The following is a 109,650-nucleotide window of genomic DNA, read 5'->3' as shown; positions in this document are numbered from 1 at the left end:
CAGGAGGGGCGCGAGGGGTACAGCATGGGGCGACAACGACGGGGTGTGAACGGCGCCGCACGCTATCAGCCCCGAGCGCCGGGCCGCATCGGGGCGAGTGTGTAGCGGCTCGCCCAGTAAACAAAAAGAGGCCCCGCAGGGCCTCTTGGTGTGGGGTGTCGCCCGGGTCAGGTGGCAGCCACGCCAGCCGCCTTGCGGCGCTGGTCCAGTTCGGCAGCCATCTGTAGCGTCTTGTCCTTGGTCAGGGTGCAGAACGCGATGGCGACGGCAGCGCCCAGGAAGATCAGGCCGGTGAGGATGCTCGACGAGACGACATAGCCGTGCACGGCGTTCGCGGCCGCCGGCATCTTGGTGTCGTAGTCGAACAGGCCGGCCATCAGCCACAGGAAGGCAGCGGAGCCCAGCGCCAGGCCGGTCTTGAGCGCGAAGCCGATGGTGGCGAACACGATGCCGGTGAAGCGGCGGCCGGTCTGCCATTCGGAGTAGTCGGCGGCGTCGGCGTACATGGCCCAGGCCACGGCCACGGTGGGCGCGTAGACGATGGAGCCCAGCACGGCCAGGCCCAGCATGCCCCAGGTGTTGGTGGGGGCCAGGAAGTAGTAGGCGAAGGAGTTGAACGCGCTGAGCACGAAGCCCCAGAGGATCACGTTCTTCTTGCCGAAGCGGGCCGACATGCCGCTCGACAGGATGATCACCACCAGCGTGGTGGCAAAGCCGGCCATGTTGATGATGCTGTTGAACACGTCGGCCGTGTTGGTGGCCGTGTCCTTGGTGCCGTGCAGGATGTAGCCGAGCATGTCGGCCAGGCCACCGGTGGAGCCCATCTCGGGGGTCGAGAGGCCGAGCCCGGCGACGAAGTCGAACATCGCGCCCTTGTCGGCGTAGTGGTGATAGAAGTTGTAGTGCGCACCGCCGCGATACGGCAGCATCGCGAAGTTGAACAGCGTGTAGGCCACGAGGGCGATCCAGGGGCCGTTCTTCAGCAGGTCAGCAAAGTCCTGCTTGGGGGACGAGGTGGTCTCGGCGACGGGCTTGATGCGTTCCTTGGTCGTGAAGAAGGTGACCATGAAGAGCACGAAGCACAGCACGGCCCAGATGGTCATCGTGACCTGCCAGCCGTGCTGGCGGTCCGCGCCTTGAGCGAACTTGGCCACCAGGGGCAGCGTGAAGCCACCGACGATGAACTGCGCCACGTTGACCGACACGAAGCGGTAGGAGTTGAGCTTGGTGCGCTCGTTGAGGTCTGCCGTCATCACGCCGCCAAGGGCGGAGTAGGGCATGTTGTTCATCGAGTAGAGCGTCATCAACAGGGTGTTGGTGATGCCGGCGTAGGCGATCACCATGCCCGTGCTCCAGCCCCAGCTGGGGTCCGGCGTGGTGTAGGCCGCGATCATCACGACGACCCAGGGCACCGACGTCCACAGCACCCAGGGACGGAACTTGCCCCAGCGCGTGTTGGTGCGGTCGGCCAGCACGCCCATGACGGGGTCGAAGATGGCGTCCCACAGGCGCGGCCACAGCAGGATGGCAGCGGCCGCGTTGGCCGACAGGCCGAAGACATCGGTGTAGAAGTTCAGCTGGAACAGCACCATCGTCATGAAGACGAAGTTGGCGGCGGCATCGCCCGCGCTGTAGCCGGCTTTCTCTAGGAAGGTGAGTTTCTGGCCCATGGATGTCTCCTCGTGGGGCGGTCGTTCTAAAGGGTGGCGGAGTATGGCCGTCTAGGGCGCGGCCTGCATTGGGGCTTTCAGGGCCCTGAAACGCAAACAACCCCGGCGCGGGGCCGGGGTTGTTCAGGGTTCATCGCTTTAGATGAACTTGTTGCACCAGTTCTCCAGGAACTCCTGGCGGCCCGAGGCCGGGGCCTTGTCGACATTGGCCTGCAGCGCGCGGTTGGCGACGGCGTCGAGATTGCTCTTGCCGGCCAGCACTTCCTGGGCCCACGGGGCTTGCCAGGTGGCGTAGCGGTCTTCCACGAACTTGGCCATGGTGCCGTCCTTGATCATGGCTTCGGCGATCAACAGCGCGCGGGCGCAGACGTCCATGCCACCGATGTGGGCGTGGAACATGTCCTCGGCGTCCAGCGACTGGCGGCGGGCCTTGGCATCAAAGTTCAGGCCGCCGTGCGTGAAGCCGCCGCCTTGCAGGATGTAGTACAGAGCCAGCGCGGTTTCGGGGATGTTGTTGGGGAACTGGTCGGTGTCCCAGCCGCACTGCATGTCGCCGCGGTTCATGTCGATGGAGCCGAAGATGCCCAGCGAGTTGGCGATGGCGATTTCGTGCTCGAAGCTGTGGCCGGCCAACGTAGCGTGGTTGGCTTCGATGTTGACCTTGACCTCGTTCTCCAGGCCCCACTGCTTGAGCATGCCGTAGACGGTGGCGGTGTCGAAGTCGTACTGGTGCTTCGAGGGCTCACGCGGCTTCGGCTCGATCATGATGAAGCCAGGCAGACCGATCTTGTGCTTGTGCTCGACGACCATTTGCAGGAAGCGGCCGAACTGCTGCGCTTCGCGCTTGAGGTCGGTGTTGAGCAGGGTCTCGTAGCCTTCACGGCCGCCCCACAGCACGTAGTTGATGCCGCCCAGGGTCTTGGTGGCGTTCATGGCTTCGCGCACTTGCAGTGCGGCCAGCGAGAAGATGTCGGCGTCAGGGTTGGTGCCGGCACCGCTCATGAAACGGCGATGGCTGAAGGCGTTCGCGGTGCCCCACAGCAGCTTGATGCCGGTGTCGGCTTGCTTCTGGCCGAGCACGTCGACCATGGCCTTCAGGTTCTCGACGGATTCCTTCGGGGTCTTGCCTTCGGGGGCGACGTCGCGGTCGTGGAAGGCGTAGTAGGGCACGCCCAGCTTGCTGATGAAGGCGAAGGCTTCATCGGCCTTGGCCTTGGCGGCTTCCATCGGGTCGGCGATGGTGAACCAGGGGCGCTCCAAGGTGCCGCTGTGGCTGAAGGGGTCGAAGCCGTTCCAGCAGAAGTTGTGCCAGTAGCAGACGGCAAAGCGCAGCTGCTCCTTCATGGTCTTGCCGAGCACGACGCGGTTCTCGTCGTAGTAGCGGTAGGCCAGCGGGTTGGAGGTGTTGGGGCCCTCGTACTTGATCGGGGCGATGTTGGCGAAGATGCTCATAACAGGTCTTTCAGGCGGTTGTGAGTGGGGGTGAGGAAAGGGTCGAAGGCGCGCCCAAGCCGGGCTCGGGAGCCTGGGCCATCGGGCGTGTCAGGTGGTAGCGGACATAGGCCGCTGCGCCCGTCGCCACGGCGTCGGCGCCAAGGGACGAGGCTTGCACCATCGGGGGCGTCAGCTGGGCGCTGCTGGCGTGGGCACGCAGCACCTGCTGGGCAAGTTCGAGCAGGGTCGGCCCCAGGCGCATGGCCGGGCCACCCACGATGATGCGGACCGGGTCGAACGCGACCCAGAGGTTGTTCAAGAGGATGCCCAGGTGGCGGCCCGCGTCCTGCAGGCGCCACAACGCGGTGGGCTCGGCGGCATCGATGGCTTCGGTCAGCTGGGCCAGGGTTTGATCGCGCGTCAGCAGCGCGCGGAACCCGATCAGGGCCTCGGCACAGCCACGGCGGCCGCAGGAGCACAGCGGCCCGCGCGACTGCAGCACCATATGCCCGACCTCGCCGGCAAAGCCGCGCGCGCCGGTCAGCAGGGTGTCGCGCACCACCACGCCCGCCCCCACGCCCCAGCCGAGCGAGACATAGACCAGCGGGCCCGAGCCGGCATTGCTGGCGGGCCCGAACTCGTGCTCGGCCAGCACGGCCATGTCGGCTTCGTTCTGCACCAGCAGCGGCAGGTCGGCCAGGGCCGTTCCTTGCCAGGACTGGCGCAGCCACTGGCCCACCGGCACATTGCGCCAGCCCAGGTTGGGGGCGAAGTGCAGCAGGCGCAGGCTTTCGTCCACGCCGCCGTGCAGGCCCACGCCCACGCCCAGCACGCGCCGGCCGCGCAGTGCGCGGTCGCGGGTGAGCTGCAGCGCCTCTGCGGCCACGGCGGCCAGGCAGTCGGCGGCGCGGGTCGGGTCGGCATAGGCCAAGGTGGCGGTGGCCAGGATCTCGCCGGTCAGCGTGGTGGCCACCAGCCGGGCTTCGTCCACACCCACGTCGATGCCCAGCAGTGCCAGGCGCGTGTCGTCCACATGCAGCGGCGTGGGCCGGCGCCCAAGGCCGCCGGTGGTGACGCTCTCGGCCTCGCTCAGCCAGCCTTCCTCGACCAGCTCGCGCACCAGCATGCCGACGGTGGACTTGGTCAGCCCCAGGCGCACGGCCAGGTCGGCGCGCGACAGCGCGGGCTCGCGGCAGAGCATCCGCACGAGGGCCATGCGGTTCATCTGCTTGACGAGCTGCTGATCGCCGGTCATCAACATGGGTGGGCCTGCTGCGTGGGACGGATTGGGGGTCAGGTCAGGCTGCGTGTCAGGCGCTGTACTTGCGCGCCACGTCCATCAGGGCGTGGTAGGCCGGCTTGGGGGCCAACTGGCGGTCGAACATCAGCGGCGCTTCGACGCGCGGCTTGGGCCAGCCGTTCAGCCAGGAGTGCGCATCGCTGATGCCCCAGACCAGGGTGGCGCTGACCATGCGCTTGCGCAGCAGCAGGTCCATCAGGCTGCGGTAGCGCTCGGCCTGGTCGGCCAGCAGCTCGGGGGTCACGGCGGTGACGGCCGTGCCTTGCACGCGGTCATTGATGGCGAAGTCGAGCTCGGTCACATGCTGGATCACGCCGGTCGAGGCCACCGCGTCGATCGCGGCTTCCACGTCGGCCAGCGAGGGCTGGATGCGGGCGCAGTGCATCTGGTGGCCGACGCCGTCGATCTTCACGCCACGCGCCTTCAGGTCCTTGACCAGCTGCACGATGGCGGCGGCCTTCTTGGGGTTCTGGGTCTCGTAGTCGTTGTAGAAGAGCAGCGCGTCCGGGTCGGCCTTGGCGGCCGCGCGGAAGGCGATCTCGATGAACTCGGGGCCGATGATGGTGCGCCAGGGCGAGAGGCGAAAGCCGTTGGCGTCTGCCGCGTGCTCGGGCTCGTCGTAGACGATGGCCTCATTGACCACGTCCCAGGCAAACACGCGGCCCTTGAAGTGGCCCACCACGTCAGCGATGTACCGCTCCATACGGGCGATCAGCTTGGCGCGGCTCACGTCGGCCTCGCCGTCCTTGAACATCCAGCGCGCGGCCTGCTGGTGCCAGACCAGCGTGTGGCCACGCAGCGGCATGCGGTGCTTGGCGGCAAAGTCGGCAATCGCGTCGCCGCCCGCGAAGGTGTACTCACCCTCACGCGGCGAGATGTGCATGGGCTTCATCGCGTTCTCGGCCACCAGGATGCGGAAGTGGTGGGCGATGTGCGCGGCCAGCTTGGGGTCGGCCAGCTGCATGGGCGTGACCGCCGCGCCAAAGGGCATGCGCGCCGCCGCAAAAGCCCCGCCCAGCGAGGGCGCCGCGCCGTCTTGGGCCAGAGCCGCCGACATCAGCGGGGACAGCCCGCCCAGGCCCAGGGCCAGGGGGGTGGCGGCAAATTGGCGGCGGGACAGCGACATGAGGGCACGGCCGGCAGTGGCCGATCTAGTGAGTTCGACGGACGAATTAAATACCAAAGCCCCGAAGTCGTCGCCTAGGGTTGACCCTGGGTTCCAGGGGGTGGGCGTGAATTCCGCACGGCCGGGCGGGCCCAAGTCTTCGGTGGGCGACGGCCTGTCCGGCTGACTGCTGGGCCGCCCGCTGGGCCACGTTCTGGCGTGAAAGCGGCTGCGCCGGGATGGCGCTCCCGCCAATCCGCTGACAATCACGCCCCATGCCCAGCCCCAAGAAGACCCAAGTCCGGCGCGACGCCCCAGCGGCGTCTGAGCATTTCGACCTTCAAAGCGATTCGCTGGGTTATGCGCTTCGCCGAACGCAGATCCGGGCCTACGACCTGTTCTTTGAGAAGTTGGGGGCGCTGGATCTTTCGCCCGCGCGGCTCACGGCGTTGTCCTTGCTATCCATGGACGCCGGCATCAACCAGGCCGCGCTGGCCAAGCGACTGAACATTGCGGGGCCGAGCGTCCTCAAGCTGGTGGATGCGCTGGAGCAGTCGGGTTTTGTCAGCCGAGAAACCGTCGAGGGTGACCGCCGCCGCTACGCGCTGCACCTGACCGACCTGGGTCGCGAGCGTCTGGTCGCCGCCCACCGTGCCCACGATGCCTTCGAGGCCGAGCTGGCCAAGCACCTCAGCGCCGACGAGCGCGCGCAGCTGATGGAGCTGCTGTCGCGCGTCGGGCAGTAGGTCTTAGAGATCGACCACCAGCCGCGCTGACTTCGCCCGCGAGCAGCAGGGCAGGAACTGGTCGTTGGCGGCCTGTTCTTCCTCGGTCAGGTACTGGTCGCGGTGGTCGGGCACGCCGGCCTTGACGCCGGTGAGGCAGGTGCCGCAAATGCCTTGCTCGCAGGAGCTGAGCACCTGCACCCCATTGATGCTGAGCGCCGCGAGCGCCGTCTGGCCGCGCTCCACCAGGATGACCTGGCCCGTGCTGGCAATCTCGATCTCGAAGTCGCCATCGGTGTCGCGCACCTCGACCACCGGGGTGAAGGACTCGGAGTGCAGGCAGTCCGCCGCCCAGCCGGCCGTGCGCGCCGTGGCCAGCACCGCGTCCATGAAGCCGCCGGGGCCGCACACATAGAGGTGGCTGCCCGTGGCCGGGCTGGCCAGCACGCGTGCCAGCGCCTGTTGCTGGACGGCCGGGTCGCTGGACAGGTGCAGTTGCACGTGCGGCGCCAGGGCCGCGCTCTCCAGCCGGTCCCGGAAGGCCACGCGCTCGGCATCACGCACCGCGTAGTGCAGTGTGAAGGCCTGGCCCTCGCGCGCCAGCTGCTCGGCCATGCACAGCAACGGCGTCAGGCCAATGCCCCCCGCCACCAGCACATGCTGCTGGGCGCCCGCCGCCAGCGGGAACTGGTTGCGCGGGGCCGAGATGCTGAGCACCTGCCCTTCGGTCAGCGCATGCACGGCCTCAGAGCCGCCGCGCGACGGCGCGGTGCGCAGCACGCCGATGCGGTAGCAGCTGGCGCCGGCGGGGTCATTGCACAGCGAGTACTGCCGCACCAGGCCGCCGGGCAGATGCACGTCCACATGGGCGCCGGGCGTGAAGGGGGGCAGGGCGGAGCCGTCAACGGCCACCAGGTCGAGGCTGACGATGTCCAAGGCCTGGACCTGCTTGCGCGCAACGCGCACCTGAAGGAGGGAATTCGCGGTCATCGGGGCATTGTCCAAAGGGCTGACTGTGCATCCAAGTTCTGGCTGGGGCTATCAGCTATGCACGGTCGGCATGGCCGCCGAGCAGGCCGACGAGCTTGGCAGCCACCGCGCGCATCAAGGGCGTGGCGCGGCGCTGGGCGGGCGTGACCAGGCAAAGCGTGCTGGCGAGCAGAGGGTTGGCAAAGGGCGTGACCACGAGGCGCTGAGGCTGCTCGTAGACCTTGAGCACGTCTTCGCCCAGGGCGGCGTGGCCGATGCCGGCGGCCACCAGGTCCAGCAGCGCCGGCACGCTGGACACCTCCCAGCCGATGTTCAGCTGCACGCCCGCCATCGCAGCGGCCGACTCCAGCAGGCCGCGAAAGATGTGACCGCGCTGCGGCATCACCAGGGTCAGCCGCGCCAGCGAGTCCAGCCCCAGCGGCGCGGCCGGTGCCTGGCCGGCCGGGCTGATCAGGCAGAGCTGCTCCTGCCGCAGCGGCAGCACCTCCAGCCCCGGCAGCGGCTCAGGGTTGTGGATCAGCGCCAGGTCGCAGCGGCCCGTCAGCAGCCACTCGGTGATGTGGGTGGAAAAGCCTTCCATCACCGCCAGCCGCGCCTGCGGCAGCTCGGCCTGGAAGTGCTGGATCAAGGGCAGCGTCAGCACCCGGGCCTGGGTCGGCGGCATGGCCAGGGTGATGCGGCCGACCGGCTCATTGCGGTGGGCCTGCAGGTCTTCCTTGGCGTGGGCCACCAGGGCCAGGATGTCCTGCCCATGCTCCAGCAGGCGCCGGCCGGCCTCGGTGAGCGACACGCCCCGGCCATTGCGCAGCAGCAGGGTCTCACGCAGCTCGATCTCCAGCGCCCGCACCTGCCGGCTCAGCGCCGGCTGCGCCACGCCCAGCACCAGGGCCGCCTTGCTGAAGCTGCCGTGCTCGGCCACGTGGACGAAGGTTTCGATCTGCTGCAGGTTCATGGGTGACATTCTGGCCGGGCTATGCCGAACACGAATAGCTGTTAGCCCGAGCTAGAACTGGCGTGATGGACCTCGCCTTCCCACAATCGCCCGCCATGCCCACCTTGCGCTGCATTTCCTCCATGGCCACGCGGGCCCTGCTGGCTGACCTGATCGCCGCTTGGCCGGAGCCTGTCGAACTCGTGTCGGTGGGTGGTGTGGACGCGGCCCGTCGCGTCCGGGAGGGCGAGGCTTTCGACCTCGTCCTGCTGGCCGAAGACGCCCTCCAGGCCTTGGCCGCCGAGGGCCACGTACAGCCCGAGACGCTGCGTGGCTTGGCCGATTCCGACATGGGTGTCGCCATCCCCGCCGGCCGCCCCCGGCCTGATATCAGTACCGAAGCCGCATTGCGCGCCAGCGTGCTGGCGGCAGGGCGCATCGGCTACTCCACCGGCCCCAGCGGCAAGGCGCTGCTGAAGCGCTTTGAGGCCTGGGGCTTGGCTGACGAACTCCGCCCCCGATTGCTGCAAGCCCCGGCCGGCGTGCCCGTCGCGCGCCTGGTGGCCGAGGCGCAGGTGGACTTGGGCTTCCAGCAACTGAGCGAGCTGCTCGGCCAGCCGGGCATCGACTTGCTCGGCACCCTGCCGCCCGAGGTGGCCGTGCGCACGCGGTTTTCTGCGGCGCTGGGCCGTGAGGCTGGGCCCGGCAGCGCGGCATTGCTCGAACACTTCTGCGGCGCCGCCAGCGCTCCCCTCAAACACCAACATGGGATGAGTCAACCGACATGATCATCGACGTCCACGGCCACTACACCACCGCCCCGGCAGCCCTCGCCGCCTGGCGCGACCGCCAGATCGCCGCGCTCAAGGACGGTACGCCCGCGCCGCGCGCCAGCGAGCTGCACATCAGCGACGACGAGCTGCGCGAGTCCATCCTCAGCAACCAGCTCAAGAAGATGCAGGAGCGCGGCAGCGACCTGACCATCTTCAGCCCGCGCGCCAGCTTCATGGCCCACCACATCGGCGACTTCCAAACCTCGTCGACTTGGGCCGCGATCTGCAACGAGCTTTGCTACCGCGTCAGCCAGCTCTTCCCCGACAACTTCATCGGCGCCGCCATGCTGCCGCAGTCGCCCGGCGTGGACCCGGCCACTTGCATCCCCGAGCTGGTCAAGTGCGTCGAGCAATACGGCAATGTCGGCATCAACCTCAACCCCGACCCCAGCGGCGGCCACTGGACCAGCCCGCCGCTGACCGACCGGCACTGGTACCCGCTCTACGAAAAGATGGTGGAGTACGACCTGCCCGCCATGATCCACGTGAGCACCAGCTGCAACGCCTGCTTCCACACCACGGGCGCCCACTACCTGAATGCCGACACCACGGCCTTCATGCAATGCCTGACCGGCGAGCTGTTCAAGGACTTCCCGACGCTCAAGTTCCTCATCCCCCACGGCGGCGGCGCCGTGCCCTACCACTGGGGCCGCTTCCGCGGGCTGGCGCAGGAGCTCAAGAAGCCGCTTCTGCAAGAGCACCTGCTGAACAACATCTTCTTCGACACCTGCGTGTACCACCAGCCGGGCATTGATTTGCTCACGAAGGTGATCCCGGTCAAGAACGTTTTGTTTGCCTCCGAGATGATCGGTGCGGTGCGCGGCATCGACCCCGAGACCGGCTTTTATTACGACGACACCAAGCGCTACATCGAAGCTGCCGCCTTGAGCGCCGAGGAGCGTCACCAGATCTACGAAGGCAATGCCCGCCGCGTGTTTGGCCGGCTCGATGCCCACCTGAAGCAGAAAGGCTTGTGAGATGTACGAACTCGGCGTCGTCTACCGCAACATCCCCCGCGCTGACCGCGCGGCCACCGACGGCCTAGCCAAACTGGGCTCAGCCACCGTGCACGAGGCCATGGGCCGTGTCGGCCTGCTCAAGCCCTATATGCGGCCCATCTACCCGGGCTGCCAGGTCAGCGGCACGGCAGTCACCGTGCTGCTGCACCCGGGCGACAACTGGATGCTGCACGTCGCGGCCGAGCAGATCCAGCCCGGTGACATCGTGGTCGCGGCCATCACCGCCGAGTGCACCGATGGCTACTTCGGCGACCTGCTGGCCACCAGCTTCCAGGCACGCGGCGCGCGGGCGCTCATCATCGACGCCGGCGTGCGCGATGTGCGCACCCTGCAGGAGATGGGCTTCCCCGTCTGGAGCAAGTGCATCTCCGCCAAGGGCTGCATCAAGGCCACCCTGGGCTCGGTCAACATTCCGGTGGTCTGCGCCGGCATGCTGGTCACAGCGGGCGATGCCATCGTGGCCGATGACGACGGCATCGTTTGCGTGCCCTCGGCCCGTGTTCCCGAGGTGCTGGTCGCCGCCGAGAAGCGCGAGTCCTTCGAGGGTGAGAAGCGCGCCAAGCTCGCCTCGGGCGTGCTCGGGCTCGACATGTACAAGATGCGCGAGCCGCTGGCCGCCGCCGGCCTGAGGTACATCGATTGAAGATCGCCCTCGTCGGCTATGGCGAAGTCGGCCGCATCCTCGCCGAGGACCTGCGCGGCCACACGCTCTCGGCCTTCGACCTGAAGGCGAGTAGCGCCATGCAAGCGCACGCGGCTGCGCAAGGCGTGCAGTGGGCGGCCACGCATGCTCAGGCCGTGCAGGGCGCGGGCCTTGTGATCAGCGCCGTCACCGCCAGCCAGGCCGTGCCCGTGGCCGAGGCCTGCGCGCCCGCCTTGCAGCCGGGCGCCTACGTCCTCGACCTCAACTCCGCCTCACCCGGCGCCAAGCAGCGTGCGGCCCGCGTGGTCGATGCCGCAGGCGGCCGGTATGTGGAAGGCGCGGTCATGACCTCGGTGCCGCCCTACCGCCTGCGCGTGCCCCTGCTGCTGGGCGGCCCTCACGCGCAAGCGCTGGCGTCGGTGCTCACGAGTCTGGGCTTTGCGCCGCGCGTGCACGACGCCCGCCTCGGCGTCGCCAGCGCCACCAAGATGTGCCGCAGCGTGCTCATTAAGGGCATGGAGGCCATGTTCATCGAGAGCCTCACGACAGCGCGCCACTACGGGGTCGAGGACGCCGTGCTTGCCTCGCTGAAGGAGACCTTCCCCGGCGTGGACTGGCAAAGCCAAGCCAGCTACTTTTTCCAGCGCGTCATCGAGCATGGCCGCCGCCGCAGCGAGGAAGTGCGCGAAGTGGCTGAGACCGTGCGCGAAGCCGGCCTCACGCCCTGGAGCGCCGCCGGCACCGCCGAACGCCAGGCCTGGATGGCCGATCTTGCCGATGAAGGCGTATTTGGCGAGCGCGGCAGCGCCGGCTTTGCCCGCAGCCCCGATTGGCGCACTGAGGCTGACCGCCTGCTGGACCGCATCAAGGAGACCACCGATTGAGCACCACCCCGTTTGAAAAAACTCCGGGCTGGCTGGACTGGTACGCCGGCCCCGCCAAGCCTCGCTTCGTGCTGCCGCCGGGCAGCGTCGATGCGCACTGCCACGTGTTCGGCCCGGGGGCCGAGTTCCCCTACGCCCCCGAGCGCAAGTACACGCCCTGCGACGCCAGCAAGCGGCAGCTCTTCGCGCTGCGTGACCACCTCGGCTTTGCGCGCAACGTCGTCGTCCAGGCCACTTGCCATGGCGCCGACAACCGCGCCATGGTCGATGCCTGCCTCGCCTCCGCTGGCCGCGCGCGCGGCGTGGCCACCGTGCGGCGCAGCATCACAGACGCCGAGCTGCAGCAGCTGCACACAGCCGGCGTGCGCGGCGTGCGCTTCAACTTCGTCAAGCGCCTGGTGGACTTCACGCCCAAGGACGAGCTGATGGAGATTGCCGCGCGCGTGGCCGAGCTGGGCTGGCACGTGGTCATCTACTTCGAGGCCGTGGACCTGCCCGAGCTGTGGGACTTCTTCACCGCCCTGCCCACCACCGTGGTGGTCGATCACATGGGCCGGCCCAATGTGACGCAGCCCGTCGATGGCCCCGAGTTCAGCCTCTTCCTGCGCTTCATGGCCGAGCACGAGAACGTCTGGAGCAAGGTGAGCTGCCCCGAGCGCCTCTCCGTCTCGGGCCCCCGCGCGCTGAATGGCGAGCAGGCCGCCTACCGCGATGTGGTGCCCTTTGCACGCACGGTCGTCGAGCGCTTCCCCGACCGCGTGCTCTGGGGCACTGACTGGCCCCACCCCAACCTCAAGGACCACATGCCCGACGACGGCCTGCTGGTTGACTTCATCCCGCACATTGCGCCCACGCCCGAACTGCAGCGCAAGCTCCTGGTCGACAACCCGATGCGCCTTTACTGGCCTGAGGAAACCTAATGGCTCTCAACAAACCCTATCTCGACATCCCCGGCACCATCATCTTTGACGCCGACCAGTCCCGCAAAGGCTACTGGCTCAACCAGTTCTGCATGTCGCTCATGAAGGCCGAGAACCGCGAGCGCTTCAAGGCCAATGAGCGCGCCTACCTCGACGAGTGGGCGATGACCGAAGCCCAGAAGCAAGCCGTGCTGGCGCGCGACCTCAACGAGTGCATGCGCCTGGGCGGGAACATCTACTTCCTCGCCAAGGTCGGCTCGACCGATGGCAAGAGCTTCCAGCAGATGGCCGGCAGCATGACCGGCCTGACCGAAGAACAGTACCGCGCCATGATGGTGGCCGGTGGCCGCTCGCCCGAGGGCAACCGCTACCTCGGTGAGAACGGCGACGCCCAACCCAAGAAGAAGGACTGACCATGGCCCGCATCACCGCCTCCGTCTACACATCGCATGTCCCGGCCATGGGCGTGGCGCTCGACCTGGGCAAGACCCACGAGCCCTATTGGCAGCCCGTCTTTGCCGGCTACGAGGCCTCGCGCCAGTGGCTGCGCGACAACAAGCCCGACGTGGTCTTCATGGTCTACAACGACCACGCCACCGCCTTCAGCCTCGACTTCATTCCCACCTTCGCCATCGGCACTGCGGCCCGCTACGCACCGGCCGACGAAGGCTGGGGCCCGCGCCCCGTGCCCGTGGTCGAGGGTCACCCCGAGCTGGCCTCGCACATCGCGCAATCGGTGATCCAGGAGGACTTCGACCTCACCATCATCAACAAGATGGACGTGGACCACGGCCTCACCGTGCCGCTGTCCATGCTCTGCGGCGAGAAGCCGGCCGATGGCGCCTGGCCCTTCAAGGTCATCCCCTTCGCCGTCAACGTCGTGCAGTACCCGGTGCCCTCGGGCCGCCGCTGCTTCCAGCTCGGCCAGGCCATCCGCCGCGCGGTGGAGAGCTTTGACGAGGACCTGAACGTGCAGATCTGGGGCACGGGCGGCATGAGCCACCAGCTGCAGGGCGCGCGCGCCGGCCTCATCAACAAGGCCTGGGACAACGCCTGGCTCGACCAGATGATTGCCGACCCGGCCGCCTGCGCGCAGGTGCCGCACATCGACTACGTGCGCGAGGCCGGCAGCGAGGGCATCGAGCTCGTCATGTGGCTGATCGCCCGCGGCGCCATGTCCGACGTGGCCGGCGGCCCGCCGCCGCGTGTGGCCCATCGCTTCTATCACGTGCCCGCGTCCAACACGGCGGTGGGGCACCTCGTTCTGGAGAACGCATGAAACCCATCCGCATCGCGCTGGCCGGTGCCGGCGCCTTTGGCCAGAAGCACCTCGACGCGCTCAAGCTCATTGACGGCGTGCAGGTCACCTCGGTGATCGGCCGCGAGCTCGACAAGACCCGCGAGGTCGCCACCAAGTACGGCATCGGGCACGCCACCACCTCGCTCGATGAGAGCCTTGCGCGGGACGACGTGGATGCCGTCATCCTCTGCACGCCCACCCAGATGCACGCCAGCCAGACCCTGGCTTGCCTGCAGGCCGGCAAGCACGTGCAGGTCGAGATCCCGCTGTGCGATGTGTTGAAGGAAGGCGAGGCGGTCGTCGAGGCGCAGCGCAAGACAGGTCTTGTCGCCATGTGCGGCCACACGCGGCGCTTCAACCCCAGCCACCAGTGGGTGCGCCGCCGCATCGTGGCGGGCGAGTTCAACATCCAGCAGATGGATGTGCAGACCTATTTCTTCCGCCGCACCAACATGAACGCCCTCGGCCAGCCGCGCAGCTGGACCGACCACCTGCTCTGGCACCACGCCGCGCACACCGTGGACCTGTTCGCCTACCAGGCGCAAAGCCCCGTGGTGAAGGCCAACGCGCTGCAAGGCCCCATTCACCCGGTGCTCGGCATCGCGATGGACATGAGCATCCAGCTGCAGGCCGCCAGTGGCGCGATCTGCACGCTGAGTTTGAGCTTCAACAACGAAGGGCCGCTGGGCACCTTCTTCCGCTACATCGGTGACACCGGCACCTACATCGCCCGCTATGACGACCTCGTCAACGGCAAGGACGAGAAGATCGACGTCAGCCAGGTGGATGTGTCGATGAACGGCATCGAGCTGCAGGACCGCGAGTTCGTCGCCGCCATCCGCGAGGGCCGCGAGCCCAACGGCAGCGTGGCCCAGGTGCTGCCTTGCTATCAGGTCCTCCACAAGCTGGAGCAGCAACTGCTGTGAGCACCCGGCGCGTCGGCCCCTTCGAAGTCCAGGCCCTGGGCCTGGGCTGCATGAACCTGAGCCACGCCTATGGCGTGCCGCCCTCGCGCGAGGCAGCGCAGGGCCTGCTGCTGCGGGCGCTCGATGCCGGCGTGGACTTCTTCGACACCGCCGCTCTCTACGGCTTTGGTGCCAACGAGACCTTGGTGGGCGAGGTGCTCGCACTGCACCGCCACCGCTTCGTGCTGGCCAGCAAATGCGGCATGCAGGGCGTGGACGGCAAGCGCGTGATCGACGGCCGGCCCGCCACGCTCAAGGCCACCTGCGAGGCCGCGCTGCGCCGACTGCGCACCGAGGTCATCGACCTCTACTACCTGCACCGCTGGGACAAGCAGGTGCCGATTGAAGACAGCGTCGGCGCGCTGGCCGAGCTGGTGCGCGAAGGCAAGATCCGCGCGATCGGGCTGTCCGAAGTCGGCAGCGCCACGCTGCGCCGTGCGCACGCTGTGCATCCGATTGCCGCGCTGCAGTCCGAGTACTCGCTGTGGAGCCGCGACGTCGAGCGCGGCACTCTGGCAGCCTGTGCCGAGCTGGGGGTGGCCTTCGTGTCCTTCAGCCCCCTGGGCCGCGGCTTCCTGAGTGCCGGCGTGGACGACCCCAGCACCCTCCCCGCCAACGACATCCGCCGCGCCATGCCGCGCTTCCAGGGTGACGCCTGGGCGCACAACCTCGCCTGCCTGCAGGGGCTGCGCGAGCTGGCTTCCGAGCAAGGCTGCTCGATGGCTCAACTGGCGCTGGCCTGGGTGCTGCAGCAAGGGGCTGCCGTCGGCGTGCAGATGCTGGCCATTCCCGGCACCATGCGACTAGAGCATCTCCTAGACAACCTCGGCGCTTCCAGCGTTACCCTGCAAGCCGATATAGCGCGGCGTGCCGCAGCTTGTATGTCGGGCATCCAGGGCGCGCGCTATGCGCCGGCCACCTTTGCCGAGATCGATAGCGATTGAAAGTTAGCGACTAGAGGATTCCGTTCCCACCTTCCACCGCGAGGAGACATCGCATGCAACGCAGAACCCTGCTTCCCACCCTGGCCGGCCTCAGCCTGGCCCTGACGGCGCCCTGGAGTCACGCGCAGAGTGACACGGTCAAGATCGGTGTCGTCGTCCCGATGACGGGGCAGAGCGCCTCGACCGGCCGGCAGATCGACGCGGCCGTCAAGCTCTGGATGGCGCAAAGCGGTGGCAAAGCCGGCGGCAAGAAGGTCGAGATCCTGCTGCGTGACGACACCGGCGTGGCCGACGTGACGCGCCGCCTGGTGCAGGAGCTGATCGTCAATGACAAGGTCGTCGCGGTGGCCGGCTTTGGCCTCACGCCGCTGGCCCTGGCCGCCGCGCCGCTGGCGACCCAAAGCAAGACGCCGATGGTCGTGATGGCGGCGGCTACCAGCAGCATCACTGAGGCCTCGCCCTATATCGTGCGCACCAGCTTCACCCTGCCGCAGGCGGCGGTGGGCATGGGCGAGTGGGCGCCCAAGAACGGCATCAAGAAGGTCGTCAGCCTGGTCACCGACTACGGCCCCGGCAACGATGCCGAGAAGTACTTCGTCAACCAGTTCCTGCTCAACGGCGGCCAGGTGCTGGAGAAGCTGCGCACCCCGCTGCGCAGCCCCGACTTCGCGCCCGTGCTGCAAAAGGTGCGTGACGCCAAGCCCGATGCGCTCTTCGTCTTCCTGCCCTCGGGGCAAGGCGCCCAGTTCATGAAGCAGTTCGGCGAGCGCGGGCTCGACAAGGCCGGCATCCGCCTGATCGCCACCGGCGACGTGACCGATGACGACCAGCTCAACGACATGGGCGACGTGGCGCTCGGCGTGGTCACCACCCACCACTACTCGGCCGCTCACCCCAGTGCCATGAACAAGAAGTTCGTGGCCGACTTCCAGGCCATGCACAAGTTCCGCCCCAACTTCATGGGCGTGGGCGGCTATGACGGCCTGCGCCTGATCTTCAAGGGCCTGGACGCCACCAAGGGCCAGGGCGGCGAGGCGCTGCTGAACGCCATGAAGGGCCAGCTCTTCGAGAGCCCGCGCGGCCAGATCCTGATCGACGCGCAGACTCGCGACATCGTGCAGGACGTGCACACCCGCAAGGTTGAGCGCAAGGATGGGCAGCTGTGGAACGTGGAGTTCGATGTCCAAAAGGCTGTCAAGGACCCAGGGAAACTCAAGTAACCCCCCTACCGGCTGCGCCGGCCCCCCTGCTGGGGGCGCACCCAGTGGACCGGCAAAGCCGGATCCACGGGTGCCGCTGGGAAACCTCAGCTCGGTGTGTGGCGCGACGCGGCGGTATGCAAGCAATGGATCACCAAACGGCGCGCTCATGCCCACACTGATCTTCGACGGCGTTGCCTACGGCATGCTGCTCTTCGTGCTGGCCCTGGGGCTGGCCGTGACCATGGGCTTGATGAACTTCATCAACCTGGCCCATGGCGCGTTTGCGATGGTGGGTGGCTATGCGGTGATCCTGCTGATGCAAAAGCAGGGCTGGCCGTTTCTGCTGTGCCTGCCGGCGGCGTTTGTGATCACGGCGCTGCTGGGGGCGGTGCTGGAGCGGCTGCTGTACCGGCGGCTCTATGGCCGCTCGCACCTGGACCAGGTGCTGTTCTCCATTGGCCTCACCTTCATGGCCGTGGCGACGGTGGACTACCTGGTCGGCTCGCAGCAGCAGAACGTGCAGCTGCCCGAGATCTTTCGCCAGCGCTTCGAGTTCGGCAGTGGCTTCTGGATGCTGGGCATGGGCGCCTACCGGCTCTTCATCGTCGTGGTCTGCGTGGTGCTGGCCCTGGTGCTGCAGCAGTTGCTGGCGCGCACGCGCTTTGGCAGCCGGCTGCGTGCGGCGGTGGACGACCCGCGCGTGGCCGCCGGCCTCGGCATCCCGGTGGACCGGGTCTTCCTCGTCACCTTTGCGGTGGGCTCTGGCCTCGCGGGCCTGGGCGGCGCGCTGGGGGCTGACATCCTCGGCCTGGACCCCAGCTTCCCGCTCAAGTTCATGGTTTATTTCCTGATCGTCTGCGCGGTGGGGGGCACCAGCTCCATCACCGGGCCCCTGGTGGCCGCCTTGCTGCTGGGCATTGCCGACGTGATGGGCAAGTACTACGTGCCCAAGCTCGGCAGCTTCATCGTCTACCTGCTGATGATCGGCATCCTGCTGTGGCGCCCGCAGGGCTTGTTCTCGCGTGAGGGTGGGCGATGAGTAGCGTTCAGCAGGCGCTGCGCGCGCCGGTGCGCTGGCGCGTTTGGGAGATCGCCGCCTGGGTGTTGCTGTGGGCTGCGCCTTTCGTCTTTGCCTCGCATGCAGCGCTCATCAACGAGATCGCCATCCTGGCGCTGTTTGCGCTGTCGCTGGACCTGATCCTGGGCTACGCCGGCATCATCTCGCTGGGGCATGCGGCCTTCTTTGGCGTGGGCGCCTATGGCGCGGCGCTGTTTGCCAAGCATGTGATGCCCGACCCGCTGGTGGGCCTGGCCGTGGGCACGGGCGTGGGCGCCCTGCTGGGCCTGCTGACCAGCCCCATGATTGCCCGTGGCACCGACCTCACGCGCCTGATGGTCACCATGGGCGTGGCCCTGGTGCTCTTCGAGCTGGCCAACAAGTTCGACGACATCACCGGCGGCGCTGACGGGCTGCAGGGCGTGGTGATGGGGCCGTTGCTCGGGCACTTCGAGTTCGACCTCGCGGCGCGCGTGGCCAGCTTCTATTCGCTGGCCGTGCTCTTCGTCGCCTTCGTGCTGCTGCGGCGCATGGTGCACTCTCCGCTCGGTGTCTCGCTGCAGGCCATGCGTGACAACCGGCTGCGCGTCTCGGCGCTGGGCATGTCGGTGCAGGGGCGGCTGACGGCGGTCTACACGGTGGCCGCCGGCCTGGCGGGTGCCGCAGGCGCGCTGCTGGCCCAGACCACCGGCTTTGCCTCGCTCGACGTGTTCGACTTCCACCGCAGCGCCGACGTGATGCTGGCCCTGGTCATTGGCGGCACCGGCTGGCTGTGGGGCGGCGTGATCGGTGCCATGGCCTTCAAGGTGCTGCACGACCTGATCTCGGGCGTGACGGTGCAGTACTGGACTTTCTGGCTTGGCTTGGTTCTGGTGGTGCTCGTGCTCGTGGGCCGTGAGCGCTTGTTCAAACCCTGGACATGGTGGAAGCGATGAGCCAACCCGTGCTCCAAACCCATGCGCTGGTGAAGCGCTTCGGCGGCATCACCGCCACGCAGAACGTCAGCCTCAGCGTGCGCGCCGGTGCGCGTCACGCGCTCATCGGCCCCAATGGCGCCGGCAAGACGACGCTGATCAACCAGCTCACCGGCGTGCTCGCACCCACCAGCGGCAGCGTGGTGCTGGAGGGGCGCGACATCACGGCTCTGTCGCCCAACGCACGCGTCGGTCTGGGCCTGGTGCGCACCTTCCAGATCAACCAGCTCTTTGCCTCGCTCACGCCCACGCAAGCGCTGGCGCTGGCGGTGTCGAGCCGGCGCGGCCTGGCGCATCGCTTCTGGCGGCCGCTCGGGCAGTCTGCTGAGGTGGCGGCCGACGTGGAAGGCCTGCTGCAGCAGTTCCGCCTGGCTGAGCTGGCCGACCGCCCGACGCGCGAGCTGCCCTATGGCAAGCGGCGGCTGTTGGAGATTGCCCTTGCCGTGGCGCTCAAGCCGCGCGTGCTCTTGCTGGATGAACCGGCGGCCGGCGTGCCTGCGGCTGAGCGCGGCGACATCCTGGCCACCGTGGCCGCGCTGCCGGCCGACGTGGCCGTGGTGCTGATCGAGCACGACATGGACCTCGTCTTCAGCTTTGCCGACCACATCACCGTGCTGGTCAACGGCGCGATGCTGACCGAGGGCGCGCCCGACGAGATCGCGGCCGACCCGCTGGTGCGCGAGGTCTACCTCGGCGACACCAGCATCGTGCACGCGGGAGGCACCCATGGCTGAGCCGCTACTCATCGTCGAAGGCCTGCGCTGCGGCTACGGTGAGGCCGTGGTGCTGAGCGATGTGTCCTTCACGCTCGGCGGCGGCGAGTCGCTCGCCCTGCTCGGCCGCAACGGCACCGGCAAGACCACGCTGATCGACACCTTGGTGGGCACCACCAAACGCCACGCCGGCAGCATCCGCTTGGGCGGGCGTGACCTGCACAGCCTGCCGGTGCACCAGCGTGCGGCCGCCGGCATTGGCTGGGTGCCGCAGGAGCGCAATATCTTTCGCTCGCTGACCGTGCACGAGAACCTCACGGCCGTGGCCCGCCCCGGGGCCTGGACGCCGGCGCGCGTCTACGAGCTCTTCCCCCGCCTGGCGGAGCGCAAGCAGAACCTCGGCAACCAGCTCTCGGGCGGCGAGCAGCAGATGCTGGCCTTTGGCCGCGCCCTGGTGCTCAACCCGCGCCTGCTGTTGCTGGACGAACCGCTCGAAGGCCTGGCGCCGCTGATCGTTGAAGAGCTGCTGCGCGCCATCCGCCGCGTGGCGCGCGAGGAGGGGCTGTCGTCCATCCTCGTCGAGCAGCACCCGCATATGGTGCTGCCCGTCACCGACCAGACCATCGTGCTGGACCGCGGCAGCATCGCCTTCCGCTCGGCGAGCGAGCCGCTGGTGATCGACCCTCGGCCGCTGGATGCCTGGCTGGGCGTGGCCGGCCACTGAACTCAGGCTCAGGCCGCCTTGCGGCGCCGCTGCCAGCCCACCAGGCCTGCCAAGCCGCTGAGCATCATGCCCACCGAGGCCGGCTCGGGCACGGCGCCCACCTGCACGCTGGCGTTCAGGTAGCTGACGTCGATCAGCTCGACCTGGTCATTGGCGAACGGGAAGCCGCCGCTGGCGCTCAAGCTGATGGGGCTGGTGCCGTCGGCCTTGGCCGTGAAGGTCAGCCGGGCGACGTTGAAGTCGCCGGTGGGCAGCACGGGCTTGAAGCTGTTGAAGTAGACGTCGCTGAGCGTGCCGCTGGCGTTGTCGATCAACCCGGCGGAGCTGACGAATTCCCAGGTCACGGTGTCGATGCTCACGCTTTGCAGGCTGAGCACGGCGGGGTTGAAGTTGAGGCTGAAGCCGCCGCCCACCACCTTGTCGGTGAAGCCGACGCCGGAGACGTCGATGACGACGGCGTCACCGGCATTGACGGTGCTGGCCGGTGGGTTGAGCTTGAGGGTGCCGCTGGCGTGAGCACTGAGGCTGACAGTAAGGGTGGCGGCCAGCAAAGCGGCGCCGAGCAGGGTGGGCTTGAGGGACATGGGAATCTCCTTGAAGGTACGGTGAGGGAAAGGCTTCAGAGGCCAGCGGGGTGCCAGGCCGATGGGCCGGGCCGCGTGGCGAAGAGGCGGCGCACGACGGCCAGGTCGAGCGCGTTGACGCTGCCGTCGCCGTTCAGGTCGGCGCGGCTTGCACCTCGGCTGCCGAAGGCGGCTTTCACGGCGGCGAGGTCGAGGCTGTTGACGATCCCGTCGTTGTTGACGTCGGCATCGCAGGCGTCGCCATAGCCGTCGCCGTCGCTGTCGCGCTGGTCGGGGTTCTTGACGTTGATGCAGTTGTCGCGGCTGTCGGGGATGCCGTCGCCATCGGTGTCGGTCTCCTCCAGCGCACGCTGGCTGCTGGCGCCTTCGCCCGAGGCCACGCGCACGATGAAGTTGCCGGTGAAGCCGCCGAGGTCGATGCTGCCGTTGCCGTCGGCATTGAGCAGGGCGCGGCCGATCTGCCGGCCGGTCTTGGGGTCGAGGGCGACCACGGTGACGATCTCGGGCTCGGGCAGGTCGGGCGGGCACAGCAAACAAGGCTGCTTGGGCACATTGATGAAGGCCCGGCCGCGCAGCACGCTGAGGTTGACGGTGCCAAAGGTCCAGGGCGCATGGGTGCGCAACTGCACGGTCGGGTCGCCCAGCAGGCTGTAGAGGTTGAGCTGCTGGCGCAGGCCCTCGACGCCGACCGGCGCGCCGTTGTCGCTGGGGTGCAGGTTGGGCGTGCTGCCGGCAGCCACGGCGGCGATGTAGGCGCGGCCATGGTTGAGCAGGTCCCCGAGGCGGCGCACCGGCGTGCTGCCGCCAAAGCTGGGCGCCAGCCCGGGGAAGAGCGCGTCAAAGAGGCCAATGGCCAGGTGGCCGTTGTCGCGGGTGCTGCTGTTGCGCGAGTCGCCAATGACGGCGAGCGCGCCGTCGGCCTTGCGCACAAAGTTCTCGGCCCAGTAGGTGGCCGAGGGGCTGGGCCCGTAGCCGCTGCCCACCTTGTTGGCCGGCAGGTCAACGGTCTCGTTGTCGAAGATGCCGCTGGCGCAGTTGATGCTGAAGACGACCGGGTAGCGGTTGTCGGTCACCGAGATGCTGTTGACCTGCGTGTCGCCAAAGCCCGGGTCGCCAAAGCCGTACCAGCTGCCGTGGTCGCGGTGGTAGAGCAGCGCGGTGCCGGCGTTCACGGCGGTGACGATGTCGGTGCCGTTGCCGGTCCAGCTGAAGCCGGGCTTGCGCAGGTCAGCCGGCACGGCCGCGCCGCTGCGGTAGGTCTGCGGGTTGGCCGAGGGCAGCGTGGTGTAGATGCGCTGCACCGCATAGCCCTTGCCCACCGCGTGGTTGCGGATCTTCTCGGTCACCTCGACGAACCAGCGCTCGTCCTTGGTGCCGCTGCTTTCAAAGAAGGACGCGAAGGTCAGCCGCGAGTAGAAGTTCTGGCCGCCTGGGTTGGCGGGCGGGAAGTTCTCGTAGCCCATGACCTTGTGCGCCATCGCGGCGGCCTGGGCCAAGGTGTCCACCGGGAAGCGGCCGATGCCGATGGTCGGCACGGTGGTGGCGGTGGCGCCCGGCAGGAACTGGCCGTACCAGATGTCGCTGGCGTTCTTGGCCGAGTTGTAGCTGTTGGTCTGGTCGTAGTGGGTGGGGATCTTTTCCGAGTCGCCCAGCAGCAGCAGCCACTTGGGCTTGACGACGCGGGTGTTGTAGAAGGCCGCCACCCAGTTGCGGATCTGCTCGGCCGAGGCGACCGCCGGGCCGCCCGAGATGACGCTGGTGCTGATCACCTGGGTGCTGATGCCCAGCGACTCCTTGTGCGTCTTGAGCGCGTTGGCCACGGTCAGGAAGTCGGGGTGCGTGACGATCACCAGCCGCGCACCGGACAGGGCCTGGCCCAGGTTGGGGTCCACACAGCTCAGCTTGAGCTGGGCTTGATTCAGCGCGTACTTGAGCACCGGGTTCGGGGCCTTCTGCAGCGCCTCGTCGATGCCGTCAAAGGCCGCCCGCGCGGGTGAGGCCGCCAGGTGGTCGATCTGGAAGCAGGGCCCCGCCGCGTGGTCCACCTGCACCAGGTAGCTGTCGTACCAGGTCAGCTCGCCTGTGGCCGGGTCGTAGCCATAGGGCATGAAGTTGAAGCTGTCGATGTTGGCGTCGCCCTTGAACAGCGAGCTGCGCGGCAAGCTCTCGCCCGGGCTGGCCGGGCCCTTCAGGTACAGGGCCGGGTCGTACTCGAAGGCGGGCAGCTTGCGGTCCTCGCTGTTCGCGGTCTCGCTCGGTTGCACCGGGTAGAGCCGGGTGCGCAGGCGGCGCAGCGGGCCCTCAGGCTTGACCGTGATCGAAGGGCCGTGGGTGGCCACGACCAGGTCCAGCGGCAGCGCGAGCGGAAAGCCGGTGATGGGCAGCTCCGGCTGGCCGCGCTGCTCCACGCCGCCCCGCATCGAGCCGGCCTCGGCGTCGCCGCGCGCAAAGCGCTCGAACTCACCGCCGGGCGTCTTGACGGTGGCCAGCTTGGGCGCGCCCACCTGGATGCGGACCTGCGTCACGCGCGGGCCCTCGGAGACGAGCTGGGTGGAGACGGCGGCCTGCGCCGTCAGGGCGCAGCACAGCATCGCGGCCGCTGCGGTGGGGAGGACTCTGGGGTGCATGGCAAGCTCCTTGAATGAGCCCGGGACCGATGCAGGACGCCATCGGCTCGGGGACATTCGTACAGCCGCATTCGCTCTGCCAAAAGGATCACGTCCCCCACGATTGAAGCCGTCAGCCCCCCGATCGCGCCCCCGCTCGCGCTGGCGCAACGCGGCTTGATCCAGGTCAAGCCATCGCGGGTCTTTCCGGCTTGCGGGGCGCGAGATCGTTACCTAGACTAACGATTGCCGTTTCGACAAGAGGTTGCCCATGTTTTTGCTCAACACCTGGTACGTCGCCGCCTCAAGCGACGAGCTCTCTGCCACCCGCCCGCTGGGGCGCCGCATCTGCAACCAGCCCATGGTTTTCTGGCGCGATGCCAGCGGCAAGGTGGCGGCGACCGAGGACTTTTGCCCCCACCGGGGCGCGCCGCTGTCGCTCGGCCGCGTTTGCGAGGGCAAGCTGGTGTGTGGCTATCACGGCCTGGTGATGGGCTGCGACGGCCGCACGGTGTCCATGCCCGAGCAGCGCGTGCGCGGCTTTCCGCCCGTCAAGGCCTATCCGGTGATCGAGCGCTATGGCTTCATCTGGGTCTGGCCGGGTGATGCGGCGGCGGCCGACCCCGACAAGATCCACCACCTGGAGTGGGCCGAAAGCCCCGAGTGGGCCTATGGCGGCGGGCTGTATCACATCGCCTGTGACTACCGGCTGATGGTCGACAACCTGATGGACCTGACGCACGAGACCTATGTGCACAGCGACAGCATCGGCCAGCCCGAGATCGACGAGGCCCCGCCAGCCACGCGTGTGGAGGGCGACGAAGTCATCACCAGCCGCTTCATGCAGAACATCAAGGCCCCGCCGTTCTGGCAGATGGCCATGCGTGGCAACGGCCTCGACGACAGTGCCGACGTCGACCGCTGGCAGGTCTGCCACTTCGTGCCGCCGAGCCACGTCATGATCGAAGTCGGCGTGGCGCTGGCGGGCCATGGCGGCATTGATGCGCCCAAAGACAAGAAGGCCAGCAGCATCGTGGTGGACTTCATCACCCCCGAGACCGACACCTCGATCCACTACTTCTGGGGCATGGCGCGGCGCTTCAAGCCCGAGGACGCCGAGCTGACGGCCACCATCCGCGCCGGCCAGGGCAAGGTGTTCGGCGAAGACCTGCAGATGCTGGAGCAACAGCAAAAGAACCTGCTGGAGTTTCCGGGCCGTCAGCTGCTGATGCTCAACATCGACTCAGGCGGCGTGCAGTCGCGCAAGGTGCTGGAGCGCTTGCTGGCCGCTGAAGCGGCGGCCAGCGCCGCATCAACTGCGACTTGACGACGAGCGGCGGCTGCGCCGTGCCTCACGGGCACGGCGGGCCTCGGCGCGGCGGCGTGCGGCGTCACGGGCGCGCACCAGGGTCGAGACACCCCAGGCCAGGCCCAGTGCCACCAGCGTGATGCCGGCCCAGGTGGCCAGCGGCATGTGGCGCAGCATGCTGGCGGGCTCGGGCAGCGGCAGGTTCACGCTGATCAAGCCGGCCGGCTTGCCTTCCACATAGCCAAAGCCACCGCCGCCGTTGAAGGCGACATTGGTGCGCAGGAACTCCGGCGCGTTCTCGGCCTTGTCATGGCAACGCAGGCAAGTCTTTTGTGCCACGACCGAGCGCCCGAAATAGAGGCGGCGCCCCTGCACTTCCCAGTACTCCTGCGCCGCGGCGGACTTGGCATCAACGTTGGCGGCATCGCGGATGGCGCCCATCGCGCGCTTCTCGAACTCATTGGGCGCATTGCCGGTGTTCAGCACCGAGGCGGCCGTGAGCCGGAAGCTGGCCTTGCTGCCCGACTCGGCCACCACGTCGGCCACCTCACGCTGGATCAGCGCCGGGTTTTTCCAGTGGTAGGTCTCGAGCGACTTGAGGTCGGGCGCCATCGCAGCTGACAGCGTGGCCACCTGGTCCGCATTGAGCGAGTAGGCAGTGCGGGTCAGGAAGTTGCCCGGGATGGCGTTGTGCGTGCCCACGGTGCGCACGTGCACGCCGCCGTAGCGTGAGGCCCAGCGCCCGACGTTCTCGACAAAGTCGGCCACAGTGCGCGCCTCGGACACCGACTGCATCTCCAGCAGCGAGGTCGTCCACGACCAGATCGACAAGCCCAGCCCCGCGACGATGACGATGGGCGGTGCCCACCACAGCAGGCGACGGCGGGGGCGGCTAGGCGTGGGGGCGGAGGACGGAGGCGTGCTGGTCATCTTTGGCTCTTGGGTGGCGCGCAGGGCGTCGCATTGGAGCCGGTTTTGATGACGCAGGCGAGACGCAGACACCCCGAAAAGCGGGGCAGTTTTGACACGCCGTAGCAGCTTGAAACACCTGTTGCGACTTCAGCGAGCAGTTTCAGGCGGTGAACTGCGGTGCCAGCGCGGCCGCGGTCCAGGTGAGCGGCAGCGCATGAGGCCGCCACCAGCCTCTGAGCACCTGCAGCTGAAGCAGGCGCAGCGCGCCAGGGTGCTCTGCCTGGTCGGCCGGCGTGAGGTCGAACTCGATGCGCGCCGACACCGCCAGTTGCAGCACATGGCCCTGCTGCCAGTCGATGAAGAGCAGGCCCGCCTGCGGCCAGTCCAGCAGGTTGCCCAGGGTGTTGAACATGAAGTTGCCGACATAGTCGGGCAGGGTCAGCAGGTCGCCGCCGTCGGGAGCCTGGCTGAGCCGCGCAAAGCCCGGCCGCCCGCCGCGGTGCGACAGGTCCAGCCCAGCCGGGGCCACGCTGCCCCGGGTGCTGCTGCGGCTGGCGATGAAGAGCGTGTCGCTCGCCGCGACCAGCTGGCGCGCTGCGGCGCTGAGCGCCGGCCCTTCGGGCGTCGCCTCGCCCGGGCCGGGGCCCATGCGCGGCGACGGCTGCCGGGCCTGGATGTACTTGGGGCAGTTGCCAAAGCTCTGCGCCACGGCCACGCGCCAGCCCTCGGGCCCGACGGCCACGACGGGGCCGTTCATGCGGTTGCGGCGGCGGGTGTGCGGCTCCAGGCCCAGCAGGCCGATGGCGGCGCCGGGCCGCAAGCCCTCGCGCGCCGGGTCGGCAGGGTCAGGCAACGTGGCCACGTCCAGGTGGCGCACATCCGGGCTGCGCACAAAACCCGGCGTGCCCGTGACGACGCTGGCCCAGGGTTGGCCGGCGTCGTCCTGGGTGGCCAGCCAGAGCGTGGGCAGCTTCTCGAACAGCTCGCGGTGCTGGTCGGGCATGTGGTCACGGATCACCCGGCCGCCCACCTCCTCCAGCCGCTCGCGCACGCCCAGGCGCGCCTGCAGCGCCTGCTCGCCAGCATGGAAGGGCGAGCCCATGCTCAGGCCGCCGCCCGCTCGGGCAGTGCCGAGCGCGTCATGCCCACAAAGCCAGGCAGCGCCTCCACGCGCGCCAGCCAGGCGCGGATGCGCGGGTAGTCGTCCAGCCACAGGCCGCCTTCGGGCGCATGGGCGGTGTAGGTGTACATGGCCACATCGGCCAACGTGGCGTGGTCCAGCGCCAGCCAGTCGCGGCCCTCCAGGTGGGCCTCCATGGTCTTGAAGAGCCGCTCGGCCACGGCGCTGGGCGAGGCCTCCAGCGGCCGCTTGAAGAGCCGCGCGGCGCGCACGATGCTGGGCCCAAACGCCAGCGGCCCGGCCGCCGCGCTCAGCCAGCGCTGGACCTGCGCCTGCGCCAGCGGCTCGGTGGGCCACCAGCGGCGGCTCGCGTCGTACGTGCCGGCCAGGTAGACGCAGATGGCATTGCTGTCGGCCAACTGCAGCTCGCCGTCGCGCAGCACGGGCACCTGCCCGAAGACATTGCGCGCCAGGAACTCGGGCTGCTTGTGCTCGCCCTTGGGCAGGTCGATCTCGTGCTCCTTGAAGGGCAGACCCAGCAGGGACAGCATCAGGCGCGCGCGGTGCACATGGCCCGAGAGGCGAAAGCCGTCGAGTTCGATGAGGGGGCGGTCATTGGCCATGGTGGCGGGCTCCGAATTGAACGAGCCCGCAGCGTAGGCCTTGCAGCTCCTGAATGAAATGGTTCAATCCAAACTTCAGAATTGCAATTGGGGCAACAAACCCATGGACCACCTCGACAACCTGCGCGTCTTTGTGGCCGTGGCCGAGGGCGGCAGCCTCGCCGAGGCCGCGCGCCGCCGCGAGATCTCGGCCCCGGCCGCCACCCGTGCATTGGCCGCGCTGGAGAAGCGCCTGGGCGCGGCCCTCATCGTGCGCACCACGCGCAGCCTGCGGCTCACCGAGGTGGGCGAGCAGTTCCTGGCCGACACCCGCCAGGTGCTGGCCAGCCTGGATGCGGCCGAGGCGGCGGTCACCGGCCTGGGGCAGCGCCCGCAAGGCCAGCTGGCCGTCACGGCGCCCGAGCTCTTTGGCCAGCGCCATGTCGCGCCGCTGCTCTTTGAGTTTCTGGGCCGCCACCCCGAGGTCAACGCCCGGGTCTTCTTCAGCAACCGCGTCGTGCATTTGATCGACGAGGGTTTTGACGTGGCGCTGCGCATCGCCACCCTGCCTGACTCCGGCCTCACCGCCGTGCCCGTGGGCCAGATGCGCGTGGTGCGCGTGGCCGCGCCCGCCTACCTCGCCCAGCGGGGCGAGCCGCAGTCCCCCGCCGACCTGGCTCGCCACCAGGGCGTGGGCTTCGCCATCGAGGGCCAGGGCCGCATCGGCTGGGGCTTTGGGGATGCCGAACGGCCCGAGAGCGAGCGCCTCGTCGTCAACAGCAATGTCACCAAGGTCGCCGCCACGGTGGCGGGGCTGGGCATCACGCGCGCCCTGGCCTACCAAGTCACTGACGAAGTGCGCGACGGCCGCCTGCGCATCATCCTCGCGGCCCACGAGCCCCCGCCCGTGCCCGTCCACCTCGTCTACCCCGGTGGCCGCCTGGCGGCTGCCAAGGTGCGGCACTTTGTGCAGTTCGCGGCCGAGCGGCTACGCGCGTTGCCGCTCCTTCAAGGCGCGGTCTAGGGCTGGTTCAGCCGCCTGCGCCTGCACCCACTCCACAAACGCCTGCACCTCAGGCCGCGCGCGGGCGGCGGGCGGAGCCACCAGCCAGTAGGCGTAGGGGCTGGGCAGGCGGCCTTCGGGGCCGAAGGGCTCGATGAGTTCGCCCCGGGTCAGGTGCTCCTGGACCATGGGCAGGCGCCCGAGGGCGGCGGCCTGGCCGGTGAGGGCGGCCTGGATCTGCTGGTAGGTGAAGTTGAAGTACATCCAGCGCTGCGGCTGCAGCTCCGGCAGGCCGTGGGCCGAGAGCCAGTGGCGCCAGCTCAGCACGCCGGCGCTGGGGCGGCAGTCGTCCTCTTCGGTCAGGGAGTGGCGGGCCAGGTCAGCGGGGCGGCGCAGCGGGGGCAGGTCACCCTGACTCGCGCGAGCGGCGTAGTCGGGGCTGACCAGGGGGCTGAGGAGCTCGACGAACAACAGGTCGGCATGCTCGGGCGGCAGCTCGCGGGCGGTGTAGCGCAGGGCCACGTCGTGCTCGCTGGCGTCAAGGTCGGCGATGCGGTCGTCGGCGTGGACGCGGATGTCGATGTCGGGATGCCGGGCCTGGAAGTCCGCCAGGCGCGGGATCAGCCACAGCGAGGCAAAGGAGGCGAAGGTGGTGACATTGACCACCCGGCGCCCCCGCGTGCGGCGGATCTGGCGCACCGCGCGGTCCAGCCGCTCCAGCGCCGCGACGGCGGCGGGCAGCAGGGCGGCGCCGTCACTGCTGAGCTCGACCTTGCGCGTGCCACGCAAGAAGAGGGTGCAGCCGATCTCTTCCTCCAGGGCCTGGATCTGGCGGCTGACGGCGCTCTGGGTGAGGGACAGCTCCTCGGCCGCCGCGCGGAAGGACAGGCGCCGTGCCACGGCCTCGAAGGCGCGCAAGGGGCCGATGGACAAGGGGCGCTGGCGGATCGGGGCATTCATGCGCCGATGGTATCAATCCAGCGGGGCGGAATCATTGGACGCCCTGCGCCGTGGCCGGAAGAATGCGGTTCACCAGGGGCCAGAGCCCTTGGTGCCCCACAGACATCCCCTCAGCCCCGATGGAGGCATCGATGCTTGATTCGCAACAACCGCACAGCCTGGAAGCCCCTGCCCTGTGGGCGCTGCCCCCGGGCCAGGCCCTGAGCCTGCAGCCGGCGTCGGTCGCGCGTCAGGTGGTGGCCTGCCGGGGCCGGGTCTGGCTGACGCTGGACGGCGGCCCCGCCGCCGCCGCGCAGGACCACTGGCTGCGGCCGGGCGAGGCCTTCACCGTGCCGGCCGGGCAGCGGGCGGTGCTGGAGGGCTGGCCGGCGGCCAGCGTCCAGGTGCTGCTGCCGCCGCCGGCCGCAGCCAGTGGCGGTGCAAAGGCTCAGTCGCCCGTGGCCTCAAAGTCCACCCAGGCGAAGTCGGCCGGGGTGCGGCCGCCGCTGGGGGCGTGGGCGTAGAGGCCCATATAGACGCCGGTGAAGCCGGACGAGGTCTCGGTCGAGAGCTGGTAGGTGGGCACGCTGCACAGTGCTTGCCAGGCGCCCGGCTTCTTGCCACCGGCGCGCCAGCTCAAGCTGTAGGTCGTGGGCGTGGCGTCCACCTGCAGTTGCACCGGGCCCTCGGGCAGCGCGGCCGTGCCGTGCACGATGGGCTTGTCGGCCAGGCGTTGCACGCATTGCAGTTGGCGACCCTTGTCCGCAGCGCTGATGCCGAGCAGCAGGTGGTGCGACTCGTTCATCCGCAGCGCCACGCCGGCCGCATCACCCGCATCCTTGGGGCTGAAGTTGACCTCGGTGGTGAAGCGCTGGTGCAGGTGGGTCTGGCGGCGGCCAATGAAGGTCGGCGTGGCCTCCAGGCTCTCCAGGCCCGTCTTGCTGCCCAGCAGGCGCAGGCTGCCGGGCTTGTCGGTCAGCGACCACTGGCCCGTGGCATAGGTGCGCACAAAGCTCCAGTGCAGCGGCAGCGGCTTCTTGGCCGAGAAGCTCTCGCGCACGGCTGCGGCCGGCCAGGGGTGCCAGCCGGGCAGGCCGGCGGTGGACTGGGGCTGCGGCAGCTCGCGGTTCTGGCCAATCTCGGGCCAGCCGTCGGCACGCCACTTCACCGGCGCCAGCAGGGTCTCGCGGCCGATGTGGTGGTGGCCCTTGCCATCCACCTTCTGTGAGCGGATGCCCAGCAGCGTGATCCACCAATTGCCCTCGGGCGTGGAGACGAGGTCGGCATGCCCCAGGGCCTGGAACAGCGCGTCCGGCCGGTTCATGTGGGTGAGCAGCGGGTTGTCCGGGTGCGGCTCAAACGGCCCCCAGGGCGAGCGCGAGCGGGCCATGGTGATGCGGTGCTCGTAGGACGTGCCGCCCTCGGCAATCATCAGGTAGTACCAGCCATTGATCTTGTAGAGGTGCGGGCCCTCGGGCCACACGCCGCCCATGCCCTTCCAGATCTCCTTCGCGGGCTCTTTGAGCTTGCCGGTCTTGAGGTCGATGATGGCTTGGTAGGCGCCGCCATTGCGCAGGCCGCCGTGGCGCGTGTAGTAGACGGTGCCGTCGTCGTCGAACAGCAGCGACGGGTCCATGCCGAACTCGGGCTCGGGGATGCGCACAGGGTCAGACCAAGGGCCGGCCGGGTCCTTGGCGCTGATCACGAAGTTGCCGATGCCTTCGACGTCGGTGTTGATGATGTAGAACGCGTCGGGCTGGCAGCGGATGGTGGGCGCAAAGATGGCCTTTGAGCTCTTGCGGCCCGGGAAGGTCAGCTGCGACTCGCGCGACAGCGCATTGCCGATATGGCGCCAGTGCACCAGGTCCTTGCTGTGATAGACCGGCAGGCCCGGCAGGTACTCGAAGGTGCTGGTGACCAGGTAGTAGTCATCGCCCTTGCGGCAGACGCTGGGGTCCGACGCAAAACCGCTGACCACCGGGTTCTTGAAGGTGGCCGGCATGGCGGGCTTGGCTTTGGTGTCTGCCTTGGTATCAGCCTTGGTGGTGGCCTGAGCGCTGGTGGACATGGTGAGCGCAGCCGCGCAGGCCGCAAGGGTGGTGAGCCAGGGTTTTTGCATGGGGGGCGTCTTGCCGCCAGCGGTGGCGGCTCTTGGGAGAGCAGGGCCCCGGAGCCTAATGCAGGCCGCCCGCACGAGCGATGCAAATTTGAGCGGCGCCGATGGCTCGGCTATGCCTGGCCGACGCTTTAAGCCTTGCGGGGCTTGGTGGCTTTCTTGGCGGGTGCCTCGGCTGGTGTCTTCCCGGGTTTGCGCGGCCGGGCAGCCTTTGCCACCTTGGCCACTTTCGCGTTCGCCGCGCGCAACGCCGCCTCCAGCGCCAGCCGCGCCCAGGGCAGCATCAGTGCGGGCGACTCCATCGCGTCCTCCGGCGGGCGGAAGTAGCTCGTCTCCACCAACTCGCCGTCCTTGTGGTTGAAGCAGAACGGCACGCAGCCGGCCGCCACAAAGCGCTCACGCGTGGTGGCATCGGTCTTGAGGAAGCACTGCCCGTCGTCGATGATCGCGATGAAGAGACCATCCACGTACACCCCTTGCCCGCCGAACATGCGGCGCGATCGCACCGGCCCCAGCGGGCTGAAGAGTTCGACACACAGGGCGGTGAAGTCATCCATGGCCACAATGTAAGCGTCTCACTAGACCCCCTTTGATGTCCGACGCCACCGACCCCCGCCGCGCCCTGCGCGAAGTGCTGCTGGAGCTGCGCACCGAGCTGCCCGACCGCGCGCAGCGCAGCGAGCACCTGCAAGAGGTGCTGCAAGTCTGGCTGCTGCGCCGCAAGGAGCAGCGCATCGGCGCCTACTGGCCCATCAAGGGCGAGTTCGACCCCCTGCCCTCGCTCTACCGCTGGGGCGAGAACCACCCCGAGCGGCGCATCGGCCTGCCCGTCAAACACAAGACCGCAGGCACGCTCAGCTACCACGTTTGGTACCCCGGCTGCCCCATGGAGGAAGACGCCTTCGGCATCCTCAAGCCCAAAGACACCGAGCAGTTCGAGCCCCAACTGCTGCTCGTGCCCTGCCTCGGCTACGGCGCCGGCGGCCTGCGCGTGGGCTACGGCGGCGGCTTTGTCGCCCGCACCCTGCGCGCCCGCCAACCCGAGCTCGTCACCGTGGGCCTGGCCTACAGCGTGAGCTGGGTGCCGGGGCTGCAAGCGCTGACGGATGAGGCGCCGCTGGATGCGATCCTGACGGATGAAGGGGTGGTTTGGGGGGAGTAGGGCGGCGGGTGAGCGGGGCGCAGTGGTCGGGTCCGATGCCATCGAACTTCGTGAGCTTGCTACCGACCGCTGTGCAGCGATTGCAGTCCTTCGCTGCGCAGTCGGTTGGGAAAGCTGTTGGGCACGGCGGCCTCACTTGAACGAGCGCAATCGAGGAGCCTTGTGCCGTCGCTCACCAATGATGGCGGCTAAGTACGTGACTGATCCAAGCCTCCCGTTCCAGAACGTAGAGCGGGTGCTACCGTCGCCGGCTTTCTTCTCGCGCCACTGGTCCCTGAATGTGTGTTTCCAGCCCAGTAGACCGCCCGCTCCAGCGCGATGCCCTCGCTGATTTCGACCGGTTTGCCCGGAACGGCCCAGGTGGCCGAGTTCCTTGGGAGCTGAATTTCTACAGCTCATCTGGCCGCGCTGGAAAATGCGCGAAAGGCTATGACATTGCACTATTGCTCGACTTTGGCAAGAAGCGTTCCAAAGAGCGACTTGACCTCATCATCGGTTACATCCTGGCCGGCCTCTGACTTCGATGTCGTAGGGTAGTAAGAACTTGAGCTATTAGATTCGTCTTCGACCATCGCTCGACGGATATCGAGCACCCTCTCGTGTTCAGGCTCAAGTCTCAGCCCATAGCCATTAAGAATGTTCCTCAAGTCCGCTTCGCGGTCGTCGAGCTCATCAGGCGATGAGATATCGTCCAATTTGCTTTGCAGCTCGCCCAGGTACACCCTCAGGGCTTCTCGTGTCGCATCGTAGAGATTGAGGCTACCTTCTCCGCTCTCGCGAATTGCCTTGTTGATAGCGGATATCTCATCGAGACTCAGCTCGTGGCCGCTTTCAAACAGCATGTTCGTCAGCTGGTCAACAAGCGTTCCGATTGATGGCACAAGAAGCTGCCTATCTCGTGTGAGCTCGCCGTAGTGGTTGAGTGCACTTCGGTAGAAGACTTCTCCTGATGCGTCGTGTTCGTCGACGGACAACGACTGCAAAATCTCCTCAACAAATTCAAGCGTACTTCCAGCATCCTCGCCGAAGAAGCGTCCCATCTCCAGCCCCAGGTCGATTGCCATCACCCGCCCCATCACCCCGCTGCGAAGAGTTCTTCGGAGCGCATCCACCCACTCAGACGCCTTCGGAGCAGTCATGTCGAGCGCGTCAACGTTCCTCACGTAGAACTTAAACGCTTCCCCAATTTCCTCGAAAGACTCCATCGCCCCAAGAAGCGAAGACAGAAGCCGGTCCTCAATGATGACTGCACTCACGAAGTCCCGTACGCCAGGATTGCTGAAATCAATTTCGGCACCAAAGGAACTGACGACCGAGCCATCCAAAGGCTTCACTGCTTGCCGAAATCGGCCGATTAGGGGCTCAACGTGGGCCCGGTGCTCGGCGCGTGATACCAGCCGGGAGAAGGTTCGAATCACATCATCAGTATTCGGAATGAAGGCGGAAAAGAAGAGGACGAGCATCACTCTTCTTGAGTCCTCGCTGAAGTGAGAACGATATGGCGTCGCCCACAGCTCGACTGGATTTTCCAGGACACGCGCGACGACTTCTCGTATCGGAGTTGTTTGGTGTCCTTGATAGTCGGGCGAAGTCAGCAAGTCGATTAGCCGTGGACTGAAATTCCTGTGGTCGACCATGTTTAAGTAGAAATGGTCTCGCAAGAGCGCTTCTTTCTCCTCTAGGGTGAGTCCAGAGAAGTAGATGTGGTTGAAGACGATTGCAGCGCGAATCCTTCGCGTGTAGTCGCCCACGTGGATGACGACTTCGGCCGCCTTCAAATCGGCCGACTCGAGTCGTGTGGACTCAAGCTGTGCTTGCCGCAACAGGTAGCCTCGCGTCGTCAGGATGAACCGGATGTCCTTGTTGTAGCGGACTCGGTCGAGGAAAGTCGGTAGCCTCTGGTCAACGTCACGGACCGTGGTGTTCGAAAGACTAATCTGTCCGAGGAAGTCATCGAGCACGATGAGGCGCTTCTCGCCCGGCGTGCAAACCGCCATCGCCTCCTTGAGGTCATCGACGACGAAGACCTTCCAGCCTTGCTCAAGATGGAGCCAGGTCAGAGCACGAGCAAGCGTCGTCTTCCCGACGCCAGGGTCGCCGGCAATGATGAGCGCGCCGCGCCTCTCGAGGACGGCTTCAGCCTTTGCGACGCTGTCGTTGTGCACAAACCGTGGGACCACTCGTTTGATGATGTCAAGCTCGGCATCCGTCCGGTTGTAGACGCCGCTATGGACTATCCGCTCCAGGGTGTGCACATCAGTCAGCCACAGCTTGAAGTGACTTCGAAGAACTTCGGGGTGCCTCGAAAGGAGGTTGTTGAGGTCCTCTTTGCCAAGAACGTCTCCCTTGGCCAAGGGCGCACTGGGCATGGCCGCAATGAGCGCATCCTTCTGATGCGGCGTCAGCGACTGAGAAGTGACAAGGATGTACCGAGTGGGCTTTAGCACCGCGACCTTCGCGTCCTCGGCTCTTGCGGCACGGAGCAATGCCTTCGCGGTGCTGCCGGCGTAGTGCTTGGCTTGAACAATCAAATCCACGCCCGACCTTGCAAAACGGAAGTCAATTCCGCCATCTTTTCCCGGACCAAAGCTCTCGAGACGGATTTGCAATTCGGCTTGAAGAAGGTCTCGAACCAGTCCTTCAAAATCAATCGGAGAAAGCTGATGGAAATCGTGCGATGACACGGCGCTCCCTTTTTGCATTTGACTAGCACCATTGCGTCCGCTGCCTGCGCGGTATCGACTGCGATAGACGTAATGAGATAGTTGGCCGGGTCAATGGCGCGGAGAACCATAAGCGTTCATGATGCCGAAGTGACCGCAGCCAGCCATCTGAGCATGCATTCTGTGCCTCGATGCTGGTGAAATTCGCTTGACTGGCACCGACCGCTTCCAGCCTTATGCCGTCGCCGTAGGCCACCACGTTGAGCCAACCTCACGGGAAGGGGCCTCGACGCCTTGGCCGACCGGTCCGACAGACCCCGTCGCCCAGCCCCTCAAGCCTCTTCCGCGTCCGTCACCTTGTCTTCCGTGTGCGGGGCGTGGCGGGCGAGTTAGGCGTCGGCTGCCTTGCCTGGTTCCAAACTTCAGTGGCGGTAGTCCTCTTCGCGCTGGTGTCGAACAGCGCCCACGACCACGTCGTTGCCGACAATCTCGAATAGCACCACATAGCCCGCGCTGCCAAACGGCACGACCAATTCACGCGAGCGGCCGTTTCCCAGTTCCGCCTTCCGGCAGGTGAAAGGCGACCAGGACAGTAGGCGCATCCCTTCGCGGATCGCGTCGAGCGCGCGTTGAGGCGTCGCCCAATCCGGGGCGTCACTTGCGAGCTCACGTTCGATGGCGAAGTCCTCCAGGCGCAGGAGGTCGGCAACCGCCTCTTCGAGCAGCGTGACGCGATAGACGGGCGTCACCGGCCAGGGCGCCCAGCTGCTCGACGTTTTGCGTCGTCAAGGCGCCCTTGCAAGCCGGCCATGACCTCGTCGACCGTACGGCCGCCGCCTTCTTGCTTCCAACGCTCTATCGCCGCCTCGCCGCGCTTGACGAACTCGGCCTGCACGCGACGCCAGGCTGCGGCCGCAACGACCGCCTCCTCGATGAACTGGGTGAGCGACTCGCCCTCGCGCAAGACGGCTTCGACTTCGGCCCGAACCTCGGGCTCGACGCGGATGGGAGGGAAGGTGGCGGAGCGCATGGCGCGAATGTATAGCAAACGTGCTACGCCAACAATTCGCATCCGGCAGTCGACGCACAAGCCCTCCGCAACTCGATGGGAGTTATGGCGTTCCGACCGTTACGCCTCGTCCGCATCCGACAGCTTGTCCGCATAGCTCGCCACCTTGTCGAGCAGCTCGATCAGCATGGCGCGTTCGCCGGTGGTGAGGCAGCCGCGCAGGTCGTCTTCCATGTGCGGGGCGTGGCGGGCGAGTTCGGCGGCGAGCTCGGCTCCCGGCTCGGTGAGCAGCACTTGCTGTGAGCGGCGGTCGACGCTGCTGCGCACGCGTTCGATGAGGCCGCGCTCTTGCAGGCGGTCGAGCAGGATGGTGAGGTGCGGGGCGGGCAGGGTGAGTGCCTTGCACAGCTGCTTGGGCGCGAGGCCTTTGTTGGCCTGCAGCATGAGCAGCAGCGTGAACTCGACGGGGCGCAGGCTGTAGGGCTTGCCGATATGGCGCTGGAAGAGCGCCTGGGTGGCGACCTTGGCGCGGGCGATGCGATAGCCGATCACCGATTCCATGGCGCGTGGCTCGACAACGGTCTTCTTCGGTTTGGTGTCTGGCATGGCGAGATCATCCCAGGGGCAGGGCGTCGGCCTGAACCAGGGCCCAGTGCACGCGGGCGGCGGGCAGCAGCCAGAGGCGGCCGTGCTCGGCCCAGGCCAGGCGCTGGGTGCGTGCGGGGCTGTCTGCGCAGGCCTGCGCGGCGCGGGCCAGGCGGGCCCAGGCCCAGGCCATGAGGCTGAGGGCGACGCCTTGCAGGTAGTCGTCGGCGACGCGGTAGGGGCGCTCGGGGTCTTGCGCGGTGGCAGCGCGCAGCTGTTCGGTGGCGATGCGGACGGTGTCGGCCTGCTGGGCCAGCTCGGTCGCCCAGGCGGGTAGCGCGGCGGCCTCGCAGGCCTGGGCTTCGGTGGTCAGCAGCGCGAGCAGGGCGGCCAGGTGCTCGGGCTTGCCGAGCATCTTGCGCACGAGCAGGTCGATGGCTTGGATCTCGTTGGTGCCCTCGTAGATCATGGCGATGCGGCTGTCGCGCACGTGCTGCTCGACGCCGTAGTCGTGCATATAGCCGTAGCCGCCCAGCACGCCGAGCGCGCGGTCGGCGCCCTGGTGGCCGAGCTGGGTCAGGTAGGCCTTGACGACGGGGGTGAGCACGGCGAGCAGGGTCTGGGCTTCAAGCCGCTCGGCGGTGCTTTCGGCGTGTTGGGCGCGGTCCAGCTGCTGGCCGGTGGCATAGGCCAGCACGCGGGCGCCTTCGGCCTGGGCGCGCAGGTCGAGCAGGATGCGGCGGATGGCCGGGTGCTGGGCGATGAAGTCGGGCCCCCCGTTGGAGCCCGGCGCGCGGGACTGGCGGCGCTCTTGCGCATAGCCTTCGGCAATCTGGGTGGCGGCCTCCAGGTGGCCGACGCCCTGCAGCCCGACGAGCACGCGGGCCGAGTTCATCATCAGGAACATCGCGGCTAGGCCGCCGCCGGGCTCGCCCAGCAGCCAGCCTTCGGCGGCTTCAAAGCGCATCTGGCAGGTGGCGCTCCCGTGGATGCCCATCTTGTGCTCGATGCCGTCGCAGTGGACGCTGTTGCGCCGCCCGTCGGGCAGGGTCTTGGGCACGAGGAAAAGCGAGAGCCCGCGCGTGCCGGCGGGGGCATCGGGCAGGCGCGCCAGCACCAGGTGCAGGATGTTGGCGGTGAGGTCGTGCTCGCCCCCTGAGATGAAGATCTTGCTGCCGGTGATGCGAACCGTGTCGCCATTCGCTACCGCGCCTGGAGTCACCGGCTCGGCCTTGCAGCGCAGCAGCGCGAGGTCGCTGCCGGCGGCGGGCTCGGTGAGGTTCATGGTCACGAGCGTCTCGCCCGACACGACCTCGGCCAGGTAGCGGTCGCGAAGCAGCGGCGTGGCCGTGTGGCGCAGGGCTTCGTAGGCGCCGTGCAGCAGGCCGGCGTACATGGTCCAGCCGTGGTTGGCGGCGGGCAGCATCTCGAAGAGCGCGACATTGAGCAGCTGCGGCAGGCCCTGGCCGCCGTCGGCCTCGTCGCAGGCCAGGGCGGGCCAGCCGCCTTCCACAAAGCGCTGCCAGGCGGCTGGGTAGCCGTCGGGGGTGCGGACCTCGCCAGCCTGCCAACGGCAGCCTTGCAGGTCGCCCGGGCCGTTGAGCGGCGCGAGCGTGTCGGTGGCCAGGCGGCCGGCTTGCTGCAGCACTTCGCGGGCGAGGTCGGCATCGGCGACCGACAGGGCCGGCAGGCGCTGCCAGTCAGTCGGTGCTTGCAGCACCTGCTCGATGACGAACTGCATCGAGTCGAGCGGCGGGGTGTAGGCCATCAACCTCTCACGCGGGCTGGGGCTTGCGCTTGGCGCCGAGGTAGGCGTCGATCACGCGGTCGTCCTGCGCCAGCTCTCGGGCCGGGCCGGAGAGCACGATCTCGCCGTTCTCGATCACGTAGCCGTGGTCAGCCACTTCAAGTGCGGCGCGGGCGTTCTGCTCGACGAGCAGGATGCTCACGCCGGTGGCGCGCAGGCGCTGGATGGTGGTGAAGATCTCCTGCACCACCAGCGGCGCGAGGCCGAGGCTGGGCTCGTCAAGCATCAGCAGCTTGGGCTGGCTCATCATGGCGCGGCCCAGGGCCAGCATCTGCCGCTCGCCGCCCGAGAGTGTGCCGGCCAGTTGGCGGCGGCGCTCCTTGAGGCGCGGGAAGAGCTGGTAGACGACCTCGATCTGGTTCATCCAGTCACGTTGGCCCAGGCGCATGGGGCGGTAGCCGCCCAGCACGAGGTTGTCCTCGACCGGCATGGTGGTGAAGAGCTCGCGCTTCTCGGGCACGAGGGCGATGCCTTGCATCACCCGCTCTTCGAGCGATGCGCCTTGCAACGACTGGCCGTCAAAGCGGATCTCGCCGCGCGCGGGCAGCACGCCCATCAAGGCATTGAGCAGGGTGGACTTGCCGGCGCCGTTGGGGCCGATGACGGTGAGCACCGAGCCGGGCTGCAATTGCAGCGCAAGGCCGCTGAGCACCTCGGCACGGCCGTAGCCGGCGTGCAGGTCGCGGACGTCGAGCAATGGGGTGTTGGTGGCTTGGGTCATCTCAGTGCTCCATGCCCAGGTAGGCGGCGCGCACCTGCGGGCTGGCCTGCACCTCGGCGGGCGTGCCTTCCATCAGCTTGGTGCCGAACTCCATCACCACGATGCGGTCGGTGAGGTCCATGACGAACTCCATGTCGTGCTCGACGAGCAGCAGGCTCATGCCCTCGCCCTTGAGCTGGCGCAGCACGCGCCCGAGGCTTTGCTTCTCCTGGTGGCGCAGGCCGGCGGCGGGTTCGTCCAGCAGCAGCAGCACCGGGTCGGCGCACAGCGCGCGGGCAATCTCCATCAGCCGGGCCTGGCCCAGGGCCAGGTTGCCGGCGGGCTCGTGCATCTGCTCGCGCAGGCCCACGCGCTCCAGCTGGCGCTCGGCCTCGCGGAAGAGGCGGCGCTCTTCGTCGCGCGCCAGGCCCGCCACCGAGCGCAGGATGCCCGCGTGGCTGCGCAGATAGCCGCCCAGCGCCACGTTCTCGAGCACGCTCATCTCGGGCAGCATCTTGACGTGCTGGAAGGTGCGCGAGACGCCGCGCCGCGCGATCAGGCGCGAGGGCAGGCCGCCGATTTCTTCGCCCAGCAGGCGCACGCGGCCATTGCTGAGCGAGGCCACGCCGGTGATCAGGTTGAAGGTGGTGGACTTGCCCGCGCCATTGGGGCCGAGCAGGCCAACGATCTCGCCGGCCTTGATGTCGAAGCTCACGTCATTGACGGCCACCAGGCCACCAAAGACCTTGCGCACCTCGACCACCTCCAGCAGGGTCTGGCCTTGCTGGGGCTTGTCGCGCAGCGGCAGGGCGGCGGCGGCCTCCCAGTCGCGCTTGCGCTGGCCGATGGCCAGCAGCTTGGGCAGCCAGGGCTCCAGGTAGGGCCACAGGCCCTTGGGCGCGTGCTTGAGCAGCAGCACGACGATGGCGCCCAGCACCGGCAGCTCGTAGTTGCCCGTGCCGATGAAGCGCGGCAGCCAGACCTGGATCTGGTCCTCCAGCAGCTTGATGACGGTGGCGCCGGTGAAGGCCCCCCACACGCTGCCCACGCCGCCCAGCACGGCCATGAAGAGGTATTCGATGCCCTTGCCCAGCGAGAAGGGCGAGGGGTTGATGGCGCGCTGGAAGTGCGCAAACAGCCAGCCCGAGACGCTGGCCAGCAGCGCCGCGATCAGGAAGACCTTGACCTTGTAGCCAAAGGTCGAGACGCCCATGGCCTCGGCCATCACGCTGCCGCCGTGCAGCGCGCGGATGGCACGCCCGGGGCGCGAGTCCAGCAACCGCAGCACGCCGGCCGCCGCGATGAGCGCCACGGTCCAGATCACCAGGCAGTAGGCGCGCTCATGCGTCAGGGCCAGGCTGCCGATGGACAGCGGCGGGATGCTGAGCAGGCCGTCGTACTTGCCCAGGAACTCCATGTTGGACATGGTGTAGTACAGCGCCAGCGCCCAGGCGATGGTGGCCAGCGGCAGGTAGTGGCCCGACATGCGCAGCGTGAGCAGCGCCAGCACCAGGGCCACGCTGGCCGTGATGGCCAGCCCGAGGAAGAGCCCCAGCCAAGGCGAGATGCCCTGCACCGAGCTGATGTAGGCGCTGGCATAGGCCCCGAGGCCCACAAAGGCCGCCTGCCCGAAGGACGTGAGGCCCGCCACGCCGGTGAGCAGCACCACGCCCAGGCTGGCGATGGCGAAGAGGCCGATGTAGTTGAGGTTGGTGATCCAGAGGTCGGGCACCGGGGTCTGCGACATCAGCAGCACGGCGGCCGCGATGAGCAGGAAGCGAAGGCGAATGGCGTTCATGATCAGTGCTCCTCGTGGTGCGGGTCGCGCAGGGAGCGCCACAGGAGGAAGGGCAGGATGGCGGTGAACACGATCACCTCTTTGAACGCGCTGGACCAGAAGGCGCCAAAGGCCTCCAGGATGCCGATAGCCAGGGCGCCGATGGCCGCCTGCGGGTAGCTTGCGAGGCCGGCAAACACAGCGGCGACGAAGCCCTTGAGGCCGATCAGGAAGCCGCTGTCGTAGAAGACCGTCGTGGTCGGGCCGATCAAGAGGCCCGACAGGGCGCCGATGAAGGCCGCCAACGTGAAGGACAGGCGGCCGGCATTGACGGTGGAGATGCCCATCAGCCGCGCACCGAGGCGGTTGACGGCGGTGGCGCGCAAGGCGCGGCCGCGCAGCGTGCGCTCGAAGAACAGCCACATCAGGCCCATCAGCGCGACGGTGGCCAGCATGGTGATGACGGCCTGGCCGCTGAGCAGCACGGGGCCGACGTTGAAGCGCTCGTCCCAGAACGGCGGGGTGCGGAAGCCCTCGGCGCCGAAGAAGATGAGGCCGAGGCCGGCGAGGATGAAGTGCACGCCGACCGACACGATCAGCAGCACCAGCACCGAGGCATCGGCGATGGATTCATAGGCGAGGCGGTAGACCAGGGACCCCAGCGGCACCACCAGCGCAATCGACAGCAAGGCCTGCACCAGCAGCGGCAGCCCCAGCGGCGCGGCGTAGAAGGTGAAGGCGCTGATGGCCACCGGGTAGGCCAGCACCCGCGCCATGGCCTTGGCTGTAGTGGCCATGCCGCGCTTGGCGCGCAGGCCATTGACCAGCTCCTGCAAGGCGGCGAGGCCCGCCAGCATCAGCAGCAACCACACGGTGCCCGGCACCTGGCGGTTCTGCAGCAGCGCGAGGGTCAGCGCACCGAAGGCAACGAACTCACCCTGCGGGATGAAGATGACCCGCGTGATGGTGAAGAGCAGCACCGTGGCCAGCCCCAGCAGCGCGTAGATGGCGCCATTGGAGAGGCCGTCGATGAGCAGGATGCTGGCAATCGAGAGGTCCATGGGAAATCCAGGTAAAGGCCGATCGGCCCCACCCGGCGGACGGGGACTCGATCAGGCCAGCAGAAGGGCGGTGCAAGAGCACCGCCCGCTGCGATACATCAGCAGGTTCAGTTGACCTGCCAGTCGCCGTTGACCACCTTGAGCATCACACCGGTTTCAATGGTGAAGCCCCAGTGGTTGTCCTTGGTGTAGTTGACGACGCCTTGCGACAGCACGGTGCGGCCGAGGTTTTCCATCGCGTTGCGCAGCGCGACACGGAACTCGGGCGTGCCGGGCTTGGCGGTCTTCAGGGCGATGGGGATGATCTTCTCCAGCAACAGGCCGAGGTCATAGCCATGGGCTGCGAACTGGTTGCGCGAGCCGGGGCCGTAGATCTTTTCGTACTTCTGCACGTAGTCCAGGGCCAGGGCCTTGGAGGGGTGCGAAGCCGGCAGCTGCTCGGCCACCACGGCGGGGCCGGAGACGACGAAGGCACCTTCGACGTCCTTGCCACCAATGCGCATCAGGTCGCGCGAGGCGGCGGCGTGGGTCTGGTAGACCTTGCCCTTGTAGCCACGCTCCATCACGCCCTTGTGCGGCATGGCGGCGCCGGAGCCGGAGGCCACGACGAGGATGGCATCGGGATTGGCGGCAACGAGCTTCAGCGCCTGGGCGGTGACGGCGGTGTCAGCGCGGGCGAAGCGTTCGGTGGCGATGATCTTGATGCCGTTGCCGTTCTTCTCCAGCTCGGCGGTCAGGTCCTTGAGCCAGCTCTCGCCGTAGGCGTCGGAGTAGCCGAGGAAGCCAATGGTCTTGATGCCCTGGGCCTTCATGTGCTCGACCATGGGGTGGGCCATGATGGCGTTGGCCTGCGCGATGCGGAAGCTCCAGGCGTCCTTGCCCGGGGGCAGCGGGCCAGGCGAGACCATGATCTGCATGGTTTGCGCTTCAGCCAGGGGGCCGGCCATGGCGACGGCGACGGGCGTGGCGGCCGAGCCGATGACGAGGTCAGCCTTGTCTTCGACGACGAAGCGGTTGGCGTTCTGCACGCCCTTGGTCGGGTCGGTGGCGTCGTCATAGACGACGACCTTGAGGTTCTGGCCAGCAATGCTGGTGGGCCACATCTTGATGCCGTTGCCGACGGGGATGCCGAGGCCGGAGGCCGGGCCCGTCAGCGGCAGGCTCACGCCGATGGTCACGTCGGCCTGCACGAGGCTGGTGGCGGCCAGCGCCGCCGCAGCGACGAGGGTCCGCAAGGTGTTGATTCGCATGAATGTCTCCAGGAGTGGTTTGCAGTGGAAAAGCGCTGGTTCTCTCTCAGCGCGGGGCCATGCGCAGTGCACCATCTAGGCGGATGACTTCTCCGTTCAGGTGCCCATTGGTCACAAAGTGCGCTGCCAGTGCAGCAAATTCACTTGGCTGACCAAGACGCTTGGGAAAGGGGATGGAGGCGGCGAGGTTGGCCTGCACCTCCTCCGGAAGTTCTTTGAGCAAGGGCGTGGCGAAGAGCCCGGGCGCGATGGTGCAGACCCGGATGCCGTGCTGGGCCAGATCCCGCGCCAGCGGCAGGGTCATGCCCACCACGCCGGCCTTGGACGCCGAATAGGCCTCCTGCCCGACCTGGCCGTCAAACGCCGCCACAGACGCCGTGCACAGGATGGCCCCGCGCTCGCCGTCGTCCAGCGGCTCCAGCTTGGCGATGCGCGCGGCGGCCAGGCGGATGACGTTGTAGGTGCCGATCAGGTTGATGCGCACCACGCGCTCGAAGTCTTCGAGCGGCGCGGGGTTGCCGTCGCGGCCGACGACGCGCTTGGCCGTGCCGATGCCGGCGATGTTCATCAGGATGCGGGCCGGGCCGTGGGCGGCCTCGGCGGCATCGAGTGCGGCCTGCACCGAGGCGGTGTCGGTGATGTCGCAGGGGCAGGCCAGGCCGCCGATGTCGGCCGCCACGCGCTGGGCGTTGGCGGCGTTGATGTCGAGCACGGCGACCTTGGCACCTTGCGCGGCCAGCTCGCGGGCCACAGCCTCGCCGAGGCCGGAGCCGCCACCTGTGACCAGTGCTGCGTGAGAGGCGATCTTCATGGGGTTTCCTGAGGGGCCGCTTGGGGGAGCAAGAGCCAGGGGTCGGCAGGCTCACCGCAATACAGGGCCTCGACCAGCTGGGCGCGATGTTGCACCACGGCGCGCACATTGATGGAGTTCTTGTCGGTGACCTCGCCTTGCGCCAGCGAGGGCGGCTCGACGAGCAAATACATGCGCTCGACCCGGTTGGCGCTGCCGGTGCCTTGCGCGTGGAGCTGGTCCACGAGGCGCTGGAAGACCTCGCGCACGGCCGGGTGGCGCAGCACGTCGGCCGCGCTGGCGGCATCCCCGAGGCCGCTGAGCGCCCGGCAGTCGGGCAGGCGCGGGAAGATCATCACGCCGAGTTCATCGCGGTTGATGCCGGTGAGCACGGCGTCCTGCACATAGGGGTGGCCCTGCAGCACGATGCGCGTGCGCAGCGGGCCCACGCTCACAAAGGTGCCGGTGCTGAGCTTGAAGTCCTCGGCAATGCGGCCGTCAAACAGCAGGCCCAGCTCCAAGCGCTCGGGGTCCACAAAGCACGCGGCATCGCCGGTGCGGTAGAAGCCTTCTTCGTCGAAGGCCGCTGCCGTCAGCTCGGGCTCGCGCCAGTAGCCGGGCATCACATTGGGGCCGCGGAAGCGCACTTCCTGCTTGCCGTCCATGGGCACCAACTTCACATCCACGCCCGGGCAGGGCAGGCCGATGTAGCCGGCGCGGGCATGCGTGCCGACGACGAACATGCAGGACGGCGCGGTCTCGGTCATCCCCAGGCCCGAGAGCACGCGGATGCGCTCGCCGATGGTGGCGACGGCGTGCTCGTCGAGCTTGTCCCACACCGCCTGCGAGAGACCGGCGGCGGCAAACATGATGGCGTTCAAGCGTCGAAAGAAGCACTCGCGCAGCTCGGCGTCGTGGTCCATGGCCTTGGCGATCTCTTCCAGCCCCTTGGGCACATTGAAGTAGACCGTGGGCGAGATCTCTTTGAGATTGCGCACCGTCAGCGGCAGGCCAGCCGGCGTGGGCTTGCCATCGTCGATGTAGAGGCTGCCGCCGTTGTAGAGCGCGATGCCGATGTTGTGGTTGCCGCCAAAGGTGTGGCTCCAGGGCAGCCAGTCCAGCAGGATGGGCGGCTCGTCGCCCAGGAAGGCCATGCACTGGCGCAGCATCTGCTGGTTGGCGCTGAGCATGCGCTGCGTGGTGACCACGCCCTTGGGCCGCGCCGTGCTGCCGCTGGTGAACAGGATCTTGACGATGGTGTCAGGCCCCACGCTCGCGTGCGCCGCCGCCACGCGCGCGCCCGGGGGCGTGGCCAGCAGCTCGGCAAAGGGGCGGGTGCTGCGGTCGGGCAAGGTGCCTTGGCCCATCACCACGGGCACGTCGGCGGCGATGGTGGCGGCCACCGCGCGGCCAAAGCCTTCATGCGCGGCATAGACCAGGCCGGGCGTCGTGATGTCCACGATGTGGCGCAGGCGCGCGAAGTCAGTCGACAGCAGCGCATAGGCTACCGACACGCTCACAAAGGGCACGCCCGCCCACATCGCGCCCATCATCAGCGCGGCGTGTTCGAGGCTGTTGTCCGACAGGATGACGAGCGGCCGCTCCACCGTCACGCCGGCGTCGAGCAAGGCCTGGCCGATGGACTTGGCTTGCGTGAGCAGCTCGGCATAGCTGAGGCGCTGCCAGGCACCTTGCGCATTGCGCTGGGCCAGGGCGGTGCGCTCGGGGGCTTCGCGGGCCCAGCGCTCCAGCACGTCGGTCAGGCTGGCCGGGTAGGGCTCCAGCGGCTCCTTGGAGCTCAGCACCTGCACGCCGTCGTCGCGGACGCTCAGGAAGGCGTCCGTGCAGCCGCCCACGCGGGCAAAGCGGTGGGGCGCCGAGGACGTGGACCCACTCATGACTTCACAACCTTCTCGGCCCGGCCCTGCAGGAAGGCCTCCAGCCGCGCCTGCGCCTCGGGCGTGCTGGCGGCGATGGACGACATCAGCGACTCGGTGAACAGGCCTTCGCTGGGGCTCTGCTCGGCAATGCGCGGCAGTGCGTGCATCACGGCAAAGGCGGTCATGGGGGCGGTCTTGGCGGCGCGCTGGGCCAGGGCCATGGCCTTTTCCAGCGCTTCGCCCTCGCCGACCAGGTACTGCACCAGGCCATAGCGCTCGGCCTCGTCGGCGCTGTAGACGCGGCCGGTCAGCATCATGTCGGTCATGCGCGAGACGCCCATCAGGCGCGGGATGCGCACCGAGCCGCCACCGCCCACGAAGATGCCGCGCTGCCCCTCGGGCAGGCCAAAGTAGGCGCCCGAGTCCGCCACGCGGATGTGGCAGGCGGCGGCCAGCTCCAGCCCCCCGCCCACCACCGCGCCATGCAGCGCGGCGATGACGGGCACCTTGCCGTACTGCAAGGCATCAAAGGCGGCATGCCAGGAGCGCGAGTGCAGCACCGCGCCGCCGATGTCGCGCTTGACCAGCTCCGACAAGTCCAGCCCCGCGCAAAAGTGCTCGCCCTCACCGCTGATCAGGATGGCGCCGACATCGGCCGGCAGGTTGATCACGGCGGTGTGGATCTGGGCAATCAGCGCGTCCGAGATCGCATTGCGCTTGGCAGGCCGGTTGAGCCGGATGTGCAGCACACGCTCGACCTGGCTGATCTGCAGCAGGTCGGTGGCGGTGCTTGGGTTCGGGCTCAGGGTGGCGCTGGGTGGGGTGGCGTTCATGAGGTTCAGTTGTTTACTGTCGTGAACTACATGATGACATCATTGGTGAGTCTCCGGTGCATTTCAAGCCCGTAGTCCAGGTACTTTCCCTAGTGATTGACCCCCGTGGATCCACGAACTTGACCGCCCATCGACGCGGAACTTGATTACAAAAATTAAGCGTACTACCATCTAATGAGTGCCCCCCATGGGGGTCGAGCAGGAGACAACCCACCATGGCCGCCTTCATCCCCTATGGGGCCTACTGGTCCACGCCCTTTGCCAAATGGCAGGGCTCGCTGGCCAACCTCAACGCTGTGCAGCTGGCGGCGGTGTGCGGCAAGCAGGCTCTGGCCGCGCGTGGCGTGCCGTTGGAGGCCATCGACCTCGCCATCCTCGGCATAACCAACCCGCAAAAGGGCAGCTTCTACGGCCTGCCCTGGCTCACCGGCATGATGGGCCTGGACCGCGTGGCCGGCCCCACCATCCAGCAGGCCTGCGCCACCAGCGTGCGGGCGCTGCAGATGGCCAGCCACGAGGTGCGCGACGGCAGCAGCCAGTGCGCGCTGCTCGTGATGGCCGACCGCCAGTCCAACGGCCCCGTCGTCTACTACCCCGACCCCACCGGCAGCGGCGGCTATGGGCTGACCGAGCACTGGGTGCCCGACAACATGGCGCACGACCCCTACGCCAAGAACCCCATGATCAAGACGGGCGAGAACGTCGCGGCGCGCTTTTGTCTAAGCACCGCGCAGCAGCACGCCGTGAAGCTGCGCCGCTACGAGCAATACCAGGCCGCGCTGGCCGACGACCGCGCCTTCCAGAAGCGCTACATGATCGAGGTGCCGCTGTCCGACAGCCGCTTCCGCAAGGTCACGGGCACCCTGGCGGCTGACGAAGGCATCTTCCCCACCACGGCCGAGGGCCTGGCCAAGCTCAAGCCCGTGCTGGAGGGCGGCACTGTCACCTTCGGCGGCCAGACGCACCCGGCCGACGGCAATGCCGGCGCCCTCGTCACCACGCGCGAGCGAGCCCGCGAGCTGGCCCTTGACGCCGGTATCGAGGTCGAGCTGCTCAGCTTTGGCCAACACCGCGAGGCCCCCGGCTACATGCCCGCCGCCCCCGGCCCGGCCGCCGCCCAGGCCCTGCAGCGCGCCGGCCTCAACGTGGCCCAGGTGGACGCCATCAAGACGCACAACCCCTTTGCCGTGAACGACCTGGCCTTGGCGGCCGACCTCGGCTTCCCCTGGGAGCGCATGAACAACTACGGCAGCTCCCTCATCTGGGGCCACCCCCAGGCGCCCACCGGCTTGCGCGGCGTCATCGAGCTGATCGAAGAGCTGGTGCTGCGTGGCGGCGGCATCGGCCTCTTCACCGGCTGCGCCGCTGGCGACACCGGCCTAGCCACCGTCATTCGCGTTACCGACTCACGCTGATCTCTTATCTCTTTCGACTGCAAGCCCCATGAAAGTCATCCAAGCCGCCGACGTCGGCGCCCTGATCCCCGACGGCGCCACCATCTTCCTGGGCGGCCTGGCCGTCACCAGCCTGCCCGAGGAAATCCTCTCGGCGCTGGAGCAGCATTTCCTCAGCACCGGCCACCCGCGCGCCCTCAGCACCTGGGCCTGCGGCGCCATCGGCAACTCCGGCACGGCCGGCATGAAGCACTTCGCCCACCCCGGCATGATCAAGCGCGTGGTGGCTGGCCACTTCGGGCAGACCGGCGCCGAGATGATGAAGATGGTCTATGGCGGCGAGGTCGAGGCCTACAACTTCCCGCAGGGCTCGCTCTCCCACCTCACGCGCCAGATCGCCTGCCGCTCGCCCGGCGTGCTCACCAAGGTCGGCCTCGGCACCTTCGTCGACCCGCGCCTGGAGGGCGGCAAGCTCAACAGCAAGTCCACCGAAGACCTGGTCCGCCTGATCGAGTTTGAGGGCGAGGAGTGGCTCTATTACAAGTCGCCCAAGATCGACGTCGCCGTGATCCGCGGCACCGTGGCCGACGAGAACGGCAACATCACGCTCGACAAGGAAGGCATGCTGCTGGAGCAGCTCTCCATCGCCCAGGCCGCGCGCGCCTGCGGTGGCATCGTGATCTGCCAGGTCGAGCGCATCGTCAAGGCCGGCTCCCTGCACCCCAAGGCCGTCAAGATCCCCGGCGTCGTCATCGACTACGTGGTGCTCTCGCAGCCGCAGAACCACATGCAGAGCATCGCCACGCAGTTCGACCCCGCGCTGTGCGGCGACATCCGTGTGCCCACCGGCAGCCTGCCGCCCATGGCCCTCGATGAGCGCAAGGTCATTGCCCGCCGCGCCGCCATGGAGCTCAAGCTCGGCGCCATCACCAACCTCGGCATCGGCATCCCCGCCGGCATCCCCGCCGTGGCGGCCGAAGAAGGCATGGCCGAGGCCCTGACCCTCAGCATCGAAAGCGGCATCACCGGCGGCATCCCCGCCCAGGGCGGCGACTTCGGCCTCGCCTACAACGCCGAGGCCATCATCGAGCAGAGCTTCCAGTTCGACTTCTACGATGGCGGCGGCCTCGACGCCAGCTTCCTCGGCCTCGCGCAGGTGGATAGCTCAGGCAATGTCAACGTCAGCAAGTTCAACGGCCGCCCGGTCGGCTGCGGCGGCTTCGTCAACATCACCCGCTCGACCAAGCGCCTCGTCTTCTGCGGCAGCTTCACCGCCGGCGGCCTCAAGCTCAGCATCGGCGATGGCGTGCTGCGCATCGACACCGAAGGCCGCAGCCGCAAGTTCATCCAGCAGGTCGAGCAGATCACCTTCAACGGCCACGACGCCGCGCTGCGCGGCCAGCAGGTCATCTTCGTGACCGAGCGCGCCGTCTTCCACCTGACCCCCGAAGGCATCGAGCTCACCGAGATCGCCCCCGGCATCGACCTGGAAAAAGACGTGCTCGCCCACATGGACTTCAAGCCCATCGTGCGCGACCTCAAGCGCATGGACGCCGGCCTCTTCCGGGAGGTGTGGGGCGGGCTGCGCGCCGCCCTGGCCGGGTGAGCAATCAGCCCGTGAACTGAGCCGCCACCAGCCGCCCCACATCCGCCAGCACCGCCTCAGCCTCCGGCCGGATGCGCTCGCTGTTGATGTGCGGGCCCTCGTAGTAGGCCGCGATCACCAGCGGCGCGCGGCCGGCGGGCCAGCACACGGCCACGTCGTTGTAGCGGTCGGGCATGTCGGGCGACATGCCGGTGCCCGTCTTGTCGCCGCACATCCAGTTGGCCGGCAGGCCGGCGCGCAGGCGGCGCAGGCCGGTCTCGGTGGCGCGCATCCAGCCCACCAGGCGTTCGCGGTTGGCGGGTAGCAAGCTGTCGCCCACCACCAGGCGGGCGGTCAGCGCGGCCATCGCGGCCGGGGTGGTGGTGTCGCGCAGGTCGCCTTGCACCACGTGGTTCATCTCGGGCTCCATGCGGTCGATGCGCGTCGTCGCGTCGCCCTGCGTGCGCAGCCAGGCCGTGAAGGCCGCGGGTCCACCCAGGTGACGCAGCAGCAGGTTGGCCGCGCCGTTGTCGCTGTGGGTCTGCGCGGCCTGGGCCAGGTCCATGAGGCTCATGCGCCCCTGCTTCACCCGGGCGCGGGTGATGGGCGCGTGGCCCACGATTTCCTGCGGACGGAGCAGCAGGGTGTCGGTGCCCTGCCAGGTGCCGGCATCGATGCGGGCCAGCGTGGCGGCGGCTAGCGGCAACTTGAAGGTCGAGCACATGCCAAAGCGCTCGTCGCCCCGGTGGGCCCAGGCCTGGCCCGTGCCCACGTCGAGCACCGCCACGCCCAAGCGGCCGCCGGCGCGGCGCTCCAGCTGGGCCAGGGCTTCAAACGGGGGTTCAGACCGGGGGGCGGCGGCGCGCGCCGTGGCGCAGGCGGCGAGCGACATGAACAAGGCGGTGCGGCGGGTGAGATTCATAGCGAAACTAATGGGGTGGGTTGCGAATGTGTGGAGTGCGGAGCGCATTCTTTCCAGGGCACCACTCTCAGCCAAACGATCTCTACTTGCATCTGCCATAAGAATTTCTGATGCCCTCCACGTCGCTCGCCCGCTTCTCCCTCAACAGCCTGCACGCTTTTGCCGCCGCCGCGCGGCACCTCAGCTTCACCCGCGCGGCCGATGAGCTGTGCGTGACGCAGGCGGCGGTCAGCCAGCAGATCAAGGCGCTGGAGGCCCAGCTGGGCAAGCCGCTCTTCCTGCGCACCGCGCGCGGCCTGCAGCTCAGCGACGAAGGCACGCGCCTGGCGCCCGCCGTGCAGCAGGCCTTTGCCCAGCTCGACGCCGCGCTCGCGCAGTTTGAAAGCAGCGCCCCGCGCGAGCGCCTCACCGTGGCCGTGGTGGGCACCTATCTGCACGGCCACTTGCTCGCGCGCCTGCCCGACTTCGAGGCCCGGCACCCGCACATCGAGTTGCGCTTGCAAACCCACAACAACAAGGTCGACCTCGCCACCGAGACGCTCGACGCCGCCATCCGCTTTGGCGACGGCGCCTGGCGCAGCGTCGAGGCCCTGCCCCTGCAAGCCGCCCCGCTCAGCCCCTTGTGCGCCCCTTCCATCGCCGCGCGGCTGCGCGCACCGGCTGACTTGCGGGGCCAGGTCTTGCTGCGCTCCTACCGCGCGCAGGACTGGCCCGCCTGGGCCCAAGCCGCCGGCTGCCCCGCCCTGGTCGCACGCGGCCCGCAGTTCGACTCGTCCGTGCTGATGGTGCAGGCGGCGGTGCAAGGCGCTGGCGTGGCCCTCGCACCCCCCGCCCTCTTCACCCGCGAGCTCGCCTCAGGCGCCCTGGCCCAGCCCTTCGAGGCCACGGTGGACGTGGGCCGCTACTGGCTGACTCGCAGCCTGACGCGTGAGTCTGGGCCGGCGTGGGCGGCGTTTCGGGATTGGTTGGTGGGCAGACCCCGCAGTGATGCAGGCCCCATGTCGGCACGGGACTTCAACGATCCCACTGCAGATGCCCGATAAACAACTGCAGGAGCCTCGTCCAGCCAGCCCCAATCGACAAGGCCATTGCAGTTGTGGGGGATGTCCATATTCGAAAGGCTAGGCGGCACCGCGACTAGAGGATGGAGGGCTTGGCGATCTCACGGCGGGCAAACTCTGAAGCCAAGAGATACAAGAACTGTTGCGCCTGCCCAGAGATGAAGTCCTGAATGCGAGGGCCAAAGACCCCATCGTTTATGGCGGGGAAGTGGTGCGGGCGATAGCGCGTTATTGAGCCCAAGTAGTAGGAGAGGATGTAGATGGAGAGCAGCTGAGGCAAGGTTTGTGTGTCCTCAGAAGCCGGCCGCAGGTAGACGTAGTGCCTGCGATATGGAGGTACTGTTGAGACAGTCGCCCAGAGCAATCCCCGAATTGAATCGAAGAGCGACTGAAGTGAGTTTGCGTACTTCGTGTTTGGGCAAACGATGGGTGCGACTTGCTGGAAGCAGATCAACTCGCGCGAAGCACTGTCAACTTCGTCGCAGGTGACCTGAACGAATGCCGGTCCAAGTTTCGACTCGGCAAGAAATCGTGTGATCGTTACGCCGATTCGGGAGAGGTCGTCCGCGACGAAGTAGAGGTTCAGCCAAAGCTCGCGTGTGGCCTTGTTAAGGTAAGGGCGGATATCGTGGACCGCGATGAAGCGTTCTTTTTTGTTTGCCGCAGATGACCACAACCTGTGTCCCGGAAGGATCTGCGGCAGAAGCACCGGCACGTCGTAGTCTTGAATGGCCGCTAGCCCAGTGCCAGTTAGAGCTGCCATGAACTCGGAAAAGTTTTGCAGATCGCCGCTGCCATTGGGGCTCACGAACGCCCGCAGGAAGGCATCAGTTAGCTCACGGTTGCCTGGTGCGCGGAGCATCTCGGAAAGTCCGTGCTGAGCTTTGTTGAATGTTGGCCGGGTTCCGCGAGAGAGGCAGAACGCCTTCACGAGGTTCATGAAGCAGTAGTAAAGGGCCAAGGGTCGTGCTGATACACGCTGGGTGTCTACAGCACCTTCGAAAAAGTCGCGCGCTTGATTCATGCACGCGAGGGCTTCTGGCCGTGCTGCAGCAGAGCATGAAGTCTTGATGGTCTGGTCGATGATTGCCCAGGGATCAAGCGAGAAGAGCAGCGACTGCAGGCTTGCGTTGCCTTTCGGGCCGATCTTTGTTGGCCAAGAGCTGAATGGAATCAGCTTTCCGTTGACTCGAAGTCGTTGACCTGCTCGTGCAGCGGGGAGAACCATAAGCTTTCGACCCTTCGACGAAATGAGGGTGGCTTTTGCGGGCTAGCGTTTGAGCTGACGGGCCGACGCGGGGATGGCGCTTGGCTCAATGGGTAGACGTTACGGCTGAGCGCGTTGCGGGCCAAGGCCATGCCAGCGGATCTGCCGCTCCACCAAAGGGTTATGCCGAACTGACCTCGGCAGTGACGATTCCGATGGATGCAAATAGTGCTTCGACGAAGCTTGTGACCGATGTTCTTGAGGCGGCTTCCTTTGCGCAAAGGTATACGAAGATCTCCTTAGACATTCCGGTCGTGTGAATGTGCGCCTTGAACAGCTCGTCGAGGACGCGCTTGCCATCGAACATCTCTCGCCTCTTCTGAGCGGCGGCTAGCGCGGCGACTTTTGCCGCTGCCTCAGACCGTATGCGAGAGAAGTTCTCGTCGGACAAATCGGCGAGAAGCGTGCTAGCGAACGCCTGAACTTGCTCTCGCGCTGTCTCCACCGGGTCACTAAGCCGAAACGTGCGGGCGTCTACAGCAGCCTTGATCCTGCGACTCAACTCATGATCTTGGAGCGAAAGCAGCACCTCATCAAGCGCGGCAGCAACATTGGCCGGAGTCTGGAGGGTTGTCTTGTGTCGGACCGTCTCGATCGCGCGAAAGATGACTTCGGGATCTACGAGAAGATTCTCAATCATCGAAACGGGCAGCCAAACCTGATCGGTCTGCGCCGGCGACTCTTCGAGGGTGTCGCGGTCCAGCAGGGCCGTCGCCTTCAAATTCCCAGCAAGGGTAGGCAAGCAATCGTTCAGGGCACGCACAAGTGTCTTGCACTCAGACTTTCCACCACCAGCAATAACCGTGAGTTGCCCGAAGCGATCACTCAGGAAGCCATAAATTTTCGCGTCTGCAGGCCTACGGCTGGACTTGTCGGCGCTCTTTCCTTCAACGACCAGTACCGTGCGAAGTGCCGTTGCATTCGAAGTTGATCCAAATAGAGTCCGGATGGCTGCGAGGCGTTCTTCGCTGTCGGCTATGCGAACGAGTTGGTTCGTATCGTGTTCGATCAGTTCAGCAGGCCTAAGCAAATACAACTCTTCGTTTGAAGCGTGTTCGACCATCGACGGTGAATGAGTAGCGAGGATGAACTGCACGCCCTCTCGGACCGCGAGTCCGCGCATGTAGTCAAGAATCTTGGCCTGCAGGTTCGGGTGCAAATGGAGCTCGGGCTCGTCCATAAGGACGGCAACTGCGCCGGGCTGGGGAGCCGCTTCCGTTCCGCGCATCTTGGCAAGGTTCTGATTCACGCGGTGTTCGACAAGCGGGAAGAACAATTGAATGATTGCCTTCTCGCCGGAGCTGAGATCATCAATATCGACCTGAACGTCCTTGTTGTGAACGTTCCACAGGCAGCGGATCTGGTCGCGATTGGCTAGGTCAATGCGGTGAAACTGCAAGTGAGGTAGCAGGTTGTGCGCTAACTCTTTGAGAGGGGCCCAGACGTCTGGCATGTCTTCGCGTCGCACGGCACCAACTTCATCGAATCGGCTTGCAATTGCGTTCTGGCGTTCAAGTTCGATCTGACAGAGGCTGTACTTCAGGAAGCTCTGCGCTTCGTCGAAATTCCACGCGTCTCTGTCATTCGACTGGAAATGCATGCCCTCGAAGCCGGGCAAGTTGCTCGCCGAGAGCACGGAACTCATTTCGATTCGTTGTTGGCCAAGGAATCGCATGCGAACCTGTTGTCGGCGGCTCGTTCGATGTGGGCCGACGTACATCGTGCGGCCCGGTCCTTCACCTGCGCCTCTGAGTGCGTTTAGGAGCGTGGACTTCCCGCAGCCATTGGGACCGGTGATGACCATGATGCCCGGGACGTTGTCGCAAGCCGCAAGCCGAACGGCCCGCTGGTTCTGCACTGTGAAGCTACGGATTCGCATTGCGGACTAGCTAGTGGGTGAAAGTTTGGGTGGCATAACTTGTATTTTGGGGGGACAGCCACCTGTCGCCCTAACGTCAGCCCTATCTGCTCTAGCAGTCCATACGTCGGTTGGCCAAGCTATTTAATTTGAAAGCTTCGCTGGTCGCCTACCAGCGTATTCAGGCGGCCAATTCTGTCGACAAAAGCGGCACGCGCTACTAGTACAAATTCACTTGGTGACGTGCACCAGAAGCAGTTACGCGCAGCGCCTCGCCGCGCTGCCCCGCACCCACAATCAGCCCACGTAGGAGCATGGGGCTCCTGCCATCCAAGGCCTTCGCACCATGACCCTGTTCCGCTTCATCGCCCTCGCCACCCTGGCTGCCGCCGGCATCGCCGCCCAGGCCGCGCCCAAGCCCTGCGACGAACTCAAGGCCGAGATTGCGGCCAAGCTGGATGCCAAGGGCGTCAAGGGCTATGCGCTCGACGCGGTCGAGGCCGACAAGGTGCCGGCCGACGCCAAGGTGGTGGGCAGCTGCGAGGCGGGCAGCAAGAAGCTGGTCTACAAGCGCGGCTGAGGGGGCGGATGCCCCCGCGCAGGCCGCTGGGCTGCCGGGCGGCCCAGCCGCTCAGTCAGTGGTAGTCCTGCTCAAGCTGATGACGAATGGCGCCGATGCGGACGACCTCGCCGCGGACTTCAAACGCGGCAATGAGGCCGGTGTTCCCGAAGGGCACGATCAGCTCGCGTTGCATGATGTTCAAGGCGCGAGCGGCCTTGCGGCACGAGTACGGTGAGAACTCCAGCAGTCGAAGGGCTCGGTCAATCGCGTCTCGGAGCCGCTGCACGACATCCAGGTCAGGTGTTGCGCTGGCCAGTTCACGTGCGATGAGGAAGTCCTCGATCCGCAGCAAGTCCTCGGCGGCCTCCTCGGCGAGGACGACGCGGTAGACGGTCACTTCCCCGCGCTCGGCTTGCGTGCTGCCAGCTGCTCTCTAGCCGCTTCGAGCCGCACATCCATCCGCCGCAGGATTTCCGACGGCGAAATCCCGCTGTCTTCACGCTCAGAACGCGCGACAGCCTCTTGGGCACGCGCGAGGAAGGCGTCCTGCGTACGCCGCCAGGCCACGCCATCGCGCACGCAAGAGGCGACGAAATCCGACAGTGATTCGCCTTCATCAAGCACCGCTTCGGCATCGCTTCGCAATGCGGGCTCGACGCGCACGGCCGGGAGGGTGGAGGTCTTCATGCAGTCAATGTAATGCAAATGCAATGCATTGACAAGGATGTCAAGGCGCACCGCTTCGCCCGAGTTGAGCGCAACGAATGGGCGCCGCCGAAGCGCTCAGCCGAGTCAGGCGTTCGGCAGGCGACGCTGCCGGCGGGACATGCCTCGCATCACCATGAGTGCGCCACCCGCGAGCACCAGGGTGGCTGGCTCCGGCACTTGGGCCGGTGTCGTGTCAGCGGCCAGCACGCGCAGGTCGCTCATGCCGATGTAGGCGCCCGACATCTCGAACGACGAAATCAGCGCGTTTCCGACGTCGAAGCCAAAGAAGTAGCCGCTGAGGTCGGCCCTTCCGGTGTCGAAGTTGAGCACGGTCGAGTCGAGCAGGTGGTGGGCGGCGTCGTAGATGGCAATGGTCGGCGCATCGCCGATCGGGGCGCCAAGACTCTGCGCGTAGTTGAAGAAGCCCCCCACGCCAGCGACCGGGGCGGCGAAGCTCAGGGTCATCGTGCCTGACGCCTGGCCCAGGCCAATCATCGGCTTGTTGAACCAGGCGCCGTTGTCCTGGAATCCATACAGGCGATGGAACCCGAAGGCAGAAGGGACGTCGCTGGACCAGGTGATGCCCGGCGCATAAGCCCGGGGCGCGGACTGGCCTAGATCATTGGGCCGATTGACGCTGGGCGTCTCGATCAGGAGGGAACCGGGCAGGTCCGTCACGGGAGCCGCTTGGACCGCGCTTGGCAGGGTCAGGCAGAGGCTGGCGAGCGCCAGCAGGAGGCTTTTGGAGGTCATGGGTGGGGGTGGGCGATTGCACGCCATTTGCGTTTGAGAAATGCAGCGCGCCGGCAGTCCGGAGCGAAGCAGTCAGTGTCTGGCGCGACCCCGCATGCCGTCCTTAAGGCGTTCTGTAATGCCGCTTAAGCCGCGCGCCCCGAGGCCGGGCGCGGCGTTAAGAAATCCTTTAGACCGCCTTCAAGACGCGTGGCCGGCTGGCGCGCCACAGTGCGGGTGTTGGCGAGACGCGGCCAGGCAGCAAGGTGCTGCTGGCCCACGCTCCCAGGAGCTCAAAGAATGATGAAGCTGAAGACATGGGTGGCCGCTGCCGCCCTGACGGCCGCGACGGGCATGGCGCAGGCGGCGCTGGTGCTGCAGAGCAATGGCCAGGAGGTGCTGGACACCGAGACCAACTTGCTGTGGTTGTATGACTGGGGTCAGTCCACCACCTACTTCTTGAGCTGGCAGCGTGACTGGGCGGCCAGCCTGACGGTGGGCGGCGCGGCGGCGGGCGACTGGCGCCTGCCCAAGCTCGAAGAGTTCCAGACCCTGTGGGCCGATCCCAGCGTCGGGGGCACGCTGGCGGGCTTGCAGAGCCACTTCACGGGCGTGGAGGATTACTTCTACTGGACCGACAGCCTGGATTCGCACGGGCCCACCTACGACAGGTATTGGACGTTCCTGGCCGCCAACGGCAGCTCACGTGTCTACTTCGACCTTGCGCCCCTGAATGCGGTGGCGGTGCGGGAGTTCAAGGCAGGCCAGGCGGTGCCCGAGCCCCAGACGCTGCTGCTGGCGCTGACGGGCGGCATCCTGGCTGCGGGCGTGCGCAGAAAGCAGCGCCGCTGAAGGCCTACACGGCGCTCAGGGCATTGGCGTCGCTGGATGCGAACAGCAGCTGGTCGGCCGCTTCGGCATCGAGCAGGGCGCCGTGCACCATGAGTCGGGCCAGCAGGCCTGGCTCCAGTTGCGCCTGCAGCCGTTCAGCGGCCTGGCAGTAGTCGAACAGCGGCGCATCGGGCAGCGGCAGCCCGCGCGAGGCATAGGCCTGGCGGGCATGCCCCAGCAGCAAGGCGGCCGTTCGCGTGCGACCCAACTTGGCGGCCAGCAGCGCCATCACACCGGTAATTTCCAGCCAATGGACCTGACGGCTCGCGGCCAGGGCCGCCGCAGACGCCGCCAGCGCTTCGTCCAGCCGGTCCATCAGGATCAGACTGCGCACCGCATGCACATGCGCAAAGGCGGTGTTGAAGTCCATGGGTGGCGCACCATCGAGGTAGGACCGAAACGCGTCCAAGGCTTCGGCGTGGCGCCCCAGGCGGTTCAAGGTCCAGCCGACGTTCAAGTCGGCAACGGCGGCACGGGTTTTCAGGCCGCTGCGGCGGGCCAGTGCGGCCTCGGTCTGCCGGTGCCTGAGCACGCCCTCGAAGTCGCCGATGCTGCTGCACAGCGTTGCGCGAGTGCGGAGGCCAATGATTTCGGCCTCAGGTGGCCAGTCCGGATGGCGGTTCAGCAATTGCGCGAGTTCATTCGCCCACGCCGAGGCCTGCTCCCGGGTGGCGGCCGGCGCGGACGCCGTGGCGGTGGCTGACGCCTGCACCGAAACCGCCAGCGCCCAGAACAGCGCCAGGGGGTTGTTGCCGCTGCGCGCCAAACGCGTGGCCTCGGCGGCAGCCGCAACGGCGCGTGGGTCATGGAAAACGTACAGCAGGCGCGCATACCGGCGCCACCACAGCGCTCGGAGCGCCGTGTCGGGCGCCGTGCCGACCCAGGGCTCGCATTGGCGCAGCCAGCCGAACACTTCGTTGCGCCAAGCGCTGAGCTCCACCAGTCCCGCGCCGTGGGCCGACAGGCCGAGGGCGGTGGGGTGGTCGTGCTGCAGCGACCAGCGAAAGGCTTCGCGCACTTGCCCCATGTCCTGCAAGACCTGTTCGGTCTTTGCGTCGCGCAGGGGTCCTTCGGGCGTCTCGTCGGCGGCGCGCACCAGGTCCAGCATCGCCTGTGCGTGGCGGCCCCGCAGAAGCTGCTCGCGGCCGTCGGACTGCAATTGCTGCAGCGCATAGGCACGCAGCGTTTCCAGCAGGCGGTAGCGGGGTGGGTCCTCGGGCCCCACGCTGAGCAGCGAGCGCTCGACCAGCACCGCCAAGCGATCAATGACTTCCCACCGGGCTTCCTCGCGCTTGCCCGCCACGGCCACCGCTTGGTTCAGCGTGAAGCTGCCTGCAAAGACCCCCAGCGCGCTGAAGAGCTGCTGGTCTTCGGGGTCCAGCAGGCTGAAGCTCCAGTCGAGCGCCGCCAGCAGGCTTTGGTGGCGCGCCGGGCTGTCGCGACGTCCAAGGCGCAGCAGCGCAAAGCGTTGGTCAACGGCGTCCAGCACGCCCTGCAGGCCGAGCAGGGGCACGCGCGCCGCAGCCATTTCCATCGCCAAGGGCAAGCCGTCCAGCCGAACGCACAGCTGACGCACCAGGGGCAAGGCATCGCCGGCCCATGGGCGACGTGAGTCCAGTGCCCGCAGCCGCGCGAGGAACAGCGCCACGGCGCTGCTGCGGCTGACTTCTTCCTCGTCGGCCTGATCGGCGGGCAGGGCCAGCGGCGCCAGGCTTTCAAGCCGTTCGCCTGACACCCTCAGAGCGGCCTGGCTGGTGACGAGCAGGTGCAGCGAGGGCAGCGCTGCCAGCCATCGGGGCAGCAGGGCCGCCAGGGGCTCCAGCAGATGTTCGGCGTTGTCCAGCACCAGCAGCCGGCCTGCGCCGCCGAGCACGGCGTCCAGGGTAGCGCCCAGGGGGCTGTCGTCGCCGGCGCTGGCCTCCAGATGCACGCCGAGGCTGGCACTCAGGGCCGGCTGCAAGTCGTCGTCTGCCGGCCAGACCGAAAGGTCGATCCAGGTGGCGGGGCCGAGATCCCAGCCCACGTACAAGGCGCGGGCCAAGGCGGTCTTGCCAACACCGCCAGTGCCGGTCACGGTGACACAGCCCGGCATTTGCAGTGCCGCGCGCACGCGGGCCATGTCGTCCTCGCGGCCGAAAAGCGCTGGGGCCGCAACCGCAACGCCGGGCCGCTCCGTCAACAGCGAGGCGCCGCTGGCAGCGGCCTGTGCAAGGGCTGCGTCTGACACGATCGGTGTTGCAGTCAGGCGGTAGCCATGCCCGGGCACCGTGGCGATCAGCTCGGGGAAAAGCGCCTTCCGTATCGCCGCGATCTGCACCGCGATATTGCCCTCCTCCACCACCAGCCCCGGCCAGACCTGCTGCAGCAACTCGTCCTTGTTCACGAGCCGGCCTGGCCGCTGGGCCAGCGCCGCCAGCACGTCGAAAGCACGGCCGCGCAGCGCGACCTCGCGACCACCGCACAGCACGCGCCGATCCGCGAGCTGCATCTCGAAGCAGTCAAACCGAAGGCAGGTGTCGCTCATCAACGGGAGTCAGGCGCGGCGGCGGATTGCGGGGTGGGGCGGCGCCTGCTCGGCAAGGCGGCATGCGGGCGAGGCCACAAGCCAGTCGCAGGGCCGGCAAGGGCTGGCTTCATGCCCGTGCGCCATTTTCACCGGCCGCTGGTGAGGCGAGCGGCTACCGCTCGGCCGGAGCCTTGCCTGCCGATGACCGTCGCCCCAGCCCTTAGATCGCCGGGGTCAGCCCCGCCAGCTCCTCGCCCGTCCGCTGCAACCACAGCTTCAAGCGCTGTCGGTCCAGCAGGCCCAGGGCGCCGGGTTGCTGGGCGGCCCAGAAGCTGTGGCCTTGGCCGTCGAGCTTTTGGACGAGGGCGTCGGGCAGCTTGCGCAGGTGCAGCACGCGGGCGCCGGCGGCCTGGGCGCGGTCCAGCAGGCCTGAGGCGGCCAGCAGCTCAAAGCGCTCGCCGCGCACCTCGTTGAGCACCAGCACCAGGGGCAAGGCGGCGCCGGGGCCGTCAAGCCACTGGGCCAGCAGCTCGACGGAGTCCCGGCCGGCGTCCATCACGTGCCAGTAGTTGAGCGTCACGCCCAGCTCGGCGGCCAGTTCGGGCACGCCGGCGTCGTGCAGCCAGCGGGTCAGCGCCGCCTGGGTTTGCGCGGCCATGTCCACCACCACGCGTTGCTCAGGGCCGGCGGCGGCGGCTTCCAGCACGCAGTCCAGGCTGTCGTTCGAGTCGAGCGGCGTGGCCGAGGTGTAGTCGGCGTAGTAGCGCAAGAGCGCGCCGTGCGAGCGGTCGGTGTCAAAGCAGCGCAGCGGCTGCCCGCCGTCGATGAAGTGCTGCGCCAGGAAGCGCGCCACCAGCGACTTGCCCACGCCGCCCTTCTCGCCACCGATCCAGTGAATCTGACTCATGGAATTCCCATTCGGGTGCACGGAAGTGGCCCCCATCCCTGGGTCTAGCAAGAATCGATGCCAGCGGCGCCATCGCAATCAATTCGTCAACACCTGTTGACAGGCTGCATACCGTCAACGATCATTGACGGCATGCAGATCCCACGCCCTTCCGATACCGCCGAGGCCCTGGCCGCCGTGCTGGCCCTGCGGCAGATGGCCGACGAACTAGAGGCGAAGACCGTGCAACTGGCGCTGCGCAATGGCTGGTCCTGGTCGCAGATTGCTGAGGCGCTGGGCGTGACCAAGCAGGCCGCGCACCGGCGGCTGTCGCACCTACAACCGAGCAAGTGAGCCCAAGGAGACCTCTGATGTTTGCCATCCTCAAGCGCAAGATGCAGGACGTTCAAACCCTGTCGGCCCTCGCCACAGCCGCCGAGCAGGTGGCGCGCGGCGCAGGGCGCGTCAAGCCAGGCTCGGAGCATTTCGTGCTCGCGGCGCTGGGCCTGCCGGACGGCTCGGCGGGGGAGGTCTTTGCCGCCCTGGGGCTGAGCGAGGCCGGGTTTCGCGAAGCGCTTGTCTCGCAGCAGCGGCAGGCCTTGGCGAGAGTCGGTGTCGAGCTGCTTGCCGAGCCCAACGAGAGCGCGCCACGGCCACCGGCCGCACCCGCGCCGACGCTCTACGAGGCCGAGGCCTCGGGCCAGGCCCTGGTGCAGCGCCTGGCCGCTAGCGCCCCGGCGCGCGCGCCGCGAGCGTTGAGGGGCGCGGATGTGCTGCTGGCGGTGGCGCAAGAGGAGCACAGCGTGGCGGCGCGTGCCTTCCGGCTGCTCGGGGTGGGCTCCCAGGCGCTGGGTGAGGCGGCGCGCGGCGTGCTGGCGCCCGAAGCCGCGCATTGAGCCGGCCAGCCCACAATGCCGCGCATGAGCCGCGACTCCAGCCCTGACGCCAACCTCTACCGCCAGCACCTTGCCGCACTCCAGCAGCGGGCCGAAGCCGCGCTGGCGGCCACGGGGCATGAGGCCCTGGTCATCGCCTCGGGCATCGAGAAGTTCGCCTTCCTGGACGACCGGCCCTACGGCTTCCAGCCCAATCCGCACTTCAAGCACTGGGTGCCGCTGACCGAGCACCCGCACTCCTGGCTGGCCGTGCGCCCGGGGCGCAAGCCGCGCGTGGTGGTCTACCAGCCGGCCGACTACTGGCATGTGCCGCCCAGCCCGCCCAGTGGCGCGTGGGTGGACGAGGTGGAGCTGGTGCTCATCAGCGAGCCCGAGCAGGCGGTGGCGGCGCTGCAGGATGTGCTCGGCCCGCGCACCGCCGTGATTGGCGAGCTGGATGCCGCACTGCCTGGCATTACGCCCAACAACCCCGAAGCGCTGCTGCACCGCCTGCACTGGGCCCGGGCCTGCAAGACGCCCTGGGAGCTGGCGCAGATGCGCGCGGCCTCACGCCGGGCCGCGCCCGCGCATGCGGCTGCACGCGCTGCCTTTCTGGCGGGCGCGAGCGAGGCCGAGATCCACCGCGCCTACCTGGTGGCCAGCAGCCACACCGACCGTGACCTGCCCTACGCCAACATCGTGGCGCTGAACGAGCACGCCGCCGTGCTGCACTACCAGCATCAAGACGTGGCCTCGCCGCCGCAAGCCCGCAGCCTGCTGATCGATGCCGGCGCCCAGGTCAACGGCTATGCCAGCGACATCACCCGCACCACCGCCGCACCCGGGCACGAGCGCTTTGCCGCGCTGATCGAGCTGATGGAGCGCGAGCAGCTTGGCCTGGTGGCCGAGGTGCGCGAGGGCACGGACTACCGCGACATCCACCTCAGCAGCCACCATCGCCTCGCCCGCGTGCTGCTGGAGAGCGGCCTGGCCCGCCCCGGCACCAGCGCCGAGGCACTCGTGGCCGAGAGGGTGACGCACGCCTTCTACCCCCACGGCATCGGCCACCTGCTGGGCCTGCAGGTGCACGACATCGGCGGCCACATGGCCAGCGAGCTGGGCGGCACGCGCGAGCGGCCTGAGGGCCACCGCTACCTGCGCCTCACGCGCACACTCGCCCCCGGCATGGTCGTCACCATCGAGCCCGGGCTCTACTTCATCCCGATGCTGCTGGACGCGCTGCGCGCCAGCCCCGCCGCCGCCGCGGTGGACTGGGCGCGGGTGGCAGAGCTGGCGCCCTATGGCGGCATCCGCATCGAGGACGACGTGGCCTGCGGCGCGGGCGACGCCGCGCCTGAGAACCTCACCCGCGAGGCCTTTGCGCGGATGGGCGACGCGCAATGACCACCTCCAAGGCCGTCGATGCGCTCTACGCCCAGCTCTACCCCGAGCTGCGGCGCCTGGCGCATGCGCGGCTGCGCGGCCCCGGCCCCGCGATGCTCAACACCACAGCCTTGGTGCATGAGTCCTACGAGCGCTTGGTCGCCGCAGCGCCCGAGGCGTTTGGCGACCGCGCCCACTTCCTGGGCTATGCCGCGCGCGCCATGCGCTCGGTGCTGGTGGACCTGGCGCGTGAACACCAGGCCGACCGGCGCGGCGGCGGCGCGGCGCACCTGGCCATCACCACCGGTTTTGGCGAGCAGCTGGCCGCCAGCGCCGAGCCCGAGCTGCTGCGCGTGCACGAGGCCCTCGACGAGCTGGCCCAGATCGAGCCGCGCCTGGCCCAGGTGGTGGAGCTGCGCTACTTTGGCGGCCTCGCCAACGACGAGATCGCCAGCCTGCTGGCCGTGGGCCTGCGCACCGTGGAGCGCGACTGGGAGCGGGCACGCTCTTACCTGTTCTCCATCCTCAAGGTGGATTGATGGCGGTTCCGGCCTGCCGAATCCGTTAGGCCATCCATGAAGCTCGAACGCCATGAATGGGCCCAGCTGCTGCGCCACCTCGACACCGCGCTGGACCTGACCGAGCCCGAGCGCCCCGCCTGGATCGAGGCCCTGGCCCTGCCGGCCCGGCTGGATGCCGCGCTGCGCGAGATGCTGCAAGACCGCCGCGCCATCGAGACGGGCGACTTCCTGTCGCAGGGCGCTCGCGTCTGGGAGGCCGGCGCCGCGCTGGGCCCCTGGCTGCTGCTGCGTGAGCTGGGCCATGGCGGCATGGCCACCGTGTGGCTGGCGCGCCGGCTGGACGGCGCCCACGCGCGCGAGGTGGCCCTCAAGCTGCCCCACCCGCGCTGGGGCTCGCGGGTGCTGGCGGAGCGCTTTGTGCGCGAGCGGGCCATCCTGTCCACCCTGCAGCACCCGCATATCGCGCAGGTGCTGGACGCAGGCGAGTCCGCCGGCCAGCCCTGGCTGGCGCTGGAGTACGTGGAGGGCCGGCCCATCACCGAGCACGCCCAGGCGCTGGGCCTGGACGTGGCGGCACGGCTGCGCCTCGTGCTGCCGGTGCTGCGTGCGGTGGAGCATGCCCATGCCCAGCTCGTCATCCACCGGGATCTCAAGCCCGCCAACGTGCTGGTCAGCGCTGCGGGCGAGGTCAAGCTGCTGGACTTCGGCGTGGCCAAGCTGCTGGACGACGAGGGCCGGGGTACCGACACCGCCCTCACCCGCGAGAGCGGCCGCGCCCTCACGCCGCAGTACGCCAGCCCCGAGCAGATTGCCGGCCGGCCGCTCGGCGTTGCCAGCGACGTCTACTCGCTCGGCGTGCTGCTCTACGAGCTGCTGACGGGCCGCCTGCCCTACCAGCTGCGGCGTGCCAGCGCGGCGGCGCTGGAGGAGGCCATCCTGGCGGCCCAGGTGGCTGCCCCCAGCAGCGCCGTGGCCGACAAGGCGCTGGCCCGCCGCCTGCGAGGCGACCTGGACACCCTCATCCTCAAGGCCCTGCACCCCGAGCCTGCGCAACGCTATGCCTCGGCGGCGGCGCTGGCCGACGACATCGAGCGCCATCTGCAGGCCCGGCCCATCCTGGCCCACCCGCCCAGCCTGCCCTACCGGCTGCGCAAGCTCTGGCAGCGCCAGCGCCTGGCCCTGAGCGCGGGCGCGGCACTGCTGCTGGCCCTGGCCGCGGGCGGCGCCGGCACGCTGTGGCAAGCCCAGCGCGCGCAAGACGAAGCCGCGCGTGCCCAGGCCGTGCAGCGCTTCCTCGTCACGCTGCTGCAAACGGCCGACCCCCAAGGCGGCCAGGCCCGCGAGCTGACCGTGGGCCAGCTGCTCGACCTCAACGCCGGCCGCATCGACCGCGAGTTCAGCGGCCAGCCCGAGGTGCAGGCCCAGCTGCTGCAAACGCTGGCCAATATCTATGTCGAACGCGGCGAGGCCGCCAAGGGCCGGCCGCTGCTGGAGCGGGCCGTGGCCCTGCATGCCCAGGCGGGCCGTGCGGGGCGTGAGCCCCATGTCCAGGCGCTGGTGGACCTGGCCGAACTGCAGGACGAAATGGGCGACCACAGCGCCGAGCGCCGCACGCTGGCGCAGGCCTCCGCGCTGGCCACCGAGTACTTTGGCCCGGCCCACCGCTGGGCCGCGCCGCTGCTGGCCAGCGAGGCGTGGCTGGCCCTGAAAGACGGCCGTCTGGACCAAGCCCGCCGCCTGGGTGAGCAGGCCCAGACGCGCTTCGGGCCGCCCAGCCCGCAGTCGCTGCGCACGGCCGGCTCGCTGGCCACCATCTACATGGCCCTGGGCGACCTCAGCGCTGCCCAAGCCGTGCTGGAGCGCAGTCAGCGCGACGCCCAGCGCCTGGGGGGCGAAGGCAGCGTGGACCGCTTGATGACGGGCTACAACCTGGCGCGCCTGCGCTTCATCGTTGGCGAGTACGCGCAAGCCGAGGCCGAGCTGGCGGTGCTGCTGCCGCAGTTCGACCGCCTCGCTGGCCCGGGCCAGGAGCGCACGCAGTTTGCGCGCGGCCTGTGGGCGCAGGTGCTGGCCGCGCGCGGCCGTAGCCCCGAGGCCGTGGCCGAGGCGCGGGCCAACCTGGCGGCGGCCCTGGCCGCCCAGCCCCCCGATAGCGACATCGTGCAAGCCCAGCGCGCCACGCTCGCCAATGTGTTGCGCCAGGCCGGCCAGGCGGGCCAGGTGGCCGAAGCCCTGCAGCTCGCCCAGGCCGCGCTGGCCGGCACCGAGGCACTCAACCCCCAGCCCACCTCGCACCGCGAGGCCATCCGCCGCGTGCTGGGCGAGGTGCAGCTGGCCGCCGGCCAACGCGAGGCCGGCATTGCCACGCTGCAGACGGCGCTGGCCGGCGTGCGCGCCCTGAACACCAAGGGCGCCGACCTGCAGCAGCCCCTCATCCAGCTGCTGCTGGCCGTGGCCCAGCGCGACACCGGCACGCTCGCGCGCAGCGCCTGCGAGGCCCGCGCCGCCCACATGGACGAGGCCCGCCCGGCGATGCTGCGCTGCCGCGTCATTGAGGCCTGGCTGGCCGCGCTGCCAGCACCCGAGGCCGGGCGTGCCGCCTTTGTGGCCGCGCGTGACCGGCTGCTGGCGTCCGAGCTGCACCCCCGCCACCCCTTGCGGGCCGAGCTGCTGGCCCTGGAGGCCGAGCTGGCGCCGCCCGGCCCGGCAAAGCAGGGCTTGCTCACCCAGGCCGACCGCCTCTACCGCGAGCTGCTCGGCGCGCCCTTGCCGCAGCCCTTGCTCGTGCTGCACTGACGCCCCCCTACGCCTAGGGGAGCGTGCGCCCCGCGTGGCGGTTTTGGCGCCGGCATCCCGTGTTCCTGATCAGGCACTCATGCCCGCGATCGGAGCCTTTCCATGAACCCTTTTCTCCGCCATCACGTCGCCTGGCTGGCGCTGCTGGCCCTGCCGACCCTGCAGCCGGCGCACGCGGACTTCAGAACCAACCTCGTCGCCGGCAGCACGGCTAGCTTCAGCAGCAATGTGGCGGGGCAGTCGGTGTTCGACAACCACCGCTACGACTACGACCAATGGGCCAATGGCAGGGGCCAGTCCTTCCTGTCCACCTCGCAGGCCGGGGGCGAGTACGACTTCCCCATCGACTTCGCGGTCGTGAACGGCAAGTACACGACGCCCATCGCCTGGGCGCGGCGCTCGGTGGACCCCGTCTATGCCCTGTTCAATGCGTCGGCCGACAACGGCGTGCTGCGGGCCACCGCGAAGCTGGAAGGCGCCCGTGCCATCGGCGTCTCGGCCCCGCGCCCGGCGCGGCCGGCTGAGACCTATCCAAGTCCTGTCCAGGTGTTTGGCGGTTCGGCCGGCGGCTCCGTGCGCGTGGACACGACGCACCGCGTGTTGCCTATCGGCGTTGCCAGTGGCACGGCAGTTGGCACAGCCACCCTCAGCGGCGTCGTCACCGGCGGCATCCGTGGCAACGGGGAGGGCGGCTTCACCGACATTGAAGACCTTCGTCGCATCTTCGACCCCAGCGTGGCGTCGGCCTGGTTTCGCTTCAGCGCCACGAGCTTTGTCTCGGGCTGCCCGGGCTGTGGCAAGAGCCTGGCGTTCAAGTTCGGTGCGCCGGCCTTCCCCAATGGCACGCAGGTGGGCGACAACGGCAACTTCTCCGTGCCGTGGAGCGTCGAGGTCGACATCACGGCCTTCTACCAACTGCGCACGAGCATGGAGCTGGGCGTGGGGGTCAGCGGCACGGTGTCTGACGCCATCGCCAGCTTCGGCAGCACGGCGCGGCTGCAAACGATCACCCTGTCCGACGGCTTCCAGCTCGACATGTCGGCGGGCGACCTGCTGCGCAGCGGCAATACCTACACGCTGGTGCCCACGCTGGCCGTTCCCGAGCCGGCGAGCTACGGGCTCTTCGGCCTCGGGCTGGCGTTGGTGGCCTGGCGCCGCCGCCCTTCCCGCGCTTCCCGCGCTGACGGAGCCGCAGCATGAAGGCAGCACGCACCGTTCTGGCCTTGGCCGTCTTGAGCACGCTGCTGGCCACGTCTGCAGCCCAGGCGCAGCGCATGACCCGCACCGACCTGCCCGCCACGCCGGGCGTGGACCTGATCCCGCTGGCGCTCAACAACCGTGGGCAGGTGGTGGGTCAGCTCGCCCAGGTTGTCGATGGCAGCTCGCAGGCTTTTGTGTGGAGCGAGTCCACGGGCGTCCTGGGGCTGGGCACCTTGGGGGGCAGCTTTGCGAGGGCGTCGGCTATCAATGACCGGGGGCAGATCGCGGGCATCAGCGAGGGTGCTTCGGGTGTGACCGGCTTCCTCGTCCAGCCCGGCGGGCCCATGCAGGCGCTGAGCCAGCTGCGGTCCGTCGCGGGCCTCAATGCTGCCGGCCAGGTGCTGGGCCTTGGGGGCGCGCCGACCTTCAATGCTTACCTGTACGCCGACGGGTTGACGCGACTGGCGCACAGCGCGCCGGATGGCGGCCTGCGCGTCAGCGGCTTGTCCGACACCGGGCGCATCGCCGGGGCCATGAGCTTCAACGCGCTGCTGCCTGCCGAGCCTTTCAGCTATGACCCCGCGACCGGCCTCTACGAGCGCCCGTTTGCCGGCTACGCCGGGCTGAGCGTCGTTCAGGCGCCCGTGCCCTCGCCCGATGGCCGCTCGGCCGTGGGCGTGCTGACCGAGCCCACGGACCGCAGCCGCTCCCGGGCCTTTCTGTGGCGCGACGGCCTGCTCAGCCTGCTGCCGGCATCTGGCGCTGCGGAGGCCACCGGCGTCAACGATGCCGGCATGGTGGCCGGGCGCAGTCAGATGGCCAGCGGCAACTACCACGCCACCGTCTGGCTGGGCAGCCGTGCGCTGGACCTGCACACGCTCAACGACTTTGGCGCGGGCGGCTCGGCGGCGATGGCCGTCAACGCCTGGGGCCAGGTGCTTGTGGGCCGCAGCGAGGGCGGGCTGGATGCCGGCAGCGTCATCACCCTGCACCCCGACTGGGTGGGCGGCGATGGGCTCTGGGCATCGGGCCGCAACTGGAGCTATGCCGGCCTGGACCCGATCGCGATGGCCCCGGGGCCCATGCACGATGTGGTGATCCAGCCCACCGGCAGCGCCACCGTGCGCGGCGCCGCGCTGGCCGAGGTGCGCAGCCTGCGGGTGGGCGGCGCGGTGGGCGAGATCGTCACGCTGGACTTGAACGGCGGCACCACGCGCACGCTGGTCGGCACGCAGCTGGCCAGCCACAGCGTGCTGACCGGCAGCGGGCGCCTGGCCGGCGAGCTGACCGTGGACTACGGCGCGCGCATCGAGGTCGGCGCCGGGCAGCGCCTGCAGCTCACCGGCGGCAACGTCGACCATGCAGGTGCCTTGCGCGTGTCGGGCGCCACGGCGTCGCTGGAGGTGGGCGGCGGCTTCACCAACCGCCTGCTGGGCGAGCTGCGCGTCACGCAAGCCAGCGCCACCTTTGCCGGTGCCGTCACCAACGAGGGCCACATCCTTGCCACCGGCGCCGAGCTGGTCTTTGCCGGCGGCTTGGCCAACGCGGGGCAGCTGGGCGTGAGCTTTGGCGCCAGCGGGTTGGCCGGCCCCATCGACAACACCGGGCTGGTCGTCGTCAGCAACGGCGCGCTGGCCAGCTTTGCGGGCGACATCGCCAACGCGGGCGAGCTGCGCGTGTCGGCCGGCGGCGCGGCCAATTTCTTTGGCGTCGTCAGCGGCGCCGGGCGCATCACGGGCAGCGGGCAGGCGCGCTTCGAGGGCGGGCTGTCGGCCACCGGCAGCGTCACCATAGACTCGCTCGCCACGCTCGGCGCGGCGGCCTTGACGACGCTGGCGCTGGAGGGCGCCAACGAGCTGGACTTCATCCAGGCGGTGCGCCTGGAAGGCGGCACGCTCAGGTTGAGCTGGGCCGGCGCAGCCGGTGCGCATGCCGGCCAGCAGTGGGATTTGTTCGACTGGCAGGGCGGCGTCAGCGGCCAGTTCGACAGCCTGCAGCTCCCCACCCTGGCCCCCGGCCTGCGCTGGGACACCGGCGCGCTCTACGCCAGCGGTGAGATCGGCATCAGCGCCGTGCCGGAGCCCGCCACCGGGGGGCTGCTGGCGGCAGGCCTGGTGGGCATTACGGGCCTTACGGGCCTTATTCGTCGTCGCCGCCTGGGAGTGAAACATGCAAGCTAAAACCATCCTCGCCCTGCTGCTGCTGGGCGCCTTGGCGCTGCCCGCGCAGGCCCTGCTCATCGACGACTTTCATGATGGCTTCAGCACCGTTGAAGTGCCGCTGATGACGCCCGATGCCGACGGCAGCCTGCGGTCCAGCACGGCGGCCAGCGTGCCGGGCGGCATGCGCAGCCTGGGGCTGCAGCCACTGGCAGGCTCGTCGGCGCTGAGCTTCATCGCCGTGGAGGACCGAGGCCGCCGGCTCGACGCCATGCGCCTGGGCACCCAACAGCTCTACGTGAGCTGGGGCTATGGCCAGGGCGCGCCCATGAACCTCGACTTCAGCGGCCAGGCCGCGCTGCGGCTGGAGTTGGAGTGGTTTGGCGCCCAGACCCTGGCCGGGCCCTGGGATGCGCGCGCGCTCAGCCTCACCGTCTACGCCACCACGTCCAACGGCGTGGGCCTCAACCCCAATGGCTCGGCCCTGAGCGCGGTGCTCAGCCCCACCACGGGCGCCTGGCTCGACCTGCCGCTCGCCAGCTTCAGCACCAATGCGTCCACCGGCCTGCCGGTGAACTGGGCCGACGTGTACAGCCTGCTCTTCGTTGTCAGCGAGACCGGTGTGCCGGCCGGGCTTGCCGGCTTTGGCGTGCACGCCGTGTCCACCGTGGCCGTGCCCGAGCCCGCCAGTGCCGTGCTGGCGCTGGGCGGCCTGATGGGACTGTGGGGCCTGTCGGGCTTAGCAGGCCTGAAGGACCGGTTGGCCCGCTCTCGGCGCGGCGGGTTCGGACGGATCGCTGGTCATGGCCTCATCGTGTCTATCCGTGGACTGAGGTCGCTGCGGCGTCACTTCGTCGCACGCTGGCCCGGCTAGGTTCGCGTGGAGGCCACGATGCGGTTCAACACTGAACGACGGAACCGCACCGTGAAAGCTCACCCGATCCCGAACGCCGCTGGATCAAGCGCCGATCCCCTCGCGCAGGCGCTGGGTCTGGCGCCAGCCTCCATGGGCACGGCCATGAAGCGTGGCGCATGGAGGCTGTTGGCTGTTGTGCTGCTGGCTTGCATGCAGCCCGCCACAGCGATGGTCACCGAGCCCTTCAGCTTCCAATCCGGTGGGCATCGACTCTCTGGATTCCTGGACAGGCCCGACGAGGGCGTGGCGCAGGGCGTGGTCATCATCATTCATGGCTATGGCCGCACCGATGTGAAGAGCCAGACCTCCTGGGCCGACCTGCGGCAGCTCTTCACCTCGATGGGTCTTGCTACCGTGGTGTGGGACAAGCCCGGCTGTGGGCACAGCGAAGGGGAATTCGATGCCAATCAGCCGGTGGCCGACAGCGCGCGCGAGGTGGTGGATGCCGCCCAGGCTTTGCGGGCGCGCGGCGTGGCGGGGGCGGCGCACATCGGCTTGTGGGGCATCAGCCGCGCGGGATGGATTGCGCCTCTGGCCATCCAACAGGATCGGGCCATCGCCTTCTGGATTTCCGTCAGTGGTGTGGATGATCAAGAGAGCTTTGGCTATCTGCTGCACACCAATCTGCTGATCGAAGGGCGCACGCCCAACCAGGCCCAAGAGCTGACCGAGCAATGGAAGCAAGGTGGCGCCACGCTTCGAGCGGGCGGCAGCTATCAGGACTACCTGGCGGCCACGCAGGACTTGCGCAAGGACCCCTTCCTGATGTGGCTGGGCTTCAAGGCGGACGAGCCAGGCTTTCGGCAAGAGCAGGCCCAGTGGCTTGCCAAACCGGGGCAGGTTCATCCCGAAACCGGCTTGGTGATCTACGTGCCCGGCTTTGCCGACATCCTGGCGCACATCGATATTCCGGTGCTGGCCGTCTTCGGCGAAAAGGACAGCTCCGTGGATTGGCGCCGCACCCAGGCGCTGTATGAGCGAACCCTGGGGCGGAACCTGACGGTGCTCAGCTTCGCCAACGCAAACCACAACCTCCATCAGGCGAAGACGGGGGGCCTGCGGGAAATGATGGAGATGCAGCGGCGCGAGCCCGTGCCGGGTTACCGGGAAGCGATGGCGGCCTGGCTGCGCCAGCGCCTCCCGTTGCAAGCGGCCAGCGGCGGTGAGCCCGGCTTGAGGCCCCAGCCTCAGCGCAAGACGCCCGCCGTGGTCAGCCGCTGGCAGTAGGCCACCAGCACGGCCGTCAGGGCGCCCAGGATCATCGGCATCGCCCACAGCGCGCCCATGGCCTCGCGGCCGCCCTCTGAGAGCACCAGCACGTGCAGCATGTAGACCAGGCTGCCCGCGAGCGACACCGCGAACAGGCCCGTCGCCACATGGCGCCGCAGCAGCAGGGCGGCCGAGCCGCACAGCCCGCCCCAGACTGACAGCGTCCACCCCGCCACGGCCCAGTGCGGCACCGCGAGGAAGTAGGCCACCTGCGACTCGCTCATGCCGCTGTCTCGGTAGTAGGCCGCGCCCCGGGCGATGCTCATCACGTGGTCGAAGGAGGCCGCCAGGCTGTAGAGCAGGAAGAGCCCGCCCAAGACCCAGGCATGCCAGGGCAGTGGGCGCGATGGGGGTGAAGGGCGTGATGGGTGGTAACGCGGGGCGGCATTCATGGCGGGGCTCTCCTCCGGTTCGTGTTCAGGCACCGCCAGACGTGGGCGGCGGGCAGCGGCGGCACTGTGAGGCCGGACGCGGGCCATGTCGCGCACGGTGCGACTGACGCGGGGCGCGGCGGGATGAACTGCAGCTGAGCACGATGGCCGAGGGGCGATGGCGCAGCCTGCGTCAGCCCCCGCCGGCCTCCGCCAGCGCCAGCCGCGTGGTCTCGTCGGTGGGGAAGAGGTGCTCCACCTTGAGCGACGCCAGCGTGATGTCCAGCGGCGTGCCAAAGCTGGTGATGGCCGAGAAGAAGCTGAGGATGCGGCCGTCCTGCGCGCGCAGGCGGAAGGCCAGCACCGGCAGGTTGCCGGTCTCGACGGCGGCCCAGGGCGTGAGGTTGGGGCGCAGCTCGTCCAGCAGCGCGCGCAGCCGCGGCAGGTGCTCGGCCTCGCGGCTGGCGCGGGCCCACATCTCGCCGCACAGCCAGGCTTCGTCCACGCACAGGCTGCGCAGGCCGCCGGGCATGAAGGTCGTGCGCAGCAGGTTCAGCGGCTGGGCGGTGAGCGCCTCAGCGGGCAGGCCCAGCAGGCCGATCAAGCGCATCAGGCCTTCATTGGCCATCAGCAGGTTGTACTCGCCGTCCAGCACCATCGCAGGCGTGGTGGGGCCGCTGGCCTGCAGCAGCTCGTCCAGCGCACGGCGCACCGGGGCCATCTCGGGCGCGTCGAGCGAGCGCTCGCCGTGGGCGGGCGCATAGCCGGCGGCCAGCAGGGCCTGGTTGCGCTCTTCCAGCGTGGCGCCCAGGGCGTCGAGCAGGGCGATCAGGGTCTCGCGGCCGGCGCGGGCGCGGCCGGTCTCGATGCAGCTGAGGTGGCGTTGCGACACGCCGGCGCGCAGCGACAGCTCCAGCTGGCTGACGCGGCGCGACTTGCGCAAGGAAGCGAGGGTGGCCGTCATAGCGCCGCATTCTGCGGTGCTGCGCTGCACGGCGGCGATGACCTGCAAGGTCATTGCGGGTGCGCACTCCGCCGCCGAGCATGGCCCCCATGTTCAACCCACCGGAGATGTCTCCATGCGCACCGCTTTGATCCTCGCCTTCGCTGCCTTCGGCGCGTTTTCGCTCTACGTGATGTGGCAGGTCGGCTACCTCGGCATCTGGCAGGCCGGCATGAGCAGCCCGGGCGCCTGGCAGGTGCTGGTCGACCTGGTGCTGATGTCCTGCATCGCCCTCGGCTATATGTGGCACGACGCGCAGCGCACCGGCCGCAGCGTGTGGCCGTTTGCCTTGATCACGCTGGCGGCCGGGTCCTTCGGGCCGATGCTCTACTTGCTGCTCGCGCCGCGCCGCACCCTGCAGCACGCACCCGCCTGAGTCGATCTGGCGGAGTGAGCTTCGTCGTAGGGGCAGGGGCGCCGTGCCCCACCCCTTTGATCGGAGCCCACATGAACCACTACCTCGCCGTCTTCACCGGCTCAGCCGCCACCAATGCCGCCTCGGGCTGGGACGCTCTCAGCGAGGCAGACCGCAACGCCCGCATCCAGGCCGGCATGCAGGCCTGGGGTGCCTGGATGAGCCAGCACGCCGCGCAGATCGTGGTCACCGGCGGCCCCATCGGCAAGACCCTGCGGGTGGACCCGCAAGGCGTCTCGGACGCGCAGAACAACATCTGCGGCTATGTGGTGGTGCAGGCCGAGTCGCACGAAGCAGCGGCCAAGCTCTTCGAGAAGCACCCGCACTTCAGCATCTTCCCCGGCGAGGCGGTGGAGGTGATGGTGTGCTTGCCGGTGCCGGGGGCCTGAGCGGCGGGTGAACAGGGCGTCGGCACAATCCGGGGGGCTGCCCGTCTGCCTTCCTGCCCATGACCACCCCTGCACCGACCCCGCCGGAGCCCCTGCCGCCGCCAGCGCGTGACGTGGCCCTGGATGGGGCCAAAGGGGCGCTGATCTTCCTGGTGGTGCTGGGGCACACCTTCCAGTTCGCCGTGCTGGGCCGGCATGGAGACCCGCTGGTGGATGGGCTCTTTACGGCCATCTACAGCTTTCACATGCCCGCGTTCATGGCCCTGGCCGGTTGGCTGGCGCAGCCGGGACTGTCGCGCCGTGACGGGCGCGGGCGGCTGGCCCTGCGGCGCTGCCTCAGCTACCTGATCCCCATCCTCACCGTGACCTTGTTGACGGAGCTGTTTTGGTCCGTGCAATGGCCGGCAGCCGGACTGCGCAAGAGTCTTTCGGACCTGTTCTGGCATGGCTTGACCACGCTGTGGTTCTGCTGGGCCATGGCCTACGGCACCGTGATCCTCTTCATCGCCGAGTCCTTGCGCCTGCGGCTGTTGCTGGCCGCCGTGCTGCTGGGCGCCTTCATGCTGCTGCCTGCGCATGGGCACTGGCAGCTGTGCCAGTCGGTGCTGCCGTTCTATGTGCTGGGCTATCTCGCCTCGGCCTACCGGGGTGTGTTGCAGGGCTGGCGGCGCTGGCTGCCCTATGTCGGGCTTGCGGCCGGTGTGGGTGCGGTGGTCGTCGTGCTGGGCTTCTGGAGCCGTGAGGCCTATGTCTACATCACCGGCATCAAGTGGGCCGGGCCTGATGCCCACTGGACGCTGTTGCGCTATGGGGTTGGTGCCCTGGGCTGCCTGGCCTTCTTTGGTCTGTGGCCATGGCTGTTCAGCCGCATGCCGGCCCGGCTGGCCCAGGGCCTGGTGGGCTGGGGGGCGTCCAGCATGCGCACCTATGTGCTGCAGACTCTGCTGTTCAACGGCACCACCTGGGCGGGTCTGACCCTGCTGATGCTGGGCCAGGCCGCTGCGCTCAAGTGGGCGGTGGCCCTGGCGCTGGCGTTCGGCATCCAGGTGCTGTGCACCTTGGCGGGCCAGGGTCTGGCGCAGTCGCCCGTGGTGGCGGGCCTGCTGTTTGGCACGCTCAAGGCGCCGGCGGGGGGCCGGCGCAGCGCTGGGGGGCTCTAAAAGAGCCGTCTCTTTTTGAGCATTACGCGCCTTGGCGTGGCTTCCTACAGTCCGGGCCACACCAGACACGGCACGCCACTAGGGCCTGTCCACACTACGGGAATGGGTCGCGTTGTGATCAAAACAGCCGCAGGCAAGGCGCAAACCGCAAGTCGGGGTCTGCCCCCGACGAGGATTTGCAACGCCGCATGCGGTTGTTTTGATCACAACCCTCCGGGAAGGCCCGCCGCAAGGGGTCACTCGGCGTTTCGCCTCTGGCCCGCACGCGAGTGCGGGCGGCGAGCCGCGCCTTGATTGGCCCCTTGCGACGGGCCTTCGCGACCCATTCCCGTAGTGTGAACAGGCCCTGGAGCGGCCGGTTGAACCCAAGGAGTCCCCCCATGCCCTCGACCCTGCCTCCGCTGTTGCAGGACAGCGCCCACCTCCACCACCCGGCCCTCGTGGCCGAGGCGGTGGACCAGATCAGCCAGACCGTGCAGCAGCTGCTGCTGGCCGCGCTGGAGCGCGCGCGGCGCTTGCCGGCGCCCTCTGTGCAATCTGCGCCATCGGCCCTGCCCGTGCCGCTGAGCGCGCGTGAGCAGGAGGTCCTGCAGCGCATTGCCGCCGGCGACAGCAACAAGCTGATCGCGCGGGCGCTGGACCTGAGCCCGCACACCGTCAAGCGCCACGTGGCCAACATCCTCGACAAGCTGAACCTGCCCTCGCGCGTGCAGGCGGCGGCCTGGTGGACGGCGCGGCAGCTGGTGCAGCGCACGCAGGATCATTGATGCCAGCCAGTTCCCTGACCATGCGCTGGCCGCTGTCGCCAGAGCCCTTGTTGAAGGATGCGCTGGACCTCTGGTCCTCGCGGGCGCTGGCCGCTGGCCAGCATCTGGGCCTGTTTGCCGAGCTGGGCAAGGGCCCCCGGACGGCCTCGCGCCTGGCCGCCCTGCTGGGCCTGGCCCCCGACGCCACGCGCGACCTGCTGGACGCGCTGCTGGCGCTGGGCTGGCTGCAGCGTGAGGGCGACGATGCCGACGCCGTGTACGTGAGCACGCGCACCAGCGCGCACTTCCTCGACCCACGCAGCCCCGGCTTCATGGGCGAGCTGCTGATGGCCGCGCGACAGCCGCTGACCGGGCCCGACGACGCCCTGCTTGACGACGCGCTGCGGCTTGCAGGCCCAAGCGGGCGCTCGGGCCTGCCCCCGCCGCCAGCCTGGGCGGCCGCGCAGGCCCTGGTGCGCGAGCGCATGGCCAGCCTGCATGGCGAGGCCCTGGCCCAGTGGCCCAGCTGGGCGGCGCTGGGGCAGGTGATCGACCTGGATGGCGCCGGAGCGCACCTGGCCTGTGCCTGGGCGGCGCGCTGCAAGGGCCGCCAGCCGGGCTTTGCCGTCGTCCGCCCCGCTGCGCAGCTGCCACTGGTGCAGGCCCAGGTGCAGGCGGCGGGGCAGGCCTCGCGCGTGCGGGTGCTGGCCGGGCCCGTGGATGGGCTGCCGCCCGGCAGCCTGGCCGGCGGCGGTGATGCGGTGGTGCTGAGCCTGCTGCTCCAGCCGTTGGCTGCGGCTGAGCGGCGCGCCCGGCTGGCCCAGGCCCGTGCTTGGCTGGCGCCGCAGGGGCGGCTGCTGATGGTGGACCTGCTGGCCGACACCGCCCGGCGTGAGCAGGTGCCCGCCCTCGTCTTTGGCCTTGCGGCCCGCATGATTGGTCACCCGCACGGCGTGCTCACCGAAGGCGAGCTGCGTGCCGACTGCCAGGCCACCGGCCTGCGCGATGCCGAGTGCCTGCCCCTGCCCGGTGGTGCCTGTGCGCTGGTGGCCGAACGGGCCGCTTGAGCGGGGCCGCGCTGGCTCGCCTCATCCTGTTGTTCATCCTGCTGTTGGGCGGAGGGCCACCTGCGGCCTCCGTATCATGCGCGGCGCCGTACGCTGCGCCGCTGCTTCGTCGCTCGCCTCTCACGCGTTCATGACCCTGTCGCCCGCTTCGTCACACGTCCCCCGCCTGCGTTACCGCCTGACGCAGGAGGACGACCTGCCCGAGTGCCTGGCCCTCATCCCCGAGTGGCTGGCGCTGGGCCCGGCCGTGACGGCGGCCCTGCCCGGCCTGTGGGCCAGCATGTACCGCTGGCCCATGGTCCTGACCATGGTGATGGAAGACCTGGCCCTGCCGCGCGGCCAGCGCATCCAGGCCTGGGGTGTCGGCCTGCTGCTGGGCCCGGCCGAGGTGGCGCAGCTGAAGCTGGACGCACTCCCGCCGCCCGGTGTGGCCCGCCGCACCTACGAGGCCCTGCTCGACGGCCGCCTGCCCGAGCTGGACGACGCCACCCTCGGGCGCCACAACGCACGCGGCGAGATCTCGGGCCTGAGCCTGCACTTCTGCTCCCGCCCCCTGCAGTTCGAGCAGGCGGCCACCCAGGCCCTGATCACCATTGCCAACGACAGCTTTCGGGCCAGCATGTGCGGCTACCAGCTCCGCGCCCAGTACTTCGAGAACCACGTCCAGACCGAGCCCTTCATGGCCACCGCCGGCTTCCAGCGGCGCCCGCGCCCGCCCGAGCAGGAAGCCAGTGGTCTGCAGTGGTGGGGCATGACGCGTGACGAGGCCCGCGCCATCCTGCCCGGCTCCACCGTGCGCGCCTTGTTCGACGCCCACCCGCCGCGCTTTCGCCTCTCGCTCAGCCAGCGGCGCATGCTCTGGATGGCGCTCTTCTACGAAGACGACGAGCAGCTGGCGCAGCAGCTGCAGCTGTCGTCCCATGGTTTGAAGAAGCTCTGGCGCGGCGTGTACGAGCGCATCCAGGACGGTGTGCCCGACTTCTTCGGCGACGACCTCGGCGCTGACGAAGAAGGCAAGCGCGGCCCCGAGAAGCGTCGGCAGGTGCTGGCCTATGTGCGCCAGCGGCCTGAAGAACTGCGCCCCTGGAACCCCAGCGCGCCGTGAGCACCTTGCTACGTATGATCCGCCGCGCTCGCCACCCCAAGGGCTTTGTGCCCACCTCCTGCCAAGCAGCTGCCCATGGCCCGCATTGACCGCCCCGCTCACGTGCTGCGCATGGTGCACCGGCCCATGGCACTGGCCGATGTGGACGAGACCCTGGCCCTGCTGCCCGCGCAGGTCTCCACCGACGCCGCCGAGCGCGCCGCCATCGCCGCGCAGTGGGCCGACCTGATGCAGCTCGCGCCCGCCGTGCAAAGCGGATTGATGGAAGACCTGGCACGGCCGCTCGGCCAGCGCATCCTGGGCTGGGGCGTGTCGCTGCTGCTGTCGCCGGCCCAGGCGCAGGCCCTGCAGCTGCATGCCGAGCCCCAGGCCTTTCTCGCGCGGCGCGTGTACGCCGATCTGCGCGCCGGCCGGCTGCAGCTGATGGACGACCGCGAGGTGGGCCGCTGCAATGCTGCGGGCGAGCTGGTGTGCCTGGTGCTGCACTTCACGCTGCCGCACATCGACATGGCCGACCCGCAGGTGCACAAGATCGTGGCCTGTGCGCAGGAGTCCTTCCGCGTGCACCACACCGGCTTTCACTGGCAGGCCATCTACCTGGAGAACTGCGCCGCGTTCCACGACGTGCACCGCGAGAGCGGTTTTGCCCCGCGTCGCTTTGCCAACGAGGCCGCGCTGGAAGGCCTGCCCGACCCGCAGCGCCCGGTCTTCATGGGCCTCACGCGTGACGAGGCCCGCCGGCGCCTGCCCGGCACCACCTTGCGCAACTGCTTCGAGTGCGAGCCGCCGCGCTTTCGCTTCTCGGCCCAGCAACGCAAGCTGCTGTGGCTGGCCTTGTTTGACGACGCCGACGCCGCAGCCATGCCCGCGCTCGGGGTCTCGGTGCACGGGCTCAAGAAGCTCTGGCGCGGCATCTACGAACGCGTGGAAACCGTCGAGCCCGGCTTCTTTGGCGACGACGCCGGCGACGACCTCGGCGACGGCGAAGCCCGGCGCGGCCCCGAGAAGCGCCGCCAGGTGCTGGCCTATGTGCGCCAGCGCATGGAAGAGCTGCGCCCCTGGAACCCGGCCGCATGAACACCAGCGCTCAGGGCCAACCTCGCCCTATCTCACGCCCCATCCCCCGTCTGCGCTGGCGCCCCACCCGCGAGGCCGACCTGCCGCAGTGCATGGCCCTGCTGCCCGCCTGGCTCGGGCTTGATGACCGCAAGCCCGCGCTGCAGGCGCTGTGGGCCGAGCTGCTCGACGACCCCTCCATCACCACCACCGTGATGGAAGACCTGGCCCTGCCCGCGCCGCAGCGGCTGCTGGGCTGGGGCTGCAGCGTCGTGCTGCCCACCGCGCATGCCAAGGCGCTGGGCCTGCAGGACGACCCGCCCCAACCGCCCGGCCCCATGGTGGCGGGCCTCTACCAGCGCTGGATGGCGGGCGAGCCCCGGCCCGACCTCAAGGCCCTGGCCGAGGCCAATGGCCAGGGCCAGCTGCACCTGCTCAACCTGCACTACACGCAGCGCCCCGCCAACCTGGCCGACCCGCTCGCCCTGGCCGTGCTGGCTGTGGCCAACGACGCCTTTCGCTTTGCCGTGGGCGGCTGGCAGCTGCAGGCCATGCACATCCAGGGCTGCGCGGCGGACGTGCCCATGTTCACCGCCGCCGGCTTCCCCGTGTGCCCTTATGCGCAGAGCGGGCCCTGGGAGCGCCTGCCCGATGAGCTGCGGCCCACCCACTTCGGCATCACGCGGCGCGCTGCCCTGGCCATGCTGCCCGGCACCTCGGTGCGCCAGGCCTTTGACCACTACCCGCCCCGCTTCCGCTTCTCGCCCTCACAGCGCCGCCTGCTCTGGCTTGCGTTGTTCGACGACAGCGACGAGGCCCTGATGGCGCGGCTGGAGGTCTCGGTCCACGCGCTCAAGAAGCTCTGGCGCGGCATCTACGAGCGCATCGAGGACGTGGCCCCCGGCTTCTTCGGCGACGACGCTGACCGCGCCGATGACGACGGCAAGCGTGGCCCCGAAAAGCGCCGCCAAGTGCTGGCCTATGTGCGCCAGCGCCCGGAAGAGTTGCGGCCCTGGGCTTGAGCGCTCAGCGGCGCTGCAGCGCGTTTACCAGCCCATCGCAAGCTGCTTCGACAAGGTCGAGCACCTGTTCAAACGCAGCGGCGCCGTCGTAGTAGGGGTCGGGCACGATGCGTGAGCCCGCCTCGGGCGCGAAGTCCATCAGCAGCTTCAGCCGCTCGCGCCGCTCGGGCGGGCACAGGCGGCGGGCCTCGCGCAGGTTGTCGTCGTCCATGCCGAGCACGAGGTCGAAGTGCTCAAAGTCAGCGGCCGTGAGCTTGCGGGCGCGCAAGGCGCTCAGGTCGTAGCCGCGCTTGGCGCCATGGGCCTGGCTGCGCTCGTCCGGCGGGTCACCCACGTGGTAGCCGTGCGTGCCGGCTGAATCGACCTCGATGTGGCCCAGCCGCGCGGCTTTGAGCTTGGCGCGCAGCACCGCCTCGGCCGTGGGGCTGCGGCAGATATTGCCCATGCAGAAGACGAGGATGCGCTTCATGGCTTGGCTGGGGTTGCAGGGTCGCCGTAGATGGCGCCGCGCCCATGGGTGCCCACGTAGACGCGGCCAAAGGTCTTGGGGTCGCCGCTGACTTGCAGCACCAGGCCCCACTGGTGGGCGTCGTCGTTGATGCGGCGCCAAGTCTGGCCGCCGTCGATGGACTGGTAGAGGCCGTGCTTGTTGCTGACCGTGCCCATCAGGTAGACAGCGGGCTCCTTGCGGCCGGGCGCAGCGCGGCCGAAGCCGAAGGCGTGGATCTCGGTCACTCCGGGCAGGCGTTGGAAGGCTTTGCCATCGGCGGCGCGATAGAGGCCATGGAAGGCCGCCACCCACAGGTCGCCCTCGCGGCCGGGCGTGGCGTAGAGCTTGTCCTGGCCGCCGCGGTCGTCGCCCCGGCCGGAGGCGTTGTGGCTGCCGGCACCCGGGCGCTCGACCTTGCCATCGGGCAGGCTGAGGGCGCGGGCCTGGAAGCTCTGGCCGCCGTCGGTGCTCGCGTAAAGCTGGTCGTCGAACAGGCCCATGGCGTGGAAGCGCTGGGGGTTCACACGGTCGGCCACCACGCGGGTGCCCTTGGGCAGTGAGTCGATGGGCGTCCAGGTGGCGCCCCGGTCGGTGGTGCGCTGGGGCACGCCCCACTCGCGGCCAGCTTTGGGCGTCCAGATCCAGGTCTTGCCGTCGGCCGACACGGCGAGGAACCCCTCGTTGGCCTTGGGGTCGGGCACGGTGGCGGGCTCCTGCCAGGTGGCGCCGCCGTCGAGCGAGTAGCCGAGGTGCTTGCTGCCATTGCGGCCATGGCCGATGCGCACGACGACGTTCGGCGCCAGCTCGCCCCCGGCCACGTCGTGCGTGTTGCCGAAGAAGGGCGGCTTGGGGTTGCCGGGTGCCGGGCGGTCCAGGTCGGTATGCACAAAACCCGAGTAGTCGCCAATGCCCGAGATCAGCGGCACGCCTTGCGTGGGGCTGTGGAAGGCCAGAGGCACGGTCTCCTCGATGCCGCGCGCCTTCATGCGCCAGCGCGTGGGCTCGCCCCGGTCGGCGGCGCGCAGGTTGTTCGTCTCCCACAGGCCGTAGCCGATGGTGACCACGGCGTTGTCGGGGTCGTGGGGGTTGATCTGGATGTCGTGCAGCCAGTGCAGGCCGGTGTCGGCCACATAGGGCGCGTCTACGGGGTCGAACACGGCGCTGTTGCTGCCGGCGTGGACGAGGGCGCGCCAGGTGGCGCCGCCGTCTGTGCTGCGGAACATGTCTTCGCCGCCCGGGCGGCCGACGGAGCTGACCAGCAGGTGGCGCGGCGCCTTGGCGTCCACGCTCACGCCGGTGTAGCCGCTGGCCGTGCGCGCCAGCTCGGGTTCGGGGGTGATCTCGGTCCAGCTGCCCTGCGCGGTGTCAAAGCGCCACACCGCGCCGCCAAAGTGCTTGCCGCCGGGGCCGGGCTCGCTGGCGTACGTGATGTAGAGCTGCCCGTCGCTGGCGAGCGCGGCGCGGTGCGGGCGGTGCTCCTGCGGGCTGCCTGCTACAGGCGCCCAGGTGGCGCCCGCGTCCTGGCTGCGCCAGAGGCTGGGCCGGGTCTTGGTGGCGATGCCGACGTAGATCGTCTTGGTCGGCGCGCCCTTGCTACTGCCGCGCGCGTCGAAGAGCACAAAGACAGGCGTGCTGCGCCCATCGCTGCCGCCCCAGGCGGGCGGCGGGCCATCCACCGGCAGGCGCTGCCAGGCGCTGTCGGGGAAGCTGTCCACGCGCTGGAAGCTGGCGCCATGGTCGCTGCTCTTCCACAGCCCCGCATTGCGGCTGGCGATGAAGAGCACGCGCCCATCCATCGGGTCCACCGCCAGACGCTCGCCATTGCCACGCCCGCCCTCGTTGCCGCCCAGCTTGAAGGGCAGCGGTGTGCGCTCAAACGTGCGCCCCCGGTCGCGCGAGCGCAGCAAGGCGCCATTGGGCACCGAGGGCAGCGTGTAGGTGCCGCAGGCAAAGTAGACGCGGCTCGGGTCGCTGGGGTCGATGGCCAAGCTCTCCACGCCCATCAGGTTCACATCCGCCAGCGGCAGGAAGTCCATCAAGGGCTGCCAGGCGGCGTCACTGCCGTCACGCCCACTGTCCCGCCGGTAAGCGCCGCCCATGTCCGTGCGCGCATAGAGCAGCCCCGGCACGCTGGGGTGGAAGGCAAAGCCGTCCACGAAACCGCCGCCGACGATGGCCACGTTGCGCCAGCTGTAGGGCACGGAGGGGACAGGCTTGGTGGGCGGTGCGGCCTGGGCGACCTGTGCGGCGTTGAGCAGCGTGGCCGTGGCGAAAGACAGCGCGGCCAGTAGGCGTGAGGCGTGGGGCATGGACAGACAGCCGGCACGCACGGCGCGCCGCAAAGGCCAGAGGAAGCGGGATCTTAGGGACGCGAGATGGCCGTGGTGGCTGGCATGTCAAAAGGGCATAGCGCTGGAGAAATTTGGCAGCGGCAGCCTCGTGAACAATCCGGCGGCCATCAACGATGGCGCAACGAGGAACGCAGACGATGCCTGACCACGACTACCTGCTGCTCTCCCGCGGACAGTGGGACGAAGGTGCTGACAAGGACGCTGTCCAGGACGCGATCAACCGCTTTTACGACTGGTACGCGCTGGGTCTGGCCGAAGGTTGGCTCAAGCCCGGCAGCCGGCTGGAGAACCGGGGCAAGCTGGTCTCTTGGGGCGCCATCACCGATGGCCCGTTTGCCGAGGCCAAGGAGCTGATCGGGGGTTATTGGTTCATCGTGGCGAGTTCGCTGGACGCTGCAGCGGCCATCGCGGCGCAGAACCCCTGCTTGAAGTTCGGTCTCAGCTACGAGATCCGGCCGCTGGAGGCCGAGCGCGCCGACGCGCGGGTGACGTCCAACGAGACGCCTGCCGGCTGGCGACCTGACGGAGCCTGAGGCCCACGCCCCTCAAAACCTCATATCCGCCCTGAGGTTCACCACCCGGAAGGTCTTGTTGCGTGACCAGCTGTCGGTCAGCAGTTCGTGGCCGGTGAGGGAATGGATGCTGGTGCCTTCTGACGATGCCTCGGCATCGTTTGGGAAGAGGTTGGCCAGGGACAGGCGCCAGTTGATGCCGTCGCGCACGCTGCCGCTGCTCCAGGCGAGGTAGGCGTCGAACTGCTTGCGGGCGGTCTCGTGGCGGCGCAGGGTTTCGGTCTGCTGCACGGTGGTGGCGGGCACGAGGTTGATGTTGAAGCCGCTGCCGAAGTTCTGGCCCAGGGCCTTCCAGCGGTGGTCCACACCAAAGTTGAGGCTGCCGCGCGGCTGCTGGTCGAGGCGGTTGTTGCTGCCGGGGATGCCGCGCACGCTGCTGGTGAAGGCGGCGATGTTGAAGCGCACGAGCATCAGTTGCAGCTCGGGCGGAATGTTGTCCCACAGCTCGTCGAGCCGGGCCTTGATCTCGAACTCCAGGCCCATGGTGCGGGCGCTGCTCATGTTGCGCGGGCGGCTGACCCAGCGCTGGGCGCTGTCCCAGCTCACGGTTTCCAAAAGCACCTGGTTGCGGATCACGCCTTGGATGTCGCGCACGAAGGCGCTGCCCGACACGATGCCGCCGGTGGGCAGCCAGTGTTCGAGGCTGAGGTCGATGCCGGTGGCGAGCTCGGGCTTGAGGTCGGGGTTGCCGGCGCGGTCGGCGTAGGTTTGGTAGTTGGGGCCTTCGGGGTAGGTGGTATTGATGCTGGGCCGGGCGATCAGGTCGTTGAGGTTGGGCGAGCGGTAGCTGCGCGTGAGGCTGAGGCGCACCTGGTCTTTGGGGAAGGCGTCGGGCTTCCAGAGCAGGTGCAAGAGCGGCGAGGTGACGGAGGAGACATTGCGCGTCTCGGGCAGGCTGCCGGCGGCGTCGGCGGTGGTCTCGATGCGCTCATAGCGGATGCCGGCATAGACCGACCACTGCTTGGTGGGGCTCCACTCGTCTTGCGTGTAGGTGGCAAAGCGCAGGCTGCGTGAGCCGAGCAGGTTGCCGAACTTGACGAGGCCGGGCAGGGGCAGGCCGTTGACGAGGGTGTCGCGCACCTGGTCACGGGCGCTGCGCTCGGCCTCCGCGCCCGTCACCCACTGGTGCTCTTGCGCGGTCTTGAGGCTCCATTTGCCGCCGAGGCTGGCGTGGTCTTCGGTGCTGGAGCTAGCGTCGTCTTGCAGGCGCTGGGTGGTGGTGCCGGCGTAGGTCTGGGTGTCGCGGCGGTGGCTGTTGTTGCTGGCCTTGAAGCCGCCCAGCCCCATGCGCAGGTCGAAGGTCTCGCCCACCTGGGGCCGGTAGCTGGCCGAGAGGTTGAGGCGCACGTTGTGCATGCGGCCGTCGCTGTCGCCATGGTTGTCGCGAAAGCGCGTGCCTTCGGCATTGGTCTGGCTGGTGCTCTCGTTCTGCGAGAAGGCGAAGAAGGGCGCGAGGTTGAAGCTGAGGGTGTCGCTCACCTTCCAGCGCAGGCGCGCGTTGCCGTTGAGGTTGCTGTTGCGGCCGTGGCTCACGCCGACTTGGGTGGTCTGCTCCAGCACCTCGCCGGTCTCGGTGTCGAGGATGCGGGTGCCGGAGTCGATGTTGTTGAAGCGCTGCCGCGTGCCGCCGTTGACGGAGACGGCGCCAACGAAATCGTCGCCGCTGGTGCCACCCCACTTGAGGTTGCGCGTCCAGCTGAAGTCGGCCTGGGGCTCGCGGCGGTCCATGCCGGCGCTGAGGCGCAGCTCGTGGTTGGACTTCTGCAGCGGCTCGCGCAGGATGATGTTGATGGTGCCGGCAATGGCCCGCGTGCCGGTCTCGGCTGTGGGGGCGCGGTAGACCTCGATGCGCTCGACCTGGTCGGGCGGCAGGTCCTCGATGGCAAAGCCGGCCGGGGCGCGCTCGCCGTCGATCAGGATCTGCGTGAAGCCGCTGCCCAGGCCGCGCATGCGGATGTCGCCACCCCGGCCGGGGCGGCCACCGATGGTGACGCCGGGCAGGCGGCGCAGCACGTCGCCCAGCACGGTGTCGCCGTAGCGGTCCAGCTCCTCGCGGTCGATGACGATCTTGCTGGCGGTGCTGAGGCGGCGCCGGCTGCTGGCGGTGGGGCCGCCGCTGACTTCGACGCGGTCCAGGCGGTTCAGGGCGGCAGAACTGGCCGCTGGGGCCGCCGCAGCCGGTGTGGCCGGCACCGCTGCGCCGTTCGGGCTGCTCGGGCTGGGCTGCGCGTGCGCCAGCAAGGCGGGCCCTGCCAGCAGGCAGGCAATGAGGAGAAGGCGGCGCATGGCCGCGATTCTCAGTGGCACCTTGGGTGCAGAAAGCGCAAAGCGCTCATGGACATGAGCGCTTTGCCGGGCGTTTGCTTAGCTTTGCAAACCAGCCCGGCGTTTGGGGCAACGGGTGCGCTTAGAAGCGCCAGCCCAGGCCCACGCTGGCCAGCACGGGGTTGACCTTGAACGTGCCCACCTCGGTGCCCTTGGAGTAGACCTTGGTGCCGAGCGACACCTTCTTCAGGTCGAGGTTCAGGTACAGGCCCTTGCTCACCTCAAAGTCCACGCCCACCTGGGCGGCCAGGCCAAAGCTGTTGTGCTTGATGCTGGGGCTCAGGGCGGTGGCCACGGCGGGCGCGAACTTCACGGCCGAGAAGTTGGTGAAGTTGAGGCCGGCGCCCACATAGGGCCGCACGGTGCTGGTGGGGCTGAAGTGGTATTGCAGGGTCAGCGTGGGCGGCAGGTGCTTGAGCGAGCCGATCTCGGCGCCGTTGGAATAGAGAGTGTGCTTTTGCGGGTAGGTCAGGATCAGCTCAGCCGCCACATTGGGGGCCAGGAAGTAGCTGATATCGACCTCCGGGAAGGTCTTGTTGTTGACCGAGAGGCCCAGACCCGTGCTGTCCTTGTTGGCCGAATCCAGGTTGAGCACGCGGGCGCGGACCATCCAGGGGCCTTCCTGAGCGGAGGCGAGGCTGGGCGCGACGAGGGCGGCAACGGCGGTGGCAAGGGCAGCGAGGGTCGAGAACTTGGACATGAATGACAACTCCTATGAAAACCGGGTTCGTCCCGGGGGTGAAGTCATTGCACGCCCGTGCTCATTCGCTCAATTTGATGCAGCGCAACATGGGCCAGCCGCTACCCATGTCGCGAGTCTGGATTTGCCCTAGGTCAAACCCTTGGCTCGCAAACGCAGCGTTTGGGCAACGGCGGGCTTGACCGGGCCTCTACCTGAGCGCTTGCCCGGTCACTTACCCGGGCGCTTACCCGGGCATTTACCGGCGCCCTTCAGCGCGCGCCCAGCCCCAGCCGCTTGCACAGCTCCACTGTCAGCGCCGACTGGTTGAGCGTGTAGAAGTGCAGGCCTGGTGCGCCGCCGGCGATCAGGCGCTCGCACAGCTGGGCGATGACGTCGAGGCCGAAGGCGCGGATGGAGGCGGCGTCGTCCATGAAGCCTTCCATCTTCATGGCGACCCAACGGGGCATGTCGATGGCGTCGCGCTGGGCGAACTGGGCGATGCGGCCGTAGTTGTGGAAGGGCATGATGCCCGGCACGATGGGCTGGGTGACGCCGGCTTTGCGCGCTTCGTCCACGAAGTGGAAGTAGGCGTCGGCATTGAAGAAGAACTGCGTGATGGCGCCGTTGGCGCCGGCCTTCATCTTGTCGACGAAGTGCTGCAGGTCCTTGGCCGCATAGCGCTGCTGGGGGTGGACCTCGGGGTAGGCGGCGACCTCGATGTGCCAGTCGGGGCCTTGGGTCTCACGGATGAAGCTCACCAGCTCGGACGCATAGCGGAACTCACCGGCCGTGGCGGTGCCGCTGGGCAGGTCGCCACGCAGGGCGACGAGGCGGCGGATGCCCTGGGCGCGGTAGGTGGCCAGGATCTCGGCAATGCTCTCGCGCGTGGAGCCGATGCACGACAGATGTGGCGCGGCCTCGTAGCCGGCGGCGGCGATGTCGGTGACGGTGCTCAGGGTCTTCTCGCGCGTGGAGCCGCCGGCGCCATAGGTGACGCTGAAGTACTGGGGCTTCAAGGCGCCCAGCTCCTGCACGACGGTCTTGAGCTTCTCGGTGCCGACGGGGGTGTTGGGAGGGAAAAATTCAAACGAGATCGGGGTGGTCATCGTGCAGCGTGCAAGAAGAATTCACGGTTCCCATCACCGCCGGTGATGGGGCTGTCGAAGTAGTCCAGCACCTTGAGCCCGAGGGCAGTGCAGGCCAGGCGGGCGCGGGTTTCGAGGCGGGGGTAGTCGGCCTCGTCCTTGACCAAGCCGCCCTTGCCGATGGCCTGTGGGCCGAGCTCGAACTGCGGCTTGATGAGAAGCAGCAGCTGGCCATGGGGCGCGAGCCAAGGCAGCAGGTGGGGCAGGCTGTCGATCATGGAGATGAAGCTGAGGTCGCCCACGATGAGTGGGAAGCCGCCCGTGGGCACGTGCTGCTGCAGCGCACCCAGCTCGCGGACGTGGACGCCTTCCAGCGCGGTCACGCGGGCGTCGGCCTGCAGACGGGCGTGCAGCTGGCCGTGGCCGACATCCACACCCACCACATGGCGTGCCTCGGCGGCGAGCAGGCAGTCGGTGAAGCCGCCGGTGCTCTGGCCCAGGTCCAGCACGGTCTCGCCGGCCACATGCAGGCCGGTGTGCCGCAAGGCACCTTCGAGCTTGAGCCCGCCGCGCGAGACATAGCGCAGCTCGGCATCGTCGGTGACGCGGAGCGCGACGCCTTCCAGCAAGTCCTCGCCCGCCTTCTTCACCACTACCCAGCCACCCGCTGCCGCCCACTCCACGGCGCCCTGCGTGATCAGCCGCTGGGCAGCCGAGCGCGAGGGCGCAAGGCCCTGGGCGACGAGGAGTTGGTCGGCTCTCATCAGTACCGGTAGGTGTCGGGCTTGTAGGGACCCGACTTGGGCACGCCGATGTAGGCGGCCTGCTCCTCGGTCAGCTCGGTGAGCTGGGCATTGAGCGTGGTCAGCTGCAGGCGCGCGACCTTCTCGTCCAGGTGCTTGGGCAGCACATAGACCTTGCCGATGTCGTAGGCGTCCTTGTGGGCGAAGAGCTCGATCTGCGCAATCGTCTGGTTCGCGAACGAGCTGCTCATCACATAGCTCGGGTGGCCGGTGCCGCAGCCCAGGTTCACGAGGCGGCCCTTGGCGAGCAGGATGATGCGCTTGCCGTCCGGGAAGATGACGTGGTCCACCTGCGGCTTGATCTCGTCCCACTGGTACTTCTCCAGCGAGGCGACGTCGATCTCGTTGTCGAAGTGGCCGATATTGCTGACGATGGCGTTGTTCTTCATCGCGGCCATGTGCTCGTGGCGGATGACGTTCTTGTTGCCGGTGGTGGTGACGAAGATGTCGGCCTTGTCGGCGGCGTATTCCATCGTCACGACGCGGTAGCCTTCCATCGCGGCCTGCAGCGCGCAGATGGGGTCGATCTCGGTCACCCAGACCTGGGCCGACAGCGCACGCAGCGCCTGGGCCGAGCCCTTGCCCACGTCGCCATAGCCGGCCACGACGGCGATCTTGCCGGCCACCATCACGTCGGTGGCGCGCTTGATGCCGTCCACCAGGGACTCGCGGCAGCCGTAGAGGTTGTCGAACTTGCTCTTGGTGACGCTGTCGTTGACGTTGATGGCGCGGAACAGCAGCGTGCCCTTGGCAGCCATTTCCTTCAGGCGGTGCACGCCCGTGGTGGTCTCTTCGGTCACGCCGATGATCTGGCTGGCCATGCGGGTGTACCAGGTCGGGTCGGCCGCGACCTTGGCCTTGATGGCGGCGAAAAGGACGCGCTCTTCCTCGCTGCCGGGGTTGGCCAGCACGCCAAGGTCCTTCTCGGCCTTCTGGCCGAGGTGCATCAAGAGCGTCGCGTCGCCGCCGTCGTCCAGGATCATGTTCGGGCCTTGACTACCGAACTCAAAGATGCGGTGCGTGTAGTCCCAGTAGTCCTCCAGGGTCTCGCCCTTGTAAGCGAACACGGGGGTGCCCTTGGCGGCCAGCGCGGCGGCGGCATGGTCCTGGGTCGAGAAGATGTTGCAGGAGGCCCAGCGCACATCGGCCCCCAGCGCCTGCAGGGTCTCGACCAGCACGGCGGTCTGGATGGTCATGTGCAGGCTGCCGGTGATGCGCGCGCCCTTGAGCGGCTGGCTGGCGGCGTATTCACGGCGGATGGCCATCAGCGCCGGCATCTCGTGCTCGGCGATGGCGATTTCCTTGCGGCCCCAGTCAGCAAGGCTGAGGTCTTTGACGATGTAGGGGGTGGCGGACATGCGAGCTCCTTCAAGCGACTGAAGCCGCTGGGCGCGCATGCAGAAGGATCAAGTCGATCACCCCGGCACGCTTGGGCCAGCGGGTGAGCGCGGTTGCAGATGAAGATTTCCGAGCCTGGCCTCTAGGACAGAGGTTGCAACGCTCCTCGGAAAGAGGGCGCATTCTAGGCCGGACGCCCGCCGCCCGGCCGGGCGAAATGCACGGCCGGGGGAGGCTTGTTCCGCGTCAGCCGGCCGACGTGGCCGCCAGCACGTCCTCGCCGCGCGGCGACACCAAGGCCGGCCGGCCGACGATCAGCGGGTCCACGGGGCCGATGCGCTCCAGGTTGCGGTTGGCAAAGGGCAGGCGGTGCAGCACGTAGCGCATGGCGTTGAGGCGCGCGCGCTTCTTGCAGTCGCTCTTGATCACGGTCCAGGGCGCGTCACTGGTGTCGCAGTGCAGGAACATGGCCTCTTTGGCGCGGGTGTAGTCGTCCCACTTGTCGAGGCTGGCCATGTCGATGGGGCTGAGCTTCCACTGCTTGAGCGGGTGCAGCTTGCGCTCCTTGAAGCGGCGGCGTTGCTCGTCGCGGCTGACCGAGAACCAGAACTTGAAGAGGTGGATGCCCGAGCGCACCAGCTGGCGCTCGAACTCGGGCGCCTGGCGCAGGAACTCCTGGTACTCGTGCTCGGAGCAAAAGCCCATCACGCGCTCGACCCCAGCGCGGTTGTACCAACTGCGGTCGAAGAGCACGATCTCGCCCGCCGTGGGCAGGTGGTTCACATAGCGCTGGAAGTACCACTGGCCGCGTTCGACCTCGCTGGGTTTCTCCAGCGCCACCACGCGCGCACCCCGGGGGTTGAGGTGCTCCATGAAGCGCTTGATGGTGCCGCCCTTGCCGGCCGCGTCACGCCCCTCGAAGAGGATGACCACGCGCGCGCCGGTCTCCTTGACCCAGGCCTGCAGCTTGAGCAGCTCGACCTGCAGCCGGTACTTCTGCTTCTCGTAGCTCTTGCGTGAGAGCAGGTTCTGGTAGGGGTAGGCGCCCGTGCGCCAGCCGGCGCTGAGGGCGGTGTCGGCCTCGCCGTTGGGGTCGGGCTTGGCCGGGTCCTCATGCTGTTGCAGCGCGCGGCGCAGGGCACGGCGCTCGTCGTCCGACGTGCCTTCGAGCAGCACCTTGAGCTCCTCGGCCAGCGCGGCGGCCGGGCGCTCGGCACGCGCATTGCGGCGCAGCAGCTCGGCCAGGGTCTCGGCCTGCACGGCCTGCTTGCGCGTGACGGCGCGGCTGACCTGGTGCTGCTCGATGCCGGCACCGTTCAGGCGCGGGGCGGTGTCGCCGCTGCTGACCGGGCGTGAGGTCTTGCGGGGGGTGCGAGCTTGAGTGCGAGGGCGGGGTGCTGTTGTCATGGAGGTGGACTGCAGGAGGGCTGAAACCATCCATGCTCCGCCTGGCCGGCTGCCGCCGGTTTGATCGTCATCAAGCCGCGTCCAGGCCGAGGAAGCCGCGCAAGGCGGCCAGTTCGGCGTCCAGTGCCTCGGCAAATTCGCGCTCGCGCGGGCGCTTATTCACAAAGCCGAGTTCGTGCTGCAACTGGCCGCCCACCACCTTGAGGTTGCCCCAGCCGATGACCTGGTCGCGCCACAGCAACGGCAGCGCGTAGTGGCCGCGCACGCGCTTCGCCGCCGGCGTGTAGGCCTCGAAGCGGTAAGCCCAGCCCCACAGCAGCTCGAAGCGGCGGCGGTCCCAGACGACGGGGTCAAACGGCGCCAGCAGGCGCACCTTGGCCGGGATGCGCCAGCCGCGCCGGGGGTCTTCGTCGGCGGGCCAGTACCAGTCGACACCCTCGACCTTGGCGTGCGCAAGGCGTGCCTTGGCCCGGGCCAGCGTGGGCTTGCGCAGGTCGGCCCACTGGTGGGCGGCGTGGAAGAGCATGGCAATCAGCTGCGTCAAGCCGGCGGCCGGCAGCGGGGCGTACTTTTGCACCAGGGCGTCGGCCATGGCGTCCATCGCGGCCTGGGGGTCGGGTGGCGGGGTCCAGGGCGCGGCCAGCCGGTAGACACGCGTGCCGCTGTCGCGCCGCACCACGTCCAAGTGGCCCCGGTAGTGCAGGCCGTCGAGCAGCTCGGTTGAGAGACGGCTGTTGCCACCAAACCAGTTCTTGACGGCGCCATGCCCCAGCGCTGCGTCCACCTCGGCGGGGTGGGCCTCGCCCAGGCGCTCGACCTCGGCCAGCACGGCCTGGGCCAGCTTCAAGCGGGCCTTGTCCCAGACGCGGTGCGCGCTGCGGGGGTGCATCAGCGCGCGCAGCTCGGGCGTGACGAAGCCGTAGTTGATGAAGAAGTCCTCCTGCAGCGGCAGGCGGGGGTAGCGGCGCTCCAGGTCGCCCGCCGTATAGCCCTTGACGCGGTGGCGCAAGGTCAGGTCCTGGGCGCGGGCCGGGGCGCGCAGCGGGTCAGCCTGGACAAAGCCGCCGAGCTGCTCGGCGGCCCGGATCAGGGTGGTGGGGGCGAACAGGCTGCGCGCCACGGCGTGGCGGCGCAGGTCGTCGAGAGTGGGCGTGCCGGACATGGCTGGGAGGGTACAGCGGGTTAACGAGGGCCACACCTACAATGCCCGGCTGCTTGAAATGGGGCGGGCTACGCCCCATCTTCGCGATCCGGCCGGCGCCTCGAAGGGGCCGGACCCCCACGACCAGAGAGCTCCCATGTTCATCTCCTCCGCCTACGCCCAGGCCAGCACGGCCGCCGCTCCCGAACAAAGCCTCCTCGGCATGCTGCCGCTGGTGCTGATGTTCGTGGTGCTCTATTTCGTGATGATCCGGCCGCAGATGAAGCGCCAGAAGGAACACAAGGCCATGATCGAGGCCGTGGCCAAGGGCGACGAGGTCGTCACGGCCGGCGGCCTGATCGGCAAGATCAGCAAGCTGGGTGACACCTTCATCCACCTGGAAGTCGCCAACGGTGTCGAGCTGCAAGTCCAGCGCAGCGCCATCTCGCAGGTGCTGCCCAAGGGCACCGTCAAGTAAACCCAGCCGGCGCCGCTGCAGGCGGCGCCAACAAGGGCTCTTCGCATGAACCGCTACCCGCTCTGGAAGTACGCGATGCTCGTCATCGCGCTGCTGATCGGCATCCTCTACACCCTGCCCAATCTGTTCGGCGAAGCGCCGGCCGTGCAGGTCTCCAGCAGCAAGGTCACCGTCAAGGTCGATCCAGCCCTGGTGACCCGCGTCGAGTCTGTGCTCAAGGAGGCCGGCGTCCAGGCGGACTTCGTGCAGCTGGATGGCAACTCCATCAAGGCCCGCTTCCCCGACACCGATGTGCAGCTCAAGGCCAAGGATGCGATCTCCAAGGCCCTCAACACCGACCCGGCCGACCCCACCTACATCGTGGCGTTGAACCTGCTGTCGCGCTCGCCGCAGTGGTTGTCCAGCCTGCATGCCTTCCCGATGTACCTGGGCCTGGACCTGCGCGGCGGCGTGCACTTCCTGATGCAGGTGGACATGAAGTCCGCGCTGACCAAGAAGGCCGAGTCGCTGACCGGCGACGCCCGCACCATGCTGCGCGAGAAGAACATCCGCCACGCCGGCATCAGCCGCGAGGGCAATGTCGTGGTCATCGCCTTCCGCGATGCCGAGACCCGCAAGGCCGCGCAAGACCTGCTTGGCCTGCAGCTGCCTGACGTGGTCTGGACCCCGCAGGGCGAGGGCAGCACCCTGTCCCTCAGCGGCAGCCTCAGCCCCAAGGCGGCGGTGGCCGTGCAGGAAGCGGCGCTCAAGCAGAACATCACCACCCTGCACAACCGCGTGAACGAACTCGGCGTGGCCGAGCCCGTGATCCAGCAGCAGGGCCTGGACCGTGTCGTCGTGCAGCTGCCTGGCGTGCAGGACACCGCCAAGGCCAAGGACATCATCGGCCGCACCGCCACGCTGGAGCTGCGCATGGTGGACGACAGCACCGAGGCCATGGACGCCCTGCGCGGCACCGGCCCCGTGCCCTTCGGCACCGAGCGCTTCATCGACCGTGGCAACGGCCCCATCATCGTCAAGCGCCAGGTGGTGCTGACGGGCGACAGCCTCAGCGACGCCCAGCCCGGCTTCGACGAGAACCACCAGCCCGCCGTGCACCTGACCGTGGATGCCAAGGGCGCCCGCATCATGAAGGAGGTCTCGCGCGAGAACATCGGCAAGCGCATGGCCATCCTGATCTTTGAAAAGGGCAAGGGCGAAGTCGTCACCGCGCCCAACATCCGCGGTGAGCTGGGCAGCCGCTTCCAGATCTCGGGCGCCATGACTACCGAGCAGGCCAGCGACACCGCGCTGCTGCTGCGCGCCGGCTCGCTGGCCGCGCCGATGGAAATCATCGAAGAGCGCACCATCGGCCCCAGCCTCGGCAAGGAAAACATCGCCAAGGGCATCGCCAGCGTGACCTGGGGCTTCGTCGCCGTGGCCGCCTTCATGAGCGTCTACTACATGCTGTTCGGCGTGTTCTCGTCACTGGCCCTAGGCTTCAACATCCTGCTGCTGGTGGCCGCGCTGTCGCTGATGCAGGCCACGCTCTCGCTGCCCGGCATCGCCGCCATGGCGCTGGCACTGGGCATGGCCATCGACTCCAACGTGCTGATCAACGAGCGCGTGCGCGAGGAGTTGCGGGCCGGTGTCTCGCCGCAGAAGGCCATCGAGCTGGGCTATGACCGCGCCTGGGCCACCATCCTGGACTCCAACGTCACGACCCTGATCGCCGGCGTCTCGCTGCTGGTCTTCGGCTCGGGCCCGATCAAGGGCTTCGCCGTGGTGCACTGCCTTGGCATCCTGACCTCGATGTTCTCGTCCGTCGTGTTCTCGCGCGCGCTGGTCAACCTCTGGTACGGCCGGCAGAAGAAGCTCAAGAGCGTGTCCATCGGCCAGGTCTGGCGCCCCGAGGGTGCTGAAGTGCCGGCCCCTGCCACCACCGACGCCTGAAAGACTGAGCCATGGAACTCTTCCGCATCAAGCGCGATTTGCCGTTGATGAAGCATGCGCTCATCCTCAACGTCATCTCCTTCCTGACCTTCGCCGCTGCCGTCTTCTTCCTGGTCACGCGCGGCCTGCATTTCTCCATCGAGTTCACCGGCGGCACCGTCATCGAGGTGGCCTACCCGCAGACGGCCGAAATCGAGCGCACGCGCCACACCATCGAGCAGATGGGCTTTGGCGAGGTGCAGGTGCAGAACTTCGGCTCCTCGCGTGACGTGATGATCCGCCTGCCGCTGCGTGGCGACGTCAAGCAGACCGAGCTGGTCGACAAGGTCTTCACCGCGCTGTGCGCCAGCGAGCAAGGCCAGGTCAGCCCACACCAGGTGGTGACGCCGCAGGGCGAGTCCGTCACCAAGCAGGTCTGCCGCACGGCGGCGGGCGCCGAGCCCATCACGCTGTCGCGCTCCGAGGTCGTTGGCCCGGCCGTGGGCGCCGAGCTCGCGGCCGACGCAGCCAAAGCCCTGGCCGTGACGGTCGTCGGCATCATGATCTACCTGGCCTTCCGCTTCGAGTGGAAGTTCGCGGTGGCCGGCATCATCGCCAACCTGCACGACGTGGTCATCATCCTGGGGTTCTTCGCCTTCTTCCAGTGGGAGTTCTCGCTGGCGGTGCTGGCGGCGGTGCTGGCGGTGCTGGGCTACTCGGTCAACGAGTCGGTCGTGATCTTCGACCGGGTGCGCGAGGCCTTCCGCAAGTTCCGCAAGATGACCACGCCCGAGGTCATCGACCATGCGATCACCTCGACCATGAGCCGCACCATCATCACCCACGGCAGCACGCAGCTGATGGTGTTGTCGATGCTGCTGTTCGGTGGCCCGACGCTGCACTACTTTGCCGTCGCGCTGACCATCGGCATCCTGTTCGGCATCTACTCCTCGGTCTTCGTGGCGGCCGCCATCGCCATGTGGCTGGGGGTCAAGCGTGAAGACTTGGTGAAGGTCGCGGCCAACCGCGAGGACCCGAACGATCCGAACTCGGGAGCGGTCGTGTAGAGTGCTCTGCAACCCCGCAGCGCCCTCGATCCGACCCCCCCGCCCATGACCGCCGCCCGCTACAAGGCTTTGGCCGCACAGGCCCGGCGCGTCTACCTCGACACCCTCGTGCGCGGCATGACGCCGCTGGCCACCTCCATCGGCCAGACGGCCAATCTGCTGCTGCAGCAGAGCGCCCCCCATAACGTGATGCAGGCCCGCCGCGATGCCGTGGCGGCCTGGAACAAGCTCGGCCTCTCGTGGCAGGCCGAGACCGTCAAGGCCCTGCGCCATGCGGCCGCCCACGGCGTCAGCGAGACGCCAGTGCCCGTGCACGGCTCGGCACCCACCGGCCTGCCCATGAGCCTGGTGGACGACGACACCATCGAGCGCGAGATCACCGGCTCGCGCCTGGTGCTGGCCATGATGGACCGTGCCAGCTGGGAGTTCACCGACCTGCGCACCCGCATGCAGATGCTGGAGGGTCAGGACGACCTCCCGCCCACCGACCTGCTGCGTGCCCAGGTCGTGGCGCGACTGGTGCTGGAGTCCTGGGCCAAGGTCGGGCTTACCGGGACCGTCTGGCAACTGCTGCACACCGAGCTGCACGAAGAATTCGCCCAGCTGCAGATCGAGGCTTATCACGACTGCAACCATTGGCTGGTGGCGCAGAAGGTGATGCCCGAGGTGGACCTGCGGCCCTTCATCCGCCGCACTGCGAGTGCGGGCGGCGGCGCGGCGGGCTTGGCCGCTGCGGTGTCCGGCGGTGCTGCTGGCGCTGCGGCCCACGGCGGCGCGGCGCCGGGTGCCGCGCACGGCGGCGGCGGCATGCCCGCAGCCGACGAGGCTGGTCCCGCGCGCAGCGTGGCGTCGGCCCAGGCCGATGAAGTCATGGCCCAGCTGCAGCGTGTGCTCGCGCGGCATGTGCCCGGCTTCCCGGTCACCACCAGCCAGGTGCCGGCACGCCCCGGTTTTGGCAAGCCCTCATTGGCCGGGGCGCCTGCCGGCAAGCCGTCCCTGGCGGCCATGGGCGCAGGCGCCGAGGCGCCGCAGGGCAAGCCCTCGCTGGCCGACGCGCCGGCGGCCGGCTTCGGCGCCGGTGGGGCCATGGCCAGCTCGCAGCGCCTGATGGGCGCGATCAAGCACGCGCAGGAGTCCTTCCAGCGGCGCGTCGAGACGGTGGTCGGCACCGAGGGCGTCAGCCCCTCGGCCGCCCAACCCGCGCTGGAGGACCTCGGCGCCCGCAACCAGGCCATCAAGCAGGTCCTCAAGCAGGCCGCCGACAGCCCGGCCCAGCGCGCCACCATCGAGATCGTGGCCATGATGTTCCAGAACATCCTGACCGAAGAGCGCATCCCGGCTTCTGTGCGGGTGTGGTTTGCGCGCCTGCAGATGCCGGTGCTGCGCGTCGCCATCGGCGAGCCCGAGTTCTTTGCCGAGGCCGAGCACCCGGCGCGGCGCCTGATCGACCGCATGGGCGCCTGTGTGATGGGCTTCAACACCGCCACGCCCAGCATGCCGAGCAGCGTGGCCGGCGGGGCCGCCATCCCAACGCCCACTGACACCCTGGAGCGCGAGATCAAGCGCATCGTCCAGGTCGTCGAGGCCTACCCGGACACCGGGCGGCGCGTCTTTGCGACCGTGCTGACCGAGTTCGAGAAATTCCTCGACCACTACTTCCAGAACGAGAACGCGGCCTCCAAGCGCGGCGTCTCGCTGGCCCAGCAGGTCGAGCAGCGCGAGACCATGGCCATCCAGTACACCATCGAGCTGCGCAAGATGCTCAGCGAGGTGCCGGTGCAGGAGGGCGTGCGCGACTTCCTCTTCCACGTCTGGGCCGATGTGCTGGCCGTCACGGCGGTGCGCACCGGCGCGCAGTCCGAGGTCACCAAGACCATGAAGCGCGCGGCGGCCGACCTGATCTGGTCCGCCAGCGCCAAGGGCACGCGCGAGGAGCGCGCCGACGTCATCCGCCGCCTGCCGCCCTTGCTCAAGACCCTGCGAGACGGCATGGGCCATGCCGGCATGCCCAGCGACAAGCAGGACGAACACATCCGCGCCCTCAACAACGCGCTGGCGGCCGCCTTCACGGCCAAGACGGCCGTGATCCCGCGCGAGCGCCTGGACGAGCTGATGGAGCAGCTCGAAGACCTCGAAGCCATGCTGCCCGACGGCGAGGGCGACGACGCCCAGGTCGACGAGATGCTGGTGCGCGACCTCTCCGGCCACGAGTCCGATGGCATGGAGGTGGTGGCCGAGGGCGGCTCCGCCCCCACGCCTGCCATGGTCGCCTGGGCGCGCGAGCTGCAGGTGGGCGGCTGGTTCATGCTCGACTACCGGGGCCGCAACGAGCAGGTGCAGCTGGCTTGGCGCGGCCTGCGCAAGCAGCTCGCCCTCTTTGTCACGCCCAAGGGCCGCGGGGTGCTGTTCTCGCTCAATCGCATGGCGGCCTTCCTGCAGGCCGGCCTGCTGCTGCCGGCGCAGGACGAAGCCCTCACCGTGCAGGCCACGCGCAAGGCGCTGGCCAAGCTGGATGCCGATCCGAGCCGGCTCCTGAATTGAAAACGGCGCCATAGGCGCCGTTTGCTTGTGCGAGAGCCGTTCAGTGAATGAGGCGATCTTCTGGGGCGACGAAAAGCTCGTCCAGGATCAGCGCGTCAGGCTCTTCGCCCACGCTCCAGAACACCATCAGCACGATGATCTTCAGGTCTTCCAGGTCCATGGGGCTGCCGGGAATGGCCATCGCGCGGTCGATCACCATCTCGCGCATCGGCGCGGGCAGCACGCCGGCGTTTTCCAGGAAGCGGATGAAGCCGACCGAGGTCTCGCCCAGGTGCTCGATCTCGTGCGGCATGTAGACACGCACGCTCAAGGGGCCTTGGGCCTCGGCCGCTTGTTCGAGCGACTCGCCCGCGCTGGCCAGGCCGTCGAGCCAGGAGAGCGCCTCCTGGATCTCGTCGGTCTCAAAGCCCACGGCGGTGAGCTTGCGGGTCAGCTGGGCGTGGTCCGGGCAGGCGTCCGGGCGCCAGTAGGTTTCGTAGAGATAGACCAGGACGTCGAACATGGTGAACCCATGATAGCCGAGCGTTTTCGGGCGTCACGCCCGAATAGCCCCGGGTCGGGGGTGTTCATTTCAGGCCGTCGTGCGGCGCTGAAACAGCTGGCCGGCCAGCCGGGCCACCAGGCCGTCCAGCTCCAGCTCCAGCAGCTGGGCGTTCAGTTCGGCGGCCGTCCAGGGGCCGCGCGCCAGCAGGGCGTCGAGGCTGACCGGGTCATGGCCCATGGCCTCCAGGACCGTCAGGACCGGGGGGTCGTTCGCGTCGTCCGCGCTGTCCAGTAGCTCGGGTTCGTCGGCCGGCGCCGGGTCGGCGGCCGGGCGAGGCGGCAGGGGCAGCAGCTCTTCCAGGATGTCCTGGGCCGACTCGACCAGCTTGGCGCCCTGGCGGATCAGCGCATGGCAGCCGCGCGCCTGCGGCGAGTGGATGGAGCCGGGGATGGCGAAGACTTCGCGCCCGGCTTCCAGCGCCTGCCGGGCGGTGACCAGCGAGCCCGACTGCACGGCGGCCTCGACGACCAGGCAGCCCTGGCTCAGGCCGGCAATGATGCGGTTGCGGCGCGGGAAGTTGGGCCCCAGCACGGGCGTGCCCAGCGCGTACTCGCTGATCACGAGGCCCTGCTGCGCGACGCGGGCGGCCAGTGCCGTGTGGCGCCGGGGGTAGACCTGGTCCATGCCCGTGCCCACCACGGCGATGGTGCGGCCTGCGGCCTGGAGCGCGCCCTCGTGGGCCGCGCCATCGATGCCCAGGGCCAGGCCAGAGACGATGCAATAGCCACCACGCGCGAGACTGGCCGCGAAGGCGTGCGCGTTGTCCTTCCCTTGGGCCGTCGGGTTGCGGCTGCCGACGATGGCGAGCGCGGGTTCGCGCAGCGCAGCCCGGTCGCCCCAGAGGTAGAGCAGCAGCGGTGGGTCGGGCGATTCGAGCAGGCGCGGTGGGTAGTCAGGGTCTGCCGGGGTCAGCAAGCTGTGACGCGGGTCGGTTTGCAGCCAGGCCCAGGTCTGCTCGGTCAGCGCGTCGAGCGAGTCGGGCGGCTTCGCGAGCGCCTCGCGCTGGCGCGCCGAGCACAGGCTGGCCAGGGCGACTGCCGGCAGCTCGAACACCGCCTCAGCGCTCCCCGCCGCCAGCAACAGCCGGCGTGCCGTCGTCAGCCCGATGCCGGGCGTCTCGAGCAGCCGCAGCCAGGCCGACAGCTCGGCGCGGTCCATGCGGCGCTGTATCAGGGCTCGCTGAAGCGGTCGCCTGCGCGCACGGGCTCGCGCACCTGCATGACCAGGGCGTAGGCCACGCGCTCGTAGACCTCGAACACGAAGAGCACGCCATGGCGCTCGTCGGGCAGCTTGATGGTCTGCGGGCTGTCACCGGTGGTGTCGCGGGCCACGCGGCCATCGCGCCAGAGCGAGAGCACGTGGCCGCGCTCGATGCCGTTGGCGCTGCCGCGGTTGAGCACGACGATCTGGTTCTGGCCGCCGTGCAGGGCGTCGCCGTAGAGCGAAATGATGCGGCCGCTCACCGGGCTGGCCGGGGCGTGCGGGATGTAGCGCAGGTAGTTGCGCTGCGGCACGGGGGCCAGGCGGTCGCCGCTGGCCACCTCCTGGCGCACGGTCTTGATGCGCAGCGTGGCCGGCACGGGCAGGGTCTCGTCGCCGACCTTGGCCTCGCCCTCAGGCTTGACCAGCTCGGCCGTGCCCACATAGGGCGCCTCGTAGGCCAGGATGCTGCCGTCGTCGGGGTCCACCAGGGGGCGAGCCTGGCGGAAGATGCGGAAGTCGTTGGCGCCGCCAAAGTCGCCCCGTGCGTAGGCGTTCTCGCCAGCGCTGATCAGCACGCGGCCTTCGGTGGCGGCGACGATGCGTGGCGCCGTGGCCAGCGCGTCGGTGTCGAAGACGACAGCATCGGTCAGGAAGGGCTGGATCAGCGACATCGGGATCGAGGCGATGGCCGTCTCGTCCAGCGTGGCGATGCGCATGCGGGGCTTGAGCTTGATGGCGTCGCCCGGGATGCCCGAGCCGGCGGCACCGGCGGCGCTGGTCTCCAGCATGGCGCGGCCGTCGCGGCGCACCAGGCGCAGCACCTGGCCGGGGTAGATCAGGTGGGGGTTGGCGATGTCCTTGCGGTTCATGCCCCACAGCTCGGGCCAGCGCCAGGGCCCCTTGAGGAAGAGCTTGGAGATGTCCCACAGCGTGTCGCCCTGCTTGACGGTGTGGCTGTCGGGGGCGTCGGGGGCCAGGTCGACCAGGGGCACACCTTGCGTCGCGATCTCGTCGGCCGCTTGTTGCTGGGCGGGCGTCACCGGGTAGCGGGTGCCTTGGGCGAGGGCAGCGCCACTGCTGGCCAGGGCCAGGGCAGTCAGCAGGAGGGCAGGGGCTTGCAGGCGAGAGGGCATCGCGGGCGGTCTCCGAACGGGAATGGGGCGCGTAGGCGAAAATCCCTCCTTCGCGTCCGCAGGGATTCTGCACGCAATCCCGCGTCCGGTCTGCCCGAAAACGCCCCCTGCAAGTCGTCAAATGCGGCTTGTTTGCGACTGCTTACACATGCCCCAGCTCAAGATCCTTCGTTACCCCGATCCCCGCCTCCAGACCGTGGCCAAGCCGGTGGAGGCCGTCGATGAGCGCATCCGCCAGCTCGTCGACGACATGCTCGAGACCATGTATGCCGCCGACGGCGTGGGCCTCGCGGCCACGCAGGTCAATGTGCATGAGCGGGTGGTCGTGATCGACACCTCCAAGGACCGCGACGAGCCGCGCGTGCTGATCAACCCCGAGATCACCCGCTTCAGCGAGGGCTTCGTGGAGGGCGAGGAAGGCTGCCTGTCCGTGCCCCAGACCTACGACAAGGTGCCCCGCCACGCCCAGGTCACGGTGCGCGCGCTGGGCCGTGACGGCCAGCCCTATGAGTTCGATGCCGAGGGCCTGCTGGCCGTGTGCGTGCAGCACGAGCTGGACCACCTGCTGGGCAAGGTCTTCGTCGAGTACCTGAGCCCGCTCAAGCGCGAGCGCATCAAGACCAAGATGGTCAAGAAGGCCCGCGAGGAAGAGCTTGAAGCCAAGCAGCGCAGCAAGAGGTTCTGACCCCGTGCGCGTCGCTGTATGAGAGTCGTTTTTGCCGGCACGCCCGAGTTCGCGGCCGTGGCGCTGGACGCGCTGCTGGCGGCCGGTTTCGAGGTGCCGCTGGTCCTGACCCAGCCCGACCGCCCGGCCGGGCGCGGCATGAAGCTGCAGGCCAGTGCCGTCAAACAGCGCGCACTGGCCGCGGGCATCGCGGTGGCGCAGCCGCAGGGCCTGAAGCTGGACGGCAAGTACGCTGCCGACGCGGCGGCGGCGCGTGAGTCGCTGCTGGCGGCCCAGCCCGATGTGATGGTGGTGGCCGCCTATGGCCTGATCCTGCCGCAGTGGGTGCTGGACCTGCCCAAGCTCGGTTGCCTGAATATCCACGCTTCGCTGCTGCCACGCTGGCGCGGCGCGGCGCCCATCCATCGCGCCATCGAGGCCGGCGACGCCGAGACCGGCGTCACCATCATGCAGATGGACGCGGGCCTGGACACCGGTGCCATGGGCCTGGTGGGGCGTGAGCCCATCCGCCGCGATGACACCACCGCCACGCTGCATGACCGCCTGGCCGCGCTGGGCGGGCGATTGATCGTCCAGGCGCTGCAACAGCCGCCGGTCTATGTGCCGCAGCCCATGGAGGGCATCACCTACGCCCACAAGATCGACAAGGCCGAGTCGCAGATCGACTGGCGCCAGAGCGCGGCCGAGATCGAGCGCCGGCTGCGGGCTTTCGACCCCTTTCCTGGCGGCAGCACCACGGCCGGCGGCGAGGCCCTCAAGGTCTGGCGCGTGGCGCCGGCAGAGGGTGCCGGCGAGCCTGGCCAGGTGATCGCGCCAGAGGTCGTCGCATGTGGACGGGGTGCCGTGCGCCTGCTGGAGCTGCAGCGACCCGGCGGACGCCGTGGGCCGGCCACCCAGGTGCTGCAAGGCAAGCCGCTGGCCGTGGGCGAGCGGCTCGGGGATTGAGGGCTTTCTTCCCGCCAATTCCTCCCTTGCGGTTGGCGAGCGCCATTTGACAATCGGCGTGTACCTTCGACCCCAGCCCATGAAGCGCCTCGCCCTCCTCCTGCCCCTGCTTGCTGCCCTCACGGCCTGCGAGCAGCTTGGCATTGAGGACCCGGCCAAGGTTGCGGCTGCCAAGGAGGCCGAGGGCAAGGCCATCGGCAGCGCCTGCCGGCACGCGATGCGAGCCATCGAAGACTGCTACGTGCTCAACCCCAAGGCCCAGAAGGCCGCCATCTACAACGGCTGGCGTGAGATGGACGAGTACATGCGCGAGAACAAGCTTGAGGGCGTGTTGCCCGTCGTGCCGCGCCCGGACCCCAAGAAGCCCAAGTCGGTGGACGAAGAGGTCGAGACCAAGGCGCCCAAGGTTGACGCCAAGCCGGAGTCCAAACCCGAGGCCAAGGGCGACGCGAAAGCCGACACCAAGGCCGACGCCAAGCCAGACGCCAAGGCGCATTGAGCGTCGCGGCCGCGGGCCGGCGCACTTCAGGACTCCGTTTCAGCAGTTGGTCGCGCAAGCCTGGCAGCCCGCCGGGCGCTTGCGCACAGTGCAGACATCGCCACTCCCCATACCCCTTGGAGACCCGCCATGTCCGCACCCACCCGTCGCCTGTTCGCCCTCGCCGCCTGCGGCGCGCTGCTCACTGCCGCCCTGCCGGCCTCGGCCTGGAACTGGAATTGGGGCAAGGGCGAGCGCGTGCGCGGCAATGGTGAGGTGGTGACCGAGGCGCGCAGCCTGGGCGACTTCGACGCCATCGCGCTGCATGGGGATCTCAATGCCGTGGTGCGCCAGGCTGGCAGCACCAAGGTCGAGCTGCGTGCCGACAAGAACCTGCTGCCCTATCTGGAAACCCGTGTCGTGGAGGGCAGCAAGGGCCGGACGCTGGAGATTGGCCCCAAGCGTGGCTATGAGCCGGTGGGCACTGTGCCGCTGACCGTGAGCGTGGACCTGCCCAGCCTGCGTGCAGTAGCGATTGCCGGCTCGGGCAAGGTCCGCGTCGAGGCCTTCAAGGCCAATGGCCGGTTTGACGGCAGCATCGCCGGCTCGGGCGACCTGCAGCTCGATGGGCTGCAGGCCGACCAGGTGTTCCTCAGCATCGCCGGCAGTGGCGATGTGGTGGCCACCGGCCGCGCCTCCGAGCTGCAAGCCAGCATTGCCGGCTCCGGCGATGTGAAGGCCCTTGGCCTGGCCACCAACGAGGCCAAGATCAGCATCTCGGGCAGCGGTGACGCCCAGGTGCAGGTGGCCCAAAAGCTCAAGGTCTCCATCGCCGGCTCGGGCGATGTGCGCTACCTCGGCTCACCTGAGGTCAGCAGCTCGGTCGCGGGCAGCGGCTCAGTGCGCCGCGCCAAGGACTGAGGCTCCTTTCGACCAGACTCAGGAGTTGCGGCGCCGCTGGCGGCTGAGCTGCCCCACCAGCCCGACCAAGCCGCAGGCCCAGAGCGCCAGGCTGGCGGGCTCGGGCACGGCGCTGATCGAGTAGTTGTGGCCTGAGGCGCTGCGCAGGCTGACGCCGGCTTGCGGTGTGATGAAGTAGTCGGCCGAACCGACGCTGTAGGCCGTGCCGCCCACGGTGCCGCCGGTGATGTCGGCATCGAGGCTGAGCACGCCAACGAAGTAGATGCTGTTGCCGACAAAGGTGTTGAAGCTGCCGATGCCGACGCTGCCGGGGTCCGTGGTGTCGTAGTGGTTGCCCTGCACCAAGGTGATGAGGTTGCAGCAGTCCGGCCCGCTGTAGTGCAGGCTGGCCTGGGCCCGTGTGAGGCTGCCCGCACCCGCATCGATCGAGATGCTGTGTGACCAGTTGATGCGCAGGTCCAGTGTCACCGGCGTGCCGACCGGCAGGGTGCTGGACTCCACAGTCAGCCAGTCGCCCCAGCGGCTGAACACATGGGTCGTGCCCCAGTGCCAGTTGGCCTCGCCGCCCGCCGGCATGGTGGCGCTGGCGCGGCCTTCGATGTGGCCGTAGGACGGCAGGCTTTCGGCGGACGTGCCCCAGATCTCGGCCAAGCGGTAGCCATCGCCACAAGGTTGACCGGGCTGGCCGACCTTGCCGTAGTCGCATTGCGACGTGTAGAAGGCGTTGCCGTAAAGGTGGGTGTACTGGTGCTGGGCGAAGTTCTCGCTGTAGAGGTCGGCCAGCGCCGGGGTGGTCACCAGGGCGATCAGGCTGGCGGCGAGCAGGGTCTTGAGTCGCATGGGAGGCTCCAGGGAAATGGAGGCCAGTATGGAAAGGCGCTGCCTTGCTGCCCATGGTGCAGTTGCACCAGGCGACCTCCCTCAGCTCGGGGGGGTCAGCCGAGCGCCGCGATCAGCCCGGCCCGGTGGCGTACCTGCAGCTTGGCGTAGGCATTGCTCAGGTGGTTGCGCACCGTGGCGGGCGACAGCCCCAGGGTCTCGGCAATGGCGGTGTTGGACTCGCCGCGTGCAAAGCGCTGGGCGATCTCGCGCTCGCGCGGGCTGAGCTGGTCGGCCGCCCGGCGCGGTTGCAGGCGCAGCAGCCAGCCTTGGCCCTCGGCGTCGGGCTGGGCATGCAGCACCAGGTCACGCCCGGGCAGCGGCCAGGCCTGGCCGCTGGAGAGGGCGCGCAGCGCCTCGGGCGGCAGGTGCACGTTCTGCGGCGCACGGCCGGCCCACATCAACTCGCAAAAGGCGGGCGTGGTCTGCACGTAGGCGCCCTGGCGGGTGATGCGGGCCATGCACAGGTGCTGCAGGCCTGCCAACGGCTGGGCCAGCAAGGCCATGCGGCGGCAGGCCGCATAGGTTTCGGCCACAGCCGGGCCCAGCTGCGCCAGGCGGGCCAGTTCTGCGTCGGTGCCGCGCCGGCCACGCTGGCTGCGGACCAGGATGATCACCACCAGGAATTGCGGCTCCGGCGTCGGCAGCGCAAGGCACAGGGTGTGCTGGAAGCCAAAGCGTTCGAGATGCGCGTGCAGCGGCGCGAACTCGGGGCCGGCCAGCAGGGGGTCGTCCTTGTCATGCCGGCGGGCGACGCCGGGCTCGGCCACCAGGCGCGGCGCCAGCACATCCAGGTGGGCCACGCCCTGCCAGCTCGCCATCAGGGCCGGCACATCGGCAAAGCCGCTGAAGTGCGCGTCAAGAAAGCCGGGTTGGTTGGCCTGGCTGGTGATCAGCATGCCGGCATCAAAGTCGATCTGCGCCCGCAGCCATTCAAAGGCATGGCGCGCGTAGGCGGCCACATCGCCGGCCAGGCTGTGCTGATAGAGCGCAAGGGGGCTGGGGGGCGTGGAGGGCATGCAGGGACGGCGTTGGATGGGCTCGCCCGGCAAGGGTAATGGCGGCCAGCCAGAACTCAAAGACCCAGCACCCGCTGCAGGGCCGGCGCAAACCCCATCGGCAAACTTGCACAGCGCAGCGGCTGAGAATGCGGCCATGAACCTTGCCGCCCTGCGTGCCCTGCAGCGCCACCCGGACTTCCGCCAGGGCGTGCGCGACATGCTGCCGCCCTCGCTTGGGCTGGCGGCCTGGGGGCTGGTCACGGGCGTGGCCATGGTCAAGAGCGGGCTCACGCTCTGGCAGGCGCTGGGCATGTCGCTGCTGGTGTTTGCGGGCAGCGCGCAGCTGGCCTCGCTGCCGCTGCTGGCGGCCGGCGCGCCGTGGTGGGTGATCCTCGGCACGGCCTTCTGCGTCAACCTGCGCTTCGTGATCTTCAGTGCCCAGTGGCGTGGCTACTGGGGCCACCTGCCACGCTGGCAGCGGCTGCTGATGGCGTATTGGGCGACGGACCTGGCCTATGTGCGCTACATCCAGCGCTACCCCGGCGGCCAGCCGGCGCCGGGCCAGGTGCCCTATTTCATCGGCGGCGCGGTGGTGATGGCGGTGTGCTGGCATGTGCTGTCCATCATCGGCATCGTGCTGGCGGACAGCGTGCCCACGCGCTGGGGCCTGGGTTTTGCGGGCACGCTCGCGCTGCTGGGCATGTGCTACTCGCTGCTGACTGAGCGGGTGCTCTGGGCCGTGGCGGCGGTGGCGGGTCTGGTGTCCATCGCCACCTACCACCTGCCCTTCAAGCTCAACATCATCTGCGCCATCGTCGTGGCTGGGGCGCTGGGCCTGTGGCTGGAGCGGCGCCGGCATGACTGATCGTGAGCTTTATGTCTGGGTCGCCATTGCTGGCCTGGCGGTGGTGAGCGTGATCACGCGCGGCTTCTTCCTGATCCCATCGCGGCCCTGGCCGCTGCCGCCCTGGCTGCGCGATGCGCTCAAGGTCGCGCCGCTGGCGGCCCTCGTCGCCGTGGTGGCGCCCGAGATCTTCATGACCCAGGGCGAGGTGATCACCACCTGGCAGGACGCTCGCTGGCCCGCCGCCCTGGTGGCCACGGCCGCCTACTACCTCTGGCGGCGCGACATCCTGCTCACCATCGTCATCGGCATGGCCGTGATGCTCTGCTTGCGGCTCGGGGTTGGTTGGTAACCGCTGGAAACCGCGCGCGGTGAGAATGGCGGCGTTGTCTTGTCCCTCACACACACCGCGTCCCATGAACGTCATTCGCTTTTCCGATCTCGTCGCTGCCGGCAAAGTCTCCGGCAAGCGTGTCTTCATCCGTGCCGACCTGAACGTCCCGCAGGACGACGCCGGCAACATCACCGAGGACACCCGCATTCGCGCCTCCATCCCCGCCATCAAGTTGGCCCTGGATGCCGGCGCTGCGGTGATGGTCACCTCCCACCTGGGTCGCCCGACCGAGGGCGAGTTCAAGCCCGAAGACTCGCTGGCTCCCGTTGCCGCCCGCATGGGTGAGCTGCTGGGCCGCCCGGTCAAGCTGGTCGCCAACTGGGTGGACGGCGTGGCCGTGCAGCCGGGCGAGCTGGTGCTGCTGGAGAACTGCCGCGTCAACAAGGGCGAGAAGAAGTGCAACGAAGAGCTGTCCAAGAAGCTCGCCGCGCTGTGCGACATCTTTGTGCACGACGCCTTCGGCACCGCCCACCGCGCTGAAGCCACCACCTATGGCATCGCGCAGTTCGCCCCGATCGCCTGCGCCGGCCCGCTGCTGGCTGCCGAGATCGACGCCATCTCCAAGGCCCTGGCCAACCCCAAGCGCCCGCTCGTGGCCATCGTGGCGGGCTCCAAGGTCTCGACCAAGCTGACCATCCTGCAAAGCCTGTCCAAGAACGTCGACGGCCTGATCGTCGGTGGCGGCATTGCCAACACCTTCATGCTGGCCGCCGGTCTCAAGATCGGCAAGTCGCTCGCCGAGGCTGACCTCGTGGGCGACGCCAAGGCCGTGATCGAGGCCATGAAGGCGCGCGGCGCGGCCGTGCCCATCCCCGTCGACGTGGTCACCGCCAAGGCCTTTGCCGCCGATGCACCCGCCACCGTCAAGGCCGCCACCGACGTCGCTGATGACGACCTGATCCTCGACATCGGCCCCAAGACGGCAGCCATCCTCGCCGAGCAGCTCAAGGCCGCTGGCACCATCGTCTGGAACGGCCCGGTCGGCGTGTTCGAGTTCGACGCCTTCGCCAAGGGCACCGAGACGGTGGCCCGCGCCATCGCCGACAGCAGCGCCTTCTCCATCGCTGGCGGTGGCGACACCCTGGCGGCCATCGCCAAGTACGGCATCGAGAAGCAGGTGGGCTACATCTCCACCGGCGGCGGCGCCTTCCTCGAAGTGCTCGAAGGCAAGACCCTTCCCGCCTTCGAGATCCTGGCCAAGCGCGCTGCGGGGTGACATGAGGCCCCTCGCCCAACCTCGCCGCGCTGAACGCGGGCGAGTCTGGTCGGTCCCCCGAGGGGACAAAGCTGCCAGCGGCATTGAGCCGCAGGCAGCTTCAGACGGGCCGGCTTGGGGCGGCCCGGCGCTCGGCCCGGAAGGCCGAGACCTCGGATAGGTGGTCGCATGGCCCTGCGTTGGCTGCTCGCCGTCCTCACCGTCCTCACGGTGCTGGCGCTGTACGCCAACGAGCAGGGCCGGACGCGCTGGCTGCCGGTGGACGGCCGCACGCCCGGCCAGTTGCTCAAGGCCGTGGACGACCAGCCCGATGGTGGGGCGAGCACGGCCCACATGCTCAAGCTGCCCGA

General features: G+C 68.5%; 105 protein-coding genes and 1 riboswitch (2 of these 106 running past the window's edge). Of the genes, 54 read left to right on the top strand and 51 right to left on the bottom strand.

The genetic code is table 11. The annotated features are described in order from the left end of the window. From ABDJ85_RS02825 to ABDJ85_RS02805, 5 genes are all read right to left on the bottom strand, one after another. Positions 1-26, bottom strand: partial view of a glycoside hydrolase family 5 protein gene (locus tag ABDJ85_RS02825; RefSeq protein WP_347703214.1) — the start only. The gene continues 1,126 nt to the left of window position 1, outside the view; the window shows 26 of its 1,152 coding nt (coding positions 1-26); the start codon lies at positions 24-26; its stop codon lies off the left edge, out of view. Positions 27-167: 141 nt separating this feature from the next. Continuing rightward, positions 168-1,670, bottom strand: a complete 1,503-nt coding sequence (locus ABDJ85_RS02820) for an MFS transporter (RefSeq protein WP_347703213.1) — start codon at positions 1,668-1,670, stop codon at positions 168-170. Positions 1,671-1,808: 138 nt separating this feature from the next. Then, positions 1,809-3,122 (bottom strand): xylose isomerase, encoded by a 1,314-nt coding sequence (xylA, locus tag ABDJ85_RS02815; RefSeq protein ID WP_347703212.1) that lies wholly within the window; start codon positions 3,120-3,122, stop codon positions 1,809-1,811. 10 nt (positions 3,123-3,132) lie between these two features. Beyond that, positions 3,133-4,365, bottom strand: a complete 1,233-nt coding sequence (locus tag ABDJ85_RS02810) for an ROK family transcriptional regulator (protein ID WP_347703211.1) — start codon at positions 4,363-4,365, stop codon at positions 3,133-3,135. A 49-nt stretch (positions 4,366-4,414) separates the two neighbouring features. Beyond that, the gene (locus ABDJ85_RS02805; RefSeq protein ID WP_347703210.1) at positions 4,415-5,530 is read right to left on the bottom strand and encodes an endo-1,4-beta-xylanase; all 1,116 of its coding nucleotides are present in this window, start codon (positions 5,528-5,530) and stop codon (positions 4,415-4,417) included. Between the two features lie 254 nt (positions 5,531-5,784). On the opposite strand from ABDJ85_RS02805, the gene ABDJ85_RS02800 reads away from it, so the two are divergent. Beyond that, complete coding sequence (locus tag ABDJ85_RS02800; protein WP_347703209.1) at positions 5,785-6,255, top strand: MarR family winged helix-turn-helix transcriptional regulator; 471 nt, start codon at positions 5,785-5,787, stop codon at positions 6,253-6,255. A gap of 3 nt (positions 6,256-6,258) precedes the next feature. Here ABDJ85_RS02800 and ABDJ85_RS02795 read toward each other — a convergent pair whose 3' ends face one another. Together ABDJ85_RS02795 and ABDJ85_RS02790 are read right to left on the bottom strand one after the other, a co-directional pair. After that, positions 6,259-7,224 (bottom strand): PDR/VanB family oxidoreductase, encoded by a 966-nt coding sequence (locus ABDJ85_RS02795; protein WP_347703208.1) that lies wholly within the window; start codon positions 7,222-7,224, stop codon positions 6,259-6,261. A 55-nt stretch (positions 7,225-7,279) separates the two neighbouring features. Beyond that, positions 7,280-8,176: a LysR family transcriptional regulator gene (locus ABDJ85_RS02790; RefSeq protein WP_347703207.1), complete on the bottom strand. Its 897-nt coding sequence runs from the start codon at positions 8,174-8,176 to the stop codon at positions 7,280-7,282. A gap of 95 nt (positions 8,177-8,271) precedes the next feature. Here ABDJ85_RS02790 and ABDJ85_RS02785 point away from each other — a divergent pair, with 95 nt between their 5' ends. The 14 genes from ABDJ85_RS02785 (at position 8,272) to ABDJ85_RS02720 (ending at position 20,333) form a co-directional block, all read left to right on the top strand. Beyond that, positions 8,272-8,943 carry a substrate-binding domain-containing protein gene (locus ABDJ85_RS02785; protein WP_347703206.1) on the top strand — a complete coding sequence of 224 codons (672 nt, stop codon included), beginning with the start codon at positions 8,272-8,274 and terminating at the stop codon, positions 8,941-8,943. Continuing rightward, positions 8,940-9,965 carry an amidohydrolase family protein gene (locus ABDJ85_RS02780; RefSeq protein WP_347703205.1) on the top strand — a complete coding sequence of 342 codons (1,026 nt, stop codon included), beginning with the start codon at positions 8,940-8,942 and terminating at the stop codon, positions 9,963-9,965. The genes ABDJ85_RS02785 and ABDJ85_RS02780 overlap by 4 nt, the downstream gene beginning before the upstream one ends. A 1-nt stretch (position 9,966) precedes the next feature. Then, a complete protein-coding gene (ligK, locus tag ABDJ85_RS02775; RefSeq protein ID WP_347703204.1) occupies positions 9,967-10,650 on the top strand; it encodes a 4-carboxy-4-hydroxy-2-oxoadipate aldolase/oxaloacetate decarboxylase in 684 nt (227 codons plus the stop codon). Then, positions 10,647-11,534, top strand: coding sequence for a DUF1932 domain-containing protein (locus tag ABDJ85_RS02770; protein WP_347703203.1), 888 nt, complete (start codon positions 10,647-10,649; stop codon positions 11,532-11,534). Before ligK ends, ABDJ85_RS02770 begins: the two co-directional genes overlap by 4 nt. Beyond that, positions 11,531-12,454 carry an amidohydrolase family protein gene (locus ABDJ85_RS02765; protein ID WP_347703202.1) on the top strand — a complete coding sequence of 308 codons (924 nt, stop codon included), beginning with the start codon at positions 11,531-11,533 and terminating at the stop codon, positions 12,452-12,454. The genes ABDJ85_RS02770 and ABDJ85_RS02765 overlap by 4 nt, the downstream gene beginning before the upstream one ends. Then, entirely contained in the window at positions 12,454-12,867 is a 414-nt protein-coding gene (gene ligA, locus ABDJ85_RS02760; RefSeq protein WP_347703201.1) for a protocatechuate 4,5-dioxygenase subunit alpha, read from the top strand. Before ABDJ85_RS02765 ends, ligA begins: the two co-directional genes overlap by 1 nt. Before the next feature lie 2 nt (positions 12,868-12,869). Beyond that, positions 12,870-13,733: a class III extradiol dioxygenase subunit beta gene (locus ABDJ85_RS02755; RefSeq protein WP_347703200.1), complete on the top strand. Its 864-nt coding sequence runs from the start codon at positions 12,870-12,872 to the stop codon at positions 13,731-13,733. Beyond that, complete coding sequence (locus ABDJ85_RS02750) at positions 13,730-14,680, top strand: Gfo/Idh/MocA family oxidoreductase (RefSeq protein ID WP_347703199.1); 951 nt, start codon at positions 13,730-13,732, stop codon at positions 14,678-14,680. Before ABDJ85_RS02755 ends, ABDJ85_RS02750 begins: the two co-directional genes overlap by 4 nt. Further along, positions 14,677-15,663 carry an aldo/keto reductase gene (locus tag ABDJ85_RS02745; RefSeq protein ID WP_347703198.1) on the top strand — a complete coding sequence of 329 codons (987 nt, stop codon included), beginning with the start codon at positions 14,677-14,679 and terminating at the stop codon, positions 15,661-15,663. Before ABDJ85_RS02750 ends, ABDJ85_RS02745 begins: the two co-directional genes overlap by 4 nt. A gap of 53 nt (positions 15,664-15,716) precedes the next feature. Next, a complete protein-coding gene (locus ABDJ85_RS02740) occupies positions 15,717-16,883 on the top strand; it encodes an ABC transporter substrate-binding protein (RefSeq protein ID WP_347703197.1) in 1,167 nt (388 codons plus the stop codon). A 148-nt stretch (positions 16,884-17,031) separates the two neighbouring features. Next, entirely contained in the window at positions 17,032-17,904 is an 873-nt protein-coding gene (locus ABDJ85_RS02735) for a branched-chain amino acid ABC transporter permease (protein WP_347703196.1), read from the top strand. Then, positions 17,901-18,857: a branched-chain amino acid ABC transporter permease gene (locus tag ABDJ85_RS02730; protein ID WP_347703195.1), complete on the top strand. Its 957-nt coding sequence runs from the start codon at positions 17,901-17,903 to the stop codon at positions 18,855-18,857. The genes ABDJ85_RS02735 and ABDJ85_RS02730 overlap by 4 nt, the downstream gene beginning before the upstream one ends. After that, a complete protein-coding gene (locus ABDJ85_RS02725; RefSeq protein WP_347703194.1) occupies positions 18,854-19,630 on the top strand; it encodes an ABC transporter ATP-binding protein in 777 nt (258 codons plus the stop codon). The genes ABDJ85_RS02730 and ABDJ85_RS02725 overlap by 4 nt, the downstream gene beginning before the upstream one ends. Then, positions 19,623-20,333 carry an ABC transporter ATP-binding protein gene (locus ABDJ85_RS02720; protein ID WP_347703193.1) on the top strand — a complete coding sequence of 237 codons (711 nt, stop codon included), beginning with the start codon at positions 19,623-19,625 and terminating at the stop codon, positions 20,331-20,333. The genes ABDJ85_RS02725 and ABDJ85_RS02720 overlap by 8 nt, the downstream gene beginning before the upstream one ends. An 8-nt stretch (positions 20,334-20,341) precedes the next feature. Here the strand turns inward: ABDJ85_RS02720 and ABDJ85_RS02715 are convergent, their stop codons facing one another. Further along, positions 20,342-20,917, bottom strand: a complete 576-nt coding sequence (locus tag ABDJ85_RS02715; protein WP_347703192.1) for a cohesin domain-containing protein — start codon at positions 20,915-20,917, stop codon at positions 20,342-20,344. A 35-nt stretch (positions 20,918-20,952) separates the two neighbouring features. Beyond that, on the bottom strand, positions 20,953-23,544 hold the full coding sequence (locus tag ABDJ85_RS02710; protein ID WP_347703191.1) for a C25 family cysteine peptidase: 2,592 nt from the start codon (positions 23,542-23,544) through the stop codon (positions 20,953-20,955). Positions 23,545-23,794: 250 nt separating this feature from the next. On the opposite strand from ABDJ85_RS02710, the gene ABDJ85_RS02705 reads away from it, so the two are divergent. Further along, positions 23,795-24,850: an aromatic ring-hydroxylating dioxygenase subunit alpha gene (locus ABDJ85_RS02705; protein ID WP_347703190.1), complete on the top strand. Its 1,056-nt coding sequence runs from the start codon at positions 23,795-23,797 to the stop codon at positions 24,848-24,850. Here ABDJ85_RS02705 and ABDJ85_RS02700 read toward each other — a convergent pair. From ABDJ85_RS02700 to ABDJ85_RS02690, 3 genes are all read right to left on the bottom strand, one after another. Beyond that, positions 24,836-25,762, bottom strand: a complete 927-nt coding sequence (locus tag ABDJ85_RS02700; RefSeq protein WP_347703189.1) for a Tll0287-like domain-containing protein — start codon at positions 25,760-25,762, stop codon at positions 24,836-24,838. The two genes, ABDJ85_RS02705 and ABDJ85_RS02700, sit on opposite strands and share 15 nt — an antisense overlap. 142 nt (positions 25,763-25,904) lie before the next feature. Further along, positions 25,905-26,846, bottom strand: a complete 942-nt coding sequence (locus tag ABDJ85_RS02695) for a pyridoxamine 5'-phosphate oxidase family protein (protein WP_347703188.1) — start codon at positions 26,844-26,846, stop codon at positions 25,905-25,907. 2 nt (positions 26,847-26,848) lie between these two features. Further along, the gene (locus ABDJ85_RS02690; RefSeq protein WP_347703187.1) at positions 26,849-27,487 is read right to left on the bottom strand and encodes a glutathione S-transferase family protein; all 639 of its coding nucleotides are present in this window, start codon (positions 27,485-27,487) and stop codon (positions 26,849-26,851) included. A 103-nt stretch (positions 27,488-27,590) separates the two neighbouring features. Here ABDJ85_RS02690 and ABDJ85_RS02685 point away from each other — a divergent pair, with 103 nt between their 5' ends. Next, the gene (locus tag ABDJ85_RS02685) at positions 27,591-28,490 is read left to right on the top strand and encodes a LysR family transcriptional regulator (RefSeq protein ID WP_347703186.1); all 900 of its coding nucleotides are present in this window, start codon (positions 27,591-27,593) and stop codon (positions 28,488-28,490) included. On the opposite strand, the gene ABDJ85_RS02680 is transcribed toward ABDJ85_RS02685, so the two are convergent. Next, the gene (locus tag ABDJ85_RS02680) at positions 28,455-29,429 is read right to left on the bottom strand and encodes a LysR substrate-binding domain-containing protein (protein WP_347703185.1); all 975 of its coding nucleotides are present in this window, start codon (positions 29,427-29,429) and stop codon (positions 28,455-28,457) included. The two genes, ABDJ85_RS02685 and ABDJ85_RS02680, sit on opposite strands and share 36 nt — an antisense overlap. A 131-nt stretch (positions 29,430-29,560) precedes the next feature. On the opposite strand from ABDJ85_RS02680, the gene ABDJ85_RS02675 reads away from it, so the two are divergent. Further along, positions 29,561-29,932, top strand: a complete 372-nt coding sequence (locus tag ABDJ85_RS02675; protein ID WP_347703184.1) for a DUF2917 domain-containing protein — start codon at positions 29,561-29,563, stop codon at positions 29,930-29,932. Here the strand turns inward: ABDJ85_RS02675 and ABDJ85_RS02670 are convergent. Together ABDJ85_RS02670 and ABDJ85_RS02665 are read right to left on the bottom strand one after the other, a co-directional pair. Beyond that, positions 29,857-31,527, bottom strand: a complete 1,671-nt coding sequence (locus ABDJ85_RS02670; RefSeq protein ID WP_347703183.1) for a glycoside hydrolase family 43 protein — start codon at positions 31,525-31,527, stop codon at positions 29,857-29,859. The two genes, ABDJ85_RS02675 and ABDJ85_RS02670, sit on opposite strands and share 76 nt — an antisense overlap. 128 nt (positions 31,528-31,655) lie before the next feature. Further along, positions 31,656-32,081, bottom strand: coding sequence for a TfoX/Sxy family protein (locus tag ABDJ85_RS02665; protein ID WP_347703182.1), 426 nt, complete (start codon positions 32,079-32,081; stop codon positions 31,656-31,658). A 35-nt stretch (positions 32,082-32,116) separates the two neighbouring features. Here ABDJ85_RS02665 and ABDJ85_RS02660 point away from each other — a divergent pair, with 35 nt between their 5' ends. Next, on the top strand, positions 32,117-32,686 hold the full coding sequence (locus ABDJ85_RS02660) for a 5-formyltetrahydrofolate cyclo-ligase (protein ID WP_347703181.1): 570 nt from the start codon (positions 32,117-32,119) through the stop codon (positions 32,684-32,686). 440 nt (positions 32,687-33,126) lie between these two features. On the opposite strand, the gene ABDJ85_RS02655 is transcribed toward ABDJ85_RS02660, so the two are convergent. From ABDJ85_RS02655 to ABDJ85_RS02600, 12 genes are all read right to left on the bottom strand, one after another. After that, a complete protein-coding gene (locus ABDJ85_RS02655; protein ID WP_347703180.1) occupies positions 33,127-35,370 on the bottom strand; it encodes an nSTAND3 domain-containing NTPase in 2,244 nt (747 codons plus the stop codon). Between the two features lie 401 nt (positions 35,371-35,771). Continuing rightward, positions 35,772-36,098, bottom strand: coding sequence for a type II toxin-antitoxin system RelE/ParE family toxin (locus ABDJ85_RS02650; RefSeq protein ID WP_347703179.1), 327 nt, complete (start codon positions 36,096-36,098; stop codon positions 35,772-35,774). Then, the gene (locus tag ABDJ85_RS02645) at positions 36,095-36,379 is read right to left on the bottom strand and encodes a YlcI/YnfO family protein (protein ID WP_347703178.1); all 285 of its coding nucleotides are present in this window, start codon (positions 36,377-36,379) and stop codon (positions 36,095-36,097) included. Before ABDJ85_RS02645 ends, ABDJ85_RS02650 begins: the two co-directional genes overlap by 4 nt. A 99-nt stretch (positions 36,380-36,478) precedes the next feature. Then, the gene (locus tag ABDJ85_RS02640; RefSeq protein ID WP_347703177.1) at positions 36,479-36,964 is read right to left on the bottom strand and encodes a MarR family winged helix-turn-helix transcriptional regulator; all 486 of its coding nucleotides are present in this window, start codon (positions 36,962-36,964) and stop codon (positions 36,479-36,481) included. 7 nt (positions 36,965-36,971) lie between these two features. Continuing rightward, positions 36,972-38,711, bottom strand: a complete 1,740-nt coding sequence (locus tag ABDJ85_RS02635; protein WP_347703176.1) for an acyl-CoA dehydrogenase family protein — start codon at positions 38,709-38,711, stop codon at positions 36,972-36,974. 7 nt (positions 38,712-38,718) lie between these two features. Next, complete coding sequence (locus ABDJ85_RS02630; RefSeq protein WP_347703175.1) at positions 38,719-39,471, bottom strand: ABC transporter ATP-binding protein; 753 nt, start codon at positions 39,469-39,471, stop codon at positions 38,719-38,721. A gap of 1 nt (position 39,472) precedes the next feature. After that, positions 39,473-41,248, bottom strand: a complete 1,776-nt coding sequence (locus ABDJ85_RS02625) for a branched-chain amino acid ABC transporter ATP-binding protein/permease (RefSeq protein ID WP_347703174.1) — start codon at positions 41,246-41,248, stop codon at positions 39,473-39,475. A 2-nt stretch (positions 41,249-41,250) separates the two neighbouring features. Continuing rightward, a complete protein-coding gene (locus ABDJ85_RS02620; RefSeq protein WP_347703173.1) occupies positions 41,251-42,288 on the bottom strand; it encodes a branched-chain amino acid ABC transporter permease in 1,038 nt (345 codons plus the stop codon). A gap of 107 nt (positions 42,289-42,395) precedes the next feature. Next, positions 42,396-43,538: an ABC transporter substrate-binding protein gene (locus ABDJ85_RS02615; protein ID WP_347703172.1), complete on the bottom strand. Its 1,143-nt coding sequence runs from the start codon at positions 43,536-43,538 to the stop codon at positions 42,396-42,398. A gap of 46 nt (positions 43,539-43,584) precedes the next feature. Then, positions 43,585-44,349 (bottom strand): SDR family NAD(P)-dependent oxidoreductase, encoded by a 765-nt coding sequence (locus ABDJ85_RS02610; protein ID WP_347703171.1) that lies wholly within the window; start codon positions 44,347-44,349, stop codon positions 43,585-43,587. Then, the gene (locus ABDJ85_RS02605) at positions 44,346-46,226 is read right to left on the bottom strand and encodes a feruloyl-CoA synthase (RefSeq protein WP_347703170.1); all 1,881 of its coding nucleotides are present in this window, start codon (positions 46,224-46,226) and stop codon (positions 44,346-44,348) included. The genes ABDJ85_RS02610 and ABDJ85_RS02605 overlap by 4 nt, the downstream gene beginning before the upstream one ends. Next, a complete protein-coding gene (locus ABDJ85_RS02600; RefSeq protein WP_347703169.1) occupies positions 46,223-47,041 on the bottom strand; it encodes a crotonase/enoyl-CoA hydratase family protein in 819 nt (272 codons plus the stop codon). Before ABDJ85_RS02600 ends, ABDJ85_RS02605 begins: the two co-directional genes overlap by 4 nt. A gap of 215 nt (positions 47,042-47,256) precedes the next feature. Here ABDJ85_RS02600 and ABDJ85_RS02595 point away from each other — a divergent pair, with 215 nt between their 5' ends. Both ABDJ85_RS02595 and ABDJ85_RS02590 read left to right on the top strand, forming a co-directional pair. Further along, on the top strand, positions 47,257-48,456 hold the full coding sequence (locus tag ABDJ85_RS02595) for a thiolase family protein (protein WP_347703168.1): 1,200 nt from the start codon (positions 47,257-47,259) through the stop codon (positions 48,454-48,456). Between the two features lie 28 nt (positions 48,457-48,484). Next, the gene (locus ABDJ85_RS02590) at positions 48,485-50,041 is read left to right on the top strand and encodes an acyl CoA:acetate/3-ketoacid CoA transferase (protein ID WP_347703167.1); all 1,557 of its coding nucleotides are present in this window, start codon (positions 48,485-48,487) and stop codon (positions 50,039-50,041) included. 4 nt (positions 50,042-50,045) lie between these two features. On the opposite strand, the gene bla is transcribed toward ABDJ85_RS02590, so the two are convergent. Beyond that, positions 50,046-50,942, bottom strand: coding sequence for a class A beta-lactamase (gene bla, locus ABDJ85_RS02585; RefSeq protein WP_347703166.1), 897 nt, complete (start codon positions 50,940-50,942; stop codon positions 50,046-50,048). 110 nt (positions 50,943-51,052) lie between these two features. Between bla and ABDJ85_RS02580 the strand changes: the two genes are divergently transcribed. Continuing rightward, the gene (locus tag ABDJ85_RS02580) at positions 51,053-51,985 is read left to right on the top strand and encodes a LysR substrate-binding domain-containing protein (RefSeq protein ID WP_347703165.1); all 933 of its coding nucleotides are present in this window, start codon (positions 51,053-51,055) and stop codon (positions 51,983-51,985) included. Between the two features lie 94 nt (positions 51,986-52,079). Here ABDJ85_RS02580 and ABDJ85_RS02575 read toward each other — a convergent pair whose 3' ends face one another. Next, entirely contained in the window at positions 52,080-53,231 is a 1,152-nt protein-coding gene (locus ABDJ85_RS02575; protein ID WP_347703164.1) for a YaaC family protein, read from the bottom strand. A gap of 160 nt (positions 53,232-53,391) precedes the next feature. Beyond that, the gene (locus tag ABDJ85_RS02570; RefSeq protein WP_430765509.1) at positions 53,392-55,149 is read right to left on the bottom strand and encodes an AAA family ATPase; all 1,758 of its coding nucleotides are present in this window, start codon (positions 55,147-55,149) and stop codon (positions 53,392-53,394) included. Positions 55,150-55,474: 325 nt separating this feature from the next. Here ABDJ85_RS02570 and ABDJ85_RS02565 point away from each other — a divergent pair, with 325 nt between their 5' ends. Next, complete coding sequence (locus tag ABDJ85_RS02565) at positions 55,475-55,708, top strand: DUF1161 domain-containing protein (RefSeq protein ID WP_347703162.1); 234 nt, start codon at positions 55,475-55,477, stop codon at positions 55,706-55,708. 55 nt (positions 55,709-55,763) lie between these two features. Here ABDJ85_RS02565 and ABDJ85_RS02560 read toward each other — a convergent pair whose 3' ends face one another. The 3 genes from ABDJ85_RS02560 to ABDJ85_RS02550 form a co-directional block, all read right to left on the bottom strand. After that, entirely contained in the window at positions 55,764-56,087 is a 324-nt protein-coding gene (locus tag ABDJ85_RS02560) for a type II toxin-antitoxin system RelE/ParE family toxin (RefSeq protein WP_347703161.1), read from the bottom strand. Beyond that, a complete protein-coding gene (locus ABDJ85_RS02555; RefSeq protein WP_347703160.1) occupies positions 56,084-56,377 on the bottom strand; it encodes a YlcI/YnfO family protein in 294 nt (97 codons plus the stop codon). Before ABDJ85_RS02555 ends, ABDJ85_RS02560 begins: the two co-directional genes overlap by 4 nt. Positions 56,378-56,482: 105 nt before the next feature. Further along, a complete protein-coding gene (locus ABDJ85_RS02550; protein WP_347703159.1) occupies positions 56,483-57,076 on the bottom strand; it encodes a PEP-CTERM sorting domain-containing protein in 594 nt (197 codons plus the stop codon). A 357-nt stretch (positions 57,077-57,433) separates the two neighbouring features. Between ABDJ85_RS02550 and ABDJ85_RS02545 the strand changes: the two genes are divergently transcribed. Beyond that, on the top strand, positions 57,434-57,982 hold the full coding sequence (locus ABDJ85_RS02545) for a PEP-CTERM sorting domain-containing protein (RefSeq protein WP_347703158.1): 549 nt from the start codon (positions 57,434-57,436) through the stop codon (positions 57,980-57,982). Between the two features lie 4 nt (positions 57,983-57,986). Here the strand turns inward: ABDJ85_RS02545 and ABDJ85_RS02540 are convergent, their stop codons facing one another. Together ABDJ85_RS02540 and ABDJ85_RS02535 are read right to left on the bottom strand one after the other, a co-directional pair. Next, positions 57,987-60,545 (bottom strand): ATP-binding protein, encoded by a 2,559-nt coding sequence (locus ABDJ85_RS02540; protein WP_347703157.1) that lies wholly within the window; start codon positions 60,543-60,545, stop codon positions 57,987-57,989. A gap of 202 nt (positions 60,546-60,747) precedes the next feature. Beyond that, positions 60,748-61,434 (bottom strand): P-loop NTPase family protein, encoded by a 687-nt coding sequence (locus ABDJ85_RS02535; protein ID WP_347703156.1) that lies wholly within the window; start codon positions 61,432-61,434, stop codon positions 60,748-60,750. Positions 61,435-61,566: 132 nt separating this feature from the next. Here ABDJ85_RS02535 and ABDJ85_RS02530 point away from each other — a divergent pair, with 132 nt between their 5' ends. The 9 genes from ABDJ85_RS02530 to ABDJ85_RS02490 all read left to right on the top strand — a co-directional run bounded on the left by ABDJ85_RS02530 (position 61,567) and on the right by ABDJ85_RS02490 (position 72,490). Next, a complete protein-coding gene (locus tag ABDJ85_RS02530; protein WP_347703155.1) occupies positions 61,567-61,767 on the top strand; it encodes a helix-turn-helix domain-containing protein in 201 nt (66 codons plus the stop codon). 17 nt (positions 61,768-61,784) lie between these two features. Next, entirely contained in the window at positions 61,785-62,309 is a 525-nt protein-coding gene (locus tag ABDJ85_RS02525) for a Clp protease N-terminal domain-containing protein (RefSeq protein WP_347703154.1), read from the top strand. A gap of 24 nt (positions 62,310-62,333) precedes the next feature. Further along, a complete protein-coding gene (gene pepQ, locus ABDJ85_RS02520; protein WP_347703153.1) occupies positions 62,334-63,692 on the top strand; it encodes a Xaa-Pro dipeptidase in 1,359 nt (452 codons plus the stop codon). Next, positions 63,689-64,210 carry an ECF-type sigma factor gene (locus tag ABDJ85_RS02515; RefSeq protein ID WP_347703152.1) on the top strand — a complete coding sequence of 174 codons (522 nt, stop codon included), beginning with the start codon at positions 63,689-63,691 and terminating at the stop codon, positions 64,208-64,210. The genes pepQ and ABDJ85_RS02515 overlap by 4 nt, the downstream gene beginning before the upstream one ends. A gap of 36 nt (positions 64,211-64,246) precedes the next feature. Next, entirely contained in the window at positions 64,247-66,988 is a 2,742-nt protein-coding gene (locus ABDJ85_RS02510) for a protein kinase domain-containing protein (RefSeq protein WP_347703151.1), read from the top strand. Between the two features lie 102 nt (positions 66,989-67,090). Beyond that, entirely contained in the window at positions 67,091-68,188 is a 1,098-nt protein-coding gene (locus ABDJ85_RS02505; RefSeq protein ID WP_347703150.1) for a PEP-CTERM sorting domain-containing protein, read from the top strand. Further along, positions 68,185-70,368: a PEP-CTERM sorting domain-containing protein gene (locus ABDJ85_RS02500; protein ID WP_347703149.1), complete on the top strand. Its 2,184-nt coding sequence runs from the start codon at positions 68,185-68,187 to the stop codon at positions 70,366-70,368. Before ABDJ85_RS02505 ends, ABDJ85_RS02500 begins: the two co-directional genes overlap by 4 nt. Continuing rightward, the gene (locus tag ABDJ85_RS02495) at positions 70,358-71,221 is read left to right on the top strand and encodes a hypothetical protein (RefSeq protein WP_347703148.1); all 864 of its coding nucleotides are present in this window, start codon (positions 70,358-70,360) and stop codon (positions 71,219-71,221) included. The genes ABDJ85_RS02500 and ABDJ85_RS02495 overlap by 11 nt, the downstream gene beginning before the upstream one ends. A 51-nt stretch (positions 71,222-71,272) precedes the next feature. Continuing rightward, the gene (locus tag ABDJ85_RS02490) at positions 71,273-72,490 is read left to right on the top strand and encodes an alpha/beta hydrolase family protein (protein ID WP_347703147.1); all 1,218 of its coding nucleotides are present in this window, start codon (positions 71,273-71,275) and stop codon (positions 72,488-72,490) included. On the opposite strand, the gene ABDJ85_RS02485 is transcribed toward ABDJ85_RS02490, so the two are convergent. Beyond that, on the bottom strand, positions 72,451-72,924 hold the full coding sequence (locus ABDJ85_RS02485) for a hypothetical protein (protein WP_347703146.1): 474 nt from the start codon (positions 72,922-72,924) through the stop codon (positions 72,451-72,453). The two genes, ABDJ85_RS02490 and ABDJ85_RS02485, sit on opposite strands and share 40 nt — an antisense overlap. A gap of 172 nt (positions 72,925-73,096) precedes the next feature. Next, positions 73,097-73,867 (bottom strand): helix-turn-helix domain-containing protein, encoded by a 771-nt coding sequence (locus ABDJ85_RS02480; protein WP_347703145.1) that lies wholly within the window; start codon positions 73,865-73,867, stop codon positions 73,097-73,099. Positions 73,868-73,982: 115 nt separating this feature from the next. On the opposite strand from ABDJ85_RS02480, the gene ABDJ85_RS02475 reads away from it, so the two are divergent. The 8 genes from ABDJ85_RS02475 to ABDJ85_RS02440 all read left to right on the top strand — a co-directional run bounded on the left by ABDJ85_RS02475 (position 73,983) and on the right by ABDJ85_RS02440 (position 80,866). After that, positions 73,983-74,282 (top strand): DUF2834 domain-containing protein, encoded by a 300-nt coding sequence (locus ABDJ85_RS02475; RefSeq protein WP_347703144.1) that lies wholly within the window; start codon positions 73,983-73,985, stop codon positions 74,280-74,282. Between the two features lie 71 nt (positions 74,283-74,353). Next, positions 74,354-74,710, top strand: a complete 357-nt coding sequence (locus ABDJ85_RS02470) for a YciI family protein (protein WP_347703143.1) — start codon at positions 74,354-74,356, stop codon at positions 74,708-74,710. Positions 74,711-74,769: 59 nt separating this feature from the next. Next, the gene (locus tag ABDJ85_RS02465; protein ID WP_347703142.1) at positions 74,770-75,870 is read left to right on the top strand and encodes an acyltransferase family protein; all 1,101 of its coding nucleotides are present in this window, start codon (positions 74,770-74,772) and stop codon (positions 75,868-75,870) included. A 380-nt stretch (positions 75,871-76,250) separates the two neighbouring features. Further along, complete coding sequence (locus ABDJ85_RS02460) at positions 76,251-76,637, top strand: response regulator transcription factor (protein ID WP_347703141.1); 387 nt, start codon at positions 76,251-76,253, stop codon at positions 76,635-76,637. Beyond that, complete coding sequence (locus ABDJ85_RS02455) at positions 76,637-77,683, top strand: methyltransferase family protein (protein WP_347703140.1); 1,047 nt, start codon at positions 76,637-76,639, stop codon at positions 77,681-77,683. The genes ABDJ85_RS02460 and ABDJ85_RS02455 overlap by 1 nt, the downstream gene beginning before the upstream one ends. Positions 77,684-77,813: 130 nt before the next feature. Next, complete coding sequence (locus tag ABDJ85_RS02450; protein WP_347703139.1) at positions 77,814-78,788, top strand: hypothetical protein; 975 nt, start codon at positions 77,814-77,816, stop codon at positions 78,786-78,788. Between the two features lie 75 nt (positions 78,789-78,863). After that, positions 78,864-79,865, top strand: coding sequence for a hypothetical protein (locus ABDJ85_RS02445; protein WP_347703138.1), 1,002 nt, complete (start codon positions 78,864-78,866; stop codon positions 79,863-79,865). Continuing rightward, positions 79,862-80,866: a hypothetical protein gene (locus tag ABDJ85_RS02440; RefSeq protein ID WP_347703137.1), complete on the top strand. Its 1,005-nt coding sequence runs from the start codon at positions 79,862-79,864 to the stop codon at positions 80,864-80,866. The genes ABDJ85_RS02445 and ABDJ85_RS02440 overlap by 4 nt, the downstream gene beginning before the upstream one ends. 4 nt (positions 80,867-80,870) lie before the next feature. Here ABDJ85_RS02440 and ABDJ85_RS02435 read toward each other — a convergent pair whose 3' ends face one another. After that, on the bottom strand, positions 80,871-81,335 hold the full coding sequence (locus tag ABDJ85_RS02435; RefSeq protein WP_347703136.1) for a low molecular weight protein-tyrosine-phosphatase: 465 nt from the start codon (positions 81,333-81,335) through the stop codon (positions 80,871-80,873). After that, complete coding sequence (locus ABDJ85_RS02430; RefSeq protein ID WP_347703135.1) at positions 81,332-83,665, bottom strand: WD40/YVTN/BNR-like repeat-containing protein; 2,334 nt, start codon at positions 83,663-83,665, stop codon at positions 81,332-81,334. The genes ABDJ85_RS02435 and ABDJ85_RS02430 overlap by 4 nt, the downstream gene beginning before the upstream one ends. Before the next feature lie 179 nt (positions 83,666-83,844). Here ABDJ85_RS02430 and ABDJ85_RS02425 point away from each other — a divergent pair, with 179 nt between their 5' ends. Then, positions 83,845-84,240, top strand: a complete 396-nt coding sequence (locus ABDJ85_RS02425; RefSeq protein ID WP_347703134.1) for a YciI family protein — start codon at positions 83,845-83,847, stop codon at positions 84,238-84,240. A 12-nt stretch (positions 84,241-84,252) separates the two neighbouring features. On the opposite strand, the gene ABDJ85_RS02420 is transcribed toward ABDJ85_RS02425, so the two are convergent. The 7 genes from ABDJ85_RS02420 to ABDJ85_RS02390 form a co-directional block, all read right to left on the bottom strand. Next, positions 84,253-86,565 carry a TonB-dependent receptor plug domain-containing protein gene (locus ABDJ85_RS02420; protein ID WP_347703133.1) on the bottom strand — a complete coding sequence of 771 codons (2,313 nt, stop codon included), beginning with the start codon at positions 86,563-86,565 and terminating at the stop codon, positions 84,253-84,255. 121 nt (positions 86,566-86,686) lie between these two features. Further along, on the bottom strand, positions 86,687-87,304 hold the full coding sequence (locus tag ABDJ85_RS02415) for an OmpW/AlkL family protein (RefSeq protein WP_347703132.1): 618 nt from the start codon (positions 87,302-87,304) through the stop codon (positions 86,687-86,689). 251 nt (positions 87,305-87,555) lie between these two features. Continuing rightward, positions 87,556-88,392, bottom strand: a complete 837-nt coding sequence (gene metF, locus ABDJ85_RS02410; RefSeq protein WP_347703131.1) for a methylenetetrahydrofolate reductase [NAD(P)H] — start codon at positions 88,390-88,392, stop codon at positions 87,556-87,558. Then, positions 88,389-89,135: a TlyA family RNA methyltransferase gene (locus ABDJ85_RS02405; RefSeq protein ID WP_347703130.1), complete on the bottom strand. Its 747-nt coding sequence runs from the start codon at positions 89,133-89,135 to the stop codon at positions 88,389-88,391. The genes metF and ABDJ85_RS02405 overlap by 4 nt, the downstream gene beginning before the upstream one ends. After that, positions 89,135-90,532 (bottom strand): adenosylhomocysteinase, encoded by a 1,398-nt coding sequence (ahcY, locus tag ABDJ85_RS02400; protein WP_347703129.1) that lies wholly within the window; start codon positions 90,530-90,532, stop codon positions 89,135-89,137. Before ahcY ends, ABDJ85_RS02405 begins: the two co-directional genes overlap by 1 nt. Before the next feature lie 78 nt (positions 90,533-90,610). Beyond that, positions 90,611-90,686: riboswitch (S-adenosyl-L-homocysteine riboswitch) on the bottom strand. Between the two features lie 72 nt (positions 90,687-90,758). After that, positions 90,759-91,919 carry a polyphosphate kinase 2 gene (gene ppk2, locus ABDJ85_RS02395; protein WP_347703128.1) on the bottom strand — a complete coding sequence of 387 codons (1,161 nt, stop codon included), beginning with the start codon at positions 91,917-91,919 and terminating at the stop codon, positions 90,759-90,761. 70 nt (positions 91,920-91,989) lie between these two features. Then, positions 91,990-93,081 carry a DNA glycosylase AlkZ-like family protein gene (locus tag ABDJ85_RS02390; protein WP_347703127.1) on the bottom strand — a complete coding sequence of 364 codons (1,092 nt, stop codon included), beginning with the start codon at positions 93,079-93,081 and terminating at the stop codon, positions 91,990-91,992. Positions 93,082-93,217: 136 nt separating this feature from the next. Here ABDJ85_RS02390 and yajC point away from each other — a divergent pair, with 136 nt between their 5' ends. From yajC to ABDJ85_RS02370, 4 genes are read left to right on the top strand one after another with little or no spacing between them, the layout of a single operon-like run. Then, positions 93,218-93,538 (top strand): preprotein translocase subunit YajC, encoded by a 321-nt coding sequence (gene yajC, locus ABDJ85_RS02385; RefSeq protein WP_347703126.1) that lies wholly within the window; start codon positions 93,218-93,220, stop codon positions 93,536-93,538. Between the two features lie 45 nt (positions 93,539-93,583). Next, complete coding sequence (gene secD, locus ABDJ85_RS02380) at positions 93,584-95,470, top strand: protein translocase subunit SecD (RefSeq protein WP_347703125.1); 1,887 nt, start codon at positions 93,584-93,586, stop codon at positions 95,468-95,470. A gap of 11 nt (positions 95,471-95,481) precedes the next feature. Beyond that, the gene (gene secF / locus ABDJ85_RS02375) at positions 95,482-96,516 is read left to right on the top strand and encodes a protein translocase subunit SecF (RefSeq protein ID WP_347703124.1); all 1,035 of its coding nucleotides are present in this window, start codon (positions 95,482-95,484) and stop codon (positions 96,514-96,516) included. Positions 96,517-96,561: 45 nt separating this feature from the next. Continuing rightward, positions 96,562-99,057 (top strand): DUF1631 family protein, encoded by a 2,496-nt coding sequence (locus ABDJ85_RS02370; protein ID WP_347703123.1) that lies wholly within the window; start codon positions 96,562-96,564, stop codon positions 99,055-99,057. Positions 99,058-99,097: 40 nt separating this feature from the next. On the opposite strand, the gene ABDJ85_RS02365 is transcribed toward ABDJ85_RS02370, so the two are convergent. The 3 genes from ABDJ85_RS02365 to ABDJ85_RS02355 form a co-directional block, all read right to left on the bottom strand. After that, positions 99,098-99,559 carry a Smg family protein gene (locus tag ABDJ85_RS02365; protein ID WP_347703122.1) on the bottom strand — a complete coding sequence of 154 codons (462 nt, stop codon included), beginning with the start codon at positions 99,557-99,559 and terminating at the stop codon, positions 99,098-99,100. Between the two features lie 69 nt (positions 99,560-99,628). Beyond that, on the bottom strand, positions 99,629-100,759 hold the full coding sequence (gene dprA / locus ABDJ85_RS02360) for a DNA-processing protein DprA (RefSeq protein ID WP_347703121.1): 1,131 nt from the start codon (positions 100,757-100,759) through the stop codon (positions 99,629-99,631). Positions 100,760-100,770: 11 nt separating this feature from the next. Then, positions 100,771-101,937 carry a LysM peptidoglycan-binding domain-containing protein gene (locus ABDJ85_RS02355; RefSeq protein ID WP_347703120.1) on the bottom strand — a complete coding sequence of 389 codons (1,167 nt, stop codon included), beginning with the start codon at positions 101,935-101,937 and terminating at the stop codon, positions 100,771-100,773. 148 nt (positions 101,938-102,085) lie between these two features. Between ABDJ85_RS02355 and def the strand changes: the two genes are divergently transcribed. The 4 genes from def (at position 102,086) to ABDJ85_RS02335 (ending at position 104,966) form a co-directional block, all read left to right on the top strand. Further along, positions 102,086-102,622, top strand: coding sequence for a peptide deformylase (gene def, locus ABDJ85_RS02350; protein ID WP_347703119.1), 537 nt, complete (start codon positions 102,086-102,088; stop codon positions 102,620-102,622). A gap of 18 nt (positions 102,623-102,640) precedes the next feature. Then, the gene (gene fmt, locus ABDJ85_RS02345) at positions 102,641-103,567 is read left to right on the top strand and encodes a methionyl-tRNA formyltransferase (protein WP_347703118.1); all 927 of its coding nucleotides are present in this window, start codon (positions 102,641-102,643) and stop codon (positions 103,565-103,567) included. Between the two features lie 79 nt (positions 103,568-103,646). Further along, positions 103,647-104,066, top strand: a complete 420-nt coding sequence (locus ABDJ85_RS02340) for a hypothetical protein (RefSeq protein WP_347703117.1) — start codon at positions 103,647-103,649, stop codon at positions 104,064-104,066. 129 nt (positions 104,067-104,195) lie between these two features. Then, entirely contained in the window at positions 104,196-104,966 is a 771-nt protein-coding gene (locus ABDJ85_RS02335; protein ID WP_347703116.1) for a head GIN domain-containing protein, read from the top strand. 18 nt (positions 104,967-104,984) lie between these two features. Here ABDJ85_RS02335 and ABDJ85_RS02330 read toward each other — a convergent pair whose 3' ends face one another. Then, positions 104,985-105,806 carry a PEP-CTERM sorting domain-containing protein gene (locus tag ABDJ85_RS02330; RefSeq protein WP_347703115.1) on the bottom strand — a complete coding sequence of 274 codons (822 nt, stop codon included), beginning with the start codon at positions 105,804-105,806 and terminating at the stop codon, positions 104,985-104,987. Between the two features lie 95 nt (positions 105,807-105,901). Then, positions 105,902-106,864 carry a helix-turn-helix transcriptional regulator gene (locus ABDJ85_RS02325; RefSeq protein WP_347703114.1) on the bottom strand — a complete coding sequence of 321 codons (963 nt, stop codon included), beginning with the start codon at positions 106,862-106,864 and terminating at the stop codon, positions 105,902-105,904. A gap of 136 nt (positions 106,865-107,000) precedes the next feature. Between ABDJ85_RS02325 and ABDJ85_RS02320 the strand changes: the two genes are divergently transcribed. The 4 genes from ABDJ85_RS02320 to ABDJ85_RS02305 form a co-directional block, all read left to right on the top strand. Continuing rightward, positions 107,001-107,711 (top strand): AzlC family ABC transporter permease, encoded by a 711-nt coding sequence (locus ABDJ85_RS02320; protein ID WP_347703113.1) that lies wholly within the window; start codon positions 107,001-107,003, stop codon positions 107,709-107,711. Beyond that, positions 107,704-108,042 carry an AzlD domain-containing protein gene (locus ABDJ85_RS02315; RefSeq protein WP_347703112.1) on the top strand — a complete coding sequence of 113 codons (339 nt, stop codon included), beginning with the start codon at positions 107,704-107,706 and terminating at the stop codon, positions 108,040-108,042. The genes ABDJ85_RS02320 and ABDJ85_RS02315 overlap by 8 nt, the downstream gene beginning before the upstream one ends. 64 nt (positions 108,043-108,106) lie before the next feature. Then, on the top strand, positions 108,107-109,300 hold the full coding sequence (locus ABDJ85_RS02310; protein ID WP_347703111.1) for a phosphoglycerate kinase: 1,194 nt from the start codon (positions 108,107-108,109) through the stop codon (positions 109,298-109,300). 168 nt (positions 109,301-109,468) lie between these two features. Beyond that, positions 109,469-109,650 carry the start of a GGDEF domain-containing protein gene (locus ABDJ85_RS02305; RefSeq protein WP_347703110.1) on the top strand. It continues 1,060 nt past the right edge of the window, so 182 of the gene's 1,242 nt are visible here — the first part of the coding sequence; it begins with the start codon at positions 109,469-109,471; the stop codon falls past the right edge of the window.

This window comes from Roseateles paludis (genome assembly GCF_039872745.1).
GTDB lineage: Bacteria > Pseudomonadota > Gammaproteobacteria > Burkholderiales > Burkholderiaceae_C > Pelomonas > Pelomonas paludis.
The sequence above is the reverse complement of the archived record's forward strand: the minus strand, read 5'-3'. Positions and strand labels throughout refer to the sequence as shown.

Excerpts from the sequence above, each read along its gene's own strand:
- ABDJ85_RS02820 (WP_347703213.1), bottom strand. The coding sequence starts at position 1,670 with ATGGGCCAGAAACTCACCTTCCTAGAGAAAGCCGGCTACAGCGCGGGC.
- xylA (WP_347703212.1), bottom strand. The coding sequence starts at position 3,122 with ATGAGCATCTTCGCCAACATCGCCCCGATCAAGTACGAGGGCCCCAAC.
- ABDJ85_RS02810 (WP_347703211.1), bottom strand. The coding sequence starts at position 4,365 with ATGTTGATGACCGGCGATCAGCAGCTCGTCAAGCAGATGAACCGCATG.
- ABDJ85_RS02805 (WP_347703210.1), bottom strand. The coding sequence starts at position 5,530 with ATGTCGCTGTCCCGCCGCCAATTTGCCGCCACCCCCCTGGCCCTGGGC.
- ABDJ85_RS02800 (WP_347703209.1), top strand. The coding sequence starts at position 5,785 with ATGCCCAGCCCCAAGAAGACCCAAGTCCGGCGCGACGCCCCAGCGGCG.
- ABDJ85_RS02795 (WP_347703208.1), bottom strand. The coding sequence starts at position 7,224 with ATGACCGCGAATTCCCTCCTTCAGGTGCGCGTTGCGCGCAAGCAGGTC.
- ABDJ85_RS02790 (WP_347703207.1), bottom strand. The coding sequence starts at position 8,176 with ATGAACCTGCAGCAGATCGAAACCTTCGTCCACGTGGCCGAGCACGGC.
- ABDJ85_RS02785 (WP_347703206.1), top strand. The coding sequence starts at position 8,272 with ATGCCCACCTTGCGCTGCATTTCCTCCATGGCCACGCGGGCCCTGCTG.
- ABDJ85_RS02780 (WP_347703205.1), top strand. The coding sequence starts at position 8,940 with ATGATCATCGACGTCCACGGCCACTACACCACCGCCCCGGCAGCCCTC.
- ligK (WP_347703204.1), top strand. The coding sequence starts at position 9,967 with ATGTACGAACTCGGCGTCGTCTACCGCAACATCCCCCGCGCTGACCGC.
- ligA (WP_347703201.1), top strand. The coding sequence starts at position 12,454 with ATGGCTCTCAACAAACCCTATCTCGACATCCCCGGCACCATCATCTTT.
- ABDJ85_RS02755 (WP_347703200.1), top strand. The coding sequence starts at position 12,870 with ATGGCCCGCATCACCGCCTCCGTCTACACATCGCATGTCCCGGCCATG.
- ABDJ85_RS02750 (WP_347703199.1), top strand. The coding sequence starts at position 13,730 with ATGAAACCCATCCGCATCGCGCTGGCCGGTGCCGGCGCCTTTGGCCAG.
- ABDJ85_RS02740 (WP_347703197.1), top strand. The coding sequence starts at position 15,717 with ATGCAACGCAGAACCCTGCTTCCCACCCTGGCCGGCCTCAGCCTGGCC.
- ABDJ85_RS02735 (WP_347703196.1), top strand. The coding sequence starts at position 17,032 with ATGCCCACACTGATCTTCGACGGCGTTGCCTACGGCATGCTGCTCTTC.
- ABDJ85_RS02730 (WP_347703195.1), top strand. The coding sequence starts at position 17,901 with ATGAGTAGCGTTCAGCAGGCGCTGCGCGCGCCGGTGCGCTGGCGCGTT.
- ABDJ85_RS02725 (WP_347703194.1), top strand. The coding sequence starts at position 18,854 with ATGAGCCAACCCGTGCTCCAAACCCATGCGCTGGTGAAGCGCTTCGGC.
- ABDJ85_RS02720 (WP_347703193.1), top strand. The coding sequence starts at position 19,623 with ATGGCTGAGCCGCTACTCATCGTCGAAGGCCTGCGCTGCGGCTACGGT.
- ABDJ85_RS02715 (WP_347703192.1), bottom strand. The coding sequence starts at position 20,917 with ATGTCCCTCAAGCCCACCCTGCTCGGCGCCGCTTTGCTGGCCGCCACC.
- ABDJ85_RS02710 (WP_347703191.1), bottom strand. The coding sequence starts at position 23,544 with ATGCACCCCAGAGTCCTCCCCACCGCAGCGGCCGCGATGCTGTGCTGC.
- ABDJ85_RS02705 (WP_347703190.1), top strand. The coding sequence starts at position 23,795 with ATGTTTTTGCTCAACACCTGGTACGTCGCCGCCTCAAGCGACGAGCTC.
- ABDJ85_RS02700 (WP_347703189.1), bottom strand. The coding sequence starts at position 25,762 with ATGACCAGCACGCCTCCGTCCTCCGCCCCCACGCCTAGCCGCCCCCGC.
- ABDJ85_RS02695 (WP_347703188.1), bottom strand. The coding sequence starts at position 26,846 with ATGGGCTCGCCCTTCCATGCTGGCGAGCAGGCGCTGCAGGCGCGCCTG.
- ABDJ85_RS02690 (WP_347703187.1), bottom strand. The coding sequence starts at position 27,487 with ATGGCCAATGACCGCCCCCTCATCGAACTCGACGGCTTTCGCCTCTCG.
- ABDJ85_RS02685 (WP_347703186.1), top strand. The coding sequence starts at position 27,591 with ATGGACCACCTCGACAACCTGCGCGTCTTTGTGGCCGTGGCCGAGGGC.
- ABDJ85_RS02680 (WP_347703185.1), bottom strand. The coding sequence starts at position 29,429 with ATGAATGCCCCGATCCGCCAGCGCCCCTTGTCCATCGGCCCCTTGCGC.
- ABDJ85_RS02675 (WP_347703184.1), top strand. The coding sequence starts at position 29,561 with ATGCTTGATTCGCAACAACCGCACAGCCTGGAAGCCCCTGCCCTGTGG.
- ABDJ85_RS02670 (WP_347703183.1), bottom strand. The coding sequence starts at position 31,527 with ATGCAAAAACCCTGGCTCACCACCCTTGCGGCCTGCGCGGCTGCGCTC.
- ABDJ85_RS02665 (WP_347703182.1), bottom strand. The coding sequence starts at position 32,081 with ATGGATGACTTCACCGCCCTGTGTGTCGAACTCTTCAGCCCGCTGGGG.
- ABDJ85_RS02660 (WP_347703181.1), top strand. The coding sequence starts at position 32,117 with ATGTCCGACGCCACCGACCCCCGCCGCGCCCTGCGCGAAGTGCTGCTG.
- ABDJ85_RS02645 (WP_347703178.1), bottom strand. The coding sequence starts at position 36,379 with ATGCGCTCCGCCACCTTCCCTCCCATCCGCGTCGAGCCCGAGGTTCGG.
- ABDJ85_RS02640 (WP_347703177.1), bottom strand. The coding sequence starts at position 36,964 with ATGCCAGACACCAAACCGAAGAAGACCGTTGTCGAGCCACGCGCCATG.
- ABDJ85_RS02635 (WP_347703176.1), bottom strand. The coding sequence starts at position 38,711 with ATGGCCTACACCCCGCCGCTCGACTCGATGCAGTTCGTCATCGAGCAG.
- ABDJ85_RS02630 (WP_347703175.1), bottom strand. The coding sequence starts at position 39,471 with ATGACCCAAGCCACCAACACCCCATTGCTCGACGTCCGCGACCTGCAC.
- ABDJ85_RS02625 (WP_347703174.1), bottom strand. The coding sequence starts at position 41,248 with ATGAACGCCATTCGCCTTCGCTTCCTGCTCATCGCGGCCGCCGTGCTG.
- ABDJ85_RS02620 (WP_347703173.1), bottom strand. The coding sequence starts at position 42,288 with ATGGACCTCTCGATTGCCAGCATCCTGCTCATCGACGGCCTCTCCAAT.
- ABDJ85_RS02615 (WP_347703172.1), bottom strand. The coding sequence starts at position 43,538 with ATGCGAATCAACACCTTGCGGACCCTCGTCGCTGCGGCGGCGCTGGCC.
- ABDJ85_RS02610 (WP_347703171.1), bottom strand. The coding sequence starts at position 44,349 with ATGAAGATCGCCTCTCACGCAGCACTGGTCACAGGTGGCGGCTCCGGC.
- ABDJ85_RS02605 (WP_347703170.1), bottom strand. The coding sequence starts at position 46,226 with ATGAGTGGGTCCACGTCCTCGGCGCCCCACCGCTTTGCCCGCGTGGGC.
- ABDJ85_RS02600 (WP_347703169.1), bottom strand. The coding sequence starts at position 47,041 with ATGAACGCCACCCCACCCAGCGCCACCCTGAGCCCGAACCCAAGCACC.
- ABDJ85_RS02595 (WP_347703168.1), top strand. The coding sequence starts at position 47,257 with ATGGCCGCCTTCATCCCCTATGGGGCCTACTGGTCCACGCCCTTTGCC.
- ABDJ85_RS02590 (WP_347703167.1), top strand. The coding sequence starts at position 48,485 with ATGAAAGTCATCCAAGCCGCCGACGTCGGCGCCCTGATCCCCGACGGC.
- bla (WP_347703166.1), bottom strand. The coding sequence starts at position 50,942 with ATGAATCTCACCCGCCGCACCGCCTTGTTCATGTCGCTCGCCGCCTGC.
- ABDJ85_RS02580 (WP_347703165.1), top strand. The coding sequence starts at position 51,053 with ATGCCCTCCACGTCGCTCGCCCGCTTCTCCCTCAACAGCCTGCACGCT.
- ABDJ85_RS02575 (WP_347703164.1), bottom strand. The coding sequence starts at position 53,231 with ATGGTTCTCCCCGCTGCACGAGCAGGTCAACGACTTCGAGTCAACGGA.
- ABDJ85_RS02570 (WP_430765509.1), bottom strand. The coding sequence starts at position 55,149 with ATGCGAATCCGTAGCTTCACAGTGCAGAACCAGCGGGCCGTTCGGCTT.
- ABDJ85_RS02565 (WP_347703162.1), top strand. The coding sequence starts at position 55,475 with ATGACCCTGTTCCGCTTCATCGCCCTCGCCACCCTGGCTGCCGCCGGC.
- ABDJ85_RS02555 (WP_347703160.1), bottom strand. The coding sequence starts at position 56,377 with ATGAAGACCTCCACCCTCCCGGCCGTGCGCGTCGAGCCCGCATTGCGA.
- ABDJ85_RS02545 (WP_347703158.1), top strand. The coding sequence starts at position 57,434 with ATGAAGCTGAAGACATGGGTGGCCGCTGCCGCCCTGACGGCCGCGACG.
- ABDJ85_RS02540 (WP_347703157.1), bottom strand. The coding sequence starts at position 60,545 with ATGAGCGACACCTGCCTTCGGTTTGACTGCTTCGAGATGCAGCTCGCG.
- ABDJ85_RS02535 (WP_347703156.1), bottom strand. The coding sequence starts at position 61,434 with ATGAGTCAGATTCACTGGATCGGTGGCGAGAAGGGCGGCGTGGGCAAG.
- ABDJ85_RS02530 (WP_347703155.1), top strand. The coding sequence starts at position 61,567 with ATGCAGATCCCACGCCCTTCCGATACCGCCGAGGCCCTGGCCGCCGTG.
- ABDJ85_RS02525 (WP_347703154.1), top strand. The coding sequence starts at position 61,785 with ATGTTTGCCATCCTCAAGCGCAAGATGCAGGACGTTCAAACCCTGTCG.
- pepQ (WP_347703153.1), top strand. The coding sequence starts at position 62,334 with ATGAGCCGCGACTCCAGCCCTGACGCCAACCTCTACCGCCAGCACCTT.
- ABDJ85_RS02515 (WP_347703152.1), top strand. The coding sequence starts at position 63,689 with ATGACCACCTCCAAGGCCGTCGATGCGCTCTACGCCCAGCTCTACCCC.
- ABDJ85_RS02510 (WP_347703151.1), top strand. The coding sequence starts at position 64,247 with ATGAAGCTCGAACGCCATGAATGGGCCCAGCTGCTGCGCCACCTCGAC.
- ABDJ85_RS02505 (WP_347703150.1), top strand. The coding sequence starts at position 67,091 with ATGAACCCTTTTCTCCGCCATCACGTCGCCTGGCTGGCGCTGCTGGCC.
- ABDJ85_RS02500 (WP_347703149.1), top strand. The coding sequence starts at position 68,185 with ATGAAGGCAGCACGCACCGTTCTGGCCTTGGCCGTCTTGAGCACGCTG.
- ABDJ85_RS02495 (WP_347703148.1), top strand. The coding sequence starts at position 70,358 with ATGCAAGCTAAAACCATCCTCGCCCTGCTGCTGCTGGGCGCCTTGGCG.
- ABDJ85_RS02485 (WP_347703146.1), bottom strand. The coding sequence starts at position 72,924 with ATGAATGCCGCCCCGCGTTACCACCCATCACGCCCTTCACCCCCATCG.
- ABDJ85_RS02480 (WP_347703145.1), bottom strand. The coding sequence starts at position 73,867 with ATGACGGCCACCCTCGCTTCCTTGCGCAAGTCGCGCCGCGTCAGCCAG.
- ABDJ85_RS02475 (WP_347703144.1), top strand. The coding sequence starts at position 73,983 with ATGCGCACCGCTTTGATCCTCGCCTTCGCTGCCTTCGGCGCGTTTTCG.
- ABDJ85_RS02470 (WP_347703143.1), top strand. The coding sequence starts at position 74,354 with ATGAACCACTACCTCGCCGTCTTCACCGGCTCAGCCGCCACCAATGCC.
- ABDJ85_RS02465 (WP_347703142.1), top strand. The coding sequence starts at position 74,770 with ATGACCACCCCTGCACCGACCCCGCCGGAGCCCCTGCCGCCGCCAGCG.
- ABDJ85_RS02460 (WP_347703141.1), top strand. The coding sequence starts at position 76,251 with ATGCCCTCGACCCTGCCTCCGCTGTTGCAGGACAGCGCCCACCTCCAC.
- ABDJ85_RS02455 (WP_347703140.1), top strand. The coding sequence starts at position 76,637 with ATGCCAGCCAGTTCCCTGACCATGCGCTGGCCGCTGTCGCCAGAGCCC.
- ABDJ85_RS02450 (WP_347703139.1), top strand. The coding sequence starts at position 77,814 with ATGACCCTGTCGCCCGCTTCGTCACACGTCCCCCGCCTGCGTTACCGC.
- ABDJ85_RS02445 (WP_347703138.1), top strand. The coding sequence starts at position 78,864 with ATGGCCCGCATTGACCGCCCCGCTCACGTGCTGCGCATGGTGCACCGG.
- ABDJ85_RS02440 (WP_347703137.1), top strand. The coding sequence starts at position 79,862 with ATGAACACCAGCGCTCAGGGCCAACCTCGCCCTATCTCACGCCCCATC.
- ABDJ85_RS02435 (WP_347703136.1), bottom strand. The coding sequence starts at position 81,335 with ATGAAGCGCATCCTCGTCTTCTGCATGGGCAATATCTGCCGCAGCCCC.
- ABDJ85_RS02430 (WP_347703135.1), bottom strand. The coding sequence starts at position 83,665 with ATGCCCCACGCCTCACGCCTACTGGCCGCGCTGTCTTTCGCCACGGCC.
- ABDJ85_RS02425 (WP_347703134.1), top strand. The coding sequence starts at position 83,845 with ATGCCTGACCACGACTACCTGCTGCTCTCCCGCGGACAGTGGGACGAA.
- ABDJ85_RS02420 (WP_347703133.1), bottom strand. The coding sequence starts at position 86,565 with ATGCGCCGCCTTCTCCTCATTGCCTGCCTGCTGGCAGGGCCCGCCTTG.
- ABDJ85_RS02415 (WP_347703132.1), bottom strand. The coding sequence starts at position 87,304 with ATGTCCAAGTTCTCGACCCTCGCTGCCCTTGCCACCGCCGTTGCCGCC.
- metF (WP_347703131.1), bottom strand. The coding sequence starts at position 88,392 with ATGACCACCCCGATCTCGTTTGAATTTTTCCCTCCCAACACCCCCGTC.
- ABDJ85_RS02405 (WP_347703130.1), bottom strand. The coding sequence starts at position 89,135 with ATGAGAGCCGACCAACTCCTCGTCGCCCAGGGCCTTGCGCCCTCGCGC.
- ahcY (WP_347703129.1), bottom strand. The coding sequence starts at position 90,532 with ATGTCCGCCACCCCCTACATCGTCAAAGACCTCAGCCTTGCTGACTGG.
- ppk2 (WP_347703128.1), bottom strand. The coding sequence starts at position 91,919 with ATGACAACAGCACCCCGCCCTCGCACTCAAGCTCGCACCCCCCGCAAG.
- ABDJ85_RS02390 (WP_347703127.1), bottom strand. The coding sequence starts at position 93,081 with ATGTCCGGCACGCCCACTCTCGACGACCTGCGCCGCCACGCCGTGGCG.
- yajC (WP_347703126.1), top strand. The coding sequence starts at position 93,218 with ATGTTCATCTCCTCCGCCTACGCCCAGGCCAGCACGGCCGCCGCTCCC.
- secD (WP_347703125.1), top strand. The coding sequence starts at position 93,584 with ATGAACCGCTACCCGCTCTGGAAGTACGCGATGCTCGTCATCGCGCTG.
- secF (WP_347703124.1), top strand. The coding sequence starts at position 95,482 with ATGGAACTCTTCCGCATCAAGCGCGATTTGCCGTTGATGAAGCATGCG.
- ABDJ85_RS02370 (WP_347703123.1), top strand. The coding sequence starts at position 96,562 with ATGACCGCCGCCCGCTACAAGGCTTTGGCCGCACAGGCCCGGCGCGTC.
- ABDJ85_RS02365 (WP_347703122.1), bottom strand. The coding sequence starts at position 99,559 with ATGTTCGACGTCCTGGTCTATCTCTACGAAACCTACTGGCGCCCGGAC.
- dprA (WP_347703121.1), bottom strand. The coding sequence starts at position 100,759 with ATGGACCGCGCCGAGCTGTCGGCCTGGCTGCGGCTGCTCGAGACGCCC.
- ABDJ85_RS02355 (WP_347703120.1), bottom strand. The coding sequence starts at position 101,937 with ATGCCCTCTCGCCTGCAAGCCCCTGCCCTCCTGCTGACTGCCCTGGCC.
- def (WP_347703119.1), top strand. The coding sequence starts at position 102,086 with ATGCCCCAGCTCAAGATCCTTCGTTACCCCGATCCCCGCCTCCAGACC.
- fmt (WP_347703118.1), top strand. The coding sequence starts at position 102,641 with ATGAGAGTCGTTTTTGCCGGCACGCCCGAGTTCGCGGCCGTGGCGCTG.
- ABDJ85_RS02340 (WP_347703117.1), top strand. The coding sequence starts at position 103,647 with ATGAAGCGCCTCGCCCTCCTCCTGCCCCTGCTTGCTGCCCTCACGGCC.
- ABDJ85_RS02335 (WP_347703116.1), top strand. The coding sequence starts at position 104,196 with ATGTCCGCACCCACCCGTCGCCTGTTCGCCCTCGCCGCCTGCGGCGCG.
- ABDJ85_RS02330 (WP_347703115.1), bottom strand. The coding sequence starts at position 105,806 with ATGCGACTCAAGACCCTGCTCGCCGCCAGCCTGATCGCCCTGGTGACC.
- ABDJ85_RS02325 (WP_347703114.1), bottom strand. The coding sequence starts at position 106,864 with ATGCCCTCCACGCCCCCCAGCCCCCTTGCGCTCTATCAGCACAGCCTG.
- ABDJ85_RS02320 (WP_347703113.1), top strand. The coding sequence starts at position 107,001 with ATGAACCTTGCCGCCCTGCGTGCCCTGCAGCGCCACCCGGACTTCCGC.
- ABDJ85_RS02315 (WP_347703112.1), top strand. The coding sequence starts at position 107,704 with ATGACTGATCGTGAGCTTTATGTCTGGGTCGCCATTGCTGGCCTGGCG.
- ABDJ85_RS02310 (WP_347703111.1), top strand. The coding sequence starts at position 108,107 with ATGAACGTCATTCGCTTTTCCGATCTCGTCGCTGCCGGCAAAGTCTCC.